The 115343-nt window shown below is 51.4% G+C and carries 79 protein-coding genes and 2 pseudogenes (1 of these 81 running past the window's edge); 32 read left to right on the top strand and 49 right to left on the bottom strand.

Annotated elements, in window-relative coordinates; translation table 11 throughout:
* Positions 1–2217: the 3' portion of an ATP-dependent chaperone ClpB gene (clpB, locus tag IX84_RS28085; RefSeq protein ID WP_044229229.1), read on the top strand. The gene continues 402 nt to the left of window position 1, outside the view; 2217 of the gene's 2619 nt are visible here — the last part of the coding sequence; its start codon lies beyond the left edge, outside the window; the stop codon is at positions 2215–2217.
* 69 nt (positions 2218–2286) lie between these two features.
* On the opposite strand, the gene IX84_RS28080 is transcribed toward clpB, so the two are convergent.
* Complete coding sequence (locus tag IX84_RS28080) at positions 2287–4209, bottom strand: ABC-F family ATP-binding cassette domain-containing protein (RefSeq protein WP_044229226.1); 1923 nt, start codon at positions 4207–4209, stop codon at positions 2287–2289.
* Between the two features lie 126 nt (positions 4210–4335).
* On the opposite strand from IX84_RS28080, the gene IX84_RS33625 reads away from it, so the two are divergent.
* Together IX84_RS33625 and IX84_RS28075 are read left to right on the top strand one after the other, a co-directional pair.
* Positions 4336–4482, top strand: coding sequence for a hypothetical protein (locus IX84_RS33625; protein WP_160213971.1), 147 nt, complete (start codon positions 4336–4338; stop codon positions 4480–4482).
* Between the two features lie 55 nt (positions 4483–4537).
* Positions 4538–10498 (top strand): Ig-like domain-containing protein, encoded by a 5961-nt coding sequence (locus IX84_RS28075; RefSeq protein ID WP_044229223.1) that lies wholly within the window; start codon positions 4538–4540, stop codon positions 10496–10498.
* On the opposite strand, the gene IX84_RS28070 is transcribed toward IX84_RS28075, so the two are convergent.
* From IX84_RS28070 to IX84_RS28045, 6 genes are all read right to left on the bottom strand, one after another.
* Positions 10488–12479, bottom strand: a complete 1992-nt coding sequence (locus IX84_RS28070) for an OmpA family protein (protein ID WP_044229220.1) — start codon at positions 12477–12479, stop codon at positions 10488–10490. The two genes, IX84_RS28075 and IX84_RS28070, sit on opposite strands and share 11 nt — an antisense overlap.
* A gap of 180 nt (positions 12480–12659) precedes the next feature.
* Positions 12660–16493 carry a gliding motility-associated C-terminal domain-containing protein gene (locus tag IX84_RS28065; protein WP_044229215.1) on the bottom strand — a complete coding sequence of 1278 codons (3834 nt, stop codon included), beginning with the start codon at positions 16491–16493 and terminating at the stop codon, positions 12660–12662.
* Positions 16494–20849, bottom strand: a complete 4356-nt coding sequence (locus IX84_RS31695) for a choice-of-anchor L domain-containing protein (protein ID WP_052516476.1) — start codon at positions 20847–20849, stop codon at positions 16494–16496. It abuts the gene before it with no gap.
* Positions 20850–21030: 181 nt separating this feature from the next.
* Positions 21031–23991, bottom strand: a complete 2961-nt coding sequence (locus IX84_RS31690; protein WP_052516475.1) for a choice-of-anchor L domain-containing protein — start codon at positions 23989–23991, stop codon at positions 21031–21033.
* 195 nt (positions 23992–24186) lie between these two features.
* Complete coding sequence (gene secDF / locus IX84_RS28050; protein WP_044229213.1) at positions 24187–27261, bottom strand: protein translocase subunit SecDF; 3075 nt, start codon at positions 27259–27261, stop codon at positions 24187–24189.
* A gap of 282 nt (positions 27262–27543) precedes the next feature.
* Positions 27544–30801: an amidohydrolase family protein gene (locus tag IX84_RS28045; protein ID WP_044229210.1), complete on the bottom strand. Its 3258-nt coding sequence runs from the start codon at positions 30799–30801 to the stop codon at positions 27544–27546.
* A gap of 90 nt (positions 30802–30891) precedes the next feature.
* On the opposite strand from IX84_RS28045, the gene IX84_RS28040 reads away from it, so the two are divergent.
* On the top strand, positions 30892–32316 hold the full coding sequence (locus tag IX84_RS28040; RefSeq protein ID WP_044229207.1) for an aldehyde dehydrogenase family protein: 1425 nt from the start codon (positions 30892–30894) through the stop codon (positions 32314–32316).
* An 87-nt stretch (positions 32317–32403) separates the two neighbouring features.
* Positions 32404–35631 (top strand): reprolysin-like metallopeptidase, encoded by a 3228-nt coding sequence (locus tag IX84_RS31685; protein WP_052516474.1) that lies wholly within the window; start codon positions 32404–32406, stop codon positions 35629–35631.
* A 1-nt stretch (position 35632) separates the two neighbouring features.
* On the opposite strand, the gene IX84_RS28030 is transcribed toward IX84_RS31685, so the two are convergent.
* Entirely contained in the window at positions 35633–35965 is a 333-nt protein-coding gene (locus tag IX84_RS28030) for a hypothetical protein (protein WP_044229204.1), read from the bottom strand.
* 204 nt (positions 35966–36169) lie between these two features.
* Between IX84_RS28030 and IX84_RS28025 the strand changes: the two genes are divergently transcribed.
* From IX84_RS28025 to IX84_RS27990, 8 genes are all read left to right on the top strand, one after another.
* Positions 36170–36910: an electron transfer flavoprotein subunit beta/FixA family protein gene (locus tag IX84_RS28025; protein WP_044229201.1), complete on the top strand. Its 741-nt coding sequence runs from the start codon at positions 36170–36172 to the stop codon at positions 36908–36910.
* Positions 36911–36949: 39 nt separating this feature from the next.
* Entirely contained in the window at positions 36950–37912 is a 963-nt protein-coding gene (locus IX84_RS28020; RefSeq protein WP_173426326.1) for an electron transfer flavoprotein subunit alpha/FixB family protein, read from the top strand.
* 86 nt (positions 37913–37998) lie between these two features.
* Complete coding sequence (gene rpsO / locus IX84_RS28015) at positions 37999–38274, top strand: 30S ribosomal protein S15 (RefSeq protein WP_044229196.1); 276 nt, start codon at positions 37999–38001, stop codon at positions 38272–38274.
* A gap of 456 nt (positions 38275–38730) precedes the next feature.
* Positions 38731–40890 (top strand): polyribonucleotide nucleotidyltransferase, encoded by a 2160-nt coding sequence (gene pnp / locus IX84_RS28010; protein WP_044229193.1) that lies wholly within the window; start codon positions 38731–38733, stop codon positions 40888–40890.
* Positions 40891–41224: 334 nt separating this feature from the next.
* A complete protein-coding gene (locus tag IX84_RS28005) occupies positions 41225–42094 on the top strand; it encodes a sigma-70 family RNA polymerase sigma factor (RefSeq protein WP_044229190.1) in 870 nt (289 codons plus the stop codon).
* A 78-nt stretch (positions 42095–42172) separates the two neighbouring features.
* Positions 42173–43258: an SH3 domain-containing protein gene (locus tag IX84_RS28000; RefSeq protein ID WP_044229186.1), complete on the top strand. Its 1086-nt coding sequence runs from the start codon at positions 42173–42175 to the stop codon at positions 43256–43258.
* 29 nt (positions 43259–43287) lie between these two features.
* The gene (locus IX84_RS27995; protein ID WP_152605278.1) at positions 43288–43956 is read left to right on the top strand and encodes a hypothetical protein; all 669 of its coding nucleotides are present in this window, start codon (positions 43288–43290) and stop codon (positions 43954–43956) included.
* A 109-nt stretch (positions 43957–44065) separates the two neighbouring features.
* Positions 44066–44488: an NUDIX hydrolase gene (locus IX84_RS27990; protein WP_044229183.1), complete on the top strand. Its 423-nt coding sequence runs from the start codon at positions 44066–44068 to the stop codon at positions 44486–44488.
* A gap of 66 nt (positions 44489–44554) precedes the next feature.
* Here IX84_RS27990 and cmk read toward each other — a convergent pair whose 3' ends face one another.
* From cmk to IX84_RS27955, 7 genes are all read right to left on the bottom strand, one after another.
* Positions 44555–45217: a (d)CMP kinase gene (cmk, locus tag IX84_RS27985; protein ID WP_044229180.1), complete on the bottom strand. Its 663-nt coding sequence runs from the start codon at positions 45215–45217 to the stop codon at positions 44555–44557.
* A 198-nt stretch (positions 45218–45415) separates the two neighbouring features.
* Positions 45416–46927, bottom strand: coding sequence for a hypothetical protein (locus tag IX84_RS27980; RefSeq protein WP_044229177.1), 1512 nt, complete (start codon positions 46925–46927; stop codon positions 45416–45418).
* A 265-nt stretch (positions 46928–47192) separates the two neighbouring features.
* Entirely contained in the window at positions 47193–47414 is a 222-nt protein-coding gene (locus IX84_RS27975) for a DUF2795 domain-containing protein (RefSeq protein ID WP_044146732.1), read from the bottom strand.
* A 275-nt stretch (positions 47415–47689) separates the two neighbouring features.
* A complete protein-coding gene (locus tag IX84_RS27970) occupies positions 47690–48883 on the bottom strand; it encodes a hypothetical protein (protein WP_044229174.1) in 1194 nt (397 codons plus the stop codon).
* A gap of 184 nt (positions 48884–49067) precedes the next feature.
* Positions 49068–50132 carry a tRNA preQ1(34) S-adenosylmethionine ribosyltransferase-isomerase QueA gene (queA, locus tag IX84_RS27965; RefSeq protein ID WP_044229173.1) on the bottom strand — a complete coding sequence of 355 codons (1065 nt, stop codon included), beginning with the start codon at positions 50130–50132 and terminating at the stop codon, positions 49068–49070.
* A 159-nt stretch (positions 50133–50291) separates the two neighbouring features.
* The gene (tamL, locus tag IX84_RS27960) at positions 50292–52586 is read right to left on the bottom strand and encodes a translocation and assembly module lipoprotein TamL (protein ID WP_044229171.1); all 2295 of its coding nucleotides are present in this window, start codon (positions 52584–52586) and stop codon (positions 50292–50294) included.
* The gene (locus IX84_RS27955; protein WP_152605277.1) at positions 52579–57573 is read right to left on the bottom strand and encodes a translocation/assembly module TamB domain-containing protein; all 4995 of its coding nucleotides are present in this window, start codon (positions 57571–57573) and stop codon (positions 52579–52581) included. Before IX84_RS27955 ends, tamL begins: the two co-directional genes overlap by 8 nt.
* 516 nt (positions 57574–58089) lie before the next feature.
* On the opposite strand from IX84_RS27955, the gene IX84_RS27950 reads away from it, so the two are divergent.
* Positions 58090–58365 carry an HAD domain-containing protein gene (locus IX84_RS27950; protein ID WP_044229166.1) on the top strand — a complete coding sequence of 92 codons (276 nt, stop codon included), beginning with the start codon at positions 58090–58092 and terminating at the stop codon, positions 58363–58365.
* A 73-nt stretch (positions 58366–58438) separates the two neighbouring features.
* Here the strand turns inward: IX84_RS27950 and IX84_RS27945 are convergent, their stop codons facing one another.
* Complete coding sequence (locus IX84_RS27945; protein WP_044229163.1) at positions 58439–58858, bottom strand: nucleoside-diphosphate kinase; 420 nt, start codon at positions 58856–58858, stop codon at positions 58439–58441.
* Positions 58859–59150: 292 nt separating this feature from the next.
* Between IX84_RS27945 and IX84_RS27940 the strand changes: the two genes are divergently transcribed.
* The 6 genes from IX84_RS27940 (at position 59151) to IX84_RS27915 (ending at position 68894) form a co-directional block, all read left to right on the top strand.
* Complete coding sequence (locus IX84_RS27940; RefSeq protein ID WP_044229161.1) at positions 59151–60164, top strand: DHH family phosphoesterase; 1014 nt, start codon at positions 59151–59153, stop codon at positions 60162–60164.
* A gap of 37 nt (positions 60165–60201) precedes the next feature.
* Positions 60202–61095: an FKBP-type peptidyl-prolyl cis-trans isomerase gene (locus tag IX84_RS31945; protein WP_063978308.1), complete on the top strand. Its 894-nt coding sequence runs from the start codon at positions 60202–60204 to the stop codon at positions 61093–61095.
* 112 nt (positions 61096–61207) lie between these two features.
* Positions 61208–62300 (top strand): peptide chain release factor 2 gene (prfB, locus tag IX84_RS27930; protein WP_152605281.1). Its coding sequence is split into 2 segments (ribosomal slippage): positions 61208–61267 and positions 61269–62300, totalling 1092 coding nucleotides; the frame shifts between segments, so codons are not numbered across the junction.
* A gap of 503 nt (positions 62301–62803) precedes the next feature.
* Complete coding sequence (locus tag IX84_RS27925; RefSeq protein ID WP_081968990.1) at positions 62804–65908, top strand: M43 family zinc metalloprotease; 3105 nt, start codon at positions 62804–62806, stop codon at positions 65906–65908.
* Between the two features lie 581 nt (positions 65909–66489).
* Complete coding sequence (locus tag IX84_RS27920) at positions 66490–67509, top strand: hypothetical protein (protein WP_152605276.1); 1020 nt, start codon at positions 66490–66492, stop codon at positions 67507–67509.
* A 485-nt stretch (positions 67510–67994) separates the two neighbouring features.
* On the top strand, positions 67995–68894 hold the full coding sequence (locus tag IX84_RS27915; protein ID WP_044229154.1) for a hypothetical protein: 900 nt from the start codon (positions 67995–67997) through the stop codon (positions 68892–68894).
* On the opposite strand, the gene pfkA is transcribed toward IX84_RS27915, so the two are convergent.
* Positions 68883–69866, bottom strand: a complete 984-nt coding sequence (pfkA, locus tag IX84_RS27910) for a 6-phosphofructokinase (RefSeq protein WP_202965308.1) — start codon at positions 69864–69866, stop codon at positions 68883–68885. The two genes, IX84_RS27915 and pfkA, sit on opposite strands and share 12 nt — an antisense overlap.
* A 136-nt stretch (positions 69867–70002) precedes the next feature.
* On the bottom strand, positions 70003–70842 hold the full coding sequence (locus IX84_RS27905) for a hypothetical protein (RefSeq protein ID WP_044229152.1): 840 nt from the start codon (positions 70840–70842) through the stop codon (positions 70003–70005).
* Between the two features lie 335 nt (positions 70843–71177).
* Between IX84_RS27905 and ccsA the strand changes: the two genes are divergently transcribed.
* Positions 71178–72230 (top strand): cytochrome c biogenesis protein CcsA, encoded by a 1053-nt coding sequence (gene ccsA / locus IX84_RS27900; RefSeq protein ID WP_052516472.1) that lies wholly within the window; start codon positions 71178–71180, stop codon positions 72228–72230.
* Positions 72231–72309: 79 nt separating this feature from the next.
* Positions 72310–73896 carry an FMN-binding glutamate synthase family protein gene (locus tag IX84_RS27895; protein ID WP_044229147.1) on the top strand — a complete coding sequence of 529 codons (1587 nt, stop codon included), beginning with the start codon at positions 72310–72312 and terminating at the stop codon, positions 73894–73896.
* Here the strand turns inward: IX84_RS27895 and IX84_RS27890 are convergent.
* The 11 genes from IX84_RS27890 to IX84_RS27840 all read right to left on the bottom strand — a co-directional run bounded on the left by IX84_RS27890 (position 73893) and on the right by IX84_RS27840 (position 85074).
* Positions 73893–74747: an FRG domain-containing protein gene (locus IX84_RS27890; protein ID WP_044229144.1), complete on the bottom strand. Its 855-nt coding sequence runs from the start codon at positions 74745–74747 to the stop codon at positions 73893–73895. The genes IX84_RS27895 and IX84_RS27890 overlap by 4 nt on opposite strands.
* A 219-nt stretch (positions 74748–74966) precedes the next feature.
* Positions 74967–75749, bottom strand: a complete 783-nt coding sequence (locus IX84_RS27885; protein ID WP_044229141.1) for a LytR/AlgR family response regulator transcription factor — start codon at positions 75747–75749, stop codon at positions 74967–74969.
* Positions 75746–76849, bottom strand: coding sequence for a sensor histidine kinase (locus IX84_RS31680; RefSeq protein WP_052516471.1), 1104 nt, complete (start codon positions 76847–76849; stop codon positions 75746–75748). Before IX84_RS31680 ends, IX84_RS27885 begins: the two co-directional genes overlap by 4 nt.
* A gap of 68 nt (positions 76850–76917) precedes the next feature.
* Complete coding sequence (locus IX84_RS27875; RefSeq protein WP_044229138.1) at positions 76918–77871, bottom strand: D-2-hydroxyacid dehydrogenase; 954 nt, start codon at positions 77869–77871, stop codon at positions 76918–76920.
* Positions 77872–77936: 65 nt separating this feature from the next.
* Positions 77937–79097: an ArsA family ATPase gene (locus IX84_RS27870; RefSeq protein ID WP_044229133.1), complete on the bottom strand. Its 1161-nt coding sequence runs from the start codon at positions 79095–79097 to the stop codon at positions 77937–77939.
* A 90-nt stretch (positions 79098–79187) separates the two neighbouring features.
* Entirely contained in the window at positions 79188–79778 is a 591-nt protein-coding gene (locus tag IX84_RS27865; RefSeq protein WP_160213967.1) for a DUF547 domain-containing protein, read from the bottom strand.
* A gap of 127 nt (positions 79779–79905) precedes the next feature.
* Positions 79906–81915 carry a thioredoxin domain-containing protein gene (locus IX84_RS27860; RefSeq protein ID WP_044229130.1) on the bottom strand — a complete coding sequence of 670 codons (2010 nt, stop codon included), beginning with the start codon at positions 81913–81915 and terminating at the stop codon, positions 79906–79908.
* 7 nt (positions 81916–81922) lie between these two features.
* On the bottom strand, positions 81923–82546 hold the full coding sequence (locus tag IX84_RS27855) for a Tll0287-like domain-containing protein (protein ID WP_052516470.1): 624 nt from the start codon (positions 82544–82546) through the stop codon (positions 81923–81925).
* Between the two features lie 80 nt (positions 82547–82626).
* On the bottom strand, positions 82627–84078 hold the full coding sequence (locus IX84_RS27850; RefSeq protein WP_044229127.1) for an MBL fold metallo-hydrolase: 1452 nt from the start codon (positions 84076–84078) through the stop codon (positions 82627–82629).
* A gap of 179 nt (positions 84079–84257) precedes the next feature.
* A complete protein-coding gene (locus tag IX84_RS27845) occupies positions 84258–84638 on the bottom strand; it encodes a hypothetical protein (protein WP_044229124.1) in 381 nt (126 codons plus the stop codon).
* 13 nt (positions 84639–84651) lie between these two features.
* Positions 84652–85074, bottom strand: a complete 423-nt coding sequence (locus IX84_RS27840; RefSeq protein ID WP_044229121.1) for a CBS domain-containing protein — start codon at positions 85072–85074, stop codon at positions 84652–84654.
* A gap of 251 nt (positions 85075–85325) precedes the next feature.
* On the opposite strand from IX84_RS27840, the gene IX84_RS27835 reads away from it, so the two are divergent.
* Complete coding sequence (locus tag IX84_RS27835) at positions 85326–85859, top strand: hypothetical protein (RefSeq protein WP_044229117.1); 534 nt, start codon at positions 85326–85328, stop codon at positions 85857–85859.
* Here IX84_RS27835 and IX84_RS27830 read toward each other — a convergent pair.
* The 7 genes from IX84_RS27830 to IX84_RS27795 form a co-directional block, all read right to left on the bottom strand.
* The gene (locus IX84_RS27830) at positions 85832–86092 is read right to left on the bottom strand and encodes a hypothetical protein (protein WP_044229115.1); all 261 of its coding nucleotides are present in this window, start codon (positions 86090–86092) and stop codon (positions 85832–85834) included. The genes IX84_RS27835 and IX84_RS27830 overlap by 28 nt on opposite strands.
* 201 nt (positions 86093–86293) lie before the next feature.
* On the bottom strand, positions 86294–86521 hold the full coding sequence (locus IX84_RS27825; protein WP_044229114.1) for a hypothetical protein: 228 nt from the start codon (positions 86519–86521) through the stop codon (positions 86294–86296).
* Positions 86522–86957: 436 nt separating this feature from the next.
* The gene (locus IX84_RS27815; RefSeq protein ID WP_044229110.1) at positions 86958–87419 is read right to left on the bottom strand and encodes a GNAT family N-acetyltransferase; all 462 of its coding nucleotides are present in this window, start codon (positions 87417–87419) and stop codon (positions 86958–86960) included.
* Positions 87416–87865 carry a nuclear transport factor 2 family protein gene (locus IX84_RS27810; RefSeq protein ID WP_044229108.1) on the bottom strand — a complete coding sequence of 150 codons (450 nt, stop codon included), beginning with the start codon at positions 87863–87865 and terminating at the stop codon, positions 87416–87418. Before IX84_RS27810 ends, IX84_RS27815 begins: the two co-directional genes overlap by 4 nt.
* Before the next feature lie 88 nt (positions 87866–87953).
* Positions 87954–88988, bottom strand: coding sequence for a cytochrome d ubiquinol oxidase subunit II (gene cydB, locus IX84_RS27805; RefSeq protein WP_044229105.1), 1035 nt, complete (start codon positions 88986–88988; stop codon positions 87954–87956).
* Positions 88989–89008: 20 nt separating this feature from the next.
* Positions 89009–90388, bottom strand: a complete 1380-nt coding sequence (locus tag IX84_RS27800; protein WP_044229102.1) for a cytochrome ubiquinol oxidase subunit I — start codon at positions 90386–90388, stop codon at positions 89009–89011.
* A gap of 148 nt (positions 90389–90536) precedes the next feature.
* Positions 90537–90938, bottom strand: coding sequence for a hypothetical protein (locus IX84_RS27795; protein WP_044229099.1), 402 nt, complete (start codon positions 90936–90938; stop codon positions 90537–90539).
* A gap of 88 nt (positions 90939–91026) precedes the next feature.
* Between IX84_RS27795 and IX84_RS27790 the strand changes: the two genes are divergently transcribed.
* Positions 91027–91989, top strand: a complete 963-nt coding sequence (locus tag IX84_RS27790) for an ion channel (protein ID WP_044229096.1) — start codon at positions 91027–91029, stop codon at positions 91987–91989.
* Here the strand turns inward: IX84_RS27790 and IX84_RS32680 are convergent.
* The 13 genes and pseudogenes from IX84_RS32680 to IX84_RS27725 all read right to left on the bottom strand — a co-directional run bounded on the left by IX84_RS32680 (position 91986) and on the right by IX84_RS27725 (position 104474).
* Entirely contained in the window at positions 91986–92297 is a 312-nt protein-coding gene (locus IX84_RS32680; RefSeq protein ID WP_052516468.1) for a TrkA C-terminal domain-containing protein, read from the bottom strand. The genes IX84_RS27790 and IX84_RS32680 overlap by 4 nt on opposite strands.
* Positions 92298–92348: 51 nt before the next feature.
* The gene (locus IX84_RS32675; RefSeq protein WP_052516467.1) at positions 92349–92693 is read right to left on the bottom strand and encodes an NAD(P)-binding protein; all 345 of its coding nucleotides are present in this window, start codon (positions 92691–92693) and stop codon (positions 92349–92351) included.
* Positions 92694–92702: 9 nt separating this feature from the next.
* Positions 92703–94118, bottom strand: a pseudogene (locus IX84_RS34245) (TrkH family potassium uptake protein).
* A gap of 332 nt (positions 94119–94450) precedes the next feature.
* Positions 94451–97288, bottom strand: a pseudogene (locus tag IX84_RS31650) (UPF0182 family protein).
* A 120-nt stretch (positions 97289–97408) separates the two neighbouring features.
* Positions 97409–99130 (bottom strand): SulP family inorganic anion transporter, encoded by a 1722-nt coding sequence (locus IX84_RS27770; protein ID WP_044229093.1) that lies wholly within the window; start codon positions 99128–99130, stop codon positions 97409–97411.
* A gap of 161 nt (positions 99131–99291) precedes the next feature.
* Entirely contained in the window at positions 99292–99945 is a 654-nt protein-coding gene (locus tag IX84_RS27765) for a Crp/Fnr family transcriptional regulator (protein WP_044229088.1), read from the bottom strand.
* Between the two features lie 3 nt (positions 99946–99948).
* The gene (locus tag IX84_RS27760) at positions 99949–100128 is read right to left on the bottom strand and encodes a hypothetical protein (RefSeq protein ID WP_044229086.1); all 180 of its coding nucleotides are present in this window, start codon (positions 100126–100128) and stop codon (positions 99949–99951) included.
* A gap of 2 nt (positions 100129–100130) precedes the next feature.
* Positions 100131–100730, bottom strand: coding sequence for a class I SAM-dependent methyltransferase (locus tag IX84_RS27755; protein WP_044229083.1), 600 nt, complete (start codon positions 100728–100730; stop codon positions 100131–100133).
* Positions 100731–100833: 103 nt separating this feature from the next.
* A complete protein-coding gene (locus IX84_RS27750; RefSeq protein ID WP_044229337.1) occupies positions 100834–101151 on the bottom strand; it encodes a rhodanese-like domain-containing protein in 318 nt (105 codons plus the stop codon).
* Between the two features lie 97 nt (positions 101152–101248).
* Complete coding sequence (locus IX84_RS27745) at positions 101249–101563, bottom strand: ArsR/SmtB family transcription factor (protein WP_044229081.1); 315 nt, start codon at positions 101561–101563, stop codon at positions 101249–101251.
* A 124-nt stretch (positions 101564–101687) separates the two neighbouring features.
* Entirely contained in the window at positions 101688–102005 is a 318-nt protein-coding gene (locus tag IX84_RS27740) for a hypothetical protein (RefSeq protein WP_044229078.1), read from the bottom strand.
* 529 nt (positions 102006–102534) lie between these two features.
* Positions 102535–103203: an HNH endonuclease signature motif containing protein gene (locus IX84_RS27730; RefSeq protein WP_044229073.1), complete on the bottom strand. Its 669-nt coding sequence runs from the start codon at positions 103201–103203 to the stop codon at positions 102535–102537.
* Complete coding sequence (locus tag IX84_RS27725) at positions 103200–104474, bottom strand: AAA family ATPase (protein WP_044229070.1); 1275 nt, start codon at positions 104472–104474, stop codon at positions 103200–103202. Before IX84_RS27725 ends, IX84_RS27730 begins: the two co-directional genes overlap by 4 nt.
* Before the next feature lie 141 nt (positions 104475–104615).
* Between IX84_RS27725 and IX84_RS27720 the strand changes: the two genes are divergently transcribed.
* The 8 genes from IX84_RS27720 to IX84_RS27685 all read left to right on the top strand — a co-directional run.
* A complete protein-coding gene (locus IX84_RS27720) occupies positions 104616–104822 on the top strand; it encodes a hypothetical protein (RefSeq protein WP_044229068.1) in 207 nt (68 codons plus the stop codon).
* Between the two features lie 104 nt (positions 104823–104926).
* A complete protein-coding gene (locus tag IX84_RS31645) occupies positions 104927–108475 on the top strand; it encodes a tetratricopeptide repeat protein (protein WP_052516461.1) in 3549 nt (1182 codons plus the stop codon).
* A gap of 3 nt (positions 108476–108478) precedes the next feature.
* Entirely contained in the window at positions 108479–108907 is a 429-nt protein-coding gene (locus IX84_RS27710; RefSeq protein ID WP_044229066.1) for a hypothetical protein, read from the top strand.
* Positions 108908–108995: 88 nt separating this feature from the next.
* Positions 108996–109667 (top strand): hypothetical protein, encoded by a 672-nt coding sequence (locus tag IX84_RS27705; protein ID WP_044229063.1) that lies wholly within the window; start codon positions 108996–108998, stop codon positions 109665–109667.
* Positions 109668–109768: 101 nt separating this feature from the next.
* On the top strand, positions 109769–110074 hold the full coding sequence (locus IX84_RS27700; protein ID WP_044229061.1) for an outer membrane protein assembly factor BamE: 306 nt from the start codon (positions 109769–109771) through the stop codon (positions 110072–110074).
* A 133-nt stretch (positions 110075–110207) separates the two neighbouring features.
* Entirely contained in the window at positions 110208–112253 is a 2046-nt protein-coding gene (locus IX84_RS27695) for a hypothetical protein (protein WP_044229057.1), read from the top strand.
* 76 nt (positions 112254–112329) lie between these two features.
* On the top strand, positions 112330–115071 hold the full coding sequence (locus IX84_RS27690) for a class I SAM-dependent DNA methyltransferase (RefSeq protein ID WP_044229054.1): 2742 nt from the start codon (positions 112330–112332) through the stop codon (positions 115069–115071).
* The coding region (locus tag IX84_RS27685) for a DUF1016 N-terminal domain-containing protein (protein WP_044229052.1) at positions 115068–115343 on the top strand (276 nt) is incomplete at its 3' end. The genes IX84_RS27690 and IX84_RS27685, both read left to right, overlap by 4 nt.

Raw genomic sequence — 115343 nt, 5'->3', positions numbered from 1 at the left:
AAAGCAGCCATTGAGGAGCTTCGCAAGGGCAAGCGCGTCACCACCCACAGTGCCGAAAACAGCTACAACGCTCTGGGCAAATACGCCGTCAACCTCAACGAAATGGCGCGCAACGGCAAACTCGACCCGGTAATCGGCCGGGAGGATGAAATCCGCCGCGTGCTGCATATCCTGGCCCGCCGTACCAAAAACAACCCCATACTGATCGGCGAGCCTGGCGTAGGTAAAACGGCAATTATCGAAGGGCTGGCCCACCGCATTGTGGATGGCGATGTGCCGGAAGACCTGCGTGACAAAGACATCTTTTCCCTGGATATGGGGGCACTGATTGCCGGGGCCAAGTATCAGGGCGAATTTGAGGAGCGCCTGAAGTCTGTGATCAACGAAGTCAAAACGGCTGAGGGGCAGATTTTCCTTTTCATTGATGAGATTCATACCCTGGTTGGTGCCGGTAAGGGGCAGGGCGCTATGGATGCTGCCAATATCCTGAAGCCTGCTCTGGCGAGGGGCGAGCTGCGCGCTATCGGTGCCACCACCCTCAATGAGTACCAAAAATACTTTGAGAATGACAAAGCGCTGGAACGCCGTTTCCAAACCGTTCTGGTGGACGAACCGGGCGTGGATGATGCCATTTCCATCCTGCGTGGTCTGAAGGAACGGTATGAGACGCACCACAAAATCAACATCAAAGACGATGCCGTAGTCGCCGCCGTACAGCTATCGCACCGCTACATCACCGACCGGCACTTGCCGGATAAAGCCATTGACCTGGTAGACGAAGCTGCTGCCAAACTCCGGCTGGAAATGAACTCCATGCCCGAAGAACTCGACGAAGTGGAGCGCCGGATCCGTCAGCTCGAAATTGAGCGGGAAGCCATGCGCCGGGAAAACGACGAACTTAAAATCAGCAGTATCAACGAGGAACTGGCTAACCTCGAAGAAGACCGCAATGCGCTGAAGGCACAGTGGGAGAGTGAGCGGGAGGTCATCCTTGGTGTACAGCAAGCCAAAGAGGAAATCGAACGCCTAAAACAGGAAAGCGCCCGTGCAGAACGGGAAGGCAACTACACCGATGCTGCCGAAATCCGCTATGGCCGCATTCCTGAAGTCGAACAGCAACTGGAAGACTACACGCAGCGCCTGCAGGACATGCAAGCCAACAACAAGCTGCTGGTCAAGGAAGAGGTGGATGCAGAGGATATCGCGGAGATCGTCAGCCGCTGGACGGGCGTGCCGGTAACGCGAATGCTGCAGAGCGAGCGCGAGAAACTCCTTCACCTGGAAGAAGACTTGCACAAAAGGGTCGTAGGGCAGGACGAGGGCGTGGAAGCTGTGGCCGATGCCATCCGCCGCAGCCGTACCGGGCTGAGCAACGAACGCCGCCCCATTGGCTCCTTCCTATTCCTGGGGACTACAGGCGTTGGTAAAACGGAGCTGGCCAAAGCGCTGGCCGAATACCTCTTTGATGATGAAGATCTGCTGACCCGGATTGATATGAGCGAGTATCAGGAGCGGCATGCGGTCTCTCGTCTGGTAGGTGCGCCTCCGGGATACGTGGGCTACGATGAAGGCGGTCAGCTAACGGAAGCAGTGCGCCGCAAGCCCTACAGCGTGGTCCTGCTGGATGAGATCGAAAAAGCCCATCCGGATACCTTCAATATCCTCCTGCAGGTGCTCGAAGATGGCCGCCTGACGGATAGTAAGGGCCGGGTGGCGGATTTCAAGAACACCATTATCATCATGACTTCCAACATGGGCTCCAATATCATTCGCGAGAACTTTGCGAATATGGTGCCCGGAGACGAAGAGTTGGTAATTGAAAATACCCGGGAACAAGTCTTCGAATTGCTCAAGCAAAGCGTACGCCCGGAATTCCTAAACCGGATTGACGAAACGATCATGTTCCGTCCGCTTTCCCGTGCCGATATTGGACAAATTGTCGACCTGCAACTGGAAGAGCTGCGTGTTAATCTGGCCAAGCAGCAGATACAGCTGACCATCGCGGATGAAGCGAAAAAGTGGCTGGCTGACAAAGGATACCATCCTGAATTTGGCGCCCGGCCGCTGAAGCGGGTCATTCAGAAGAAGGTCCTTAACGAGCTGTCCAAGCAGATGCTGATGCAAAAAGTGATGCCGGACAGCACCGTGGTCCTCGATGTTTTTGATGACAAAATCGTATTCCGGCAGCCCATCAAGGAAGAAGAATTGATGGCGTAAGAAAAGTGTTTGAACCAGAAAGTCCCGGTGGCCGTAATGCTTGCCGGGGCTTTTTCTGTTGTACCTTACCTATTCGTACTCCATCATCTCGAGTTGGGCGAGTTCCCAGACCTCAATGGCATCTTCTAAAGCAGCCTTCAGGTCAGCATGCTTTTTGGTGATCTCCGCGGCGTCATCCTGCATGTAAAACTCCGGGTTAGACATGATCTTCTCCACGGCTTCGATTTCTTCCTCAATTTTCTCCACTTTCTTTTCTGCATTGGAAATGGCGCGCTGCAGGCGTTTGCGCTCTTCGTAGCTCAGCTCTTTTTTGGGCGGTGCTTCTGCGATGGCCGTTTTGGGTTTACCGGAGGACTGACTGATTTCCACATCCCGCATATTGTCGAGCTGCCGCTTTTCCAGGAAGTAGTTGACATCGCCCAGGTGCTCGTGCAGTTTCCGGTCGCGGAACTCCAGGGTGCGGTCTGTAAGTCCAGCGAGGAATTCCCGGTCGTGGGAAACGACAATCAGGGTGCCATCGTAGTCTTTGATGGCCTGTTTGAGTACATCTTTGGAGATAATATCCAGGTGGTTGGTCGGTTCGTCCAGCACCAGCAGGTTGAAAGGGCGCAGCAGCAGGCAAGCCAGGGCAAGGCGGGCGCGCTCTCCGCCTGAAAGTACAGATACTTTCTTATCCGCATCCTCTCCACTGAACATAAATGCACCGAGGATACTCCGCAGCTGAGTGCGCATTTCAGCGGGCGCGTAGTTTTCCATGGTTTCCAGTACCGTCAGCTTGGCGTGCAGGCTGTCAGATTGATTCTGGGCGTAGTAGCCGATTTCAACGTTATGGCCCAGTTGCAATTCTCCCCCGGTCAGGGTCAGTTCGTTAACGATGATCTTAGCCAGGGTGGTCTTGCCCTGCCCGTTTTGCCCCACGAAAGCCACACGGTCCCCCCGGTCCAGCTTAAGGTCCACTTTGTCGAGCACGTTTAGGCTGCCATAGCTTTTGGACAGGTTTTTGGCCTCCAGAGCCACCTGGCCGGACCGTGGTGCCGGTGGAAAGCGGAGGTTCATAGCAGCGGTATCGAACTGTTCGACCTCGATGCGCTCAATTTTGTCGAGCTGTTTTTGCATGGACTGCGCCATCTTGGTCTTGGTCGCCTTCGCCATAAACCGGTTGATGGTCCGCTCTTTATCCGCAATGACCCGCTGCTGGTTTTCATAAGCCGCCAGCTGTTGTTCGCGCCTTTCCTTGCGCAGGTCCACATACTCGCTGTAGGCCGCTTTGTAGTCGTAGATTTTGCCGAGTTCGACCTCAACCGTTCTTCTGGTGACGTTGTCGAGAAATTGCTTATCGTGCGAAATCACGATGACCGCACCGGCGTAATCCTTCAGGAATTTTTCCAGCCAGATGATGGATTCGATGTCCAGGTGGTTGGTCGGTTCGTCCAGCAGGAGGTAGTCGGGGCGCTGCAGCAGCATTTTCGCCAGCTCGATCCGCATTTGCCAGCCGCCGCTGAATTCATCGGTCAGGCGGTCCATATCGGAAGCTTTGAAGCCCAGGCCGGTGAGTACGCGCTCGGCATCCGCCTCCATGGTCTGACCGCCCAGCAATTGGAAGCGGTCGTTGACTTCGGCGAAATTTTCGAGCAGCTTCATGTAAGAATCACTTTCGTAATCCGTACGGGTCGCCATTTCATCGTTCAGTTCGGCGATTTGCTTTTCCAGGCGGCGCACTTCGTCAAAAGCGGTAAGGGTTTCAGCCATCACGGTCTTGCCTTTGGGCAGGCTCATTTCCTGATGTAAGAAGCCCAGCGTGCTGCCGGAAGGCCGGTCGACGTTGCCATCATGCGGTGACATATAGCCGGCGATAATCTTGAGCAGGGTGGATTTGCCGGCGCCATTTCGGCCCACCAGGCCCACCTTGTCCCGCTCCACAATAACCAGATTAACCCGGTCGAGTAGCGTACGGTCTCCGTATTTGACAAAAACATTATTGATGTTGATCATATTCTATGCGCTTTGTGGGTGCGGCCCTGCCGCTGTGCCATTTGCCGCAAAGGTAAGAAATACGTGTGACCTTTGTCACCCTGCAAATGGCTCTATGCCCTTAACTTTAACCAAAATTTGAATACTATGTCAGGTAGCTGGGGCACTTACATCGTTTTGTTTTTGATCCTCGCGCACTTTGTGGTGGGATTCGCATTCTTAGTCAAAAAACTAAGCGGGCCGGTAAAAGAAAAACAGCCGATAGAAGAAGAGGAAACAGCCGAAGTCCGCTAATACATCTGAATTCTTTCTATTTTTGGGGTAAATTGCCAGTGTAAACTGTATGCTGATGAACTCCCCAATGCCGAATTATCTACTACTCCTGTTTTATCTGCTTGGTACACCACTCTTTGCACAGAGTGTAGTGATCAACAATAATTCCTGTAATATCGGGCTCAACCTGAAAGACGGTGGCTGTGACCCCAGTCTAAATGTTATTCCTGATCCTGACGAGATTGTCATCAATGTGAATGGTGCACCCGGGACTGCTCTCGGTGTAGATGTTGCCCTGCAGGAGGTGCAGCTTATCATTCGCCACACCTGGGCTAACGACCTTGAAATGACCCTGCGGTCGCCTGCCGGAATTGATGTCCCACTTTCGTTTGATAATGGCGCCGGCGATGACAATTACGGCAACCCGGATGTACCGGACTGCGCAGAGCCCGCCCGCTTCACCATGAGCAGCTGCGTGCCGGTATCCGCATCTGTGCCTCCATTTACCACCGAAACCATCCGGCCCGAAGGCAGCCTTTATGATTTCAATGACGGTACCACTGACCCCAACGGTCTTTGGGAGCTCATTATCTGCGATGATGCGGAAGGGGATATCGGCCGCCTCGAATTTGTCAATCTGGTGTTTGCCCCATTGAATTGCCAGCCTGTGGAGACCGTGGAGGTTATCGATTCCGACACGACTACAGTTGTTTTGAACTGGGTGCCGGAAACCAGCTGCGGGACCACCTTGCTGGAATACGGTCCTATCGGCTTTACGCCGGGCAGTGGGGCTGCAGCGGGCGGGGGTACAATGGTGTCGTACACGGGCTGCCCACCTTTTATGCTAATGGGGCTGGATGCGGAGACGGACTACGAGCTTTATGTGCGCAAGGTATGCGGTGGAGGGGTATCTGAAAATTCCTGCCCGGTTACTTTTTCCACAGGCTGTAATCCGCCAGGGCTTACCTTTTCCACTGGCTTTGAATCAGAAGGCTTATGCGGTACCCTTTGCAATACAGAGTGCCCGCTAACAGGCATTTGGGAGAACAGCCAACAAAATGATTATGACTGGCTGGTGGCAACCGGCCCTACGGTTACCTTTGGCACCGGGCCTGAATCAGGTGCCGATGGCTCTGCGCAGTACGTTTACCTGGAAGCTTCCGGAAATAATTGCGGTTCGGGCAAGACTGCTATTCTGGAATCGGATTGCATTATTTTGGATAAACAAGGCACGGATACCTGCCACTTTTCCTTTCAGTACCATATGTTGGGAGAGGGCATTGGCAGCCTCACCCTGCAAGCTTCCGGCGATGGTGGGTTTAACTGGACGCCCCTCTGGTCGCGTTCCGGAACGCAGAGCCCCGATTGGCAAAAAGTCTACATCGGGCTAAGCGATTTTGAGGATGGAGATACCCTGCGCCTGCGTTTTGTAGGGCAGGAAGGCAGTAATACGCGAGGAGACATTGCGCTGGATAACCTGCAGTTTTACGGGGCTACACTTCTTGGAGCCTCTGGCTTCACCTTTTACGTCGATGCGGATGGCGATGGCTATGGAGATGATAACCAACCGGTTTTCACCTGCTTGAGTACTGCACCCGAAGGCTTTGTTGCTGCAGGTGGCGATTGCAATGACAATAACCCGGCAATCAATCCCGGAGCAGAGGAAATCGCCTGCAATGGTCTGGATGAAAACTGTAATGGTATGGGCGATGATCCACTGCTGCCACCGCCCACGGTGGTGCACGATACGATTTGTTCAGGGCAGTCGGCCCTGCTTAGGGTGTCTTCAGATTTGAGCAACAGCCTCTTTTTTTGGTACCCAGCTGCTGATGCTACCAACTTTATAGGTTTCGGACCAGCTTTTTCGCCTACCCAACTGCTGGTCAATAATGGGCCTGAGCCGGTAGTTTACACCTACTACGTGGAAGAGCGCAACCTTACTTGTATCTCTGCCCAACGGGCTCCTGTTTATGTAGTGGTCAATCCTACGCCGAACCTTGCCCAGCAAACCACTCCAGAGGTATGCCCGGAGGATTCCCTTAATCTGGAGAGTATCATTTTCAATGATGCCAACTTTACAGGTAGTGATATTACCTTCCACACCGGCAGCCCGGCTACTCCTGCTAATCAGCTGGCTGACCCGGTGATTGCCTCCATGGTGGGGAGTATTTTTTATTTTAAGGCGACCGCTGATTTTGGCTGTTCGGATGAGGGCCAGGTACAAATCGATTTTAAGCCCGGCCCGGCCCTGACTTTCCTGCCTTCGGATTCTATGGTGCTTTGCCGGGAGACAACTGCCACCTTGTCGGTGCAGGCCACTGGAGGCAATCAGCCCTATACCTACCAATGGGGTAACGGGGCGTCGGGTGCATCCATTGAGGTAGATGCAGGTTTTCAGGTGGGCGTAACGCAAACCTATCCGGTTACCATCACGGATGTGGAGGGGTGCTTTAGCGTAGATAGTGCCCGTGTAAGGACTATTGTAAGCATTGATTCGTTGCGAAGCTTTGTTACGGATGTTAGTACCTGCGATGGGACTGATGGTGCAATCACGCTGGTGCCTCTCTCCGGAGAACCGCCCTACGACTACAGCTGGGAAGGGGCTAACGGAGTAGCTGGAAATGCTTCTGCCGTTTCGGATACTCTGGTGGTCGGTAACTTGCCACAGGGGAACTACCGGGTCTCCATCACAGATAGCTCAGTTGAGGGCTGCCAGCTGATCATCCGTTCGGTCCTGGTCAACGGGCCTGGTGCTGCCGTACAGGAGATTAGTGTGAATGACGTGAGTTGCCCCGGCAGCGGCGATGGGGAAGCCTGCCTGACTGTATCTGCCGGTAGCCCGGTCTTTGAATGGAGCAATGGCGAGGCTTCTGCCTGCCTTGAGAACCTTCCGGGTGGCTTTTACAGCGTTACCGTTACCGATGGGGATTGCCAGACAATTATAGATAGTATCGAGGTCAAAGCGGCCACACCACTGCAACTGAACTTTGATGGTATTTCGCCCAGCTGTGCAGCGACTGCGGATGGTGCCATCACAGCCACCGCTTTTGGTGGTACGCCTCCCTATAGTTATTTGTGGAGCAATAATATCAACTTTCCCAATCCTTTCAATCTCTCCGCCGGAACTTACACCCTGACCCTGACCGATAGCAAAGACTGTCAACTGGTGGAAAGCTTTGAGCTGGAAGCCCCTGCGCCTCTTGAATTGGAGTTGCAGTTCCGTCAGGACATGTCGTGTGCGGGCCAGGAAGACGGGCGCCTGCTGGTTGGAAGTAATGGAGGTACTCCCCCTTACCATTACGAATGGGCGGACGGTGGCGATTCGCGCCTGCGGGTGAACCTGAGCGCGGGCAGCTATAGCGTGACGGTCACCGACTTTCAGGGGTGTACAGCGAGTGCTGCTTACCCGATTCAGGAGCCGTCTCCGTTAGCACTCACACTCATTGATACGGATAATCCCACCTGCGTTGGGGAGAAAAACGGCTCGATTACAGTGAGCGGGAGTGGCGGGAATCCACCTTATGTCTACGCCTGGAGTGAAACTGGAGCCGACAGTACGCTTAGCAACCTTGCTATTGGAACTTACTTTGCGTACCTGACCGATGCTAATGCCTGCCCGGGAGATACGCTGAAAGTTATTCTGGAGGCTACTTCAGAACCTGATTTCACCGCTGAAGTTGTACAACCCTTTTGCGAAGGGCTGGAAACCGGAAGAGTGACGCTCAATCCACAGGGCGTACCTCCGTATCAATACACCTGGAGTACCGGCGCCACTACGAATGAGATTGACGATTTGCCGGTAGGTGTTTACAGCGTGCAGGTGGAAGACGGGCAGGGATGCCTGTACGATACGACCTTTGTAATTGAAGCCCCTCAGTTATTCGGCAGTGCGATCAACGTTGTACAGCCTGCCTGCGATAATACAATGGATGGGCTGATCAACGTTACAGCCACCCAAAATTCCGGTACGCCCTCCATCCTGCCGCCTATTCAATACCGTTGGAATGATGGTATAATTGGTCCGAACCGGATTGGGATTGGTGATGGTGATTATGTTGTATCCATTTCAGATGGACGTGGGTGTGAGCTCATCAGCGATACGATCCCCATTGTAAGCCCGCAACCCCTGGAGATTGGTTTGGAAGGATTCGGGCCCATTGCCTGCCGGGGTGATTCTACTGGTTTTATTGAGGTAGATACCCGTGGCGGGACTCCGCCCTATGGATACAGCTGGATTGGAACGGATGTGGACACAGAGGACATTTTTAATATTCCGGCAGGCGCCTATCGTTTGGTGGTAGATGATGCGAATGCCTGTTCCTACGATACAACCTTCATACTGAGCGAGCCGCCTGCCCTGAGTGTTGCCATTGCCGTGGAAGCAGAGGATATCTGTGAAGGTGGGCAGGTGGAGCAGCTTCAGGCAGTTGTGAGTGGAGGCGTGCCTGGCTACGAGTATCATTGGAGTAATGGTATGGATCAGCCACAGATTCCTGATCCTCTACCGGCAGACTACAGCCTGACCGTTGTCGATGCCAATGGCTGTGAGCGGGAAGCTTTGCCGGTCAAGGTCAAAGCTTTCACTGCTGCTTTTGAGTTGGATACCTTCTATACAGTGGATGTGAGCTGTAATGGTCAGGGCGATGGTTGTGCGGTAGCCCGGGTAGCTGGTGGCTCCTCCAATTATCAGTTCCACTTTAGCAATGGGTATATTGAGGTGACGGACACTAATACCGTCTCTGTTTGCAACCTCAGCCCGGGCAACTACCGGGTGACGGTAACCGACTTGTCCACGGGGTGTAATGAAAAATCCCCTCTTACTGCGCTGCAACAACCTGGGCCTTTATCCCTCACCCGGGATAGTATTCGGATGGTGGACTGCTTCGGGGACTCAACCGGTGGGGTATTCACGACCACATCAGGAGGCACGGCGCCCTATTTCTATTCGTGGTTCAACAGCAACAACGATGTCTTTGAGCCTGTTGCGGACTTGACCGGAGTGCCTGCCGGAACTTACACAGGCGTAGTCATTGACGAACGGGGCTGTACGGATGCGGTGAACGCCATGGTCACCAACGCTCATCCACTGATTACGGCAACAGTCATGGATATTGATCCGGTACCTTGTAAGGGAGACCTCGCCGGGAGCATTGACCTGAATGTGGCCGGTGGTGTACAGCCTTATATGTATTCGTGGAGCAATGGCCTGATGACTACTGATTTAAATGGAGTGGCAGCGGGCAGCTATACTTTGACAGTGACGGACCAAAAAGACTGCCACCGTGTTTTTGGCCCTTATGAGGTTGAGGAGCCTGAAGAGGCTTTGCTGCTGGACACGGTCCGCTTCGATACGGTCCAATGTTTTGGTGGTTCGGATGGGCACATCGCGGTGGACATAACCGGTGGTGTGCCGGGCTATGATTACGAATGGCTTTATGCCGGACAGTTATTGCCCTTCACCGGCGATAGCCTGGCTAACCGGCCGGCAGGTATGTACCAACTGAATGTCATAGACGATAACAACTGTCTGCGCACTTTTGAAATAGAATTACCGGAACCGGAACAGCTTACCGTTACGCTCAGTACGCTTAGTGATCCCTTCCGTGTATTGGGGCAGAGCATTGGGGGGACTCCGCCCTACAGCTTCCTTTGGAGTACCGGTGCGAATACAGATACCATTGAGGTGCCTGTTTCCGCTATCTATACCCTTACCGTGACGGATGCTAATGGCTGCACCGCAACTGAAGAAGAGAATTTGGTGGAGGTACAGGCACTGGAATGGATCGATGAGGTTCATCTGTTCCCTAATCCTGCTGACAGCTATATAAAGTTGGAAGGCAGGTTAAAAGTCCCTGGCCCGTTGACGCTGGCTATCGTGGATGTGACGGGCAAAATCCTTTATGAGCAAGCGTTGGGGCAGCAGCGCAATTTCCGCCAACGTATTGAAGTAGCGGACTGGCCGGCCGGCGCGTATTGGGCAATGCTTAAAATAAAGGGGCAGGCGATTTACGCTGCCCCCGTTATGATTATTCGATAATTTTAAAAGTAGTGCGCCGGTTAATCTGATGTTCTTCCTCCGTACAACGGTTGCAGATGCAATCGGCCTCGGGCTCGCTTTCCCCGTAGCCAAAGGCAACGAGCCGGTCCGGGTCAATGCCCTGTGAGATCAGGTAATCTACTGCGGCTTGCGCACGGCGCTGGGCAAGATCCTGATTGTACCGGGAGCTGCCCCGGCAGTCGGTATGTGAGCCCAGCTGAATACGGATGTCCGGGTTGAGCTCCAGGTTGCGGGCAAGTTCATTAAGCGTTGGCTGGGCATCTTCACGGATGTTGGCTTTGTCGAAATCGTAGTAAATATTCTCCAGCCGGATTTCCTTGTCCAAAAAGATGCGGTCCAGTACGATTTCTATTTCGAATTCCTGTACGGGGTTATTGGGGTCGCGCCCGATACCACGGGTGGAGAAGGCGGCGTCGTTTTTCAGGTAGCCTTCTTTGGCTGCCAGGAACGTGTAGTCGGCTTCTTCTTCCAGCTCCAGCTCAAACATGCCATCTTCTCCGACGGTCACTTCCTCCTTGCGGGGGCCAAACTGTATCTGCACGGTAGAACCAGGCAACGGTTTGCGGCCGAGCACCACGCTGTTCGGGTCAGTGGGCACCTCGTATAGTTTTTCCAGGACAAAGCCTTTAAGCAATAGCTTGTATTCGATTTCTTTTGGAGGCTCTTCATCCTGTACGACCTCTTCCGGCGGCAGTTTCCGTTTGGTGAAACGGTAGATGTCATCATTCCCGATACCTTCCTCCCGCCGGGAAGTGAAATACCCGGAGTACAGCACATCCTCGTCTTGCCTGGGAGCATTGTAGTCAATGATGTACCCGAAATCATCAGAGCCAGAGTTGACCGGTGGTTTCAGGTTGTACGGAGAAGCCCAGCCCCGGCTTTGCAACTGGTAGGTTTTAAAAATATCGAGCCCGCCCATACCGGTATGCCCCCGGGAGGAGAAGTAGAGGGTATCCTTATCTACGAAAGGGAACATTTCATCGGCTTCGGTATTGATCACCCTCGTCATGAGTTGAGGAGGGCCCCAGGTACCATCCGTTTGCCGCTCGCTGTAGTAAAGATCGTGCCCGCCCCAGCCATCGGGGTGATCGGCAGAGAAGTAAAGGCGCTGCCCATCTTCAGAAAGCGCCGGCCCGCCATAGTTGATGCCTTCTTCCATAAATGACAGAGGCTGTGGTATGCTCCAGCTGTTGCCACTTACTTCCGAACGCATGATCTTGCAATGGTCTGCATCCCATTTGCCGCCGCCGAAGCAGCGGGTGAAGTATACTTCAGTATAGTCGCTGTTGAAGATGGCCGTCCCTTCGTTATCTTCTGTATTGAGCGGGCCTGTGAAGTCAGAAACGGTATTGGATTCCAGGTCGACCAGGAAGAGGTCAGAAAAAGCGTTGCCGGTCCAGTTGTAGGTGTCATCGCCGGTGCTGTTTGCGCGGTCGGAAGTGATCACCAGCTGGTTGCCCTTGTAAAGCACAGGCGCATATTCCGCCCGGCTGGAATTAAAGCCCATGACTTCCACCTCGTACTCCGGGCGCAGGTCCTTCCAGCCCTGGGCGATCTGACAGGCGCTGATTTCCCGGCGGTATTCATAGGGGCTGCCAATTTCTATGCCCAGGTCTTTAAATGCCCGGGCGGCTTCATCGTAGCGTTCGGCTTGTTTCAACGCAAAGGCATACTCGCGCAGGGATTCCCACCCGTACTGATTGTCATAGGCAATTTTGTACCAGCGGATGGCGAGGTCGCTCTGATTGAGGTTTTTGTAAGCTTCGCCAATTTTAAAAGCAATGCGCCCTTTCTCAACGCGGCTTTTGGATTTTTCGTATTCTTTCTGGAGGAGTTCGAGTGCTACGGCATACTGCTTGACCTCGATCGCAGTCTGCCCATCCCTTACTTTTTCAGTGTAAGTACAGCTGCTGAGTGCCACAAAAAGAAGCGCAAATAGAATATAGGAATACCGGATCATAGCTTTACTTGGATTTGAATGATATAGGGTGTACGCCACCCAACCGCCTGGAACGGTCCTGTAGCGCATAGGAATAAAACGCCAGAGGATTTTTTTTGTTGCTGGCCGCCCGAAACGAAGGCCGCCTTAGCAATGCTAAAGCGGCCTTTGGTCTGCTAAACAGCGCGTTAAGCGATTCTGCTAACGGGACAACTGTACGTCTCCCTTGAAGTGCTCAACGGTGCCATCAATGAATTCGATCTCTGCATGCCAGGCAAAAACGGCGTTGTTCATCTGTTCTCCCCGGAAGGTGCCGTCCCAACCGTGCTCCGGGTTGTTAGGCGAGAGGTTGTAGCCTTCAAATACAGGCTCTCCCCATCGGTTGTAAATCCGGAATGCCCGGATGTTTTCTATGACACCGCTGCGGGCAAAAATATAGAACAGGTCGTTGGTGCCATCGCCGTTTGGCGAGAAGGCATTGGGTACATAAACCGTTTGAGTCCGGTCTACAAACAGGCGGAAAGGTGCCTGATCAATACAGCCGTTTTGACTGACTACCGTGACCAGGTAATCCGTGGTGCGTAGCGGTCGGGCGGTCGGGCGCAGGCAATCGTCGCAGCTGAGTGAACCTGGATTAGACCAGAAGATGTCCGCAATTTCACTCGGTATAAGGTTGGTCTGCCCGTTGATGGTGTAGCTTTCGCCAAACTGAATCGTTGCCTCGGCAGGTTCAATAATGGCTACTGTGGAGTCGGGCTGAATGATGGCGGCGCTTGCTTCGTAGGTGCAGCCGTTCTCATCGCGTACAATCAGTTCGTAGTTGCCGGGCGTCACGTTGGTAAAAATGCTGCCTGCCTGATAGGAGTCTCCTCCGTCAATAGAAAATTCATAAGGTGGCGTTCCACCCGTAACCTGCGGGAACCGTATAGTGCCCGGATCGCCGAAGCAGGGCGGTTGGATAAGGTCGAAGCTGGCCTCCGGAACGGGTTGGGTCACGAGTACCTGATCCTGAGCTGAACACCCATTCTCAGTATTGGTAACAAGTAGGGTATACAGTCCCGGTGCGTTAATCACGGGAGCCGAGGTCGTGGTCCCGGAGGTGAACCCACCACCAATTGTCGTCCACTGATAGGTGATGTTCGGCCCTTGCTGTGAATTGGAGCCGTCGAGATTGGCGGTGTCCTCCCAGCATTCCAGGACGAAGGTGTTGCCAGCTTCTGCTACCGGGGCAATAATATCCTGATCAACGACTACCTGATTGCTGTTGGAGCAGCCGGTGAGCATATTCTCAATCGTCAGGTCGTAGGTGCCCGGCTCATCAATGGAAACGGACAGGCTGTTGGTCGAGCCCACGAAGTTTCCATCCAAAGTAGACCAGTTGAAGGTGAAATTATCGCCTTGTGTACTGGCACTGGCATCGAGCAACACCGTCTCTACGGCACAAGTCAGCATACCGGGTGGCGTGAATACTACACTCGGAAGGTTCACATCCTGTGTGATTTCCACCGCATCCATGGCTGTGCATTGATTGAAGTTGTTGGTGACGACCAGGGTGTAAGTGCCCGGCAAGTTGACAGCAGGATTGAGGGTGCCGCCACCATTTAGCACGCCTGGCCCCTGCCATTCGTAACTAAAGCCGCCAGTGCTGGACCCGGAACCACTAAGGGTTAGGCTGGGGCTGTCGCAGTTGAGTTCGGCGGTGGTACCTGCTTCTGCCACTGGCGCCAAAGTGTCCTGCACAACGGGAATCGTCAGTTCGCTGCTGCAGAAGTTGGCGGTATTGGTCAATACGAGAGTGTAGGTACCGCCACTGCTCACGGTAGGGCTATTGGTCTGCCCACCTGAGATAATCTGTCCGTTGGAAGTGGACCAGTTGTAGTCAAAGTCGGGGCCACTACTGGAGGCACTGGCATCAATTGCTACGTTGGTCACGGCACAGGTCAGGGTGTCTGGCGTGAGGGCTGCCACCTCGGGAGTGATGGTGTCTTGTTCAACAACAATACTGGCAAGCGCATCGCAACCGTTACTGGTATTCTCAATCAGCAGGGTGTACTCGCCGGGGGCATTGATAGTGGGCTGCAGGGTTTGGCCGCCACTGTTGATATTGCCATTTGGTGTGGTCCAGGTGTACTGGAATTCGGTACCCTGGCTGCTGTTGCCGGCTTGGAGTTGCTGAGCGGTCAGATCACAGTTCAATACCTGTGGATCGCTAATGGCAATGGTCGGGGTAATGGTATCCTGTGTAATAGCCACCACATCCGTAGCCGCACAGCCATTGAAATCGTTGGTCACGGCAAGCGTGTACATACCCGGCTGATTGACTTCGGGCGAAAGCCCATTCGTGCCGCTGAGCAGTCCGGGGCCATCCCAGTTGTAGGTAAAGCCGTTGGTACTCGACCCTATACCGGACAACGACAGCACCGGGAAGTCACAATTGAGTTCCTGTGGGCTACCGGCTTCGGCTACCGGAGCTATGGTGTCCTGCACTACACTGACTTCCAGAGTACTGATGCAGTTATTTTCTGTATTGGTAAGCGTTAACAGGTAAAGCCCTCCGCTGCTGACCAATGGAGTAGGGGTGTTGGTGCCACTCTGAAGGATACCATTGCTGGTACTCCAGTTGTAGTCAAAGACCGGTCCGCTGCTACTGCCGCTAGCGTCGAGTTGCAGGCTGGTAGTGGTACAGGTTAAAGTATCAGGAGTGCTTGCTGCAACTACCGGAGGCGTGATATCCTGGCCGACTTCAACACTTTGGCTGCTGGTGCAACCATTGTCGGTATTAGTGATCAGGAGGTTGTAGGTCCCCGGTGCTCCAATATTGGGCTGTAAGGTGTTTGCGCCTCCGGTTATGCTGCCGTTAGACGTCGTCCAGTTGTAGGTAAAGTCGCTACCCTGGCTTGAACCCGTGGCATTCAGCAATTGCTCAGTAAGCGCACAGTCGAGCATTTCGGGCGCATCAATAGCGATTGCCGGTGGCGTAATATCCTGGGTGACCAGGGCTTCATCGGTGGCACTGCACCCGTTTTGGATATTGATAACTTCCAGTAAGTAAGTCCCGGGCACTTGTACTGCAGGATTCAGCCCGCTGGTTCCGGAAGCCAATCCGGGCCCTGACCAGTTATACATGAAGCTGCCCTGACTGGAGCCGGTGGCGTCCAGGTTGAGCAAGGTGTCTGTGCAGGTCAACCGGATGGGGGCACCAGCATCAGCTACCGGCGAAAGCGTATCCTGTTGTACCTCGATGCTAACTTGTTGCTGGCAACCATTGCTGTTGTCAGTGACCAGAAGCGTGTAGGTGCCGCCGCTGCTGACCGTTGGATTAAGCACATCTTCGGGGCTGTCCAGCTGCCCGTCAGGGGTGCTCCAGGCATAGGTGAAGCTACCGCCCTGACTGGAACCGCTTGCATCTAATTGCAGGCTGGTTGTGGTACAAGTCAGCACATCAGGAGCCAGAGCTGTTGCTGTTGGCAAGATGGTATCAATGGAGACTTCGACTTCATCCAGCGCTTCACACTGATTGTCAGTATTAAGGACGGAAAGCTGGTATAGCCCGGGCTGATTGGCCTCGAAAGTCGGGCTGTCTGCACTGGCAATCGGAGCTCCGTTCAGAGTCCAGGTATAGACCAATGGGCCATCCTGGCTGGTATTGCTGCCGCCAATGCTGATACTACTCACATCGCAGTTCAGAATGCCGTTTGTTCCGGCATCGGCCTGAGGTACAGCAGTATTTTCCACTACGGTCACCGTTTCCGTTACGGTACACAGGTTGTCAGTATTGGTAATTTGAAACGTGTAGGTACCGGCCTGAAGTGCCGTTATGGTCGGGGCGTCTGTCGCCTCGTTAAAATTACCATCCGGCGTGGACCACTCATAAATCAGATTGGGGCCACTGTCGGAATTGCTGCCATCCAGGGATGCCGTTGGGCTGTCACAGTCAATTTGCGGATCCGCATCAACAGTGATGGCAGGCAGGGCAACGTCTTCATCAATGCTAACGCTGCTGCTGTTGGTACAGCCATTGGTCTCATTGATCACCTACAGGGTGTAGGTGCCCGGTGCATCGATGGTGGCATTCAGGTCGTTGGTGCCATTCGCAATATTGCCGTCTTGTGAAGTCCAGGCGTAGGTCAGGGGCGCATTGCCACTCGCTGACGCCTGCAGGGTGTAGGTGGTTTCTGCACAGTTTAGCGTAGTGGCTGGGCCCGCATCAACCGTTGGTATTTCCACGTCCTGACCGACCTCCACGCTGATACTTTGTGCGCATTCATTGGTGGCGTTGGTCACCTGAAGAGTGTAAGTGCCCGGCGTATCGGTGGACAATTCCGGTGTGGTAGCTCCGCTCAGCAGGTTCCCGTTGGCGGTGCTCCATTCATAAATCAGGGCGGTACTGTTGGCTGTTGCACTGCCGGAAAGTGCGATGACCGTATCTGCACAAGTCAACGTTGCGGGCGGTGCGATGGCCACTTCCGGCAGTAAAGTGTCGATTTCCACCAGTGCGGTTATCGTGTTGCTGCAACCGTTTTCAGTGTTTAGTACCTGTAGCTGGTAGGTCCCTGGCTGATCAATACCCGTCAGTTGATTGATATTGGAGCCAATAGCGGAGGAGTCCGGGGCGGTCCAGGCGTAGCTGAAATTAGGCCCACTGCTGGAGGAAGATCCGTCAAGCGTAATGCTGGCTGTTCCACAGTCGAGCACCTCAGGGGCAGCAATAGCAGCTTGTGGGATAGCGATATCCTCCTGCACCATGACTTCAGCTGTGGTGGTACAGCCATTGACGGGGTCCGTAACCTGTAAGGTATATAGGCCGGGCTCGGTAATGCTTTGCTCCAAAGGAATGCTATCGGTTGGCATCAGCCCGGAAGGGCCATTCCAGGTCAGAATGTTCTCGCCGCTATTAGTGGCCGCACTACCGAGCAGCAGGAGGCTGTCGTTGTAGCAGTTGAGTATGCCCGGTGATGGCAGGCCCACCTGTGGCGAAAGGGTGTCAATGGCGACCAAAAAAGTGGCGGTGTCATAACAGGCAATGCTCGGCGCTGAAATGATTAATTGGTATTCGCCCGGCGCATCAATGGTAGGCGTCAGGGTAGTGGCTCCGCTGAGGATGTTCCCATCCGGAGTAAACCAGTCGTAGAGGCCATCCGGGCCAAGATTGGAATTCCCGGCATTGAACTGCAAGGTAGGGTTGTCGCAATTCAGTACTTCAGGACCGGATATAATGGCAACGGGCAGGTTGTCATCCTTCAGAATAGAGACAGTATCTGCCGCTGTGCACCCATTGAGGGTATCGGTTACCTGTAGTTGGTAGAGCCCGCCTGCGTTCACTATTGGGTTTAGGGTATTCCCCCCACTGACAATATTTCCATCGGCAGAAGTCCAGGTATAGACATAATCGCCGGTGTTGCCCATGGCGGTAGCGGATAAGGATACCTCCGGCTCTTCGCAGGTGAGTTCACTGCCCGGGCCTGCATCAATGGCAGGGACGGTGGTGTTTTCCGTGATTTCCACGGCGCTGCTGCTACTGCAGCCGTTTTCATTATTTGTAATGAATAAGTTATAGGTGCCTGGCCCATCCACAGTAGGGGAGAGGCTGTTAGCACCGTTGACTACTGCAGGGCCCGACCAGGAGTAGGAAAAGGCGGGCCCGCTGCTGCTGCCGTTGGTATTGATTTGAATTTCGGGTGCATCGCAGGTGATAGTACCCGGAGACAGCACTACGTTTGGCGCTGCATTATCGGCTGCAACGGTCACAGTATCGTAGGCGATACAACCATTTACGGTGTTTGAGATGGTGAGAATGAAATCGCCACTCTGCTGTGCAAAGGCGGTCAGCCCATCCGTTGGAGGCAATCCCGGGCCCGACCAGGAAGCTGTAAATTCAGGGCCTGTGGAGGAGCCTGTGCCATCCAGTGTGACCGCAGGCTGGAAGCAGGTAAGGGTGTCCGGGACATTAGCATCCACCGTTGGTAAGTCAAAGTTTTCTTCCACTATTGCAGAAGCTGTAGTGGTACACCCTTCATCATCCGTGATCGTCACAAAGTATTCGCCCGCCTGAAGATTAGTGGGGTCCTCGCTGCTGGCACCATTGCTCCAGTTGAAATCGTAGCCCGGCGAACCTCCGCTTACCTCCAGATTGATACTGCCACCATTCGGATTCAGGCAGTTGACTCCTTCTGTGGAGGTGATGCTTGCTGATACCGGCATGGGTTCTTCCACTTCCACCTGAACGGTATCCGTACACCCAAACCCATCGACGATGTAGGCCTCATAAGTGCCGGGGGCAAGATCTGTTAAAGAGTTGCTCTCATCGGGCAGGGGCTGGTTATTGGTAACATCATACCAGCTAAAGAAAAATGGTGGAGCACCACCACCCACATTTATCGAGATTTCTCCATCTGTGGCACCAGTACAGGAAACAGGCTCGGCATCCACCTGAGGATTGAGATCGAGCAGCTCTATAAAGGCAGAGCCCTGAACCTGCCCAATACAAGTAGGGTAGGCCTGAGGCGCAACATATTCCGCCTGATAAAAGCCAGGGGAATTGACTTCTATGATTAGCGGGTTTTCTGTGGCGACGATATCTGGTTGGGGAATACCATTCAGGGAATAGGCAAAAAGCCAGGGGCCATCCCCCTGAAAGGTCACCTGAAGTTCCGCCGTGAAAGGCGCTTCACAAAATTGCCCCTGCCCCGTGAGCATGGCCTCTGATCCACCACTGACGGTCACTGTTGCATCCGTTGTGGCCGTCAGGCCGCACTGATCGGTGACAGTCACGGTGTAGGTGGTCGTTTCGTTGGGCGTCACCGTGATTGCAGAACTGGATGCCGCATTGCTCCAGGTATAACTGAACCCGGGGATGCCACCGCTAACGGAAGCGGCCAGCGAAGCCGGTTCTCCCGGGCATACCTCAATGGGGGGCACCGTGACATCCAAAGGAGGGCTGTCCTGAATGATGAGCTCAATTGTACCATTAATGCAGGAACAGGAGTTCTGGATTTCCAGGATAATGGTTTCCTGCCCTTCCACGATATTATCTGCAAAAACATCAATTGGAATCTGTATGGTAGACTGCCCGGGGAAGGCGGTTACAGATAATGGGAAATTGGCATAATCCACACCCGGTGTCGCTGTGCTGTTCGGGGAAACAATCAGGTCAACGACACGGGTAGTAGACAGGTCGCCCCCCACATCAAGCGAGAAATAGCCATCTGAGCAGGCCTCATAGGTAATATTGCTGTTGGTGGTGGGAGAAAAAGCTTCACCCGTTGCAGTACCACCGGCAGCGAAACTGTTGGCTTCAAGGAATACGGCAGAGTCATAGATGCCATCGCCCACATCACCTACCAAAAGCCGGATGGTGTAGGTTTCGCATTCCTGCACATTAGCGATCGCCGTGAGCACTTTGGTAAAGCCATCAAACTCAATATCGTTGTTGATGGTACCTGCCCCGCAACTGCCCGAGTTGGGTACGAAGAACACGCTATTGTCCTGATCATTGATATTATCGATGGTCACCCCAATGTTTGAACCGGGCAGTACGGCGATATTTTCACCATTGCCGGTAAAGCCGCCATTGATGCCGGGGCCGCTGATGAAAAAACCAAAAACGTCGTTGTAGCCGGCATCTACGAATTCGCAGTACTCTTCCGAAGCGAAGACATAGTTGAAAGTGATGTTGTCTACAGTGGGGGTAAACTGGAATTCGATACCCGTTGCATCAAATACGGTATTGGAGCCTGCCAGGTCTGCAAGGTCAGGATGGCTGCCTCCGCCCATGTTGTTGCCGGTACTGCCGGAGCTATTGGGGCCGGTGGCAGCACTGGCATTACCACTGGAGATGATGACGCCCGAGTTAATACCCACTGAGGAGGCGCCCATGCCAAATTGCCCGGCGCTTGAAGGGCTGCCAATCAGGGTAACGTTGGACACATCGAAGCAGTTGCCACCGATAAAAACATCCTGGATGAGTGTCAATGCATCTACACCGGGGCTTACGGTCAGGCCGGCCATGCGGTTTTCGCCGGGAGGCCGCTCACAGGATTCACAACTAACAGACAGGATAAAACGGGCCTTTAGTGCTCCCGGGGCCAACTGCGTAACCGGAATGCTCTGGCAGGCTGATACAGCGGTAAAGCTGTAGGTGATTTCAGGAGTGCCTGCTTCTGAAAGAAAACGAACTTCGCCACCTTCCTGTGCCTGTGGGCTCAGCCAGAGCTGGTATTGCTCTCCGGGCTGCAGCTGGCAAAGGGTTAGTGCAAAAGGGCCTTCTGCCTTTGTAGACAAGCGATGCCTTGACCTTGTGCCTTCCAGCTCCACCACAATGGGGGCAGTGGTGGCTTGCAAAATTGAAGTAAGGAAGAGCAAAAAGAAGGGAGTTAGTAAAAGTTTTCTCATATTCCGAGTTTTGGGTGATGGCACACCGTTTGTACTGTGCTTAATTGTCGTTTCCTCATCTTAGGGTAAAATAGTCGCTACTCCACAATAAATATACAGTTATTTCCGTAGCGCAAAAAAAATAGGACTGATCCTTTGACGGTCCAGCCCTATTTATACGGTTTATGTCGCAATTTGTGCGCTAGCGGAACAGTTGCAAATCCCCTTTGAGGAGTTCTATACTTCCATCGGTGAATTCGATTTCGGCAAACCAGGCCAGCACACTGTTCCTGACTACTTCTCCATGGAAGGTGCCGTCCCAACCGTGGGCGGGGTTATTGGGAAGGAGGTCATCGCCTTTAAAGACGAGCGCTCCCCAACGGTTATAGATTTGGAAGGTACGGATGTTTTCTACAGTCCCGGCCCGTGCAGCGATATAGAACCGGTCGTTGCTGCCATCTCCGTTTGGAGAAAAGGCATTGGGCACGTAAACGGCCTGAGAACGGTCTACAAACAAACGGAACACGGCCTGATCCGTGCAGCCATTTTGGCTGATAATGGTCATCAGGTACTCGGTTGTGCGCTGCGGACTGGCGACCGGGCGTAGACAGTCCTCACAATCCAGCGTATTAGCATTGGACCAGAAAACCTGAGCGATGTCTTCATCGGGGAGGTTCGTCTGTACATTGATGGTGTAGTTTTCTCCAAAGGCAATAGTGGCTTCAGCCGGCTGAATAATGGCAATAGTGGAATCAGGTTGGCTTATAAAGGCGCTGGTTTCAAATATGCAGCCGTTATTGTCCTTTACAAGCAGGTCGTAATTGCCGGGCAGCAAGGCCGCAAAGCTTTGACTCTCCTGATAAGTTGCCCCCCCATCCACAGAATACTGGTAGGGAGGCGTACCACCGGTGGCTTGCTGAAACTGAATGCCGCCCGGGTCTCCGTGGCAGAGTGGCTGCTGGAGCTCGAAGCTGGCCTCAGGATTCAACTGGGTGACAATCACTTCATCCTGGTCCGAGCATCCATTTTCTGCATTGGTAACTAGTAGTGTATACACACCGGCAGCACCAATGTCTGGCGAGATTGACGTGGGCTCTGATGCGAACTGCCCGCCTACGGTAGACCATTGATAGGAGATATGGGCGCCACGGTCTGAGCCAGCGCCATCCAGGCTTGCCAAAGTTGCACCACAGTTGATTACAAAGTCATCCCCGGCATCTGCGGTGGGCGGGATGGTATCTGCCTCCACGTAAGCTGCACCCGAATTCGTACATCCGGTTTCCAGATTCGCAATGGTCAGGGTATACATCCCTGCGGCATTAACGTAGGCTGTAGGCCCATCCGGCTCTGTAGCGAATTGCCCGTCCTGAGTACTCCATTGCAGTAAGAACCCTGTTCCATGGGTGCTATTGACCGCACTCAGCACAACGGTGTCAGCCAGACAAGTGAGCCTGGGCGGCAAATCAAAATTGACCTCCGGAAGGACATTCACCTGTATGGCAGCGGTAGTTGTCGCTGTGCTACCGCATTGATCGGTCACGGTCAGGGTATACGTTACGGTGCCGGTGGGCTGCACCGTAATATCAGGGCTGGAGGCACTGTTGCTCCATTCGTAGCTGTACTCCGGAACACCTCCCTGCACCACAGATTGCAGTGATACGGTATCGCCGGGGCATATTTCCGCTGGCAGGGTAGAGGCTTCAAGCGGGGCGCTGTCCTGAATCCATAGCTCCACTGTCCCGTTGGTGCAGGAGCAGGCGTTTTCAATTTCCAGAATAATGGATTCCTGCCCTTCTGTAAGGGTATCGGGAAATACATTCACAGGAATCTCAATGGTAGATTGCCCCGGCAACGCCTGTACAACCATGGGGATACTATCAAAATCCACACCCGGAGTAGCAGTGCTATTTGGCGATAAGGTAAGGTTGACCGTTCGCGTGGTAGATAAGTCCCCGCCCACATCCAGACTGAAAAAACCATCAGAGCAGGTCTCGTAGGTTGTATTCTCATTGGTAACAGGGGACAGAGCAGACCCGGTGACGGTGCCTCCTGCCGCAAAACTGTTAGCCTCAAGAAAAACGGCAGAATCATAAAGCCCATCGCCCACATCCCCCACGAGCAGGTTGATGGTGTAGGTCTCGCACGCCTGAACCTCGGCAACCGCAGTAAGCACCGTGGTGAAGCCATCAAACTGTATATCATGATTTATAGATAAGGTACCGCAGCTGAATGAATTGGGGACAAAAAAGGCGGAATTGTCGTCGTCGTTGATGTTGTCAATGGTCACACCAATATTGGAACCGGGCAAAACGGCAATGTTTTCTCCATTCCCTGTAAAACCACCATTCAAACCCGGGCCGCTGATGAAAAAACCAAAAACATCATTATAGCCGGCGTCTACAAATTCGCAGTATTCCTCAGAAGCAAAAGTGTACCGGAAAGCGATGCTGTCAACGGTTGGCGTAAACTGGAACGATATCCCTGTGGCATCGTAAAGTGTATTGGATCCGGCCAGTACTGCCAGGTCCGGGTGGCCGCCACCGTCCATCTCATCTCCGATATTCCCCGTGAAATTAGGCCCCATCGCGTCAGAGGCATCGCCACTGGAAATGATCACGCCCGATTCGATGCCGATCGAGGAGCTGCCCAGCTCAAACTGCCCTACACTTTCTGTACTGCCGATCAGGCTGACACTGTCTACATCAAAACAGTCGCCACCAATAAAAACATCTCTTATCAAACTGGACGGGTCGATGCCAGAGGTTACCGACAGGCCATTGGAACGGGCGCCTGCTGACCGGCTGTACGAGGAACAGCTGACAGACAGGACAAAGCGGGTGCTTTCAGCGTTTGGCATTAACTGAACAACCGGAATTGAGGCATAAGACTGAGATGCCCTGAATCGGTAAGTGACGGTTGGTGCTTCGCCTTCAGCCAGGAACCTCACCGTACCGCCCTGCTGTGCCTGCGGGCTCAGCCAAAGCTGGTAGTCTTCTCCGGGCTTAAGCTGTCGCAAGACTAAAGAGAAAGGCCCGAAAGCGGCTGTTTGGAGCCGTTGCCGAAAGCGGTCCGCCTCTACATCGACAACTAAAGAATCGGTGGCAGCAAAAATGGAGGGAAGCTCCAATAGCAGGAGCAGGAGGAATAGTGTAAATCTTCTCATCTCGGTTTTTTGGCTTAAAAACTCAAAATACAGGCAAGGTGCCGAAGGGGCACTTCCTGGTTTTTGGGTGAGATTGAGATAGAAACTGCTATTCCGTCTTAAAGATAGGACGATTTCACCAACAAAAAAAATAGAGCTGACCCCAAACGGAGCCAGCTCTTATTTTTAGCCTTAAATTGCTATGATTGCAGGATTCTAGCGGGCCGATTCTGCAGCCTTAGAGAACCCTTTTTTATCGGATTTAGTATCCTTCGCCCGAAGCTCGCCTGTCAGGTCTGACATGATTGGCGTGGCCACGAAGATCGAAGAGTAGGTACCAACGAGGATACCGACAAGCAATGCGAAGGCAAAGCCACGGATACTCGCACCACCGAAGAAGAACAGGATGGCGACCACAAACAGGGTCGTCAGCGAGGTGATGATCGTACGGCTAACCGTGCTGTTGACGGCGCTGTTGATCACTTCCTCCTTAGAACTCTTCGTATAGTTGTTCAGGAATTCCCGGATACGGTCGAATACAACCACGGTATCGTTGATGGAATAACCGATCACAGTCAGAATGGCTGCGATAAAGGCCTGATCAATCTCAAGTGAGAAGGGCAGGATGCCGTGGAAGATGGAGAAGATACCCATAACCACAAGCGTATCGTGGAACAGGGCGGCTACTGCACCAAGGCTGTACTGCCACTTGCTGAATCGGATGAAGATATACAGGAAGATAAGCAGCAGAGCGAAAGTTGCCGCGTAGAATGCGCTCGACTTGATGTCATCCGCAATCGTCGGGCCTACTTTGCTTGAGCTCTCTACGTGCGTGCCATTTCCATCCGGTGCCTTGAACTGCTCCAGGTCAATATTACCGCCAGCGATGCTGTTGACGCCGTTGTACAGCGCCATCATCACTTTTTTATCGGCATCATCATCGGTGGATTCCACCAGGTAGTCGGTCACGACGTTGTAGGTGTTTTCCGTATCCACAGACTTCACAATTGGCTCGTTGCCTTCGAAGGCTTCCGTCAGTGCAGAACGCAGTGCAGAAGCTTCCACTTCAGCGCCCTCGATCGTCACATTGTAGGAATAACCACCTTTGAAGTCCACACCCAGCTCAAAGCCACGGGTCGCCATAGAGACCAGGCCTGCCAGGATGATCGCTCCTGAGATGATGTAAGCCATCTTACGCTTGCCCAGCCAGTCGATAGACAGGTCGGCGAAGGCATTCTTGGATAAGCCAGTGGAGAAAGACATGGAACGGTCCTTGTTCTTCAGCCACTGATCGATCATGAGGCGACCTACCAATACGGCTGTGAACAGCGAGGAGAGTACACCAATGATCAATACAACTGCGAAGCCTTTGATTGGGCCGAGGCCGAAGTAGGCGAGAACGAATGCCGTCAGCAGGGTCGTAACGTTGGCATCGATGATAGCAGAATAGGAATTCTGGAAACCATCGCTTACCGCCATCAGCAGAGACTTGCCTTCCCGCAGTTCTTCCCGGATACGCTCGTAGATGATCACGTTGGCATCCACTGCCATACCGATCGTCAGTACGATACCGGCGATACCAGGCAGCGTAAGGACTGTGCCGTAGGAAGCCAGTGCACCGAAGATGAAGAAGATGTTCAGGATCAGTGCCAGGATGGAAACGATACCGCCACCGCCGTAGTAGGCGATCATGAAGAGGAGTACGAGAACAAAGCCAATGGTCAGGGCAATCGTACTGTTGCGGATGTTCTCCTCACCCAGGGAAGGTCCAACCAGGGACTCCTGAATAATTTCTGTATCCGTAGGAAGCTTACCGATCTGCAGGATATTAGCAAGGTCCTTGCCTTCCTGAATGCTGAAGCTACCTGTGATCTGAGAGTCACCGGTCAGGATAGGATTGATAACACGTGGTGCAGACACCACTTCATCGTCCAGTACAATCGCAATTTCACGGTTATTGTCCTGTGCGGCTTCTGTTGTCAGCTGTCCCCAGATTTTGGCACCGGTATTGTCCATTTTCAGGGACACCGCCACCTCATTGGTCTGAGGGTCAGGGTTGGCACTTGCATCCACCACGTGGTCGCCAGTCATTGCTGCTTTGCCATCCCGTGATGGCTTCAGGGCATACAGTTCGTAGTTGTCCGTGACTTCATTGGTCTCGAAGTCCTTCATAGGGTCTTTGCCCCAACGCAGCACCATGTCCCGAGGGAAGAGCGACTTCACATCCGGCTTGGCCAGGAGGCTGTCGATGTAGCGGCGCTGGTTTTTCTTGGCAAAACCAAGAACTGCCAGTCCCTGTGCACCGGTAGTGTTGAGGGTCAGCGCTTCGAAAAGCGGGCCAGACTGAGAAGCACTGCCATAAATGGTGTCAATGCTTGTAATCTCGCCGGCAATCACGTTGCCCAGAGAATCCGTAGCGAAAGTAGTATCAATACGCAGGATTTCCCGGTCAACCGAACTGCCGCTCATAGTCTGAGCCAGGCGCTGATTAGCCTCGATAAAGGCTTGTTGAACACCTGGGTCGCTAATGCGGAATACGTTGTAGAACTCAAGCTTGGCCGCCGCCTCCAGGAAAGTACGGGCACGCTCCGGGTTGTCGATACCCGGCAGCTCCACGATGATAAGGTCGCGGCTGGCATCCAGAGAAACATTAGGCTGGGTAACGCCCAGCTTATCAATACGCTCCTTGAGGAGCTTAAAGGTCAGGTCTACTGTTTCGTCTGCCTTGGCGCGAATCACACGAACCACTTCACCGTCACCGGTTTCGTAGTTGATTTCATCACGAAGGGCTTCGTTGCGGGTGAAGATCGGAGCGAGTTTCTTATCGCCCTTTACTTCGTTCCATGCGTCGAAGAATAGAGAAACAAAGTCGGCCTGTTCGGTTTTCTGCGCTTGAGATGCTCGGTTTAACGCTTCCTCAAAAGTCGGGTCCTTGCTGTCATTAGCTAACGCTCTGATAAATTGCCGCAGATCCACTTGCAGCACGACGCTCATACCTCCCTTGAGGTCGAGGCCGAGGGCCAGTTGCTGTGACTTTAATTCCTGATACGTGTAGCTCTTCAGCAGAGGGATTTTAAATACCTCTTCCGAAGACATGGAGTCCAAAAACTCCGCGCGCTTCATCTTGAAGGCGGTCTTCTGAAGGTCTTCCGATAGGTTTGAGGTCGACGTGCGTGCGTACTCTTCAGCGGCTTTCTCAACTTTCTGCGTCGGCAGGATGAAAAAGTACTGTACGAGCGTTACGATCGTCATGACCACAAGGAAGAACTTCACTACTCCTTTTCCTTGCATAACTCGAAGTGACTTTTAGAAAATGTTAAAAAATGAGCATCTGTCTTTCTAATCCAAACACCTAAGTCGCTGATAAATAGGACTTTCTAAGTGTCCTTTAAAGAAAAACTGCGCAAATATACGCGTTTTGAGGCGCTAATGAAATCTTGTGGTCGAAAAGTTAAGCGGACAGGCGCTATGCCCGCAGCAATTAACGGTTGTTAAGCCGGGTAATTGCCCAAGGTAAAATGCCAAATGCAGCCACAAGCCTTTACCTAAGGCTTGTAGCTGCTTTAGTTGGCCTTACCGCTGACAGGCACATTGTGTCGGCATCAGGGAGTTAATATCCGTCATGGTGGGCCAGGCATTGCCACTGCCTTCCAGCTCAAAGTAAAATGGCTTACGCTTCCGGTCGTAGTTGCCGGTCTCGTTCATCGTCGCCGCATCATACAGCCGCCCGTTCACCATCGTGTAGCGGACAGACTCAGAATTCCGGATGTTTTCCAGCGGGTTTTCATCCAGTACGATCAGGTCAGCCAGCTTGCCGGCTTCCAGGGATCCAATCTGATGGTCCATCCCCAGGTATTTGGCACCGTTCATAGTGGCGCACCGCAGGACCTGATGGTTGCTCATGCCGCCCTGTTCCAGCATCCAGAGTTCCCAATGGGCGCCAAGCCCCTGCAACTGCCCATGAGCACCGAGGTTGATGTTGACCCCATTATCCTGAAGCTTTTTCAGGGATTTGGAAGTCAGGATATGCCCATTTTCGTACTCCTCATCGGGGATCATCGTCCGGTGGCGGGCCCGGGCATCTACCACTGCTCGGGGGGTAAAGGTGAGCAGGCGGTCCTTTTCCCATACATTGGTCTTTTGGTACCAGTAGTACTCTCCGTTTACACTGCCGTAGTTGACGATCAGGGTAGGTGTATTGTGGGTCTCGGTTTGGGACCAAAACTGCACCACATCGTCGTAAAGCGGGGCGACCGGGATGTTGTGTTCCACACCGGTGTGCCCATCAGCCACCATGCTCATGTTGTGGTAGAAGAAGGACCCACCCTCCGGCACTACGAGAATGTCAAGTTCGCGGGCAGCCTGCATGACCTGCTGCCGCTGTTCGCGCCGGGGCTGATTGTAACTCTTGACGGAGAAGGCACCGAATGCCTTGGTCCGGCGGATGGCCGAGCGGGCATCGTCCAGATTATTAATGACCGCCTTAAAGTCTCCATCTGCACCATATAATATGGTACCGGTAGAGAACAACCGCGGGCCAACTGTTTCTCCAGCTTTGATCATCTCGCTGTGGGAGAAAATCATCTCTGAGTTGGAAGAGGGGTCATGAGCTGTGGTGACGCCATACGCAAGATTGGCATAGTAATACCAGTTTTGCTGTGGGCTAAGCCCGTAGCGGAAATCACCGAGGTGCCCGTGTACGTCCACCAGCCCGGGCATAATGGTCTTGCCCTTGCAATCGATAACTTTGGCAGATTTTGGCACCCGTACCTTTGTGCCTACGGCTTTGATGAGATTGCCTTCCACCAGTACAGTCCCCTTTTCAATAACCTCATCGCCTTTCATGGTGATGATGCGGGCATTGGTAAAGGCTACGGTGCCTTCCGGCCGGTCGGCTTTCAGCTCCAGCCCGATGCGCAGCCCAACGGTATCCATAGGCGGCAGGCTGTCGAGGCTGCCTTCCAGAAAACTGAAGCGTTCGGTGAGGTCGTCGCTAAACAGCTCTTCGCCCAAGGTCCAGTACAGGCGCTTGCTGTCTTTAGACCAGTGGATGTTGATGCCAGCATCGCGTGCGACCTGGGCTACAGGCACGGCTTTGGTTTTGGCACTCAGCCCAACTGACTGCCCGGTATGCGGCATAGGCGCTACGTATACTTTGTGCAGCTCTGACCAGGCGACCCATTGGTTATCGGGGCTGGGCACGAAGCGCTGTGCGTATTTGCCGTCGAAGTGTTTTTTATCGTCACTGCCATCGGGTTTGATGGAGTGGTAAGCCTTGGTGATGCTGCCAAAAAGGTAGCCGCCGGTCTGATAAAAGATTCGGCTGCCATCGGCACTGAAGACCGGGTATTCGCCCTGAGGATTGACCAGCGTGGGCTCGCCTCCTTTGACAGGCAGGGTGTAAATACCGGGTTCCTTGCAAAAAGCATACCCCTGATGCGAGTTCCCGCCATCTTTGCGGTAGACGATGGTTTGGCCATCGGGGGAGAACTGTGGTGTGCGGTAGATGCCTTTTTCGGTGGTCAGCTGCGTCTGCTCACCCGTTGCCAGGTCAAGCAATTGAATGCTGCCCATTTCCTGATCGTTCCAGGTGACGTAGGCGAGTGTTTGGCCGTCCGGTGAAAAGGCGGGCTCAAACTCAAGGTCAGAGGCGTCTGTCAGGCGCTCGGGCGTGCCATCAGGCAGTGCTTTCTTCCAGAGGTGACCAACAGCGGAGAATACCAGAGATTGCTCATCCGGGGCAGTCACGGCGTGCCGGATGACCTTGGCGGTAAATTGCTCATCAAAGGCATTATTCTTAAAACGGACGGTTTCCTGGAACCTATGCTTAGCAGTGGCTTTGAAGGGGATTTCAGTGGCCTCGCCGTTAGCGACTTCCACCTTCCAGATTTTGCCCTGTCCCCAAATCACAATATGCTTGTCGTCTGGTGTCCAGTCATAACCGGTATACACCCCAAAAATAGCCCAGGCCTCCTGCTGATCCTTGCTCAAACCCTTGAAGAGGGGGAAGTTCTGCCCGGTAGCCAGGTCGTGGATAAACAGTACAGACTCGGTACGGATACGGCGCACGAAGGCGAGCTTTTTGCCATCGTGGGACACCTGCGGGCGGCAGGCTCCACCCGGCCCGGAAATGAGGGTCTTTTCCTTTCCCTTTTCCCGGTCGTACCGCTTGATGACATAAATCTGGCTGTTCGGGTCTTTGTTGTATTGGAAATAGCCGCCCGGGTACATGTCCTCGCTATAGTAAACGTAGCGGCCATCGGGAGAGACGGCAGGCTCATTCACATCCTGCTGATCGTTCTTGCGCTCGGTCAGCTGAAAACCACTGCCGCCGGTTTTGTGGTACATCCACATCTCTCCGGCACCCAGTGAACGCGAAGAGGTGAAGTGCTTGCGGGCGATGAAGTATTGCCCATCAGGCATCCACACGGCATTATTTAGCAGGCGAAAGTCTTCTTTAGTCAGCTGTTTGGCTTCGCTGCCATCGGCACTCATCACCCAGATGTTATCGCCCCCACCGGCATCAGAGGTGAACAGGATTTGGCTCCCGTCCGGGCTGAATCGGGGCTGCACTTCCCAGGCCAGTCCACCGCGCAGGAGTTGCGCCTCGCCACCTGAAATGGGGATGGTGTAGATGTCTCCCAGGAGATCGAAAGCAATGGTTTGTCCATCCGGGCTTACATCAAGGTTCATCCAGGTCCCTTCAGTGAAAGTGAGCTCCTTTTCGTGGTGCGCTCCGGAGGGGGCGTTGACGTCCCAGCCCTTGTCTTCTTCCTGTGCCATAAGGCTGCCGGTAGTCAGCAGCAACAACAATATCAGTCGTAAATTCATTATCTGGTTAGTTTGTATGCAGAAATTTTCAGCTTGCAAGTCTATGAAAAAATTACCTATTATTGTTGTTCTTGACCTAACCATCAGAAAATGACCACCCAAATCACTACCGCCCCCAACCGGCAGGAAATCAAGTCCTTATTCGAAAAGCAGCGTGCCCATCAGTTTGCGGTGGCCCGGACTACCGCCAGTGAGCGTATCCAAAAGCTCCAAAAGCTCAAGTCCGCTATTCTGGAGCGCAGGCAGGCCATCCGCGATGCCGTGTACGCCGATTTCAAGAAGCCGGCTGCCGAGGCTGACCTGACCGAAATCTACGCCATTACCACCGAAATCAAGCACACCGCCCGCCACCTTCGGAAATGGATGAGCCGGCACTCCGTAGGGACGCCCCTGCCATTTCTCGGCAGTTCTTCCTGGGTGCAGTACGAGCCCAAAGGCGTTTGCCTGATCATTGCGCCCTGGAATTTCCCGCTACAGCTGGCTATTGGCCCATTGGTCTCGGCTATTGCGGCCGGGAATACGGCTATTGTGAAGCCCTCCGAGCATACACCTCATACTTCGGCTGTGGTGCGCGAAATTGTGGAAGCGGTTTTCCCGCCGGAAGAAGTAGCGGTAGTGGAGGGGGCTGTGGAGACGGCTTCCGAGCTGCTGAAACTGCCTTTCAACCATATTTTCTTCACCGGTGCTCCGGCAATTGGTAAAATCGTCATGCGGGCCGCGGCAGAACACCTGGCATCGGTTACCCTGGAGCTGGGCGGGAAGTCACCGACCATCGTTGATGAGACCGCCGACCTCAAAGCTGCAGTGCGCCGTATAGCCTGGGGGAAATTCCTGAACAGCGGGCAGATTTGCATTGCCCCGGATTACCTGTTTGTGCACGAAAGCCGGAAAGACGAGTTCGTCCGTTTGATGGCCGCTCAGCTGAAAGCCTTGTATGGAGAAGATGCCGCCCAATCCGGTGCCTACAACCGTATGGTCAACGGGAAGCACTTTGAGCGCGTGGCAGGCTACCTTAAGGACGCAGAGGAGCGGGGCGCGGTGGTGGAAATCGGCGGGCGGCAAGACCCGGAAACAGACTTTATCGAACCTACCCTGGTCAGCAGCGTGCCCGATGATGCCGATTTGATGCAAGAGGAAATCTTTGGCCCGGTGCTGCCCATTCGCACTTTCCGGGATTTATCTGAGCCCCTGCAGGTCATCAACGAAAAGGAAAAGCCTTTGGCGCTCTACATTTACAGCAGGAACGAGCAAAACATAAAGCACATCCTTCAGGAAACCCGGGCGGGCGGCACCTGCATCAACAACAACGATGTACATTTCATGCAGCCCAATCTGCCCTTCGGCGGCTCCAACAACAGCGGTATTGGCAAAAGCCATGGCTGGTACGGGTTTGAAGCCTTCTCCAACGCCCGGGCCATTTACCGGCAGCATTTGCCCGGTGCGCTGGAAGTACTGATGCCGCCTTATACCGATTTTAAGCAGCGCCTGATCGACTTAACGCTGAAGTGGTTTTGATTCTGTAGGGTGCCAGACATTCCGGCGATCTCTAAACCTTTTGGCGGGGTCTATCCTTTACATTCGCAAAAAAACAACTGAATTAGTATGAAGAGGACGACCCTGTTGATGCTGCTGTGGCTGAGCGGGCTTACCGCCGGTCTGGCGCAGCAACGCAATTACTGGAAAGACACCGCAACACCTGCGATTGGCTGGGCACAGCGCCTGATTGAACCGGAGGCTGCCCGGATTGTTGACATCGATAAAGCCACTTTGGAGGAGCTGCTTGAAGCCGCCCCGGTAGAAGGCAGCGTTACTGCTGCTCAGTCGGATTTTATTTTCACTCTGCCCACGCCAGATGGGGGTACGGAGCAGTTCCGGCTGGTCAACTCGCCCATCATGGCGCCCGGACTGGCCCGGCAGTTCCCCGGTATGCGGACCTTCCTGGGCAAAAGCCTGGACGACGGGCATGCCCTTGCCCGCATCGATTACACCCATAAAGGCTTCCATGCGATGGTGCTAAAGGGCAGCGATACCTATTATATAGACCCATTTTACCATAACTACGAGCATAGCGCGCATCAGGTGTATTTCCGCCGGGATTTTACATCAGAAGAGACTTTCAACTGTGAGGTGGATCATGCGGAACCCTTTGCCGGGAATAATGGCGGGAGCAGCGCTTTCGTGGGCGAGGAATTGCGGACCTACCGTTTGGCAGTAGCTGCAACGGGCGAATATACCCAGTTTCACGGTGGCACGGTGGCCGATGCTATGGCTGCTATTGTCACCACTATGAACCGGGTCAATGGCGTATACGAAACGGACATTTCCTCCCGGATGATCCTGATCGACAGCAACCATCTTATTGTCTACACCAACAGCGGCAGTGATCCTTATTCGGGCGGTAGCGGTGCTCACCTGGGGCAGAATCAGACCAACCTGGATACGACAATTGGTAATGCCAGCTATGATGTGGGCCATGTTTTCCATCGGGCTGGTGGGGGAGGAGTAGCTTCCCTGCGCTCGGTTTGTGATGATGAAGATAAAGCCCGGGGCTTTACCTCACAATCGGTACCGGTAGGCGACCCCTTCGATATTGACTATGTAGCCCATGAGCTGGGGCACCAATTTGGCGGCAACCACACCCAAAACAACAACTGCAACCGGGTGTCTTCAGCTGCCATGGAGCCCGGCAGTGCCTCTACCATCATGGGGTATGCAGGGATTTGCCCGCCGGATTTGCAAAACAACAGCGACCCCTACTTCCATGCTATCAGCCAGGAGGAGATGATCGACCATACCATCTTTGGCGGCGGCAATACTTGTGCCACGATTATACCCACCGGTAATACGCCGCCCGTAGTGGAAGCCGGAGAGAACGGGCTGTTTCTGCCCGTTTCCACGCCCTTTGAGCTCACGGGTACCGCAACAGACCTGGAAGGCGACTCCCTGACCTACTGCTGGGAGCAATTTGACCTGGGGCCATCAGCTCCACCCAATAACCCGGAGGGCAACTCGCCAATTTTCCGCTCCTTCGAGCCCACTACAGACTCCACGCGTGTGTTCCCACGCCTGCAGGACCTGGTTGCCAATACCACCACGATTGGTGAATATCTGCCGGACTACAACCGGGGGCTCCGTTTCCGGCTTACAGTGCGGGACAATCATGGCTTTGGTACCGGGATCAGTTTTGATGACCGTACGTTCAATGTGACTGAGCAGGCCGGGCCGTTCCGTGTACTCACACAGAATACGCCTGATACCTGGGAAGCAGGCAGCCTGCAGACAGTGGAATGGGACGTAGCCAATACCAATGTGCCTCCCGTAGCCGCCACCGGTGTAGATATCTTTCTTTCTGCAGATGGCGGGTTTACCTATCCCTATCAGCTGGCAGCAGGCGTGCCCAATGATGGTGCGGCACTTATTACTGTGCCAGATACGCTTTCCGGAACTGCTTTCCGGTATAAAATCAAAGCCGCGAATAACGTTTTTTTTGATATTAACAATGCGAATATTACAATTGAAGCGGTCACTGCGCCCGGGCTGGCCTTAGGCACGGAGAATGCCGAAGCTGAAGTCTGTGCTGGCGAAACCGCAGTCTACACGGTACAGGCGCAACCAATTTTAGGGCTGGCTACTGAGGTGGAATGGACGGTGGAAGGCCTGCCGGCATCGTTTTCCGTTGCGGTTATTGATCCGGTTACCCTGCCAGCCGAGGTCAGTGTGGAAGTCACTACGGTCAACGGCTTAACGACCGGTATTTATCCTTTTCAGTTGATTGGGAATAGCGGGGCAGCTGCGGACACGCTGGAGTTGGAAATCTCCTACGCTGCTCAGGCTCCCGGTGCCATAACGCTTCTGGCTCCGCAGGAGGGGAACAATAACACCCCGGTCACGCCTACTTTTACCTGGGCATCGAACCCTGATGCTTCTGCCTATGATATTGAGGTGGCGGCTGATGCTGGCTTTGCAGATATTCTGCTTGCCGCTGAAAGTATTGCAGATACCTTCTTAACCGTGACGAACCCTTTACCGGACAGCACTACCTTATTTTGGCGCGTCAGAGGGCGGAACTCAGCCTGTGGAGCAGGTAGTTTTACCATTCAGTCTTTCGAAACAGAAGGGCTCCGTTGTGAAATCTTTGAAGCTACGGATGTCCCGATTGATTTGGGTGCTCCCGGTCCCTTTGTGACCTCGCTGATCGAGGTGGAAGCCGATGCCCCGGTCCGGGATGTCAATATTGTTGAAATAGCAGGAAATTACAGTCCGCTCGATCGTATTGACTTCCGTCTGCGCGGCCCCAACGGTGATCTGCAGGACATATTTGTCGGTAATGACTGCTCAGGTGGCTTCCTGTTCAATTTCTCAATCGATGATGCAGCCAATAGTGAAGTGCCCTGCCCACCTATAGGCGGCCCTTACCGTCCGGCAGAGCCTTTGGCGGTGTATAATGGTGCCTCTGCAGCAGGAGCCTGGCGCCTGGTGATGTTCAAGACCGGGCAGAATGGCTCCCTGGCACGGTGGTCGATTGAAATCTGCTACGGAGTGCCCATCATGACAAGTACAAGAGAAACACAGGCTGCCGCAGCGCTGCAGGTGTTCCCCAACCCGGCTCAGGAAAGAGTCACTGTAGCCTTTCCAGCAGGGGCACAGGTGCAGGGGCAGGTTGAGTTATTCAGCGCTACCGGCCAATTGCTGAAAACCGTTCCCATTCAGCCGGGCGACCGTGAGATCAGCCTGTCTGTAGACCAGTATCCTACGGGTCTGTATACTTTGGGATGGCGGAGCAGGGACGGCGCTATGCTAAGCATACAAAAACTGATCATTCAGCGATAAGCTATTCAAAGTCTTCCTCATCGCCCAGGGCGAGCTTGGCGCCTGCCAGTTCGCTCAGTGCATGTTGGTCACCGGCCCGTTTGGCGGCTTCCATACCTGTTTTGTAGGTTTGGAAGGCGTCAGCGGGCCGGTCCAGTTTTTCGTACAGCTTGCCCAGGTGGTAATAAGTACCAACGTAATCCGGGTCGTTTTGGGCGAGCGTTTCGTAGGCCATCCGGGCTTCGGGCCACTGCTCGTATTTTTCGTATTCTTTGGCAATGGCAAACTGTAAAAATGAGCTGCCAGGGTCCTCTTCGAGTAGCGACTGGAGCTGCTTAAGTCTTGTATTGTTCATTTGTTTATGTTTAAAAAATTGAATAGCAATGGTTTGATTCGGTGATTTGCTAAACCGTCATAGTTCAGCGAAAATTCGCTAAGCTGCTTTTGGGTGTGAATAAAAGTAAGTATATTTGCACGAATTACAATTTTAGTGAAATAAGCGGCTTTTAGGCTGTCAACAGCCTAAGCCTAGCCAAAGAAACCACAAAAATACCCATTCATGAAATTATTGGTTTGTGTCAGTAAGACTCCGGAAACCACAGCCAAGATTGCTTTTACGGAGGGCAACACTCAATTTGATACTTCAGGCGTACAGTTCATCATGAATCCTTATGATGAATGGTATGCGCTGGTTCGTGCACTCGAACTGAAAGAAGCCAACGGCGGTAGCGTCACTCTTATCAATGTTGGCCCGGCTGCCAACGATACGGTCATCCGCAAAGGCCTGGCGATTGGTGCCGATGAGGCGGTAAGGGTGGATACGGAGCCGTCCAGCGCGCTCTTCGTCGCCAAACAGATTGCGGCTTACGCCAAAAAGGAAGCCTTCGATGTGGTCTTCCTGGGCAAGGAAACCATTGACTATAATGGTTCTGAGGTTGGCGCAATGGTGGCAGAATTACTTGATGTGCCTTTCATTTCCTATGCTTCTCATATGGAGATGGATGGCGATACGGCAACGGTCACGCGTGATATCGAGGGTGGTAACGAAGTTGTGGAGGTCAAAGCGCCATTCGTTGTTTCCGCAGCAAAAGGCCTGGCGGAGCAGCGCATCCCTAATATGCGGGGCATTATGATGGCGAAGCGCAAGCCTTTGAAAGTGGAACCAGCCGTGGAAGCGGAAGACCTTTCCGTAGCCGTGCACTACGAGCTGCCACCGGAAAAAGGCGATGTTAAGCTGGTTGATCCGGAGAACATGGACGAACTGGTCCGCCTCCTGCACGAAGAAGCCAAAGCGATATAATCGCGCTATTTCAGAACCCTCTCAAAGTCAATACATATTATGGTTTTAATATTTGCAGAAACCCAAAAAGGAAAATTCAAAAAAGCCGCTTACGAGCTGGCCTACTATGGCTACCAAACGGCTCAGGCATTGGGCACGGAATGTGCAGCCCTGGTGCTGGGCACTGCCGAAGGTGCAGAAGAGTTGGGTAAGTATGGGGCTTCAAAGGTCTATCATGTCACTGATACGGCTCTGGATACTTTCGACAGTCAGGCTTACACCAAGGTGATCGCTGCGGCTGCGGAAAAGGCAGGTGCGAATGTGGTGATCGTAGGGCATACCTCCACGGGTAAGTCGTTGCTTGGGCGCCTGGCTGTGCGTATGAATGCCGGTTCTGTGCCCGCAGTCAATGCCATTCCCACTGTGGAAGGCGGCACTTTCAAGGTACGTAAACCTGTTTTTTCCGGTAAGGCTTTCGCAGATTACGAAGTGAAGTCAGAGAACAAAGTCCTTTCTCTCATGGGCAACTCCCTGCAGCCACAGGAAGTAGGGGAGCCCGCAAGCGTGGAAGCCCTGGACGTGGAAGTGCCGGCTGCACAGGTTACGGTGAAGGAAGTGAAGCGTATGGAAGGCCGCACGCCACTGCCGGAAGCTGAGCTGGTGGTCTCTGCCGGCCGCGGCATGAAAGGGCCGGAAAACTGGGGGATTATTGAAGAACTGGCAGAAACGATGGGTGCAACCACAGCTTGTTCCCGTCCGGTAGCGGATGCAGACTGGCGCCCTCACCACGAGCATGTGGGGCAGACCGGCGTTGCTATTCGGCCTAACCTCTACTTCGCTATTGGTATTTCCGGCGCGATTCAGCACCTTGCAGGGGTAAACAGCTCCAAGACCATTGTGGTGATCAATAAAGACCCGGAAGCGCCATTTTTTAAGGCTGCTGACTACGGTGTGGTTGGGGATCTGTTTGATGTGGTGCCCCGGCTAAACGAAGCCATGAAGAAGTTCAAAGCAGAGAATTAAGCTTTTGCCTTGCAAATTCCGGCAATTCGCGTATCTTTGCGCCGCTGTAACTGATTTATACAATCACTAACGGTTAAAAAAATATCATGGCAGAATACTTAACGAAAGAAAAGAAAGCCGAAATCTTTAATGAATTCGGCGGTTCTGAGAAAAACACCGGCTCCACAGAAGCACAGGTGGCATTGTTCACTTACCGGATCAAGGAGCTTTCCAAGCACCTGAACGACAACCCAAAAGACCACTCTTCCCGCCGTGCGCTACTGACGCTGGTAGGTAAGCGTAAGCGTCTGCTGGGCTATCTGGCGAAGAAAAACCTGGATGGATACCGTGCACTCATCGAGAAGCTGAATATCCGTAAATAATTCGGCTTTTAGTCGGTGTATATGGCAGGGGCGTTCCTTACAAAGGAGCGCCCCTGTCTTAGTTCTGCATCTTTCTGTCCAATAATTTGTATGACTGCGCAGAAAATCGTAACAAAATTACGTATATTCGCCTCCGATAAAAGAAGCTAAGACAAACTAACGGGAGCAAGACCACTAGTGCGACGAGTCCGGTTTAACCGGTGACTGTTCCGGAATCCAAGGGTAAGAAAGTTACCTGTCCGGGAGCATTCAAGCACTTTTGAATCAATCCACTAGCAAAAAACCCGGCTAACGAAGGAAAATGAAGGTCACGATACCACCTCACAACCCTTATTCCTCCCTCAATTGCTGAAGACGGTTTCTCACGGGGTGTTTTCACCTCAGACCGGTCCCCTTGCATTTCGTTGTGATGCTTACGCAAAATGATTATTAGAAGTTAAACCAATCAAATTAAAGATGGGATTACAAACTCCTATTACCACGTCCTTTGACCTACCTGATGGACGGACCGTAACTATTGAAACCGGTAAGTTGGCGACTCAGGCTGATGGCTCGGTTGTGATCCGTGTCGGAGACACGATGCTCTTTTGTTCCGTGGTTTCTGCCAAAGAAGCCCGGGAAGGACAGCCTTTCTTCCCCCTCTCCGTCGATTATCAGGAAAAGTACGCCTCAGCAGGCCGTATCCCCGGCAACTTCTTCCGCCGGGAAGCCAAGTTATCTGATTACGAAGTACTGATTTCGCGTTTGGTAGACCGGGCGATCCGTCCGCTCTTCCCGGATGGCTATATGAACGATACACAGGTCATCATCAACCTCATTTCCGGTGAACAGGAAGTGTTACCTGATGCATTTGCGGCCCTGGCTGCTTCTTCAGCCCTGGCGGTATCCGATATTCCTTTCGCCGGACCAATTTCTGAGGTGCGTGTAGCGCGTATCAACGGACGCTATGTCGTTAACCCTTTCCGCTCCGATCTGGAAGACGCAGATCTGGACATCATCGTGGCCGCAACGATGGACAACGTCATGATGGTGGAAGGCGAAGCCAGCGAAGTGCCTGAAAGCGCCCTGATCGAAGCTATTAAGATTGGGCATGAAGCGATTAAGGTGCAGTGCCAGGCGCAGCTGGAGCTTGCTGAAAAAGTAGGAGAAAAAGCGACTGTCAAGCGGGAGTTCATCCCACCAGTGGTTGATGATACCGTGAAGGAAATCGTAGAAAGCAACACCCGCGATAAAATCCACGAAGTAGCTGCCGGCGCGCTGGATAAAGTGGCGCGTAAGGAGGGCTTCAAAGCCATCATCGAGGAGCTGATGGAAAAGCTGAAGGAAGAGAAGAGCGAGGAGTTCATGGAGGAGTACGGCGATGAGATCAAGGGCTACTACGATAAATTCAAGAAAGAAGTTATCCGTGAGATGGTGCTGACGGACAGCCGCCGCCTCGATGGCCGTAAGTTTGATGAAATCCGTGACATTTGGTGTGAGGTAGACTATCTGCCTTCGGCTCACGGTTCAGCTGTATTTACCCGCGGCGAAACCCAGTCACTGACATCCCTGACCCTGGGTACCAAGCAGGATGAGCTGATGGTGGACACCGCTATGGACCACAGTTTCTCCAACTTTATCCTGCACTACAACTTCCCGGCATTCTCCGTAGGGGAAATTAAGCCCATGCGTGGCCCTGGCCGCCGTGAGGTGGGGCATGCCAACCTGGCTGCCCGGTCACTGAAAAAAGTAATGCCGGAAGAAATGCCCTATACCATTCGGATCGTTTCCGATATTCTGGAGTCCAATGGTTCATCTTCCATGGCCACGGTCTGTGCAGGCGCACTTGCCCTGATGGACGGCGGTATCCAAATCAAGGCACCGGTTTCCGGTATCGCAATGGGTATGATTTCTGACGGTAAAAGAACGGCTATCCTCTCTGATATCCTGGGCGACGAGGATGCACTGGGAGATATGGACTTCAAAGTGACGGGTACCGAAAATGGTATCACGGCTTGTCAGATGGACATCAAAATTGATGGCCTGCCCTATGAGGAGCTGGAGAAAGCACTGAATCAGGCGCGTGAAGGACGGCTTCACATCCTCAATGAGATGAAAAAAGCCCTCGAAGCACCACGCGAAGACCTCAAGCCGCATGCACCGCGCATCGTTGAGATTATTATCGACAAGAGCTTTATCGGAGCCGTAATTGGCCCGGGTGGTAAAGTGATACAGGAGATTCAGGCAGAGACCGGCACCAATATCAACATCGAAGAAGTTGGGGACGAAGGTGTGGTTAGCATTGCCAGTGAGAACAAAGAGTCGATTGATGCTGCTCTTGCGCGCATTCGCCGCATTACATTCACCCCATCTGTGGGCGACACTTATGATGCTGTGGTGAAAACCGTTATGCCTTACGGGGTTTTTGTAGACTTTATGGGCAAGAGCGGACTACTGCACGTTTCAGAGATTGACCACGCCCGCGTTGATCGTGTGGAGGACTTCTTCCAGGAAGGGGATGAGGTACGCGTGAAACTTATTGGTGTAGACAAAAAGACCGGTAAGCTGCGTTTGTCCCGCAAAGCACTACTGCCAAGACCGGAAGGTGGTGGTGGCAACCGCCGCAACCGCGACTAATACCATATTGGTGAATTAACAGATTAGCCGGGCTTCCGCAATTGGGGGCCTGGCTTTTTTGTTAGGGTAGTGACAAAATGTTGAATAGAAAAAATGCACTAAAAAAGGCTAAACGGCTTTAAAAGCTAAGAGAATCAGAAGAAACTGCCATATAGTGTGCGGCAACTAATCTCAATTACGGAACTATTTTCAAATAATAGTTGTATTTTAAGTGGAAAAGGCGCATTTAATGCCTTTTTACTAAAAAGTCAAGTTTCCATAAAAGGGGCAACTTTTCTGCCTGTTTAGCGTAAATTTACAGTGTGGAATAGCTAACCCTAAAATTACCTTGCTTATGCGTCAGTTGAAAATTACAAATAAAATCACGGCCAGGGAGAGCCTTGCCCTGGACAAGTATTTGAATGATATTGGTAAGATTCCAATGCTTGCTCCGGAGGAAGAAGCTGAACTGGCCCGGCGCATCCGGCAGGGCGATCAGGAAGCACTTGATAAGCTGACTCGTTCCAACCTACGTTTCGTGGTCTCCGTAGCCAAGCAATATCAGAATCAGGGGTTATCCCTGAGTGACTTGATCAACGAAGGGAATGTGGGGCTGATGAAAGCAGCCCGACGGTTTGACGAAACCAAAGGATTTAAGTTCATCTCTTATGCCGTTTGGTGGATTCGGCAATCTATTCTTCAAGCCATCGTGGAATACTCGCGGATTGTCCGGCTGCCGCTCAATAAGGTCGGCTCCTATAATAAAGTCAACGAGGCATTCCTGTCATTTGTGCAGGAGTTCGAACGGGAGCCTACGCACGAAGAACTGGCTGAGCTGCTGGGGATGACACCTAAGGAAATTTCCAATATGCTGAAAGGCAATGGCCGGCATGTTTCCGTTGATGCCCCTATGAGTGGAGAAGATGGCGACAGCACTATGCTGGATGTCATTTCTATAGATGAAGAAGGCGCAAGCCCCGATGGCTCTCTAATGGATCAGTCACTGAAAGATGAAGTGCAGCAGGGCCTGTCTATACTCTCGCCCCGCGAAGTGGAGGTACTGTCTTCCTACTACGGGCTCAACGGCCAAAAGTCACTGACGCTGGAAGAAATCGGTGATCTCTATGGATTGACCCGTGAACGGGTCCGGCAAATAAAGGAGCGGGCCATCCGCCGCCTGCGTAAATCATATAACCGGAATGCGCTGAAGTCTTATCTGGGATAAAGTGCATTAACGTGATATAAAAAATTAGCGCCCATTTCAGGCAAGAGTCTGGAGTGGGCGTTTTTTCAATTGGGATTGATGAAAAGAGGCTTTTTTTTATTATCCATTATTTGCAGTTTACTGATTCTAAGCTGTGGTGAAGCTGCGGTCCCGGATGCAGCAGCCGGGATGGAGGAAAAACCAAACAGTGAAGATTCAGGGAAAACTAGCCCGGCATATCCGGCTGTTGAATTGGGCGTGCCCCTTTTTCAAATCCGTGAAGCTCCGGATGTTGAAAGCCTAGGGCTGGGCAATCTTCAAAAAGGCGACCTGCTTGAATTACTGGGCCCCGTTAGTGCGCATACCACCCGACTTACCATTGGGGAAAAGACCTTTTATCAGCCCTGGTTGTTGGTGCGTACCGAAGCGGGGACCGAAGGATGGGTGCATGCGGCAGTTATCGCCGGAGAAATTCCGGAAGGGCTCCGGCTAAAAGCCTTGATCGGAAAGGAGCTTGCTCAGGAAGCCGAAAGGTATGATCAGGCCTTTCAAGAGATGGAAGAGGCTGCTTCGGTGGTGCGAACCATACGGCAGGCGCATCAGTTATGTGAACAGCTCACCTTGGTAATGCAGTTACAGCCGCCCGATATGGCATCGGAAGTTGCACGTCTCCTTCCTGCACTATCTGTATCCTGGGTTGCATCAGCGGGTAGCTGGCATTTTTATGTTGATTATAAAGCTTTTAGTATGGCAGCTCGCCGTTCTGAAAGCTCCGCTGATGAGGCGCTGCTGGAGCTTTTTTATGCTGCTTACCCGGTAGACAGCATTGGCTATTTGTACCCGGCCTGGAAGCTGGAGGTGGATAACAGGAGCGTTTTCAGCCTGCTTGGCAAAGGTGTGCACACTTCTTTTTTGAACCGGTTAGACCAAACCAAACATCACCGGGATATAGCCGGGCCGGAAATCGAACAGCTCAAAGCACTTCTGATCAACGATATGACCGAACCAACTGTTTTGTACTGGGAGGCAAGGGAAAAAGTGCTTCAGGAACTGGAATCCATACTTGACAATACATTTACTGTGTTAACGACTTCAGATACCTTAGCTTTGCATCAGCGCCTGATGGGGTTGCGGGATACGGCAATCACGGATGAACGCCGCTTTAATTTCAGAGCAGGTCTTTAATTAAGAAGCTTACCAATCACAACAATCGAATGGGTTTATTTGCATTAATCACACTATTGGTCGTACTAACCGGAGCTGTACTCCTGGCGCGGGGGCTCAAAAACTTTATGCCGGGCGACAAACGCTTGTTCCAGGATATGCAACAATTAAAAGAAGAAATGCAGGAGTGGAAACCTGACCTGGTCCCGGTTTCCTCCGAAGAACTCGATGCCTTCTCCCTTAATCAGGTACAACGCTCTGTGCGTAAGCGGTTTGGGAAAACGGCAAAAGGGGTGTTTACGACCATTTACCACGAGCCCATATTGGCTTACACTTATAAGGAGTACTCCGGGCCGGGGCAGAAGGCTATTCTTTATGCAGAAACAGGAGAAAAGTCTTACTCATACATCAAAGACAAAAACGGAGTACGTATTGCCGCCGGGCAGCGGCAGCTTGGGACACTTAAAGAGGATGGTACGCTCTACAGCCCTAATGGCAGTAAGCCGGTAGCTAAGCTGGGGCAGCCTGCCAATCGCCTTTTGCCGGTGCGTACGGCCGACCGGGAGCTGGGCAGCCTGGTAGACCCACCAGAAACAACAGATGATGCGCTTGGGCAGCGGGCCTTCCAATTTGTGCCGAATGATCTGGCCGAAGAGGAAAAAGATGTATTTCTCGCTCTGGCAACCCTGGAATTGGTGCACCGGACGTTGAGATCGTAAAAAAACCTGAAAATCGTTTTTGGTTTCCCATCCATTCGTCTAGCTTTGATGAACCATTTACAGGTACACCTGTTTGGGAACTGAATTCCACAGGTCAATTTAATGTACTATGAAGTTACGGAAGAAAGCTAACCTTATCATATACAGGTTCCGGGAGCAGGGGCTTGAGATCTTTTTGGTCAATGCTGATGAAAAGGGTACTAAATGGGACCTGCCACAGGGCGCAATGGACAATGATAAGTCCCGTACCTTCATCGAGGATGACCGTCTTATCGAGTTAGACCCGGTGGCGCAGGACAGTGGCGATTTGGAAAATGCGATAGCAGTAGAGGGCGATTGGCATGAAATCCCTTCTCTGAAGTCGATGCTTTCCGAAGATGCGCAGTACCTTAAAGATAAGATCAAGAGCATGGAAAAAGGTACTTATTTTGCCCTGAAAGAGGCCGTAAAAAAGGTGATGCCCCACCAATATGAATTTCTGAAAGAACTTAAAGATATTTTGGTAGACCGCAACTCGGTTAAAGACCTGTAGGAGAATCATAAGCAGAAAAAATAAAAGCGTGGGCAGCCTGAAAAAGGCAGCCCACGCTTTTTTGCTTCAGGCACCGGCCTGCCGGGCCAGAAAAATTGCCCGGTCCAGTTGCTCTTCCCGGTTCAGCAAAGTATTATCAATAATTACAGCATCGGCTGCCTGCCGCAGCGGGCTGTCCTCACGGGTGGAATCAATATGATCTCGGTGGGTCAGATTTGCCTTGACGGCTTCGAGAGTAGCCTCTTGCCCCTTTTGAGCAAGCTCATCATACCTTCTGCGCGCCCTGATTTCGGGGTCTGCGGTGAGAAAAATTTTAAGCTCTGCTTTTGGGAAGACTACCGTTCCGATATCTCTTCCGTCCATAACGATGCCCCGTTCTTCACCCATTTGTTGTTGCTGGCTGACCATAGCCCGGCGTACCTCCGGAACCGCTGCCACCTCGCTAACGTAATTAGAAACGGACATCTGCCGGATTTCACTTTCTACATCCCTGCCATTGAGCAGTGTATGGTTATTATCTGCAAAGCGTATGTTGATGTCCTTCAGGGCGGTCTGCACCCGATCCTGGTCTTCCACTTTTATACTGTGTTCCAGTAAGAATAGGGTGACAGCCCGGTACATCGCCCCTGAGTCGATATAAGTATAGCCAAGGTGGCTGGCTAGGGATTTGGCAAGGGTGCTTTTTCCGCAGGAAGAGTAGCCATCAATGGCTATGATGATTTTTTTCACGTAGGCTTGGTTTTTCCGGGCGGTAAAGATAACGAACTGCTGCCGACTTTTTCAAAACCACCTCGTGTACGGCACTTCCCGCCTTTGGTTTTAGAACTGACGCGACAGGCTCGAATCCCTGTGAACAAATGGACTGAAATTGAAGAGCTTTTCTGAAAATAATCATTTGCTGTAAACGCATATGTCAGCGCTACGCTGCTACCGGACATACTGCTGAATGCGCTCCCAGAGCATTTCGTAAGGTATGATTTCCAACTCCGCATTGACCCCTCTGTAAAAAAACGGGACACTTTTCAGTTGATTCAGGTACCGTTCCGTCCCGGTGGTCTCGCCGGGCTGGAAATCAGATTTGGCGTATTGCTGCAACAGCCGGATGAACTGTACCGGGCGGTGGTATTCCTCCCGGCGCAATTGCCGGTTGGCGTATTTTTTGAGGCGGTCGATCAGGTCCATTACTTCATTAAATTTGCGTTCCTCCAGCAGGAAGAGTATTTGAAGGATGAGTACGTGGACTGTAAAGATCCGCTGTTCCTTATTGTACGGCGTAGGTTTGCCAATAAATTTAGACGCTCGGAATTGTTTATTCTGCTGTTTTTGAAGTACATGGTTTTCTTTTCCCTCCACCTGTATCAGGTACTCGATATAACCTTCGTATATGTCCCATTTTTCAACAATTTCGTTGTCCTGTTTACGGAGCTTGGAGTTGTTGTATACCAGCTTGAAAATAGCTACGCTCTGCAGGGGGTTATTGACGTGCATGGTTAGCAGAAAGTAGTAGTCCATGAAGTTGAACCAGTCCTCGCTTCCGGCTTTGAGCTCTTTCAGGCATTTTTCGGCTGTGGCCCTTCCATCACGGTAGTTGCGCAGGTGGAGGTAAGCGGACATCTTTTTCGTCTGAAAGGTTACGGTCTTTTTATGCTGTTTATAGACTGCGTTTTTCTGTACAAACTGCTCGCCCTGTTCGCAGACTTCAAGCATGGATTCAAAATCCTGTTGGATTTCATAGGCAAAAATCCAGACCAGGTACATATTATAAAAGATAACGGGCGAGTCATACTGCTCAGATAAGCTCACAAGCGCTTCGCAATAGTCTTCAATATTTTCGGTCAGTTCCTGTGTTTTTGAAAGGGGCTTGTAGTAATTCATCACTACCCGTTGCAGGAGTTCTTCTGAGCGGATTTCGGCATTCAGAATATCATTGTACTCCTTAATGTAGTTATCGTATTCCTCATAATCACGCTCATCGCCTTGTTGAGCTGCATAGTCCCTCAGAATGCGTGAACTGTTAATGATAAGGTCAGCAAATTTGAATTTCAGGGAGGTCGTCAGAATTTGGCGGGCGAGCTGGGCTGCTGAGCTGGGAGCATTATACCAGATGAGCGTTTTGACAAGGGTCCAATCCTTATGGCAGGAATAGTAAGCCCGGTCATAATTAGCCGCTTTTGGCATATTGATATCCAGGAAAAAGAGCGTATTCAACAAGCGCTTTCTGAAGCGGGACTTAAGCTGCCGGTATTTCGGGTCGGTTGGGCTGCATTTATAGAGCGTGCTGGCGGCTTCCCGGTCATTTTTGAACTTATTGTCGCGCAACGCCTCATAAAACTGGTTGAATTTGCTCTTGTTGTTGCGCAGGGAATGGTCATCAAAGATCTCGATTTTGCGTACTTTTCGCTTGGTTACGACACGAGCTATTTCAAGTAAGTTTTTCATCTACTGGTTTGGTTAAGGCCATGAGTAGTTTGGCCAGTGTGCATAATTTGTGACATTCAAAATAGGGTATTTTTTGACGAATGCCAATTAATACAGGTTTAAATTGCACTATTCGGGAGGGGTAAACAGGTCTGTTACGCGTTGGGGAGACTAAAATAAAAAAGGTTTTGAGTATTGACAAGCTACTCAAAACCTTTTATTGGAATTGTGACTAACTTTTTCGAGTACCAGGGTACTCAGAAAAGCAAAGCATAAAGCAAATAGCTTAGTATTCGTCTTCATTGAAGAGAAAGTCATCTTTGCGGGGGTAGTCCGGCCAGATTTCTTCCATTCCTTCGTACACTTCACCTTCATCCTCCATTTGCTGCAGGTTTTCGATCACTTCCAAAGGCGCTCCGGAGCGAATCGCGTAGTCGATCAGCTCATCGCGAGTAGCTGGCCATGGTGCGTCTTCCAGATGGTGAGCAAGTTCAAGTGTCCAATACATAGGTTGGCAAAGTTTGTTGTTAGTTGGCTGTTTTATTCAGGCTCCGGATTAACCTTTGAAACCAGGAAAAATCAAAAAACAGCCAATAGGAATTTTATAAAAGGTAAAAAGCGGCAACTAAGCAAATCGTAGGCGAAAAAATTAGGCTTAACGGGCAGTTGTTTTTGTACGCAGCCACTGTTTATCCGTTTACCCACCTACTTTCGGCAAAAGTAAAAAACCTAACGTATTATCCAAATATTTATTACGCTTTTTAAATGCGGTCGGTAACTTACTTATTTCTCCTGCTTAACGCCGGACATGGAATAGTGTTTAAGTACCGAAAATGGTTTTTGTTCGTATCCCTTGGGTACCTGCCCTACTTTTTGGTCCCGTACCGGGCCGGTAGGGTCTGTGAAGTAGTAATTGCGCCCCTCGTAGGGTATGGTGCTGCCAGGTGCCGCTGGCAATGCCATCGCCAGGGTAAGGTGGTCAGGGTAGGCTACTACCAGGGTAGGGATGGGGAGTAAGGTTTTTGCCAGTTGGAAAAACAGCGCAGTACGGTCTTCACAATCAGAAAAAGGATGAATGAAGACCTCTTCGGCCACCATGGGCTTACTGCATCCAAAGTAGGCTTTGTCTTCTTTGTATTCAAAGGCAGAACGGGTAAAAGCAGCCAGCAGCTCGGCTGTCTGCCACTCATTTTTGCCTTTGATCATCTCACGCAGCGGAGGAATCAGGCTTTGAAACAGCTGAGGCGACAAAGGCACCTCCAGGTATTGCGTTTCTGCTACAATGGGGTAGTCTTCCATGTAGGCGGCGATATTTTCATCCACCTCGACTTCCAGGGCATGCCATTCATTCTGGTAAAAAAAGTTAACCTTCTGCCGCTTAAGCATAGGGCGCAGCCGGGGCAGATCTCTAAAGGCAAAGGTGAAGGCATGTCCATCCCCGTTAGGGACGAACCCCAGCATGTAGAGGGCCCGCTGTGGAGCCCTGCCCGCCCGTACCTCGGTGAGGTTGATAAAAGACCGGCCCCGGTCCTGAATGATAGGGGCTTCAAACACCTCGTCCAGAGTGAATACATAAAGATAAGCTTCGTCTTCCAGGTAAGTCAGCCGGGTATCATAGCCACTCTGCGACATGATAAACCAGGCACTCAGCGTGCGGTCTACAGGCTCATGCTGCCCATATATTTGCATCAGGACCTGCCTGACGAGTTTGTAATACAGCCAGTCATTGAGCCGGAAAGCACGCCGGGCCTGCTGCAGGCTTCTGATCAGCACATCGTACTTCGTCGTACTCATTTGACGGAAATAAGCCCTTAAGCCCAGCTCTGTCATTTCCGGGCGCGGGATCTGCAGCAAATCCGTTTGGTACTGAATGGGCACTTGCTCCGTGAAAAAGGGAATGGTGATCTCCTCACAGTTGGAAGCCGGTAATGTCTTTCCCAGAGTCAAAAGCAATGAAAGGAGTAAAATCCGGGGCATGGCGTAAATATGATCTGTTACCGCAGCAGTTTGATGAAAAGGCTGCGCTTTAGCTGTTTAAACCAGGAGTAGACGTCCCTGTAAACGCTACTCCATGAAATGTACGAAGTAAAAAGCGTATCTAAAAGGCCTTCAGATACGCTTTGTTATGTGAGTAATGTACACAATATTTCTGATGATTATGCTATATAATGAGCATAGCGTCACCATAAGCAAAGAACCGGTACTTTTCCTTGACTGCCTGCTTGTAAGCTTCCATGATCAGGTCGTACCCGCCAAAAGCACACACCATAATCATCAGGCTGGATTTGGGCAGGTGAAAGTTGGTGACCATGGCATCCGGGATGCTAAATTCATAAGGCGGATAGATAAACAGATTGGTCCACCCTTCGGCTTCCTTGAGCATATTCTCAGCAGAAACGGCTGATTCGATAGCCCGCATGCTTGTCGTACCTACCGCACAGACCCTGTGCTCTCCTGCTTTGGCTTTGTTGACCGTCTCCACTGCATTATTGTCAATTTTAAAGTACTCCGCATCCATTTTGTGCTTGGACAGGTCCTCCACGTCTATACTGCGGAAGGTGCCCAGACCGATGTGGAGAGTGAGTTCGGCAAATTCAACACCCTTGATTTCCAGCCGCTTAAGTAGTTCGTCGCTATAGTGCAATCCTGCAGTAGGCGCTGCAACAGCGCCCATTTCCTTCGCGAAAAGTGTCTGATAGCGGTCCCGGTCCAGGGTTTCAGCCTTACGCCCTATTTCTTTAGGCAGGGGCGTGGTGCCAAGCCGGTGCAGATCTTTCTGAAAATTCTCATCGCTATCGTCATAAATGAAACGGATGGTCCTGCCGCGGGAGGTCGTATTGTCCACTACTTCAGCTACCAGTACATCATTGTCGTGTTCATCACTGAAATAGAGTTTATTACCAACTCTGATTTTACGGGCAGGGTCAACCAGGACATCCCAAAGACGGGATTCGCTATTGAGCTCGCGCAGGAGGAACACCTCGATGTCCGCACCGGTTTTTTCCTTTTTGCCATACAGACGAGCGGGGAATACCTTGGTATTATTGAAAATCATGGCATCGCCCTCATCAAAGTACTCGAGGATGTCTTTAAACGTCCGGTGTTCGATTTTACCTGAGTCCCGGTGAACGACCATCAACCTGGAATCGTGGCGGTTGTCGGCTGGGTATTTGGCAATGAGTTCGGGTGGTAATGTAAAATCAAATTGAGACAGCTTGGTCCTCATATTGTCTTATACTTTTTCGGGTAAAACGGAATCAGCGGGCTTTTCTCTTCCCTGTTTTTGAAAACAGCAAAGTTGCTCCAAGATAAATTCCGGCAATGATACTAAAAAATGGCGATTTTGACTGAGTATAACCTATGGATATATTCAGAATCTTAGAAATCAGAACGGATAACCAATCGCAAGGTTGTAAACAATATTTTCTGTCCTCCAGTTCGGAGATCCAAATGCAACCTCATCAAAAACCCAGCGGTTGCCTGGTTCGTTGTAAGGCTTACGGAAGGGAAACGCTATATCCAGTCGGAGTACAAAGTAGGAAATGTCCAGCCGGAGGCCAAGCCCGCCGCCAATAGCGATTTGACGATAGAATTCATCCCATTGGAAAACGCCCGATTCGGTACCGGTATCCGCCGGGCCTTGTTCTACCAGCCAGATATTACCCGCGTCTACAAAGGCGGCACCCTTGAGGTAGCTGATGATGGGGAAACGGTATTCCACGTTAGCCTCCAGCTTCAAATCGCCCGTCTGATCCTGAAAGGTTTCGGCATCCAGTGCTTCCACCGGTGTGGCACCCGGCCCGAGGGTACGGATTTGCCAGGCTCTTATGCTGTTGCTGCCACCCACAAAAAACTGGCGGATGTACGGAATGGAACTTCCATTGCCATAGGGCTGAGCCACTCCAATGTTTAACCGGGCAAGCCAGTCGGCCTGCTTTTGGTACCAGTGGTATTGAATGCCAGCGTCTACCCGGATGAACTGCGCAAAGGGCATGCCCAAAAGCCGATAAGCATTTGTTTTGTCTGGGTCAATGAGGCTGGCTATGCCGTAGCTGATGTTGCCGGCAGGCTCCACAGAGGCAAACATGGTCAGGTAATCCTCCCGCTTGCCAGGGCGCTTTTCGCTGTAGTTGTACTCAAAAATGGTACTCAGTATGAGATTGTCATCGAAAGAGGCCCTGAGCCTCGGGTTGCCGGCCAGCCGATCCTCAAACTGATCCGTACTGCTCAGCAGTTGGGTACGGGTCAGCTGTACGGGCTTCCAGGTGTACCGGTGTAACCGGCCGGGCTGCCAGTCAAAACCATAGGAACCAGAGAGGGAAAACAGCGAAAAGTTGTTGGTCCGTCGCTGAAAATCCCCCCGGAGTTGGGCCGTGGTACTGGATTGCCAGGCCTGCTCTCCTTTCAGCCAGTTGTAAGGCGCAACCATTCCTGGTAGCCGAAGACTGGCCTCGAGCCCGATATTGTAGCTGTTGATAAAGTCGACCTCTCCGCCAATCTGTGTGGCAATGTTGGTAGAGAGCTTGAGGTTGAACCGTTCGGCACCCCCAAACAGGTTGCGGTGGGCATAGTTGAGGTTGACACCGCCATTCAGGGAACTGCTCGCTGTGCTCAGGGAGCTGACTTCCAGCTCGGCAGAGAAGTTTTGCGTCAGATTTGGAGTCAGATAGAAAGAACGGTCCAAAAACAGGCTGTCGCCCTCCTCGCGGACCTCCACCTTCAGGTTGACAAATTTGTAGGCGCCCAGCCCCATCAGCCGGTTGGTTGACTTTTGCTGCAGGGACTGTACGAACAGGTCGCCCTTGTCCTGAAGAATAGTGCGGCTGAGGACCTGTGGCTTGACAAAGTCTCGGTTTTGGAGGTACAAAATACCTTCTTCCTCCACTGTATCCTTATAATTCCATTCGGGCTCTTCCAGGTAATAAACGGGATATACCTTTGTTTGACCAATATAATGCCGTTGATAAGGGTTGCCGGATGGCGATTCTGCAAGCCTCAGGAAAGCCTTTACATTATGCTGCTCAGCGGTGGTATCAAGGAAGTAGTAAAAATGCCGGGGGCTTAGCCCGTAGAATCCATTCTCATTGCCGGAGTTGGCCAGCCTCGACCGCTCTTCAGACAGGCGCTGCGTCTGATAAGGCTGATTTTGCCAGACAGAGGAGTCCGAATGGGCTTTCTGAATAAAGCGGCCGATGTCATTAGTGTCTGCTGGCCAGTCCATACCTGTCAGCTCATAGCGGGTACCCGGTGATAACCGATAGACTGCAGAGACCGTTTGCTTTTTCCGGATGGTATCCATTTGTACCCGGCCCTGCAGGTACCCCTGGTCCAGCAGTTGCTTTTCAAGCCGAAGCTGGCTGGTTTCCGCTTCCTGGAAATCAAAAATCGCCGGTGGTTCTCCGAGTTTGCGTTGGACCCATCGGTTAAACTTGCGGTCTTTCCCACTTGCAGCGTTGTAGATACCCAGCCGGACAGGCATGCCCAGAAAGGACTGATTGGGTTGCTGGGCAATAGCGCTTTCCAGTGCAGTAGAGCTTACTTCGGGCTTTGAGCCGGGGTATTCCAGTTTTGCTCCGGTGTAGAGGTACTGCCCTTCCTGCAAGGTTCGGGTAGGCTGGCAACTGACGGCCAGGAGCAGTAAAACGGACAAGCCAGAGATGTGTAGCAGCGTTTTAGTCATCGGTATTATTCTTTTGAGTACTGTCCCGGCGCAGATCGCCGAAGGAGCGCTGATAGATAAGACTGGCACCGGTGCGTATACCGTTGGAGAAAATGTCGTAGTCCGGGCGCCGGAATACCCACACTTTGTAGCGGCCGTCTTCAGTAAGCTGGTACTCCAGGCGGAAGTCTCCGGCAAGGACGGTGTTTTGCCCGGCAGCTTCGCTGTCGCTCATGCCCAGGTTGCCGCCCACCTGAACCGAAAGCCGGTCATTGAACAACTGTTTGGACAGGCCAAGGTTGACTTCCGTGACAGTTTCTCCAGAAGCGGCAGAAGCATCCGTAGTATAAGAGTCAACGCCAATACTGAGGTCCACGCCCTCTACATAGTTTTCTGCCAGCCGGTTAAGCTGATTGGTGAGCAGGGTGCTTACGCTTGACAGCGCGATATTCTCACCTGCGGTCGCCAGGTTACTGCCCCCTGATCCCAGAAAGGCATTGAAGAGCAAGAGGCCAAAGACCTGTTTATTCAGCTCAGACTGATTCCCGCGCAGCTGAGCCATCTTTTGATTGAGGATGGATTCCAGATTGGCAGAAACCTGCTCGCCCAGCTGAATGTCGAACAGCAATTCGGGCTGTTGCAAATCACCTTCCAGGTCCAGCAGTACTTTGACTTGCTGTCGGCGGCGGGCAGCGCGCTCCTGTTCGGGCGTGAGCTCAGTCTCCTGTTGTATAAGGCCAAGAACCGGCGTCTCTGTCTGATAAGCTGCACGGATGTCGAAGCGGGCTTGCAGCGGGTCGCCCGGGAGGTAAATGCTGCTGCCCTCTACAATGGAAAAGCTACGTTTGACCAGCCCTTCGTAGTTCATCTGATAGCTCCCGGAAGTCACTTCGATATTTCCAGTGGTGGACATTTGCCCGTTGGCATTGAGCTCCACGAAAAGATTGGCGCGGCCACGGGCCTGCAGCTGGTCTCCGGTAGAAGGGTCAATGATCGCTGTTATCTGGGCATCAGGGGTCAGGTTGAGCTGCAAAGTGAGGTTGTAGCCCGAAGAGCCCGTTTCGTATACTTTTTCGGACCGTGCGGCAGTATCCGCAGCAAATGCCTCAGGCGACTGAAAAATGATGTAGTCTTCACTGACAATGGCTTTCTCTTCGCTCAGGGGCAGGGCGGTGAGGGCTGTGCCGGGCAGGGTGGTTGTTTCTACATCTACATTGAGGTCATCGATGGGGCCACGGACCTGTGCATCGGCGCTTACAAAGACTTTGCCGTAGAAGAGGTCATTGTCTCCGGCATTGGTGTTGAGCACCTGAAAGCGGGAGGTTATAAACCGCAGGTCCGTTTCAATATTGCCGAAATGCTCATGCCGGATTACCCCGCTCAGCCGCGCTGACTGATTGTTGCCATCCACAAGCGGCATGGTGCCGAGTTGGATACTGTTTTCTGTCAATTTAATCTGATGACTTGGCACGGTGAACCGGGTTTGCAGGTAATTGACAAAGGCGGAGAGGCTGTCTGCGGTAATTGTGCCGGTTCCCAGCGGCTTATCGGTGGTGCCGCGGAGTGCCAACCTGGCACTAATAGCGCCTTTTAGTTCTTTGACGGCACCCTGTGTGAAAAACTCAAATGGTGCAATGGGGAGTTGATCAGCGTTAAGGTCTGCCTGAAGCGCACCTTGCTCAAGGTTGTAGGTCCCTTTCAGATTCAGGCGTTCTTTGGGGTCTTTCAGCAAAAGGCTGAGTTTGAGCTGCCTGGGGTCAGTATCAGGCTGAAGGCTTAGCTCCATCTGCCCAAGTGTGGCCCCATTCAGTTGCAGGTCACTCACCTGGGCGTCCACCACATATTGCAATAGGGTGTCTAGGGGTTGAAGCTTCGCCTGCGCGTTCAGCCGGCCGCTGAGTAAGGTCGTGTCCTGCCCGATCAACTTACTGATTTCCTTTAATCGGAACTGCTCAAAACGCACCTGAAGGGGAGGCACGGCGGCGCCAGCTTCCGGCGAAAGGGTCTGCAATACAATGCCTTGCTGATTGCGGGATATACGGAGGTCAGCAGACTGCAAGGCCTCTGGAGAGAATACGACGGAGTTGCCGGAAGACACCTCCCAGGGCCGGCTGTTTAGCATAAAGTCTGGCAGCACTTGTACGCGGTAGGCGTTGGAGTCGGGTTCCAGGAGGGCGTTGAGGCGGAGGCGGGTTTTCTGATCCCCGCCTTTGATGAGCAGGTTGAGGTCCATGCTATCGCGGTACAGCCGGGTGCTCAGTTGGGTGCGCCCCACAAGGAGCTGGGTGTCCTGTCTGACAGCCTGAATATTTAGGGATTGCCGGAGCGCATCGGCAGATTGGCCATCCAGTGCCAGGCTGTCGATGATGATGCCGGCGTAGGACAGGTTGGGTATACCGCCTTTTAGGTCAAGGCGCTTCTCCGGGGTGCTGAATTCAAACCGGATCCAGGCGGTATCCAGCTGCTCCAGGTCAGGCACAAAAAAACGGGTCAGTGGCACGGGGTTGTCGAGCTCAAGGGTGAAGACAAAGTCCTGCTCCGGCAGTTCGGGAGCCACCTTTGTGCTGTCGGGTGGCTCCGCCGGACTGACCCATTTTTTAACCGGGAAGTATCCATCGGTAAATTCAGCCAGAGCAGGTACGAGCGCTGCTAAGCGGAAGTCTCCCCTCATGTCTGCACTGAGGAAGGGGCTTCGGAAGCGGACCACTCTTTGTCCCTGTGCTATGCCCGTTGCCGTGAGTTCAAGCTGTTCAGCGGTATAGCTCTGCTGTCCGTCGCTCAGGCGTAAATCTTTGATGCTGGCTGTTCCTTCCAGATCGTGCAGCTGGCTCCCTGTCAATTCAGTACTCATGCTGGCGGTTACGCGCAGTGTGGTAGGGTAGAGGTTGAGCTTTTGCAAATTCAGCGTATCCAGGCTGGCATCGAAGCGGAAGGTGGGCAGGCTGTCGGTCAGGTTCGCCAGTCCTTCAAAGTGGAACTTTAAATTGGGATCATTGATATCCAGCCGCCCTTCAAATTCCCGGGCATTGATCCGGCCGTCGAGGCTCAGCCCCTGGTAGGCATAACCGAAAGCTTCGAGCTGGGTGATATTGCCATCAAGATTAGCGTTGATACTGTCGGGAGAGAGCCCGCGGCCTTCCCCCCGCAGTTCGAGGGAAAGGTTGCCCAATTCGGGGTTGTTGAGTACCTGTCCCATAGCAACGGCTTCCAGCTTTAGCTCCCCTTGGTAGCTGGCATTTGCATAGTCTTCCGTAAACCGGAGCTGGATATCGTGATTAGCCGTGCCGGCCTCAGTCCGCAGTGTGCCATCCAGCTTAAAGTCGGTCAGTGTGCCGGCTATGGTTCCGTTATAGTAGCTGTGGCCAAATGCTTCGAGCGGAGCCGGTATGGTGTCATTTAGGAAACCCCGCAAATCGGCGGGCTGTGTGCGCAGGGAGTCTACGGTAAAGGTGAACTGTAGCTTCTCCGGAGAAGTGATGTCACTGGTCTGTAGCTGACCAAACATTGCGGTGAAGCTTTGGCTACGCAATGCCAACCGGTTAACTTTTAATTGCCGGGTGTTGCCTTTGATGAAACCCGTGAGCCTTAGCTGCCCGAGTGGCGCAAGACCTTCAGCTGGCAGGGGCTGCCCTTTTAGGTATTGGTTGAGCTGCGCGGGAGAAAGGTCTATGGACTGCAGGACCACCTGTAGTGCTAATTCTTCGGGCAGGGTAGCGTTGGCGATGGCACCACTTAGCCGGGCATTCAGTGCCTGTCCCCATTTCAGCCGAAACTGCCCGATGTTGAGGTCAGACACATAGCCATCCACCTGGCCGGATAATTCCAGAGGCGGTAATGGGCGCGGAGCCAGGAAGGGTAGGGGGCCACTCCAGTAGTACAGGTCTTCCTGGTCTATCTTTCCGGTGCCAAGGCTGACGGAGAGGTGCACGGATTCCGTGAAATTGGCAAGGTCGCCGAATTGATCGTACTGTAATTTTAGGGTGGAAGGGGCGAGGCTGCTCTTTGGGGTCTGAAAAGACAGTTGAGTCAGAGCGGCACTGCTGTCTGAAAGCAGTAAACTGGTATTGAGCGATTGCAATTCAAACCCATTCCATTCCTTAAAGGCGAGGTTGTTCATTTGCCCGGACAGCGCCAGGCTATCCCAGCGCAATTCAGTGGCATCAAGTGCCAGGTTTTGAAAGTGCAGATGGGCAGGGTCGAAGCGCCCGCCCGGCCCGGCAGGCTGCGTGAAGTCATCGTAAGCGACATCCACAGCATCAAGCCCCATTTCCCGTACCTCAATTGTCCAGCCGGGAAAGGGGAAGGCGATGGCTGTGTCGGCGGTATCCCCGGGGGCACTGGATACGGCTTCTTCCGTATTGCCCCACATAGCTACTGATGCAAAGGACTGTTTTAGCTGGAATCGATTAATACTGACTTTCTGCTGATTGAGGTCGAATTGATGAAGGGCGCTTTCCAGTGTGCCGATCCGGGTGTAAACCGCCATTTTGCTCAGGCTGTCGGTCCACGAGAAACGCACATTATCCAGGTCCAGTGCTTTAAGGTCGAACTTCCAGAGAGAAGGTTTGGATGTAGTGGTGTCTGGGGTAGTGCTTCCAAAAGCGTCGAGCAGGTAAGTAAAATTAAAGGTGCTGTCGGGACGGCGCTCCAGGTGCGCAACAGCGTCCTGCAGCGTAAACTGGCTCAGCTGTATTTCTGATTGGAACGGGGCGAAAATACTAAGCTGCGCATCAATCCGACCGGCATATAATAAGGTGTCTTGCTGCTGGTCCTCAAGGTAGACCCCTTCCAAAACCAGCTGATTGAAAAAATCAATGTAAATCCTGTCAATGTCAAAGCGCGTTTGTATCCGTTCTTCCAGATAGCCCGTTGCCTTGTCCGCTATCTTTTGCTGTATGGCAGGAAACTGCAGGGCTGTCCACAGTAATACCACGAGCAGCAGCAGGGCGAGCAGGGCATAGCCCAACCATTTGAGCAGTTTGTTGAGCAAAGGATACGGTGTGTTCAAAGGCGGAGGCTTTTGTACTTGAAAAGGTCTGTAAATAGAACGGTAAGTAGAGGGCGAAGTTTGGAAAGCGTCAGAACTGCCGGCATTATTTTTCCGCAGCAACCCTCTGCATTTTAGAGCTATAGCTGCTGGGGTAGAGCTTCCCGCTCTGCTCCAGCTTATCCAGGCTTTTTGCGCTAGGCACCAAGCTAGTGCCTCAAGCCATAAACCCTTGACCCCCCAAGTTTCGTTCTTTTCCGCCTACTCTTCGTTGAAGAACCGCTCCTTTAGCTCGGGCTAAAGTCGCGAACCTTCGCCTTGATAAGTCGAAAAATAACTTCAATTTAAGTATCAGAGATATATGACTTGAGACACTAGGCAAACCGCAAATGCTGCCGGGCTATTCAAAAAGTGCCATTGGTTATGCACAGGGGCGCTGGACTTTAACCCGGGAATTTCTTAAGTTTGGAGAAGCGTCATGGGTGCGTGCATTGAAGGCTTAGCCTGCAATACCATCCTGTAAACGAATAAAAACACATGAAAGAAGCAGTTGGAACTATACCAGCCTCATTGATTTATGAAATGGTCGAAGACCAGCCGATTTACTATAAAGGATATCAACAATTTCTAAATCCGAAGGGTCAAAAAATAAGGCTGCGCCACTTTCTCATTCTTGATGATGACCGCTCATTGTTGCAGCTTCCAACAGCTTATGCTCCTTATCTGGTTTTGACTGAGTACCGGGCCGGATTTGACGAAGCGTGTCTGGAGAAAGCCATAGGAATTGTGGAGGGATGGGAAAATAAAACTTAGAAAGCCCACCTTTCTCAAAGAAAAGCGGGCTTTCCGGTCTGGCTTAAAAGCCAGGATGTGCGGTGAACGGTCCTTAGAACATCTCCGTAGCCGCAAAGTGGAAGCTGGCTTCCCGGGCTGCGTTCTCATCGGAGTCGGCACCGTGTACAGCGTTTTCACCAATACTTTTGGCAAACAGCGCACGGATGGTGCCAGGTGCTGCTTCAGCGGGGTTAGTAGCGCCGATCAGCGTACGGAAGTCTTCTACTGCGTTGTCTTTTTCCAGTACAGCCGCCACGATTGGGCCGGAAGACATGAAATCAACAAGCTCGCCGTAGAAAGGGCGCTCCTTATGCACTTCGTAAAATTCGCCGGCTTTCTCGGTGGAAAGCTTGGTCAGCTTCATCGCTACAATGCGAAATCCAGCTTCGTTGATTTTGGCGAGGATGGCGCCGATGTGCCCGGCTTTGACGGCGTCGGGCTTGATCATGGTGAAGGTCTTGTTACCAGCCATATTGTGTTTAGATTTTTTGCAGTTTTGAAAATTCGCTGCAAAAGTAAGCAAACCTCCCCAAAGCTGGGTAGTCTGAGAAGGATAAAGCGCAGAACTTTCTCCGTTAACAGTACGCTGAAATGCCGGAAAGGGATGGTAGGTGAGGCCGCGCCTTTTCCGCAGTGGCAGAACATTTGTTGAGCCCTGGCAGGATTAACCCTTTCATTTTCAATCCCTTTTACAACCGTCTTCCTTTATTCTTGGTTAAATTCATTAATTTTCTCAACTTCGCGGTCTGACGCTGTAAGATACAATGGAGAACATCACACAACTAAAGGCACTGCTCGGAGTGCCAAAAAATATAGTCATTACGACCCACCGCAATCCTGATGGCGATGCCATTGGGTCGAGTCTTGGGCTTTATCACTTTCTTAATAAAGGGGGGCATACGGTTCGTATGATCACGCCTTCTGAATATCCGGAAAACTTTTCCTGGATGCCGGAGATCGAGAAGATGGTGGTTTATGACATTGATCCCGAGTATTCCCAGGAGCTGGTGGAGAAAGCGGACATCATTTTTTGCCTGGATTTCAATGCACTCGATCGTATTGATAAACTCGGCGACCTGATCGAGCCCACCAAGTGCCACAAAGTGATGATCGACCACCACCTTTACCCGGAAGGGTTTGCTGATTTCCTGCTTTCGGACACTACTGCGAGTTCCACCTGTGAACTCATTGTGGACTTCATCCATCTTCTGGGGATGGAATCCGATCTGGATGTAAAAATCGGGGAGTGTCTTTTTACCGGTATTATTACGGATACGGGCTCCTTCCGCTACAGTACTTCAGCCAAGCTTTACCGCATCGTAGGGGAGCTGGTAGAACGGGGCGTGGACGATTACAAGCTGCAGGACCTCATCAATAACAGCATGAAGGAAAAGCACTTGCGCCTCCTCGGGCATTGCCTGAACAACCGGATGGAAATCCTGGAAGAATACAATACCGGGATTTTTTACCTCACGAAGCAGGATTACGAAGACTTTGACATTCAGAGAGGCGATACAGAGGGGATTGTGAACTACCTGCTGAAGATCAAAAATGTAAAGATGGCGGCTTTCATCATGGAGCAGCCCAAGATCGTCAAGATTTCCCTGCGGTCTAAAGGTGATTTTTCCGTTCAGGAGATTGCCCAAAAACATTTCAAGGGCGGCGGGCACAAAAACGCTTCCGGCGGGTTTTCTTTTCAGCCACTGGAAACAACTCTGAAGCGTTTCAAAGGAGTGCTGCCACAGTACAGGGATAAGCTGGCAGCCGCTGTTATTTAGAATAATTCACTCATTTATATCAACAGACCAAGATTTTATGCGAATCCAATTGCTTTTTATTTTGCTCGTTGGGCTCACGGCGGCATCCTGCCAGCAGGAACCGACGTTGCAAACCACACCGAGCGGCTTTGAATACATGCTGCATACCGATAATGGTGGCGAAAAGCCGGTTGCCGGTGATTATGTGACTTTTCACGCTTACATGCGCAATGGGGACTCCATTGTCTACAGCAGCCGTGATCAGCCGAAGCCACCTTTTCTTCAAATTCCTGCAGAGGCTCCGGCCAACCGCCCACCCAATCCTATTGAGGAAGTGCTGCAGCTGATGGGAGATGGCGACAGTGCTACGGTGCTTATTGCGCTGGATACTTTGCCACAGAAGCCCAAAGGCTTTGAGAATACAGATGTGATGTATTACGATTTGGTCATCGCAGATATCAAGTCTGCTCAGGATTATGCTGCTGAGCAAAATGCCAAAATGGAAGAAGCCCAACGCAAGGCAGAAGAGATGCAAAAGCGTTTACCCGAGATAGAGGCACTGGTGCAATCTACGCTTGATGGCTATAAGAATGGCACTTTGGGTGATCAGTTGCAGGAAACAGGGTCCGGGCTGAAGTATGTCATCCATGAAGAAGGGGATGGCGCACAGGCTGCCCCTGGAAAAATGGTAGGGGTTCACTACTACGGTGCCTTGGTTGAAAACGGACAAAAATTTGATGATTCCTTCAGCCGCGGGCGCCCACTTGATTTACCACTTGGCCAGGGTCGGGTTATCCCGGGCTGGGAAGAAGGTATTGCGCTTTTCAAAGGCGGAACAAAGGCTACGCTTTTCATCCCGGCAGAGCTGGGCTACGGTGAGGCCGGTTCTCCTCCTGCGATTCCAGGTGGAGCAGAGCTTATGTTTTACGTAGAGCTGGGCGAAGTACAGTAGCCATAATAATTGAATTCAACGCGGCGGCACCGTGTCGGAAAGACTGGGTGCTGCCGTCTCTTTTTTTAACAGCGGGCAGTGCCTGGCATTGCTCCAAACCACGACAGAAGGTATGACTGCAGATCAGTTGAAAAACTTGCAGGACCGCTTGGCTGCTTTAGGGAGGTATCTTTGACGTCGGTAACCGGCGCATGCAAATCAAAGATAAAGAACAGCAGTCCATGGACCCCAGTTTCTGGGATGATCCAAAGCGGGCCGAAACGATTCTTAAAGAACTGAAAAGCCATAAAAACTGGCTGAGCCTCCACGATGAGCTGGAGGGCAAAATTGAAGACCTCGAAGTCCTCTACGAATTCTACAAGGAAGGAGAGGGCACTGAAGAAGAGGTCGATAAGCGCTACGATGAAGCATTGGCTGCATTGGAGGATGCCGAGTTCCGTTCCACCCTCAACAAGGAGGAAGACGAACTGAACGCCATACTGGAAATCAATGCCGGTGCGGGTGGTACCGAAGCCAACGACTGGGCCGAAATGCTCATGCGTATGTATGTCATGTGGGCAGAACGCAGCGGGTACAAGCTCTCGGAGCTTAATAAGCAGGAGGGCGATGTAGCCGGTATCAAGTCCGTATCTCTGGAGATACAGGGCGACTTCGCCTACGGCTGGCTTAAAGGGGAGAATGGCGTCCACCGCCTGGTGCGCATCAGCCCCTTCAATGCCCAAGGCAAGCGGATGACCTCCTTCGCTTCGGTTTTCGTGCACCCCATGATTGACGACCGCATTGAGGTGGAAATTAACCCGGCAGACCTGGAATGGGACACCTTCCGTGCTTCCGGTGCGGGCGGGCAGCACGTCAACAAGACGGAATCTGCCGTGCGGGTACGTCACCTGCCGTCAGGTGTGGTGGCGGAATGCCAGCAGGAGCGCTCCCAGCATATGAACCGCGAGAAGGCGATGCAGATGCTCAAAAGCCGCCTCTACGAGCTTGAGCTGCAAAAGCAACTGGCTGAGAAAGATAAAGTCGAGGCTCAAAAGATGAAAAACGAGTGGGGCTCCCAAATTCGTTCTTACGTATTGGATGACCGCCGGGTAAAAGACCACCGTACTGGTCACCAAACCAGCCAAACCGATGCCGTCCTTGACGGCGATCTTGATGGCTTCCTCAAAGCCTATCTGATGAATGACTCGGTGGAAGGGGAGGAGTAGGCTTGGACTATGCCTCACCGGGTGCACTAAGCTAAGCCGTTGGAGGGGCATTCACCCGGTGTGCTTTTTCTTGGTTCTCCTGGTCAGCACGCCCGGCGAAAGGTCCGACTACGTTTTAGACTACGTCGGGCGGAGAGTGCGCCGGGCGAGACCGCCTCACCGGGTGCACTAAGCCAAGCCATTGCCGTGGGATTCACCCGGTGCGCTGTGCCAGGTTATTGAACCAGCAACAAGCCCTCACAATGTTAAAGTTTTGATTTGGTAATCAAGCTTTGAGCTAAAATGTTATCTTGCAGTATACGCTTGATAAAAAATGTACTGCGCTTTTCTGTGGCTAACCATGTTACTATTGATATAGCGTACATAAACTTTCAGCCGCTGTCTATCTGTCTTCTAAATCTTTTAAAATAGCTTAACATGTTTAATCTTAACTTTTACCCCCCCCCCCGCAGAAACTATTTACAAGACTGTGGCAAGGTGCTTTAGTCGTATTTCTAGGAATTATGACTTTATTTAGCCCAACTGAATTGGTCTCACAACCTGATCGCTGTGGAACACCCTTCCATACACCACAGCCATTTATCAGAGGCAATGATAGGGACATAGCACGAGCTCCCAGTGTACAGGGGCTGATTACTATACCAGTCGTCGTACATGTGGTATATCCTTCTTCAATCCCGGCTGCCAATATAAGCAATGCCCAGATACAATCACAGATAGACATTCTTAATGAAGATTTCAGAAGGATGAATACAGATGCTTCAAATACCCCTTTGGATTTTACAGGTGTAGCCGCTGATGTGGAAATTGAGTTTTGCCTGGCGGCATCAGATCCAAATGGAATGCCGACCAATGGGATTACTAGAACAAGTAATTCCAGAACTACTCCATTTCCTTTTAACAGTAATGCTATGAAGTCGAATTCTAGCGGTGGAAAAGATGGATGGCCGCCAGATTCTTATCTAAATGTGTGGGTTGTTGATCTGGACCCCATGATTGCAGGAAATGCTTCATCTCCTAGTAATTTAAGCTCATTTCCTCATTTTGACGGTGTTGTTGTGCATTTTAGATACTTTGGTAGTGTCGGTGTAGTTCAGTCCCCACTTAACTTGGGAAGAACGATGACGCACGAGGTAGGTCATTGGTTAGACCTGGTACATATTTCGGGAGACGGAGATTGTAGTGTGGACGATTTCATTGCCGATACTCCTACTCAGGATGGTCAAACTTTTGGTAATGTTTCGAATTGCACATATCCGGATGACAACTCTTGTATTGATCCAGGAACGGACTTTCCCGATATGTTTATGAATTATATGGATTTGACTAACGATAAATGCATGAATTTATTTACGCTCGGTCAAAAGCAAGTTATGCGTGACTTGTTCGAGCCTGGTGGGATCAGAGAGCCAATACTTAATTCAATGGGGTGTTGTAATCCTCTAGTCGCCTGCGAGTGCCCAGTTGCTCAGGACTTAACTTTTGACACACCAGGAAATATAATTAACAGCACCCGAAGCATAAACGGCACCATCTTTGTCGAAGCCGGAGGTGAACTTACCGTTACCGGCACGTTGCGGTTTACGTCGAATAGTGGGATAGTGGTCCGGCGCGGAGGCCGTTTGCATGTAAATGGTGGCTATTTGACCCGCTGCGAGGACACAGGCTATTGGGACGGAATAGTGGTAGAGGGCAATAAGAACCTGCCCCAGCCTAATTTATTTGCAGTGCCCGGGCCGAATGAAGCCGGTATCCTGCGGTCCAGCAATGGTGCCGTTATTGAATGGGCGCGGCATGCCATTTCAGCCAATACGTATAACCCATGGTGGGATGATACCTACCGGGGAGGCTTGGTGTATTGTACAGATACGGAATTTCTGAATAATTTCCGGTCTGCCTCTTTCATGAGCTATGATTTTATCAATAACAGCCGGTTCATTGATTGCAATTTTGATATCACAGACCCATCGGCCTCCCCTAACCTTGGCGGTGTGTCCATATGGGAAACGGATGGCATTGAATTCAATAGCTCTGACTTTTCCCAAATGACAAACTTTGCCATTGAGGCGGTTGATGCCGGGATGTCCATCATTAATGGATGCACCTTCAATTCCTGTGGGCAAGGCATTAATTCTGAGGTGACCTATCCGTTCTCCAGTGGGGCGGGACTTTATGTGGGGCCGGGCGGCGGCGCTCAAAACGAGTTTCATTTGTTCAATCCGCAGCTAGGGATTATGCTGTCTACCTCAGAGTCTAGAGGCATTCAGGATGCCTTGATCGAACAGAACCGGTTCAATGGGGGAGACGGTGTATGGCTGGCTGGACTGAACAATGCGGTCATACGGGAAAATGTTTTTAGGGACAATTCCGGCAATATGTTTGGTGTATATGGGGATGATACGGGCAATGGTACTGTGGAAATCACCTGCAATGATATGCTTGACAATGGTATATTTTTACCCGTTCTCTTCACTGGTGAAAATGATATGTCCTTTATTACCCGAAACTTTTTCTTCTCCAATTATGGCAACATTACTTTGGATGGTTCTCAGGTGGCAACTAATATTGCCCTGCTTCAGGGTGCCCCTGGTGATCCGGCACGCAATTGTTTTACTAATGGCAGTACCGAACACATTTGGACTTTTGGGACGACTACAACATTTAGGTATTTTCATCTGGCTAATCCATGTGAAACACCCCAGAGTTCTACTTTGACGGGCACGACAAACAATTTCTTGCCAGTTGGTACTTTTCAGAACGTAGAGGAATCCTGCTACCTCTTCTTAAGAAACCCTAAGGAGCCCCCCTTTGGCTACGGGGACTATTCCGAGGCAAAGCAGCTGTATAATGATCTCAAATCCGCGTCAAATAACAACCCTGAAGATGCAGAATTGAAGTACGCCGTGCTTCAAGCTCAGGAACAGATGGAGCGCATTGCGCATTGGATCATCAACGCGGGAATAGATAATGAGGAATTTACTGCCGATGCGAATCTGGTGTTTGCTGAAGAAATGGAGAACACTGCTTATCACCGGTTGGAATTTGGCTACCGGGTAAGGCGTGGCGAATTTGGACAAGCAGAAGAATTGCTGAACAACCTGGCGGAAGAGGGGGATCTCACTTCTTCGGATGGCCTGTTCAGAGCAGTGCAAATGATCAACCTTCAGCGGCTTTCTGAAGCAGAAGCGGCGTTTACGCTAAGCGCAGACCAAATCAGCACCCTGGAACAAGTCGCCGCCAAATCAGCCCCGGAAAGCAGTTACGCCAGGGCTTTGCTGGGGCTGTTACTAGACCGTCAATTTTGGCCGGACTATCAATTACCGCTTGGGGTTGAGCTTCCGGGAACAGAAGCAAACAATACGGTTCCTGGACTAAGTATCGCACCCAACCCATCTTCCGGGGCATTCACTTTAGACCTTGGCCAGTATTACGCTGAGCCCATCCTGATTGAAATCAGAGACTTGGCAGGACGTAGTATCTATAGCCTGGAATTCCCGGAAGGACAGCGTTTTGAGATTGATTTGAGCAGGCAGCCTACAGGCTTGTACTTCTTTGAAGCGGTATCAGAAGGGGAACGAATTGGTACGCTGAAAGGAATTGTCAAGTAATTATTTTAATCTATCTACAGCGGTGGGGGAATGCCCTCACTGCTGTTTTACAATACGGAATCATGAAAAACCTTTGGTTCATACCCTTTTGCTTATCCTTAATGCAAGGCACTCTGTTCGGACAGGCTCCGTTTTCAAAAGCACTCTACCTTGATCCTCCAGAGCAGATTGCCTCAATTGCCACAGAGGATTCTGTATACTATTTAGATGTACTCAGCTCTCCTCCTCCTCTGTATGAGTATGTTCATAAAATGGCAATAACTGATTTGGAAGCAGCATTCATCTCAGAGTCTGTTGTAAGCAATGGAGCCAGGGTCTCAGTTAGTATAGGCTCCGGAAATCAATCAATGGCAATCTCAGATGATGCTGTGTTTTTTGTAGGAAATATCGATAATGGGCAGGTTAACGATATTGATGGTTATTTTTTAAAAAAAAGTAAGCAAGGTGATAGTTTATGGTTGAAATCATTTGGCGGTATTTATAATGATAGATTTTATGGAATCGATTTTTTAAATGATAGCACGCTCATTGTTCATGGAGATCACGGCACCCTTTCCCCAGGTGAAGAGAAAGTGTGGGTAATGGCATTAGACCTGGAGGGCAACATCCTGTGGGAGCGCTTTTACGCAGGGGAATATGGATTGATCAGGAGCCGGGATTTAGCCGTATTAGAAAATGGCAATGTGGTGATCGTCTATAGAGAGTGCCTTTCCTATCAGTCCTGCGGCTCAGGAATAGACAAACGGCTGCGGCTGCTGTGTATAGACCCGGATGGCAATGAGCTTTGGACCTCTACCATCGGGGAGTATTATTTATCGGGTGCTCAAACCGAGAATGTAATTGAGCTGGACAATAGTCAATTGCTCGTTTCTTTTTTCCGGGAAATCGGACAGGGGGTTAGACGAGCCCCCGTTCTATTGTGGGTCAGCCCAGAGGGTGAAGTCTTGCAGCAGTACGACTTTGAGTTTGTCAGCCTTGGCAATTATATATCTGATTTGTTCTTAACTGAAGCCGGGAATATAATCGGTGTAGGAGCCTCAAATACTTACTTGGGAGAAGATTTCTACGGTGGTGTAGGCTGGGTATTTTCCATGACACAGTCAGGTGAGCTCAATTGGGAGCGTATGTATCTAGATAATAGTGGAGGGCTGCATCTTGGGGTGCTTAATTGTGGGATAGAAACTGAAGACGGAGGATTGATCTTTGGAGGTTTTTTGGAAGATACTATCCTATTACAGCAGACCGCCTGGCTCCTAAAACTAGACAGCGCCGGCTGCTACCACCCCAACTGTGAGGAGGGCCTACAGTTTGTAGATGTGGAGGAGGTTGCGGCACCGCCTTCCAGCGTAAGCACTTACCGGGTCTATCCCAATCCGATTTCCGGAGGGGCAGTCCTTCAATTAGAAGCTCTGGTGGATATGCCTCGGGCAGCGCGGGCACAATGGATGGATGCGTACGGCCGGCACCTGGCGGAGCACGCGCTTGACCCTTTGCCGCTTCAAAATATTCCGGTTGGAGACTGGCCACCGGGCGTCTACTTCTTGCGGCTTATGGAGGAGTCGGGGCGGGCTTTGCAGGTGTTGCGGGTGTTGGTGGAGTGATAGGGGATAAGGTTAAAGTATTCAAGTTTAAAGGGTAAAGGTTTTTAAGGTTAATGGGGTAATGGATGAAGGTTAAAGTAGCGTGCCCTCACCGGGTGCACTAAGCTAAGCCATTGGAGGGGCATTCAACCGGTGTGTTTTTTCCTTGGTCTCATGGTTAGCACGCCCGGCGAAAGGCCCGACTACGTTCTAAACTACGTCGGACGGAGAGTGCGCCGGGCGAGGCTGCCTCACCGGGTGTACTAAGCTAAGCCATTGTCTGGGCATTCACCCGGTGTGCTTTTTTCTGGCTCTCCTGGTCAGCACGCCCGGCGAAAGGCCCGACTACGTTCTAAACTACGTCGGGCGGAGAGTGCGCCGGGCGAGAACCAGGTCCGGTGCCCTTGCTTCTGCCAATCCTAATTAAGCCTATTGCTCATTACCCCATTTTTTACGCACAAAAGCAATACCTTTAACCCCATTTCACGTTAAAGAGCTAAAAAAGGATGCAAGGAAAATCTTCCACCCTCTGGTTCCGTATTTTACAATGGAGTGCCGCGAGTGTACTGTTCGCCCGCGGCTGGCAGCATTTGTACTGGGATGCGCCCTTTCGCACCCTGCTTTGGGACCAGGCCTGGATGGAAGGTGCCGTACAAGCCGTTCTGGGTATGGACTGGCAAGCCTATGTCACCAACCCTAATACCGATTGGTGGATTCAGCAGCTGGTCTTCGGCACCGGCGTACTTTATGTGCTGGCTGGGTTGGTAGCGATTACCGTCCAACGTTGGGGCAGGCCTGGTCGGGTGGTGTTGTGGATGAGCAGCTTTAGCCTGTTGATCCTGGCGGGGCTGTACTGCAAAGAGAAGTTTTTCTTCCTGGGCCAGTTTCTGGAATACGCCCTTCAGTTTACGGCACCTGCCGTACTGGCCTGGGTAGCTGTTGCGCCGGAGCGGCGGTTCAACCGGTCTTTGCTGCTATTCCTTAAAGTTTGTATTGCGCTGACCTTTACCTGCCACGGGTTATACGCCGCAGGGTATTATCCACGGCCAGGCTACTTCGTCTTTATGGTTATGAGTATACTTGGCGTGGATGAAGTTGCAGCCGTTTATTTTTTGCAGGTTGCTGCTGCCCTGGATTTTATCCTGAGCGTACTGATTTTCCTGCCGGGGCGCGTCGCCCGCATCGCACTGGCTTATGCCGTATTTTGGGGGCTGTCCACCACCATCGCCCGCCCGTGGGCTTATGCTTATGTGGCGACCTGGGATACCGTCCTGTTGCAATGGGTGCACGAAGCGGTCATGCGTTTTCCGCACTTTTTGGTGCCGACGCTTGCCCTTGGGCTATCGGGCGGATTCAAAAAGCTGCCCCAAATCAGGCAGCAGTTTGAGTTGGTATTAAAGCGCTAGGATTTCTGCCATCCGGACCAAGTCGTTGTCCAGGCTTTTCGACTTAGTGATGGCCTCTGCGAAAGGCGTGTACTTGATCTTGCCGTTGACCAGCCCGGTCATCACATTCTTATGCCCTTTCACCAGCCCTTCCACAGCATGAAAGCCAAGTCGGCTGGAGAGCACCCGGTCAAGCGCAGTAGGCGATCCGCCGCGCTGCAGGTGGCCGATGATGGTCACTTTGGTATCGTAAAAATCAAACTTTTCCTTGACCTGAGCCGCGATCTCACTGGCGTTCCCATTTTTATTGCCCTCTGCAACGATGACTACGCTGAAGAGCTTCTTGCGCCGGGCCCCCATCTTCAGGAACTCCACCAGGTCTTCAATCGTGGTATCCGTTTCCGGGATCAGAGCACTGGCTGCACCGCTGCCAATAGCAGTATTCAGGGCAATGAAGCCGGCGTGCCGCCCCATCACCTCCACAAAAAACAACCGGTTGTGAGAATCGGCGGTGTCCCGGATTTTATCTACTGCTTCGATAGCGGTATTCACGGCCGTATCAAAGCCGATGGTCAAATCGGTTCCATACAGGTCGTTGTCAATTGTACCTGGTACACCAATGAAGGGAATATCGTACTCTTCGGTAAAAACAGAAGCCCCCGTAAAGGTACCATTGCCCCCAATGGCTATGCAGGCTTCGATATCGTGCGCGAGCAGGGTCTCATAGGCAGAGCGCCGCCCCTCCGGCGTCATGAACCGTTGGCTGCGGGCGGTTTTGAGTACCGTGCCGCCCCGGTGAAGAATATTGCCTACGTCCCGGCGCTCCAGCCGCTCGAGGTCGCCATCAATCATACCTTCGTACCCTCTGCGGATACCATAGACGTGCATATCGTGAAAAGAAGCGTTACGCACAACGGCCCTGACGGCAGCATTCATGCCCGGGGCATCGCCACCGGAAGTAAAAACAGCAATGCGTTTGATCTCCTTGCTCATTCGTTTAGTTTTATCCTTGTGTCAAATGCGACTCCATTTTTATTCGTGCTCTATACCAATCGGCGCTCTGAAGGGCTGTGCCCTGCATATCAGGCCATCGGGTTTTGACCACTAACCAAGCCGCAAAAGTAGGCATTTATTCTTCGGTGTGGAAGCGCACCAGCTCATCAATCGGCTTCTGAATAAAGTTCCCCATCTCCATGTCCCGCGCATCAAGGATGACACTTAGTGTTTGTTTGAAATAGTAGGCCACCGAACCGATAAAGTGCACGGGCAGGCTCATGTGGTTTTTATATTTGCGCACGTGCCGGTCAATGAACTGCTCAAAGGAGTCAAACAGGATCCGCTGAATAAACGGGTGGTCCTGATGATCGCCCATGAACTTGGTAAAGGAAGCCAGGTATACATTTGGTGGTTCGCCACTGTACACGTTATCCAGAATAGATTGTTTGCCACCTTTCAGGCTTTCTTCCAGTTCATCGTGCAGCTTCTTAGGCATCTCCCGGTAGAAGAAGGCCCGTATGAGGCGCTTGCCCAGGTGGGTGCCGGAGCCTTCGTCGCCCAGCAGATAGCCCAGATTGGTCACGTTGTCAATAACATCTGTCCCATCGTACAGGCAGCTGTTGGAACCCGTCCCGATGATACAGGAAATGCCCGGATCATGCCCACAGGTGGCGCGGGCGGCCCCCAGCAGGTCGTGGTGCACTTCAATGTCTGCATTCGCGAAAATACGGTCCAGCGCTTTCTGTACGGTGCCCTTGAGCCGGGCATCCCAGCAGCCGGCACCGTAGTAAAAAACTTTATTCGCCTCTTCCGTGGCAACTTCCGGTACTAAAGACTTCTGGAGCTCATTAAAAATGACATCCTCAGAATGAAAAACCGGGTTGAACCCCATCGTGGTAATACTCTGTATCCCCGAGCCGCTGATCATTTTCCAGTCGGCTTTGGTCGAGCCACTATCTACTACTACTATCATGACTGTCCTTTTAACTCGGCTAAAGGTAGTGTAAATTATACACTAAGTAAAAAATTCGGTTTCAATTTTTTCCCTGCTATTCTGTTTGGTTTGGGCGTTGATTCCGTCCCATTTTTTCGGTATGCGGTTTTGGTTCGCTGGTTGCGCCCCTGATCTGACCTGTTCCTGACAGATATACCGACGATAAAGTGGTTTGCCAAAGCAAACCGACTTGATGTCGGCATAAACGCTGTAAATTGGTCTGCGCCGATGTTGCAAACCAATTTGTTAAGCGTATATAGTTGCCTATTCCCGCAAAATATAGTTATTTCAAGCCCTGAAGCGAAAATGAGATTATGAAAACCTACTGGTGGAAAATTCTGGGCGTCCTCATCTTATGCTATGTGTTCATAGCCGGGATGATTGTGCCGCTTAATCCGGGTATTTCCGGTGTGTCTCCGGGCAGTTTGCGCACGGGACAGGATGCCGTTCTGGAAATCACAGGCTACAATTCCATGTACACCCAAAGCCCGGAAGTGCGGGTATGGCTGAAGATGGATGATGAGCGTGCCCTTGGTGCACAAACCGTTAAGGTATTGGATGATCGCCGGCTGGAAGCCACCTTTACCATTCCATCCTACCTTCCGGTGAACCGCAAAGTCCAGGACTTTACACTGGTGGTGGATAACGAAAAGGATGGTACCTCTGTCCTGCCCAGTGCGGTGTTTGTCACCCAGGATAGTGTAGCGCCGGAGCTCGGTGCTGCTGCCTTTCCCAATACGCCAATAGAAGGGCTGAACGAACGCTGGACCTTCACCTTCCCCTTCCGGAATATCCTGTATGAAACCATCCGCAATACTTACTTCCACGTTGCGCTGTGGTTCGCGATGATCTTTATCTTCATCGGTGCCCTTACCTATAGTATCCGCTACCTTCGCCAAAGTGACCTGCGGCAGGACTGCAATGCGCAGGCCTTTACCAAGGTGGGGATTCTGTTTGGTGTGCTGGGACTGGCAACCGGTGCCATCTGGGCCAAACATACCTGGGGCGCTTACTGGAGCGGTGACGTTAAGCAGAATATGACGGTCATTGCGCTGTTGATCTACCTGGCCTACTTTATCCTTCGTGCTGTATTTGATGACCCGGACAAGCGGGCGCGCATTTCAGCGGTGTACAACATTTTTGCCTTTGCAGCCCTCATCCCCCTTATCTACGTTATCCCCCGCCTGACCGACAGCCTTCACCCGGGCGCTGGAGGCAACCCGGCACTGGGTGGTGAGGATTTGGACAACACCATGCGCCTGGTCTTCTATCCGGCTATCATCGGCTGGACTCTTATCGGGCTATGGATGGCTAGCCTGCTCGCCCGCCTGGAGAAAGTACGCTTGAAGTGGTTTGATGTGCTGTAGCGCACGCCTGCTAACTTTTACAGCCTGCTTCCCCACCTGTGAAGCCTGATTTGGAATTGGACAAATGACCTGAAAAACCATGAGGAACGAATTCTTAGTCTTTGCATTTTTATCCCTTGGTATACTTCTTTTGGGTGCCTATTTCTTTTGGCCGCCACTTATCTGGGGGTTGGTATTGCTGGCACCGGTACTGGGGCTCGGCTTTTATGATATGGTTCAGACCCGCCACACGGTGATGCGCAATTTTCCGGTTTTTGGCCGTGGGCGGTATGTGTTGGAGGAACTTCGCCCTAAGCTTTACCAGTATTTCATCGAATCCGACACCAACGGTCGCCCCATCAACCGGATTTACCGCTCGGTGGTCTATCAGCGGGCGAAAAAGGTACGCGATACTACGCCCTTCGGCACACAGCTCGACCTTTACCGGGAAGGGTATGAATGGCTCAACCACTCCATCGCCGCCAAAGATGCCCACGACCTCGTGCAGGACCCACGGGTGACGGTTGGGAATGCAGCCTGCCGTCAACCCTATTCCGCCAGCCTCCTGAATGTGTCCGCTATGAGCTTTGGCTCCCTGAGCAAAAATGCCATCATGGCGCTCAATGGAGGTGCTGAAATGGGTGGTTTTGCCCACAACACCGGAGAAGGCGGGATCAGCCCTTACCACGAAAAGCACAATGGCGATCTGATCTACCAGTTTGGTACCGGATACTTTGGCTGCCGTACGCCAGACGGGCAGTTTTCCCCCGAAGCCTTCGCCGAGCGCGCGGCTTCTCCACAGGTCAAAATGATAGAAGTGAAATTATCACAGGGCGCCAAGCCTGGCCACGGTGGCATTCTGCCGGCAGCGAAGAATACCCCTGAAATTGCCAAAATCAGAGGGGTGAAAGTGGGGACTTCGGTTCTTTCTCCTCCCGGGCACAAGGCTTTTTCCACTCCTCAGGGGTTGGTGGCGTTCATCGGGCAGCTTCGGGAACTCTCGGAGGGCAAGCCGGTGGGCTTTAAGCTTTGCATGGGCAGCCGTTCGGAGTTCATGGCCATCTGTAAAGCCATGATAGAAGCGGATATTTACCCGGATTTTATTGCTGTGGATGGGGGAGAGGGCGGTACCGGCGCTGCCCCGCCCGAGTTTTCCAATTCAGTAGGTATGCCCTTCCGGGAAGGCCTGGCCACTGCCTATGACATCTTGCATGGCTTTGGCATAAAGCAGCACATTAAGCTTTTTGCCTCCGGAAAGATCCTTACCGGTTTCCACATGTTCCGCGCCTTTGCGCTGGGTGCCGATGCCTGCTACAGCGCCCGTGCCATGATGCTGGCGCTGGGCTGCATTCAGGCCCTGGAGTGCAATAAAAACAACTGCCCAACCGGCGTGGCTACCCAACGCCCCGAACTGGTGCAGGGGCTGGTGGTGAGCGACAAAAAAGTACGCGTGGCGAACTTCCAGCAGGAGACCATCAAAAACTTTGTGGAACTGCTGGGCGCTGCCGGGCTGGAACACCCGGGTCAGATTACCCGCCACCATATTTATCGCCGTATCAGTATGCACGAGGTAAGGCGGTATAGTGATTTATACCCGGAAATGCCCGAAGGTTGCCTGCGGGATGAGCATATGATTCCTGCGGACTGGCAGATGGATTGGAAAATGGCCCGGGCTGATCGGTTCTAAGCCCCCTCGGACGGCCGCTCGTCCTCACTTTCCGAAATTTTCCTGGGCGAAGGTTCCAGGCGTACATCCCGGTAGTGGCGCTTGAGCCAGGTGGCCAGCCCGTCAAGCCCGGGGAACAGCACCCGCTCGTTGATGTTGGACTGGTCGAGCTTGTCTCGGATCTCCCATTTGAGCTCAGCCGGGATGATGATCTTAAAGTAGCGCACCTTACGCCCGATCAGCCAGTCGCTGAGCAAGGTATTGGGGTCTGACATCATGGAAAAGACAGCATATTGATTCACAATCCGGTCATCGATTGATGGAGGCTCGAAGAAAACGGCGAAATCGTCATTTTTCAGATTTCCGAGCTTGGACAGGCTGTCCACGGCACGCTCCAGCATTTCAGCGGTAAAGATATGAGACCCTTCCTCTTCTATGATGAGCGCCAGCTGATCGGGCAGATGTAATTTCGAATCTACATAGTTGACCGCCCAGATGACGCCGTCCCGGTCGTAGCGGTTAAAGTCATTGGTAGTGAAATGCAAGGCAACATAGGGCGAGTAAGTCCAGTCGAGCAGGCGGGTGGGCAGGCCGTGGTGCTGAGCCAGCGCCAGCCAGTTCCAGACGGAGGTATACTCTGAGCGGATTTGCTTGTGAGAGTACTTCCGGAAATTGCGCAACAGGTGCTTTTCCAGGTGCGATTCTCCCAACCGGTTGAGGGTGGAAGTCAGCTCGAAATTGATATCCTCCATGCCCCGGTACACATAGCCCGAGCGGAAGCGCTGCAACTGGTCATTCCAGGAGTCGTGGTAAAGTATGTCTTGCAGTTCGTTCCAGGTTTTTACCCGGATGGTTTCCCCTTGTGTAAGCATACTGCAAAGGTAGGTAGATTTCAGGAGGGATGCAGGTTTGAATAGGATGGATCACCAGGGTGGGCAAAAAAAAGGCGACGCAGCCAAAAAGACTGGGCCGCCATTGCCACATCATCATAATTTTTAAAAGCGGGTGATTTGCTTGTTGTTTCAAAGTTAGGCGACTAACCCGCTGTCTGCAAGGGATTTGTGATCAGTGGTGGGAATTGTGGTGAATGGTTAAGCGTCTTCGCCCCGGGCTTCCAGATACTGATGGATTTCGGTCTTATAACCCCGGCTTGATGCCAGTGCCTGACCGCTGTGCAGGTGCAGGGTGTACTGATTGTTACCATCGTACTGCACCCGCTCAATAGCATTGGTATTGACCAGTAACGATCGGTGGATACGGAGGAACTGCCCTGCCAGTAGTGCATCTGCCACGGATTGCAAGGTCTGCCGTATAAGGTGCCGGCGGGAACCGGTATGCGCAATGAGATAGTTGCCATCGGCTTCAAAATACTGTACGTCCAGCACATTGATTTCCAGTGTCCGGCCTTTATCCTTGACTTCCAGAAACTGCAGCCCGGGTGTTTGTTGTGCTTCGTGCTGCTTTAGCATATGGACCATCTTCTGGTGCAATTCGGCATTTTCCCTGGTCTGTATTTGCTCCCGGGCGTGGGCCAGGGCCTGTTCGAAGCGGTCATCATCGTAGGGCTTGAGCAGATAATCCACCGCATGCACATCAAAAGCCTTGAGCGCATACTGATCATAGGCCGTGACGAAAATGATGAAAGGAAGGGGCTTGAGCGCTTCTTGCTGCAGGACATCAAAGCCATTCAGGTCAGGCATTTCTATATCGAGAAAAACGAGGTCCGGCTGGTAATCCCGCATTTGCCTCAGTGCTTCCCGGCCATTTTTGCATTCTCCAATACATATCACGCCTTCGGCTTGTTCCAGCAGTTTGACAATCCGCGCCCGGGCCAGGGGCTCATCGTCTACGACAAGTGCACGGATGACTTTCATAGCGTTGGTTTTTGAGTGGGAATGGCCAGGGTGACCACAAAGCCTTCGCCGGGAGCAGATTGCAACCCGAAGCCTGCCCGCTCCCCGTAAAGCAGGGACAGGCGCTCCCGGACATTCTGAAGCCCAATGCCTTTTTTGAGCAAGGCTGACTGTTCGGCGGTACTACCTTTTCCATTGTCGCGAACCTCCAAAAGGAGCGCTTGTCCATTGGTCATCCGACCGGCGATAGTGATTTTCCCATCTCCGCTTTGACTGGCAAACCCATGTTTGATGGCGTTTTCAACGAGCGGTTGTAGAATCAAGCTCGGTACCTGTACCTGTTGTGCCTGCTCTTCTATATCGAATTCAACGTCCAGCCGGTCCTGAAAGCGGGTCTGCTCTATCTTGAGGTAGTTTTGAATGAACTCCAGCTCTTCCCGCAGGGGAATAAGGTTGCTTTTTTCCTGGTCCAGCACCACTCTCAGCAGGCTACCCAGCCGGGAGACGATCCGCTGGGCTTCCTTTTTATCAAATTCCATGAGGGCAGAAATGGTGTTCAGGGTGTTGAACAGGAAGTGGGGTTGTAGTTGGAGGCGCAGGGCATTGAGTTGTGCGCCCGAGAGCTGCGATTGTATTTCTGCCATGGCAATCCGCTGATCGCGCAGCTTCCGCTGAAAGTTGATCGCCGAATAAATGGTGTAAATGATACCGAACTCCACCATACGTGAAATCAGGGCAGCAGGAAGGGCACGGAAAATATGCCGGAACGTATCCGCCGAAATCAGCTCTTTGCCGGTAAAGTGCAGCATCCCAAAGAACAGAATGTTGGAGACCAGTTCGTGCAGGACAGAAAGCCCGAACCCGATCAGCAGAATGCTGCCAATCAGGCGGTAGCGATCCTGATGCTCCTGAGTGCGCCTGATCCAGTGGTGCACGAGCGGAAAAAGGATGCCCCAGGTAGAGTAGTTGGCCACATGCAGCCACAGCCGTGGCCATTCAAACTGATAATTTTCCCGCAGGTAAAGCAGAAATAGGTAGTCTCTAAGGCTCCACAGCAAGCCCAGCCCGATCGCGATCAGGATGGCAATGCCCCAGGAAATGGGTGGCTTACGAAGGTTCATAGGGCAAATTTAAGGCAAATCCGCGCACTTGCCTACCGCCATGTGGCCGGCGCTTTGTATTGGGACGATTAGTTGACCACATTTTGCGGTGCCCCTGCCTGAAAGGCCCTGATGTTGTTCAGGGTGATGTCCATAAGGCGCTGCCGGGCTTCCAGCGAGGCCCAGGCCAGGTGGGGCGTGAGGATGCAATTTGGGGCGCTGATGAGCACATTGCCTTCTTTTGGAGGTTCCGTACTGAGCACATCCAGTGCAGCTCCTGCCAGTTGCCCCTCTTGGAGGGCAAGCTTCAGGTCTGCTTCCTGTATCAGTCCGCCCCGGCCGGTATTGATGAGGTAGGCCGTGGTTTTCATGCGCTGCAGCAGTTGGGCATTCACAATCTCGCGGTTGGCTTCAGAGAGGGGAGCGTGAAGGGATATCACGTCGCTCTGTTCAAACAGGGCTTCCAGGCTGACAAACTCCACGCCGGGGCGGGCATCCCGCTCGGGGTGTTTGTGGGTTGCCAGGATTTTCATGCCAAATGCCTGCGCCAGGTCCGCCACCCGCTGCCCGATGCGCCCGAAGCCGTAAATGCCAAAGATTTTTCCAGCCAGTTCAGGTAAGGTGTGCAAGGTATAGGCAAAATCATCGCTGCGCTGCCATTCGCCCGCCTGCACGCTGATGTGGTGTTGGTACACCTTATTGGTTAGCGCCAGCAGGAGCGCAAAAACGTGCTGCGCAACGGAATCCGTACTGTACCCCACTGCATTGCATACCGGAATACCGCGTTCCCGGGCGGCTTGTAAATCGACGTTGTTGTACCCGGTAGCGGTGACGCAAATACAATTCAAATTGGGGAGTTGCGCCAGCTCGTTTTTCCCCAGCACCACTTTATTGACGAGGAGGATATCCGCCGGCCGTCCCCGTTCCACCACCTGTTCTTTGGGCGTAAAGTCATGGATTTCGTACTCGCCGAAGGTGCTTAGCCCTTCCCAGCTCAGGTCTCCGGGGTTAAGCGTTCTTCCGTCAAGCGCAATTATTTTCATAAGATTCGCTGTTTAGTTGTGTCAGGGTGGAAGGTACAAAAAAGCAAAACAGCAATTGTCCTGTGCTATCTTTTCAATTGTACCTCCAGCCAGGGGGCTTCAAAGGTATAACCTTCTACCTGCAGGTAATTGGCAAAGCGGGGCAGGGCGATGGTCCGCCTTTGGTTGCCAATGGATACGACGAGCTCGTCCCCGTATTTGTTGACGGTGAAATCTTTGTCTTGTACGAAGGGGAGTTTCAGGCGGGCAGTGTACCCTCCGGTAATCTCCCGCAGTTCGAAGGGCTTGTCCTGATACAGCACTTCCATAAAGTCTTTCCGGCCGCCGTAGAGCGACTGCCCGATTTCCTGTAGCAAAGGTCGCCCAAACACTTCCCGCCCCTGATGGGCGAGTTTGAAAATGGGCAAAGGCTGAAAACTTTGCTCGATTTCCTCCAGGTAGTCCGCCTGCTGGTCCAGGTACTGCTCAAAACCTCCCGCCCGGGCTGTTTCCGGCAGAATGCGGTTGACCAGAACGGCATCCACATTGTATCCATAAAGCTGCAGGTAGGTCAAGGCCCGTTTGGCTTCCCGGATGACCATGCGCTCCGGATTAAGGACAACGCGTATACTTGAAATCTCCGGATCCTGCATGACTTTCTGTATGCGTTCCAGCTTGTCAAAGAGCCGCTCCAGTTCGTCCAGCCCGTAGTCCAATGGGATACCGGTCATACCCCGTACCATTGCCCCAAACCCCTTCATAGCAAACCGTTGTCCCGGGAAGGCTTTCATGACCCAGGACTGCGTGACTTGTGGGAGAGACAGCAGGCTCAGCGTTTCGCCCGTAGGCGCGCTGTCAATAACGATAAGGTCATAAAGCCCTTCCCGGTGGTACTCCTCCAGCCACAAAAATGCGGAGGCCTCTTCCATGCCGGGCAGGGCGGAGAGCTCCTCAGCAACTACATTTTCCACTCCCTGAAAGCGAAAGGTGGCCAGCATGAGTTGCCGGACATTTTCCCAGTGCTTTTTCATGGAATAGTAGACATCCACCTCCTGAGCGAACAGGTTGGGGGCAATCTCCTGAGGCTCGGGGGTGAGCTCTTGATCAAGGGCATCGGAAAGGCTGTGGGCGGGGTCAGTGGAAAGGATGAGTGTCTTGGTGCCGGACTGAGCAGCCTGCAGAGCTGTTGCCGCAGCCAGTGTGGTCTTTCCCACGCCTCCCTTTCCGGTGAAGAGCATAATGCGCATAGCTTCGAGATTTAGTTATGCTTTAAAAGGAAAGGCAGGCCAAAAAGTTAGGGAGATATAAGTATCGGAGAGGGTTGACTTAAGGACGTTTTAAGAGCTGAACCGATAAAGCGCTTCCTGCCAATCATAGGGCTGAAAACGGATTCGCCAGTTGTGCTGCTTCAGGCCCAGGGTGCGGACTAACAATTTTCTGATACCATGAAATCCTCCAAAATCGCCAAGGTACCAGCGCATGAGCGGGGTGGTATGCAAAACGCTCTGTGTTTCGTCAACAACGGTTTCCTGCTCCAGAAAACCGTGCGTGGCAACATCTAATTGCTCGCTGATCATATCTTCCCGGTAAAAACCAATGGGCGGGCAGCCGCGTGCCCCACAGTTGAGCGCAAAGTGAATACGGTAATCCGGACGCCGAAGCATCAATTTATAAACGCTTAACCTGAATAAGGGGCTGGGGAGATAGCCCAAAGCCCATTTGGCCCGGCACCGCCTTAGAATCCCGTGTTCAATATCATCAAGGCTGAAGCGTTTACCGGCAATAGGGACAAGGGGCTCCCGAAAAATATCGGGGCGTTCCCATCCCTGTTGCCTCAAAAGCAAAAAGTAAGCATTGTAAATATTGATCCAAAAAGCTTTTCGGGCATCCTCGGTATTCAGCGTCTGCTGAAGCTCCGGAATAGTCATAGACATGAGTGTTGCCTCAAGTGGACGGCTTGGCTTGCGGTCTCGTAGTACCAACAGTAATTGCTCGGCAAGTTGCGGTAAAGTGAGTTTGGATGGTGCTATGGTAAGTGTATTTATTGGGTGAAGATCAGTGTTTGACCACCAGATCAATATCTCTCACCTTGTAAACAGGTCTCTGGCACTGATAGTTCCTGCAAACATAGATTGGAGTTCGGGTATCTTCACCGCGGTGGGCCAGCAGTGGATAAGCCTCGGTGGGCGTATCGGTGCTCATCAGGATGTAGTAACCCCAGTACTGCTGATTGATGGCATGACTTTGGGCAGGCGCTTCGGGGCCGACTACTGCCAGTTCGAGCCAGCCTTGCTCCTGTGCGAGCAGGGCTTGCCCCCAGGTAGCATGGGGCAGGGGATGCTCCTGCAAACGGGCACAGGCGGCTGCTATCATGGAACTGCTCCGGTCGGTCCATTCCGGGCGGTGGAGCAGTAAGCCGAGTTGTTGCAGGTTCATAGCCATAACGGCGTTGGGCGCAGGGGTGTCTTCTTCGCTCACCTCAAAGGCAAGGTCAGGGGCATCTTGCAGTGTTTTCGGAACAAAGCTTAGCAGAGGGCTTTGGCGTCTTTGGAACAGGTTATAGGTTTGTTCCGTTGCCGTTCGAGCCTCTTCAAGCCAGTGGGTATCCTGAGTGACTTTATGCGCAAGCAGCAAAGCCTGTATGTAATAAGCATAGCCGTCGAGGTAGGCGTGGTGTGGGCTTCCCTGCTGATGGAGCAGTAAGCCTTCGCTATCGGTCTGGGTTTGTTCGAGTTGCTGCAGGATGGCAAGCCCGGTCTGCAGGTCGGCGGGCTGCTGCGTAACGAGGTAGGCTTCCAGAAAAGCTGATGCAGTGAGGGCGTTCCAGGCGGTCAGGAGCTGTTCGTCCCGGGCGGGACGGGGGCGTTGTTCCCGAAGCCGGAAGAGTTTTGCCTTGCAGCTATCCAGATAAGCCTGAACGGTGGCTTCAGACAGCCCCAATCGGTTGGCAAAGCTGGAAACGGACTGATTGGCATAGAGGATATTCCGGTTGTCCCAGTTGCCCTCCTGCCGAATGTGGTAATATTCAAAAAACCAGTAAGGCTCCCGGGGCAGCAGGGCGGTCAGTTCATCATATGTCCAGGTGTAAAAAGCACCCTCGATACCCGCTGTTTCTGCGCTGAGCGCAGCATAGAATAACCCACTAGGCGCTTGCAGTTCCCGTTTCAGAAAGCCGAGTGCAGACCGGATCGCCTGCAGGTAAGCCTGTCGGGGCTGCCAGCGCTGTAATTTGCTGAGTAAACTGACCATCAGGGCGTTGTCATAGAGCATTTTCTCAAAATGGGGTACCCGCCACTCATGGTCTACGGTATACCTTGCAAAACCGCCCCCTACAGGATCGTGCAGGCTACCCTGAAGCATGCGCTCCAGAGAATGATGGAGATGCTGATAACTGCTGAGGTCAGAATGGTACCAGGCCTGATGCAAAAGCCATTCCAGTGCCATGGTATTGGGGAATTTACTGCCTTGCCCGAAGCCACCATGAAGGGTATCGAAGTGGCGTTGAAGCCCGGCGCCTAAAGATTGGCTATTTGTGGCCTGTTGCTCAGCTGTTTGGGCAGGAGCCGCCTGCAGGCGCACCATTTTTGTGGCCGTACGGTCGGCTTCGGTTTCTACAGTGCGCCGGTTTTGGTAAAAATTATAAGCGACAAGTTGCAGGGTGTCCATCCATCCGGCACGTTTGGCATTGGCATGAGGAGGGAAATAGGTACCTGCGTAAAAGGGGCGCTGCCCGGGGGTGAGGAAAACATGCAGGGGCCAGCCGCCATCTCCGGTGAGGGCCTCGCAGGCGCGCATGAAGTGGCGGTCGAGGTCTGGCCGTTCTTCCCGGTCAATCTTTATGCAAATGAAGTGTTGATTCATGAATTCCGCGACGGCAGCGTCCTCGAAGCTTTCCCGGGCCATCACATGGCACCAGTGGCAGGTGCTGTACCCAATACTTAGTATGATCGGTTTGTCTTCCTGCCGGGCTTGTGCCAGGGTACGCTCATTCCAGCATCGCCAGTGCACCGGTTGATCGGCATGTTGGCGGAGGTAGGGACTGATGGCGTCGCGGAGTTCATTCATGCCGGCATTAATTCGGTGCGGGGAAGGTGATGCTCCAGATACCGCGCAGGTCGCCGGCTTCATATCCGATGGCGTTGTCTTCAGGGTAAAGTTCCTGAATGACAGCGTAGTCTTCGGCTTTAAGGGTCTCGCCCAGCTTGCCATGGCATTTGAGGCAGAGGTCTTGCATCATGATGGGGGCATAAAAAGCGATTTCACCCGAAGCCAGTTGGCGGATTTGGGGTTTGGGCTGCTCACCAGCTGCTGCCTGTGCATGGTAGGCATCGAGGATTTCCTGTTCCCGTGGGGTAGGCGCATCTTTGGGATTGCGGACTTTGTTGCTGGCGCGGCGGATTTGGGCGTTGTATTGCCCGGAGAGGCTATCGACCAGCGGGTAGGCAACGGTGTTGCAGTACTGGGCCGCATTCTTAACACCACCTTCCTGCATCGCAGCTTTGAGCTGCCCGCTGAGGACCTTGAAAGTGCCCATAGCGATTTCCATCCCCTGCTTTTTGTACTGCGCAGTGTCCAGGGTGGAAGGGGCTGAAGCCTCCTCCGTTGGTGTTTTTTCGGAATCTTTGGACGGCGAACATGCCGTGCTCATGGCAAAGACACCGAGCACAACGGCCAGAATAGTCAGTAAAGATTTCATGGTAATAGGATTGATTGGTGTTGTGAAAACAGAAATAGCCCGGCTACCGAAGTCGCCGGGCTTATAAAAGGCCTTTCTATTTATGCGACGGCGTTGATCGCCTCGTCAATCGTGTCTTGTGACAGTGTGCTTGGGCAAGCGTAGTCCGTTACCGGTGCTTCACTCGCTTCGATCGCGCGCCATCCGCCGATGATGTCCACCAAATTGTGGAAGCCCCGGGCTTTGAGGATGGAAGCGGTGATCAGGGAGCGATAGCCGCCCAGACAGTGCAGGTAGTACGTTTCGTTGCGCTCCAGCCGGTTCATATTCTTGTTGATATAATCCAGCGGGAAGTTGCGGGCTGTAGTGACATGCTGGGAGAGGAACTCTGTTGGCTTGCGCACATCAAGCGTAGTGGGCACCTCGCCCTCAGCCAGGCGCTTAGCGTATTCCACTGCGGTGATGGCTTCTACCGAATCGGTTTCTTTGCCAGCGGCTTTCCAGGCATCAATACCTCCGTTGAGGAAGCCCAGGGTGTTGTCGTAGCCTACGCGGGCCAAACGGGTCACCACTTCTTCTTCCCGGCCGGCTTCTGCGAGGAAAACGATAGGTTGCTGCAGATCGCCGATCAGAGCGCCCACCCAGGGCGCGAAGTTGCCGTCGATACCGATAAAGATGGAATTCGGGATGTGGCTTTCGCGGAAAGCGGCTTCGCTGCGGGTGTCGAGTACGAGTGCTTCATGCTGTTCTACGACCTCTTCGAAAGAAGCGGGGTCGAGGGCAACGGCACCAGTTTCCAGCACCTGATCAAAGCTGGCGTAACCGGCTTTGTTCATTTTCGCGTTTGCGGCGAAATACTGCGGTGGTGGCATCAGGCCAGCGGTCAGCTCTTTGATGAACTCCTCTTTGGTCATATCGGCACGCAGGGCATAGTTGGTCTTCTTCTGATTGCCAAGCGTGTCCCAGGTTTCATCGCTCATATTCTTGCCGCAGGCAGAGCCTGCACCGTGGCCGGGATATACGATGACCTCATCGGGCAGCGTCATGATTTTCTCACGCAGACTGTCAAAAAGCCATCCTGCGAGGTCTTCGGTGGTGACTTCACCAGTCTTCTGTGCCAGGTCGGGGCGGCCTACGTCACCAATGAAGAGGGTGTCGCCGGTAAATATGCTGTGTTCCTTTCCTTTCTCATCAATAAGCAGGAAGGTGGTGCTTTCCGGGGTGTGGCCTGGGGTGTGGAGGACCTTGATGGTCAGCTTACCCAGTTTGATCTCTTCGCCATCAGTAGCCATATGCTTATCGAAAGCGGTTTCTGCTTTCGGGCCGTAAACGATGGTGGCACCGGTTTTTTTCGCCAGGTCGATGTGCCCGGAAACAAAGTCTGCGTGGAAGTGGGTTTCGAAAATATACTTCAGTTCTGCCCCTTCCTCGCGCAGTTTGTCAAGGTAGGGTTTGGTTTCACGCAATGGGTCAATGATGGCTGCTTCGCCGTCGCTTTCAATGTAGTAAGCGGCTTCTGCAAGGCACCCGGTATAAATCTGTTCGACTTTCATGTTTATCGAGAATTTTTAGTGTTCGGTTTAAATAAATAACACTACAAAGTTAAGGGAGGATGAGCATGAGGTCAGTGACGGGCGTCACAAATTAGGCAGGCAAAAAAAGCCTGCTGCAAATGTTGCTGCAGCAGGCTTGGTTTGGTTTCGCTGGTTTTAAATGTTGTCAGGTTGGCTGGCTATAAATATTTGGCCAGGAAGCCGTAAAACTTACGCTTCAGGTCACTGTAAATATTGCGGTAGGACTCCATTTCTCCCTTCATGTACTCGTGGAAGTCAGGATCTGCGGGGACTTCTTCACCCCGGCGCATTGCTTCACCAATTTTTTGTTCGTGTACTTTGATATTGTGGTGCAATTCTTCCAGTACCTCACGTTGGCGGATGAACTGATTTTGAAACTGCTCCAAAAGGCTAAGCACTTTCATTTCATTATTCTTGTTCACCAGGTCCTCCAGACGGTGCTCGTAGATTTTGAGCTCGTCGGAGAAAAAGCTCAGCTCGTTCATCCAGAGACGGTGTTCGAAGTGGAGCTTCTCAATTGAATTCGTTGTCGTCACCATATCAGTTTATTTTTTATTCGGTTAATTGTTTGCGTTGTTCCAGCAGGTAGCGGAGCAGGTCCTGAGTGGTAATAATACCTACCAAAGTGTTGCCGTCTACGACCGGGAGGGCATGCATGATGTTGGACAGAAAAACGGTGGCTACTTCGTGCACGGGTGTGTCGGGTGTTGTAGTAGCCAGCTGCCGGGTCATAATATCCTGCACCAGTACGGATTTGAAATCCTGCCGGAAATGAGCCAGCAGGTGATTGGCCCTGGAAAAATCGGATCGGGTGACAAGCCCTTTGAGCTGCCCTTCCTCATTGACAACAGGAATGTGGTGGATATTGTAAGCCCGGAAGCACTGCTCGATGGCCTGCAGGTTGTCTTCTGGCTTTAGCACCACGAGGTCCCGGCTCATCAGTTCACTTACAGGAATGGGGATGGATTTAATCATGATGCTGCTGGTTAGTTGTGTATTGGCAAGATGCGCAAGCTTCCTGCGGGTTGCGATGAGGTTTGTCAGGAGGGGTAGTGAGGTTTGTCAGGATTTGATTTTGTGGTCAGGTAGCTACTGGACTAAGTTTATACGCTGTTGTTACCATTGAACCTGGGCTGTCAAAAAGTTCTTAATCCAATATTGGGAAAAGCCAGTTGATTTTAATCAAAATATTACCTTTGGAAATCGTCAGGACTAAACCTCTGTATATGCAAACACAAATCTCAGAAAGTGCCATACAGCTCCTGCTAGAGCGGCATAGTTTTATAGTGACATCTCAGCAAGATGGTGGATTGGTCATTACCCGAAGCAAATTCAGGAACAGGAATCTGCAGCTATACCTATATACTGCGGTTATCGGTGCGATAATTAGTACTATAGCCCTTTTCTATATCCGGTCCCGGATAGTGGGTATCCCCGTTTTGCTAAGCGTGACTGCATTGATAGCATACATGAATATGCGGGAGCGTGAAAAAGAAGCCCAAAAAAAGTCTGCGACACTGAGCTCGAAGGAAATAGCGATCAAAGAAGGGTTCAAGGTGAGGCGGGTCAATGTTGAAGACATAGCGGAGCTGAATACCAAAGTACTCCCTTACGATCAGCTTTTCGTAGGCACAATTGCCATTTTGACCCACGATGGGCGCTGCTATGAATTTCTGGAGTTTTTCGGTGATGAGGAAGATAGCCTCCGGGAAGATTTGGTGAAATTTTCCAATTACCTCATTGACCGGTTTATGTCCTGAACTAAATACGTCAAAGCCTTCCCGGATTCAATAGTAGAGATGCCAAAGGGCTCAAAGACATACAGGAACAGCGCTACAAACAGGCTGATGAAAGCAATATTCCGGAAATACTTCGTCCAGCTTTCCGTCTCCGGAAAAGGTTTTTGCAGGAACTGCCGGATGTTAGCAAAAAAGGACATAATCAGGGATTCTGAAGCCTCCTTCTTTTTTTGATCCTCTATCGACTGTTTCATCTCTTCTGTTATTTTTTGGACTTTCCATTTTGCAGAGAATGGGGCTTTTATTGCGGGAGGTGCTGAGGCAATTAATGCAAACACCCCTAATAGAATGGCCAGAATAGCCCAGACACATACTTGATTAGTCTCCTCTTCAACGCTACTGACATTTGTACTTTGCCCGCCAGAAAAGAAAAAAACCAAAAGAACAGATAGCAGTTATAATATACCAATCATCAGAGCGATGCCTAACCCCACGCCCAACGCTAAGCCACCAATCACTCCGGTAGCCAACCCAAATTTATTCTTGATGGTGATCTTTAAAATGTCGGCCCTAGGGATTTCTTTAAAAGCATCGCCATGCAAGTCCAATATAAGATGGGTGGGCGTGATGTCATGTAATTTAGAAATACGAGTGCGTTTATATCCACCTTCCTTGTAGACCACCTTGATTTTGATGCCCTTTTTAAGCCGCTTTTGTATTTTTTTATTAGCAGTTGAGGTGAAAAGCCACTCCGGAAGGGGAGGGGCTGGTCTTTTTTATTCTTCTTTTATTGCCCTGAAGTCAACAGACTGGCTGGAATCTATCGGGTTGGTTTCACGATGTTGTTTAATGTCTGCTACCATTTTTAATGGTATAGACTGAGCTCGGTTCCGTTTGCCTGTGCACATTCTGCAATATACCTTCTCATCAGCGATGGAGTCAATTAATACGAGTAAGGTGCGATCAGGATGTAAAATCAGCGTGTCACAATTTTCCTGAGCATTCACGAATGAAAAAGACAGCAAACAAACGAAGACAGTGAGGAATCGGAGGTGGTACATGGTGTAATGGGGTTTGTGTGTAGCTAAAATACAAAGTTATCCGCAGAGTTAGCAATGTTTAAGGCAGCAGTAGCTCCAGGACAAGGCGGTGACGGCAGTGGATACCATTTTCGATAATAGGCGCTGCGTAGTTTTTGGTAAAGTAATGCCGCTCCAGGCGCAGCAGCTCGAATCCTGCTTTTTGGTAGAACGCCAGCTGCCCAATACTGGAATTGCCAGTAGCGACCTGCAAGCGTTGAAACCCCTGCCTTTTAGCCTCAGCAATCAGAAAATTAAGCAGTTGCTTTCCCATCCCTTTGCCCTGAAGCCCGGGCTTGATCGCAATATTCATAAGCTCGGCGGTGGGTTCAGGCTCTTCTTCCACGGCTTGGAGCACCGCCACGCCGCAGATGGTGTCCGTTTCCATAACCCAAACCTGGCCGGTACGGCAGTAAGCCTGTACTTTTGCTTCGTCCGGATCAGCCTCCAGCAGAAGTGGCATAGGCAGGGATTGACTGCGCTCAAGTCGCCGGAAGGTCATCGGGCCATATACTTTTCGAGGCTGCGGCAGGCAGAACCCTGTACCTTTTTTTGAAAAAAGGGCGTCCAGCCGATGAGGTAACCCGTGAGGCCAAAGGCTTGCTGTGCCCACCGGTAAAAGTTGAACTCATCCTTGTCCCGGTAGATTTTCCCATCCCGCAGCTCAAAGTTGGCCTGTATGTTATTGGTGATTTTCCGCCCTGTTGCGGAAAAGGTGTAGGTTGCCTGCCAGTTGGCAGAGGCGCGGTTGCCCTGCAGGTGCACATCCGAAAACGTCAACTCCAGGTCTTTACCGGCAGAGACGAGCATGGCCCACATGGCACAGGTCTCCTCATAGTTGAGGCCGGGAAATACCGGATCAGCAAACCGGGCATCAGGAGCGTAGCAGGCCTGCATGGCGGCGCTGTCTTTGCGTTGGAAGGCGGGGTAGAAATCTTTAATAATCATGCACTAAAATAAAAAAAGGCAGGGAATTCCTCCCTGCCCGAATGGTTTCGTCTGCATGAAACCAAAAATGATCGTCATGAAATAAGTCTTAATAGCTGGTTTCGTCCAGTTCTACCTTGCCGCGGAATGTCCAAAAGACAAAAGCCGTATACGCCAGTACTAATGGTGTCCCGATAGCCGCAATGGTAAGCATTATGCCGAGTGATTTTTCAGAGGCGGCCGCATTGTAAATCGTAATATTGTAAGCCTCGTCTACAGTGGACAGCAGCATCACCGGATAGAGCTCAATCGCTACGACGATCAGCAGCAGGCTCATGGTGATAGCTGAGAAAATAAACCCATCCCGAAACCGCCGCTTGGAGATCAGGCGCGGGATGTTGGCAATGCTTAAAAAAGCAAGCACGGGCACAACGAACAGCCACGGCAAATCTTTGAAGCGGTCTGTCAGGTGTGGGATGTAAATCAGGGTATACAGGGTGACGAGGCTGAATGTTACGATAAAAAAGATAATCGCCCGCCGGGCCAGAATAGACAGTTTGGCGTACAGCCGCCCTTCCGTTTTCATCAGGAGGTAAAGTGCACCGTGAGTAGAGAATAACGCCAGTGTCGTGACACCCACGAGCAGGGCATAGGGGTTGAGAAACTCCAGCCAGTGACCCTGGAAGTTGCCCTGCGGCCCGATTTCAATCCCGATCAGCACGTTGCCCAGCACAACACCCAGCAGGACAGAAAGGGCAGTACTCGCCACGCTGTAGCTAATATCCCACGTGGTCCGCCACCACTTCATTTCCTCCTTGCTTCGGAATTCAATCGATATTGCTCTAAAGATGAGGAACAAAAGAAACAACATAAACGGGATGTACATACCCGAGAACAAACTGGCATAGACCACCGGGAACCCCGCAAAGAGGGCACCTCCACCAATCACAAGCCAAACCTCATTGCCATCCCAGACCGGCCCCACCGCATTGAGGGCGATACGCCGGCTTTTTTCTTTCTTAAAAAACAAATGCAAGGCCCCGGCGCCCAGGTCAAACCCGTCTAGTATAGCGTAGCCGCTGAACAGCCCGCCAATGACGAGGAACCAAAGAGTCGGATAATCCAATCCAAATAAAGTTGCCATATCTTTTCAGGTTAGCTTTTCTATAATTTTCCTGCTGCTTTTGCCATTTCTTCATGCCGGGAACGGTGGTCCAGCAGTTGGTCTTCGCTCGGACCATGCTTGATCTTTTTGTTCAGCATGTAAATGAACAAGGCAAACAACAGCGCATAAACCAGGAAAAACATGATCAGCGAGAACAGGACCTGATTGGCCTGTACGGAAGCCGAAAGCGCATCACTGGTCCGCAGCAAGCCGTAGACCACCCAGGGCTGTCTGCCCATTTCGGCTGCAAACCAGCCAAACTGATTGGCAAGATTTGGCAGCAGGACTGCAAAGACAAAGCCCCAAAGCAGCCAGCGTTGCTTAAACAGTTTGCCCCGCCACCACTGAAAGGAGGCGTAAAGCGTCAGCGCAATCATAAGCATCCCAAATGCCACCATAAAGTGGTAAAACTGGAAAATAGCATTCAGTGCCGGTGGCTGATCTTCGATGGGGAAGGCATTCAGACCGGTGACCGGCTCATTGAGGTCGAAATGGAGCAGGAAGGAAAGACCGCCCGGAATCGGGATGCCGGTGACCTGCTGCGACTCTTTGTCCACCCAACCCATCAGGTACATATCTGCCGGCGCATCAGCTTCGAAGTGGCCCTCGAGTGCAGCCAGTTTGGCGGGCTGATTTTCGGCGACCCCATCTGCTGAGGCATGACCGGCGACCAGTTGCCCCAATGAGACAATGGTGGCTACAATCAGGGCGATTTTAAAGGCTTTTTTGGATAGCTCCACATGGCGGTTGCGCAGGAGGTAATAGGCATGCACGCTCAGTACCAGAAAAGCGCCCGCCAGGAAAGCACCCAGCCACACGTGGACCAGCCGTTCCACACTCGACGGGTTGAACACCATTGCCCAAAAGTCGGTGATTTCCGCCCGGGCATCCAGGCCTTCGCCCACCACATGAAAGCCAGCCGGTGTCTGCTGCCAGGAGTTGGCAACCACTATCCATACCGCGCTAAACATAGAGCCCAGCCAAACGCCCAGCGTAGCAATGAAGTGTACTCGCGGGCTCACCCGGTTCCAGCCAAAAAGCAATACGCCCAAAAAGCCACTTTCCAAAGCAAAGGCAAAAATCCCCTCAGCGGCCAGCGCGCTGCCAAAGACATCACCCACATACTTTGAATAGGTGGCCCAGTTGGTGCCAAACTCAAACTCCATAACAATACCCGTGGCCACACCAATGCCAAAGGTCAGGGCAAAGATTTTGGTCCAAAACTTCGCCAATACGTGGTATTCCTTATTACCGGTGCGCAGGTACTGCCCCTCCAGGGCGACCATGATCAATCCCAGACCAATGCTCAGTGGAGGGTAGATGTAGTGGAACGATACCGTAAAGGCGAATTGAATTCTGGAAAGAATTTCTACGTCCATTATTATCGGTTTTATGTGAGGTCAGCGGGCTTTCTCAGGAAGGCTGCTAACATTGTGTTTGATTCGGTGGTACTTTTTGTATTCACTCCAAAAATAGCGGTAAAACAGCCCATTTTGTCAGGGCTTTTCCGGGAGTTTGTGGTACTTTTTACGTTTTTCCCTGGCGTTGTTGCAATTCCTGGCTAATCATTTCTCCGACCCGGTCAAGGTGGCCCTGCCCTTTAAAAAAGGTGTGCATAAAATAGAGCCCGAAGAAGAACAGCAGAAAAGAAAAAGGAAAGAAAGCCAGAAAAATAAGCCCCAGCCGGGCCATGCCGATTTTGAGGCAAAGCCCCCACAAAACTAACCAAACCGGCGACGTAGCCACCGCACCGATGAAAAAACGCTGGAACTTTTTAAAGAGGGTATTCTTTACCTCCCATTGCCCACGTAGCCGTAACAACTGTCCGGTAGGATAGAAGGAGGCGCCCAAAGACTCCAGCTCTGACAGTTCATCAGCGGCACCTTGTTCGAGGTTCTTCAGTAAGTGGTCGAGATCATCGGGGCGCATGGCTTATGGGTATCTCTTTTTGATCTTAAACGGAAAGATGGGCAAAGAGTTGAGAAAAGCAGAATCCAGACTTTCTTAAATTAGAGGCATGAAACTGAGAGATATAACTTCATCCTTAACCGGGCGCGCTACTGCTTCTGATAACGACCTCGGCTTCGGCAGCGGCATTACGTCTGGCGAAGACCGGCTGATTAACCGAGACGGTTCCTACAATATCCTTCGCCGTGGCGGTAAAGCATGGCGGCCCTATCAGGCATTGGTGGAAATGTCCTGGTTGCGCTTTTTCGCGCTGATCACAGCGATTTACATCGTGGTGAATTCTGTTTTCGCACTGATTTACCTGACCATCGGTCTGGAATATTTATCGGGTGCAGAACCCGCTAACTCGCCTGTGGGTGACTTTTTTGTTGCTTTTTTATTTAGTGTCCAGACTTTTACCACGGTAGGGTATGGTGCGATCAGTCCCACCGGCATCGCAGCCAATATCATTGCTTCCATAGATGCATTAGTGGGCCTGATGGGGTTTGCGCTGGCTACGGGGCTTTTCTTTGCCCGCTTTGCGCAGCCGCAGTCAAGTATTTTGTTCAGTAAGAAAGCCGTCATTCGGCCTTACAAGGATACGCCCTACGAGAGTTTCCAGTTCCAAATCGTCAATCAGCGGAACAACAAGCTGATCAATCTCAGTGCCAAGGTCAGTATGTCATGGGTAAGTGAAGATGAAAAAGGGCGTAAGGCCCGGCGCTTTACCCTGCTTGAACTGGAACGGGATAAAGTCTTTCTCTTTCCCCTCAATTGGGTGCTTGTGCACATCATTGATAAGGACAGCCCGCTATGGCAAAAGACCCCGGAGGAACTGGAAGCTATGCAGCCCGAATTTCTGCTGCTGCTTCAGGGTTACGATGAGACCTTCGCTCAGGATATCCATGCCAATAGTTCCTACATATTCAGGGATTTGGTCTGGGGCAAGAAATTCCGGCGCATGTATTTCCAGGAAGCAGGGCATACCGTGCTGGAATTGGACTGGATTGATGAATTGGAAGAAGAGGTTTAGTCTTCTGAATGATCTTCATAAGCCTCCAGCATATCTTGTATCTGCTGCGTTTTGCCAAAAAGGACCAGCCGGTCGGATGCCTGAAGGGTGGTATCCGGGCGCACCACGCCTATCACTTCCCGGTAACCTTTGCTGACGCCCCAGATGGACCGGCGCTTGCGTTCTTTCAGTAGGGTGACGATGGTGACGGACCACTCATCTGGCAAAGCCAGTTCCTCCACGGTCTTTTCTATCATTTTTTCCGGCACCTTAACTTCAAGAATGCTGAATTGGCTGTCGAGTGTCAGTGATTTCAAGGCACCGTCCACCAGTAACCGGTTGGCCAGTTGATCAGCAAATTCGGCTTCCGGATGGATGATCTAGTCCACCCCCATGGCTTCCAGTATGGTATGATGAATATCGGAAATGGCCCGGGCAATAAGGGTAGCGTCTTTTCGCCGCTCTTTGGCAAAAGCAGTAGCGGTCACAGAAGTACCAATGTCCTCACCTATGGTCACAAGGATGGTGTCTGCCCCTTCCAGCGGTAGTTTATCCATACTGAGTTCGTCGGAGGTATCCAGCTCAATGGTATGGGTGAGCCCATCCTTTAGCAGGTTCACAGGCTCGGGGCGCTTGTCCACGCCAATTACCTCGTGACCGTCTTCCACAAGCCGCAGCCCAAGTGTAGCCCCAAAATTCCCAAGACCGATAATGATAAACTTCATAACTGAGCATTAATTGATGAAAATATCTTCCTCCGGATACCGGGCAGGGTCGTGCTGCTCCTTGGCCCACTGACGCGCCAGTCCGGTGAGGAAGGTGAGAAACCCCACCCGCCCGATAAACATGGTTGCGATAAGCGTAAACTTGCCGGGGTCTGATAGTTGCTCTGTGATACCCATGCTCAGCCCTACAGTACAGTAGGCGGAGACGCATTCAAATACGATGGGCATCAGCGCGATACCTGGCTCAAAGTGATGTAGCAAAAATACGGGTATCCCAATTCCGGGCAGGGAGAGCATGATGATGGCCAGAGCCCGGTTTAGTGCACTGACCGGCACACTGCGCCACCCCAGCACAATACGATTCCGACCCAGCACTTGCTGCCAGATGTTGAGCAGGGCTATCCTAAAAGTGGTGGTTTTGATGCCGCCACCGGTAGACCCCGGGGAGGCGCCCACCCACATCAGCAAAATCAGCAAAAGCAAGGTAGGGCCGGCGAGGCTGCCTGTGTCAAAGGAATTGAAACCGGCCGTCCGCGCCGTAACGGAACCGAAAAAAGCGGTCGCCCATTGCCCAAATGAGCTTTGGTCGCTGAGGCTGTTGGTGCCTTCGAGAAAGTAAAATCCGAGCGTGCCGCCTACTAGCAGTGCCGTAGTGGTCCGCAGCACCAGCTTATCGTTGGTGGAAAGTAGGGGCAAAGAGGCCGGGATAGCCCGGTCAGCGCGATTAATCAACCGGTAAAAATAGTACCGTAGGGCTTCCCCCATGTATTGCAGGTAGCCAATGATGGTGTTGAACCCTATGCCTCCCAAAATAATCAGGGCAGCAATCGTTAAGTGGGCGCCATATTGCATCCGGAAGGTCTCTTCGTACAGCGATTGGGGCAGGGTAGAAAAACCGGCATTTCAAAAAGCAGATATGGCGTGAAAGATGGCAAACCAGGCCCGATTACCGTCCGGGGCACTCCCGGTTGCCAGACCACCGTAAATAAGCAATGCCCCGATACCCTCTGCCACAAAGGTGAATACGAGGATGCGGACCAACAGACCTTTAGTGCCTTCAATCGTGCGGCTGTTGATCATGTCCTGCAGCATCAGCCGGTTGCGGAAAGAGCCGAAGCTGCGGAAGAACAATCCGAATACATTGGTAAACGTCAGCATGCCCAGCCCGCCCAGCTGTAGGAGCACCAGAATGAATGCCTGCCCGGTCAGGGTGAAATCTTCCCCCGTGGTCAGCCCGGTCAGCCCGGTTACGCAAACGGCACTCGTGGCCGTAAACAGGGCATCTATCAGGGAGATGTCCTCTTTGGCAGACTGCGGCAGGAGTAGCAGCAGCGTGCTCAGCCCAATCAATACTGCGAAGCTGCTGACAAAGATAAGAGCTGGGTGCATGCGCCGGGTTTCTATCCGGAATAGCCGTTCGATCATCAGGGTCAGGGAAAGGAGCAAAACCAGTAGGCGGAACAGCCAGTAAGCCTGCAAAGGAAATACCTGTACCAGACTCAGTAAACTGAAAACCATAACCAGCAACCCTGAAATCAATAAAGCGATCCGTGTGTTGCGTCTGAAAAGCAGCGGCCCCGGATGCCTGCCCAGGCTGTACCCGGTTTCAAGTGCCAGTAAGCCACCAAAAAGGGCATATATCCCCCGCTCATAAGCAAAGGCCTGCCCGTAGCCGTATTCCCAAACCAGTATTCCCAACATGCCAAGGGCAAGGATGGTAACGCCAAGGTCAATGATATAGTAGGCGGACCACTTCATTATTGGTCTTGCGATTGCTGATTGAGGTCTTCCAGGGCGCGCTGAAGGTCATTCAGGGCTTGAGCAGCGGCTTCAAACCGCCCTTCTCCGGTCGCGTTCTGGTAGCGTTGGAAGGCTTCCCGGGCGCTTGAGATACCTGACTGAATGCTCGTACCTTCCTCATAGGCTGCAGAGGAGGGGGCACCACTCTGATCCGTTGACGCAGCCGTATCGAAGAGCCCCGCCAGTGCTTCGTCAAAGGTCTCAGCGTAACTGAGCTGATCATTGTGCATGATGCAGACCAGGCGCAACTCGGGATAAGCAGCAGTCTCAGCCTGAAGGTAGATGGGCTCGACGTACACAATCGTTTCTGCAACCGGGATGGCCAGCACATTGCCCCGGATGACTCTTGATCCCCTTTGGTCCCAAAGCGAGAGCTGACCGGACAGGTAGCTGTTTTGGTCGATTTTGGTTTCCACCTGCTGCGGGCCGAGTACCCGTTTTTCTTTTGGGAAATTATAGGCTAAGAACCGGCCATACTGCCCCGGGTCGCAAAGCCCGGCGATCCAACCGATGGATACCTGCCGGTTTTTGGGGGTAAAGGGGAGGATAAGCGAAAAGCCCGCTTCCTCACTATTCGGAGGCTGCCACATAATATAGTAAGGCTCTACCGGCTGAACGCTGCCGTAGTACTTTTCAGTCGCTCGTATCCACAGGTCTTCCTGATTGTAGAAAACCTCAGGGTCATTCATGTGGTATTTGGCATAGACCAGCCCCTGAGTCAGAAGGTAGTCGACCGGATAGCGGATGTGGGCCTGCAGCGCTTCCGGCATATTACTCCTGGGCTGAAACATGCCCGGGAGAATCTTGTCCCAGACTTTTAAAATAGCGTCGTCCTCGTCAAAAGTGTAAAAATCAACGGCACCGGTGAACGCATTGACAGTCACCTTGACCGGGTTGCGCAGTTAGTTTTGCCCGTCAAAGTCAGAACGGTGGCCTATTTTCAGTTGTTCCTGTGCTTCTCCTTCCTTGTACTGTATCCGCTCGGTAGCATTGTAAGGGGCTGAATAGGGAAAATAGGAAGACGTGGTGTATGCATCAATCATCCAGTATAGTTGACCATCCGCATTGACGATGTAGGGGTCCTGGTCGAGTTGCAGGAATGGTGCGAGTGCCCTGACCCGCCTTTTGATATCCCGCCGGAATAAGATCCGGCTATCCCTGGTCGGATAGGAGCTGAGCAACAGTTTGAATTCTCCCATTTTGTAGGCATAGAGAAACTTGCGCCAGGCACTCGACAATTCTACACCACCTTGTCCGCTATAACTGTAGTATTCGTTTTGATCGCCTTGCGGATAATCAAATTCGGGCTCACTGCTGTTGACGACAACGTAGTCATCAGTAAGCTCACCGTAGTAAATCCGAGGCTGCTCCACTTTAAGAGATGGGTATTTGCTTTCCGGTGGGATGTTTTTGACCAGGAAATTAGGCAGGCCTTCGGAAGTAAAATCAGCAACGGTGGTTTGGGCGATGCCGTGGCCGTGGGTATACTTGAAAACTTCATTGACGAAAGTCTGGCTTTTATCCGGTAGATTGGATGCCCTCATCTCACGGACGGAGATCATGACCTGCCGGTAGCCATCGTCGTAGCGGTACCGGTCGATGTCAACATCGTTGAACTCGTAGTACAGGCGGATTTCCTGAAACTGTTTCAGTACTGCATCCAGTGCGCGCCAGTCCCAAAGCCGGATGTTGTTGAAAATGGTGGGGTTGTCCTGAACCATGTCCAGGCTGAAGGAGTCCCGCACAGGGAATTCCCGGCTTTCCACCTCGTTGAGCCCGAAGCCAAGGCGGGTGTATTCGATATTATGCCCGATGTAAGGCTTCTCGTATGAAATTTCGTTGGGCTCCACCCGGAAGCTTTGGTAGGCGCCGGGCAAAACATTTAGCGCGATCAACCAAAAGGCCGCTACCATCGCAGCTGTACTGGCAATCACATAGAGCGGATTGCCTGCTTTGCGCATGCCCAATCGGAAAAGCAGGTGCTGCAGCGCCTCCCGAATAGCCGGAATCAATAAGCTGAGCCCTGCCAGTGCCGTAAATACAAGCGTGGTAGTTAGGGCAGGCAGCACAATATGTACGTCTGTCCATCCAGGGCCAGACACCGTGCCCAGGTCTGAAAAAAGCAAGTGGAAACGGTCCAGGTAAATTCCTCCGGCTAGGACGAGGAGCAGCAATGCGGCATTCACAAACAGCATTCGGCGGGAGGCTTTGCCCCTGGCGTTGTCTGATCGGTAAAGCTTGATGCTGCGCCCCTCCTGATAGAATTCATACCGCCCGGCAACGGTCATGCCCAGGGCAAGCAGTACCAGCATAAAGAGGAAATTGTAGAGCCCGTCCAAAAAGGGTAGAGTGAAGAGATAAAAACTGCCTTCTACCCCCAGGATTGGATCAGAGATGCCCACAGGAGCCTGATACCAAAATTTCAGAAAGCTGCTCCAGTTGGCAAACCCCCAGGCGGCTCCCAGTAGCGTTCCTGCAATCAGCACGCCGCGCCGCAACCACTTTTTTGAAGCGGGCAGGTGGTGCGACAAAAGTGCCAGCAGCCCAAGCCCCGACAGCGCTCCAGCTACCACAAACAGGGACTCAGCCAGAAATAACGTCCAGAAGCGGTCGTTGTACCCCAGCTCATCAAACCAGATTTTTTCGCCCCAGAAATCCAGGAAACGAAACAATAAGATCGTGCTGAGAATAAGGCTGATACCCAATGTCTTACGACCACTACCTTCCACTTGCCGACTCCGGTAAATGAAGAAAACGCCAAGGCCGGTCAGTAGCACAAAAATTAAGGTAAACATGGAGGCTTTTCTGATAAAGCGCACGCAGGGGGACAGATGTTTACCCGTTACCGCCTAATAAAAAAGCGCCCGGACCAAAAATGATCAGGGCGCTTCTTCGGAAGCAGATCGTTAGATTTTTTAATCCAGGTTCGTCTGCAGCACATAATCTTTATACCGCTGCGGATTTTTCTCATCAAAATTGTCCACCGCAGTCTGAATGTGCATGAAGAACTTGTCCTTGCCCAGCTTCTCATCGAAGTGCCCTTTTTGCAGGGTGTCGCGAAGGGGCCCTTTCACGCTCGTCATATAGAATTCGATATTCAGGGAGGCCAGGAACGCGCGAATCTCCTCCAGGGCATGCAGCCCGCTACTGTCTGCGCTGTTGATGCTGTTGGCATCAAGTATTAAAAGCTTAAGCTTGCCCTTGCGGCGTTCCACTTCGGCCTCTATAGCTTCCTTGAAGAAGTTGACGTTGGCGAAGTACAGGCGCGCATCGAAGCGCATGATGAGGATGTCCTCCCGTTGCTCCAGGTTATCGAAGCGGTTGATGTTCTTGTAGTGGTCTTCGCCAGGTATGCGGCCCAGTACGGCGAAGTGAGGCATGGTGGTGCGGAAAATAACCACACCAAGCGACAGGGCCACACCGATAAGGATACCTTGCTCAATGCCAAGGGAAAGCGTACCAACGAAGGTGGCGATGAGCATCCAAAAGTCTGCCCGGTCGGTAGTCCAAAGGTGCTTGGCTTCCTTAAAGTCGATCAGCCCAAAAACCGCAACCATAATGACAGATGCCAGAATAGCCTTAGGCAAGTAGTAGAACAGCGGCGTCAGGAAAAGCAAGGTCAGTGCAATGAGTACCGCGCTAATGATGGCAGCCAGCCCGGTTTTAGCGCCTGCCTGATCATTGACCGCAGTACGGCTGAATCCGCCGGTTACAGGGTAGGATTGGAACAAAGAGCCAAAGATGTTGGCTGCACCAAGCCCAATCAGCTCCTGATTAGCTGATACCTTATAATTTTTGTGTTTGGCCTGAATGGCTTTGGCTACCGCAATGCTTTCCATAAAGCTGACCAGAGCAATTGTCAGTGCGATAGGCAGCAGAGCGGAAAAATCTTCACTTGAGAATGTCGGAATAACGAAAGAGGGTAATCCCTCAGGAACAGTCCCCACTATCTTAACGCCTTGATCCACCAGTCCCAAACCATATACCGCAGCTATACCAAACACTACAGCCAACAGTGGCCCGGGAATGGCTTTGTTGATTTTTTTCACGCCTTTGATTAGCAAAATACCTCCAATACCTACGCCGAAGGTATACCAGTTAACTTCTCCAAATTGTTGTACGGCGTTGAGAAGGATTTCGTGCACGTGGTGGCTTCTTGGGATATTAACCCCCAGCAGGTGCTTGAGCTGAGACAGCCCAATAATCAATGCCGCCGCTGAGGTAAAGCCGCTTATGACCGGGTGGGAAAGGAAGTTGACCAGAAACCCAAGCCGGAAAACGCCGAGCAGGAATTGAATGACACCCACAAAGAGGGCCAATGCAACAGCTAGCATAATATAGGTCTCTGTGCCCCCTTCCGCCAGAGCGCCAATACCCGCTGCAGTCAGGAGGGAGACCATCGCTACCGGGCCTACCGCCAGCTGACGGGAAGTACCCAGGATCGCATAAATGATCAAAGGGATCGTGGAGGCATACAAGCCATAAATCGGCGGCAGGCCAGCAATCATCGCATAGGCCATGCCCTGAGGGATGAGCATGACGCCGACGGTCAGCCCTGCCGATAAATCGCCCTGCAGGTTGCTTGTCTTGTAATTTGGAAGCCAGTCGAGAATGGGCAGAAAGTCTTTAATTCGCATCGCGGAGAACTATTTTGATTTTGTCAAATGCGGCTTGACAAAAGCTTGTTAACAATTTGGCTGCTCAACGATACAAAAGTCTGCCTTTTTGCCGAAGCTGGCAGTGACGAACATCACAATAAAGGCTTTCTTCCCTTCCCGGACTGACTTTTTGAAGAGGGCTACAACAGTTCTATACGATTGCGCCCAAGCTGTACAACCCCATCCTTTTCCAGCTGTTTCAGTAGCCGGGAGATGGCTTCTCTTGAGGCATTCAGGTCGTAGGCGATTTCCTGGTGGGTGGCATTTAGGGTCCGGCTGTTGTTGGCTTCGGCTTTCTGCTCCAGGTAATCCATCAGGCGTTCGTCCATCTTTTTGAAGGCGATGCTGTCGATGGTGCGCACCAATTCCAGCATACGGTTGTCATAGGAGGTCATCACGAAATTCTTCCAGCTAGGGTACCGGCTCATCCACTCATCCATAAAACGGGTGGGGATGCCGATCAGGGTGGTATCCTCTTCGGCTACCGTGCGGATTTCGCTCTTTTTGTCCATCAGGCAGCAGGTAAAGGACATGGAGCAGGTTTCTCCGGGCTTCAGATAATAGAGGAACAGTTCATTACCTTCCTCGTCTTCCCGGGATACTTTGATGCTGCCCTTGATGATCAGGGGCATAATTTTGACGTAGGCACCAAAATCCATGATGAGCGATCCGGCTTTGAAATGCATGATCGTTCCTTCATCCGCGATGGCATCCTGCAGGTTGCGCTCTGCTAGCTGAGGGTAGTGCTGACGAATGAGCGACAGGATTTCTGGCCTTGCCTTTTCTGTGATCATAAGTTAGTGGTCTTTTGCTTCTAGTTTTGCTTCGATTTGCTTCAGCCGTTCTTCCAGCTGCAGCAGTTTATCCAGGATAATGATGTGTGTCTTCTTGGCATCGATGCCTACCGGGCTTTGATCACTGTGGATTTCTTTGGCGATATCATCGAAGGTGGATTGGGCTACTTTCAGGCTTTCCATATCTATTGGTGTTTGGTTGCGCGAATTCGAACAGTCTCGGCTGGCCCATGATGGTAGGGGCCTTCCTCTAAAATAACACGTTGCCGGGAAATCTGGTCGAGTGAAAGAGATGCAAAGTCGGTTTCCAGCTCCTCCAGGCTAAACAGCATGCCTTCCTGCTTTGGGCCACCGGAATTCAGGGTGAGCTGTTCCTTGTGAAAGGCTTCCAACAGTAGCTTGCCGCCGGGCCGCAGCGCAGTGATACAAGCCGCGTGCAGTTGTTGTCGAAGTGCTGGTGGCAGGTGTACAAAAAACAAGGCAATAAGGTCGTACTCCTTACGCTCAAAGGGGAAGCTTTCTATGGAAGCAACTTGGTACTGCAGGGTTACCTGATAGGCTTGGGCCAGGCGCAGCGCTTTTTGCCGGGCTGCACTACTGTAATCAAAGGCTTCCACTGACCAGCCAAGTTGGGCAGCGTAAACGGCATTACGACCTTCCCCTTCTGCCGGAAAGAGGGCATGTCCCGGCTCAAAATGTTCTAATTCGGCCCGGAGAAAAGTGTTTGGTGCTTTGCCGTAGGCATATTCTTCCGCTGAGTAGCGTTCTTCCCAGAATTCTTTCATCTGTGGTTTTAACTTTCAAAATTTTTAAGCACAACCAGATTGGCAGCGATCCATTCTCCCGTACAAAAAAGTGCCTTTGCCATAGTCATCCCGACAATTACGGCTACTGCTCAAATTCCTGAACTTCCTTTCGGCCGCCTTGCAGGTAAGCAATTTGCTTAAAACCCCGCCGGGCCATAAGAGCGGCAGCTAAAGGTGCTCTTTTGCCACCGTCGTCGTACAGAAAATAGGGCCGCAGCCGGTCAAGAGTTTCGATTTCCTCATCGAAGGTGTCGCTGAGATAATCTATGTTCATGGCCTGGTCCATCAATTTGTCCCTCCGAATCTCCCGAGGTGTGCGCAGGTCGATCAGGACAGCATCTGACGTAAGTGCCAGTTCCACCATGAACAAATCCGCAGGCAGCGAACGGTAAGGTGCCATAATAATAAGTTTGAAAGTCGAATATAGTTTGTTTTGTTCATGTAAAAAACAAAAAGAAAAGGCATTATGCCGGTTGGCCAATGCTTAGTAGCGCATTTTACATGTTGCAATTGCAGTTCTCCAGGCAGGAGATGATAGAAGAGACATCACGCTCTTTAAGGGTGTATAGCATGCTGCGACCATCCCGTTCGGCATGAAGGATGCCTTTGAGGCGCATATTTTGCAGATGGTGGGAAGTCAGGGATTGTTCTGAACCGAGCATCGTACAGATTTCGGAAACAGAAAGCTGCGGGTGCTGCTCGAGGAGGTGCACAATGCCTAGTCTGAGCGGGTGAGCTACCGTTTTCAAGATGAAAGCGATGCGTTCCAGTTTTTCCGCTTCTTTTTTGCCGATTGTTTTTTTGTCTGGCATGGTTCCGTAGTGTGAGGTTAAAAGTCGGGCAGTAGGGGACTGTCCTTAAATAATGACTAAGGAACGCAGGTCAAAGAGCTTAGTTGAAGCGGGGAAGAGAAAATCTATAAAAAAGGTAGGAATTTTATCGTTTGAGCCATTTTTTAAACCGGTCTTTGAAGGAGTCGCTCTTCGATATGGTAAAACTTCGGATGCCTGAAACTTGTCCAAGGGTTATCCATGCATTGTACCGTCCAGGTGGTAAATTACCAAGGCGTACAGTGGCTTTGTGGGGGCCAGGTTCCAAGTGGGCTTTGTGGGTGCGGTAGGTTTTCCCCTGCTCGTTCAGCACATCCACGTTGAGCGGGGTCCCCTCTGCACAAAAGCAGTGCAGGTAAGCTACAACCGACTGTTTTTCAACTACCTGTAAATTACCGATTTTAGTCTCCGGAACTTTCTTCATCTGTTGTCTGAGTAAGTCTGCACGATTACAAGCGGTAAGCTTGAAATCTTATTTGTTGAGTTAAGGTTAAGACGGTACCTTAGTTCTTTAGTTACTTCGTGGGCAAAAAAGGCAGGAGAGTAACATGAAATTCATCAAGTGATTTACTCTTATTCTGTTTTTTCGCAGGACACAATCAGAACGGGCTTTGAATAGCCCGTTTCTTATAGTGCCCGGTTTGGGTGTTGTGCAAGAGTGTCAGAAACGTGGAGTGTGTATATCTGGAGTTTATAGAAAAAACTCTTCTTTCGGCTTTTTTATAGTTTATGCTGTAAAAGTAATTCTTTTTCGGGTAAAATCCAATAATGAGAGTTCTAAAGAAAAAAGCCTGACTGTCAGTGACAATCAGGCTTCGGTGCCCAGAACAGGATTTGACTTGTATTTTTAAAATATTGATAATCAGGATGATAGGGTAGGGGGTTGGTTTTTTGTGAATTATTTGTGACAAAGGTGCCAGTTTTGGGGGTAGAAGTGGACGGAAGCTTGTTGTTCAAATAAGTGCGTGGAGCCGTTTTACCCTCTTTCCGTTTGAGTCACTTTGCTCAAACGTATTTGGAAACTTCCTGCGTATAGCATCCCGTAGGTTAGTCTCATCTTTAAAAACACTCATCCATATAGAAAAGAATCCAGTAGATTCGGCAATTTCAGGTATAGCGATAAGCAAGCCCGGACGATTTTGCTGGGTTTGCCAAGCGGCGTACATAGCTTCCGCTTTTCTCCAGGCTTCTTGCCGGTTTTTCCAACGCCTATCTTTTCGGGTTGAGTTAGCCGCAGTTCTGCTTATGCCCGTCAGCTGTATCAAATTGTTTGCGGCTTGGTTCTGTGCTCTAGTCAGCGTTCTAATTGGTCGAACTATGTATGCTTTTCCATATTCAAAAGCCAAGTCTGTATTATCAATGTCCGGCCATAGGTGCTGTGAGCGGTCTGTATTTCTGTTCCATTTTACGCGGTTACAGAAAAAGCAGCTGGGCAGAAGGTTTTCCCATGCGAGACGTTGGCCTCCATTCGCCAGCGGGTGTACGTGGTCTACATAGCCCAAATCTCTTACAGGCATTTCGCAATATGCGCAGTAGGGACCAATGCGGTCAAATAAATCGGGTTTAGCATCTGTATAATTCAAGTAGGCCCGAGGAGCCACGCCCTTATCTACAGCTCTCATTGCTTCATAGCTTTAAGCGCCTCAAGGTAGGCGTAGAACAGGGTGTCTTCAGTGAAATCTTTCTCAGCCTGCGTCATTTCCTCTTCGATATTGTCAGCAGTGCTGCCTTCAGCGACAGCAGTGTAGTATTTTTTGCCAATTTCGTACAAAGCCTCCCGCTTGTTGCTCCAGCGTGGGTTGACAAAGCCCTGTAGTTCCTCGGCGATGTCTTCCAGGCTCAGGTTGTTGCCTGATCCTGTTTGCTTGACTTTGCAGTCTTCCAATACAATTAACTGGTTAGCCTCAGTTTCTTGTATGAGAAAAGGAGAGTGGGTGGTTACTACAAATTGAATCTTAGGAAAAGTTTCGGTGAGACTCCTGATGACGCTCTTTTGCCAGGAAGGATGTAGATGCAGATCGAGTTCGTCGATCAGAACGATCCCTTCCGTTTGCGCTAAGGCTTTTTCCTGCAAATGCGGATTGAGCAATACACAGCGATGGGCAATATCTGCCATCATGGCGAAAAAGTTACGAACGCCGTCACTCAGGTATTCAAAAGGCAAGGTACGGCCATCTGTCAAAGCTACAGTCAGCCCCCGATTTGTATCCGGGTCAAAATCGTAGAATACATCCTTACAATTTGGTAAGTTTTTGCGGATGGCTTGTTTAACCATGAATAGCGAAGGGTCAGTTTCTTTTTTTTGCAACTGGCTCAATTCTTTCAGCTCAAACCAATCTACAAAACGACGGAAACTAGATTTCGCATCCAGGCTTTCCCGGTAACCCCTAAACCTGGAACCCAACTCCTTTTTGCCATTTCGGGCAGTTGGCTGCTTTTTCTGTTGGCTTTGAGCCTCGACAAAAAGACGGCCGGTAGAGAAATAGCTGATCAGCGGTAAGTCTACATATTCCCCCGATCTCACGCGATCGTCCATGGTTTGGGCGATTTGGCTAATGGGTTGAGCATTTTTATAGTTTGTACTCCCTGTTTTACTGTGCCGCTCTCTGCTCCAACTAACCCTTTGACCGTCAATTATACCATTGGCTTCAATAACAACAGGGTAGGCATATTCCTGCTGAACAGTATAGCGGACATCATCATCACGAATACCACGGGTTGATACATCTCGAAGGCCAATCATAAAAGCACCTACTGCGACCGTAAGTGCTTCAAGTATAACGGTTTTACCACTTCCGTTTTCGCCAATAAGGATATTCAGCTGGTCGTCAAGATCAAGTTCGATATACTCAATGCCGCGGAAATTTTGTACGACTACCTTCTTCAGTCTCATGCTTGGCTATTTGTATATTCCAAAGGTAAAGAAAATATCAGACCCAATTTATTAGCTCAAATCCCATACAAATTTGAGTGTGGGCTACAATTTTTCACGCATTTTCCGCATTATTACCATTGCACTAAATGACCAAACCCTATGCGCCGCGAAAAACACACCATCCAATGCCCCTGCGACAAGGCTAAGCAGTTCCCTATCGTACTGGAATACGATGAGACCAAGCTCGAAGGGCCTAAGACACAAGAGCTTCACTGCCCCTTCTGCCAGGATATGCTGACCATTGAGCTGCCCGGTACGGTGCAGAATAATGAGACGACCCTGCGGGGGATTAAAAAATTGGAGTAAATATGCCAAACCTTAAGGCTATCAATCACGACTAGAATTATCCCCCTCGGCGAGGGGGTGCAGGGGGAGGTCTCCACTCCCTTATACTTAAAGACGATCTAGAAATGCAGCAGTTCAACACCCACACTTTAGCCCTACACCTGACCTCCCAGCAACAAGAGGCCCTAACCAACCACTACGACCACCTCCTCCTAAAACTGGAAAACGGCCGCCCCCTAACTCCACAGCTAGTCGAAGGCCTCCGGCAGGCCATGCGAGAAGCCCTGGACGCCCAGCCCAAGGTGCCCAATATACTAGAAGCCGCCCGCACCCAGCACCAGCTCGTGCAGCTCACCCACGAAGACAATACCCTGCTCAACCTCCCCTGGCGGCTGGCGGTGGAGGATATACCATATTTATATCTAACCAAAGGACTGCCCGCCTCCCGGCAAAACGAGCAAGCGCTACAAAACCCGCTCCCCCTCAAAGTGCTGGTGATGATCTCAGCGCCAGAGGATACCCACGCCCGCCTTTCCTACGAGGAGGAAGAAGACCGCATCATCCAAGCCTTCGGGCCACTATACGAGCACGGGCAGGTGCAGCTCGACTTCACAGAGGACGGCTCCCTGCAAAGCCTAAAACGGAAACTAAAAGAAAACCACTACCACATCCTGCACTTCAGCGGGCACGGCACCTTCCGCGATGGGCAGGGCTGGCTGGAACTGGAAGACGGGCTGCGCATGGAAAAACAGCCGACTTCTGCTGCCGACTTTGCCGCTGCGCTGAATGCCAAGCCGGAGCACTGCCCGGCGCTGGTGCTGCTGTCTTCCTGCCAGACGGCGCAAGGGCAAAAGGAGGAGACCTTCAAGGGGGTGAGTAATCGCCTGCTGGAGATTGGTGTACCCGCTGTAGTGGCGATGGGGCTGAGCATCAGCGACTACTTTGCCACGGTCTTTGCCAGCCATTTGTACCAGCAGCTGGCGGAAAAAGAGCCGCTGCAACGCGCCTTCCAGAGTGCCATACGATACACGCAGCAGGAAGAAGCCCGGCTATACCCAAAGCAGCCGCCCGCGCAGTGGATGATCCCGCAGCTGTATACCAATAGCGCAGTGAGCGATCTGGTAGATTGGAAAGCGGCATATACTCCGCTGGCCTTCCAAAACTATAAGTTCATCACCGGGCAGCACGCGCTGCTGCTGGAGCGGCACGAGGGCTACCAATTCCTCGGGCGGCGCAAGGAGCGCAAGCAAGCCCTGCCGCTGCTGATAGACAAGCAGCCGGTGCTGCTGCGCGGGCAGGGCGGGGTAGGCAAGACGGCGATGGCGGAGCATTTGGTGCAGCGGCTGGCCTTGCAGGATGGGAGTATTTACCCCTTTGTCTTTAACGAGAATACTGCCCGACTAGAGGATGTGATTAAGGCAATGAAGGACTATCTCCGCACAGAGCACGATGAATTCCTTATTGATAGTGAAGTAGAGGAAGCCTCGGATGAGGTAATGAAGCAATTCCTGTACCTATTGAAAAGAGTCAAAAAAGTATGCACCCCCTGCTTCGTCTTCGACAACCTGGAGACCTTCCAAAGCGAGCCGGGCGGTAGCTTTGCCACGGAATATAGCGACACCAAGGAGGTCATCGGCTTTCTCTACCAAAACCGCTTATGCCCCCTGCTGCTTACCGGTCGTTACCCGCTGGCGGACTTTCCGGAGGTGGAAGAAATCGACCTCAACCAGGTACGCTTTGCTGACTTCCTGAAAAAATGCCAGCAACTGGGCCTGGACAAACTGCTGCGGGAAAAAGCAACAACGGCGCTCAAAAAAGCAGCTCCTGGCACTTTCCAGGAACTCGCCAAACAGCTGCACCAAAGCTTTGGCGGCAACTACCGCGCCCTGGAGTTCTTTGATAAGCTATACCGGCAGCATCAGGGGCAGGCGGAAAACACCCTGGCTACCCTGCACGATTACCTGGAGCAGTACAAAGGGGATGTACTGCACGAAATGAGCGAAAACCTGGTCTTCAACCAACTGCTCGGTTTGCTTACGGAAGAGGAGCGCCACTGCCTGGGGCTGATGTACCCCTTCCGCCGCCCGGTACTGCCGCTGGCTATCGCCATGCAAGAGGCTGAGATTAGCGATGAGGAAAAAGCCCTGGAGCGGCTGGTACAGCTTACACTCCTGGAGCGGCAGGAGGAACCCTTGGATACGGAGCAATCGCTACTGTACTATTACCTCACCCCCTTGGTACGGGGCATGCTGGAGCAGGTAGAGCTGCCGCTGCCGGCTTTTTCGGAGGAGAAGGCGGGGGATTACTACTACCACATTGACAAAACGGTCAATCACCGCAATTACAGTGACCTGAAAGAAGCGTGGCAGCATTACTACGCCGCCAAAAGAAAAGAGCGGGTGAATGAGATTGGGGATGTGCTTTGCCATTTTTACTATGGAACTTCCCAATTCCAGCTCAGCTACTTCTATGGCTTGCGCACCGAGGAGCTACTGGGGGATGATACACATGACCGAATTTACAATAACTTGGGGCTAATCTTGGATTTATATGGGCAGTACGATGCCGCTTTACAATACTATGAGAAGTCTCTTAAAGCAGACCGAAAAAAAGGCGACCGTTCCGGAGAAGGGACCACCCTGAATAATATGGCTACCACTGCCTATGCGCGAGGGGATTACGGCAAAGCCTTGGAGTACCTGGAGCAAAGTTTGAAAATTAAGCAGCAGATCGGCGACCGTTCCGGAGAAGGGGCCATCCTGAATAATATCAGCCAGATATTCCAAGCGCGAGGGGATTACGGCAAAGCCTTGGAGTACCTGGAGCAAAGTTTGCAAATTAGGCAGCAGATCGGCGACCAGTCCGGAGAAAGTACTACTTTGGGAAATATAGGGAGTCTTTATTATGCTCTTGGAGAATACGACAAAGCTATTGAATATTTCAAACGGGATTTAGATATATGTCTGCAGATCGGTGACCGGAAAGGCGAAGGGGCCACCCTGAATAATATCAGCCAGATATTCAAAGCGCGAAGGGATTACGGCAAAGCCTTGGAGTACCTGGAGCAAAGTTTGAAAATTAAGCAGCAGATCGGTGACCGGAAAGGCGAAGGGGCCACCCTGAATAATATCAGCCAGATATTCAAAGCGCGCGGGGATTACGGCAAAGCCTTGGAGTACCTGGAGCAAAGTTTGAAAATTAGGCAGCAGATCGGCGACCGTTCCGGAGAAGGGGCCACCCTGAATAATATCAGCCAGATATTCAAAGCGCGAGGGGATTACGGCAAAGCCTTGGAGTACCTGGAGCAAAGTTTGCAAATACAGCAGCAGATCGGCGACCGTTTCGGAGAAGGGGCCACCCTGAATAATATCAGCCAGATATTCAAAGCGCGAGGGGATTACGGCAAAGCCTTGGAGTACCTGGAGCAAAGTTTGAAAATTAGGCAGCAGATCGGCGATACTAATGGCATGGCAGAATGCTTTCACAATATTGGAGCGATGCAGTACGAGCAGGAAAACTGGGAAGCTGCCGTGCCATTTATCGTCCAAGCTTATGCTATCTTTGATAAAATTGGGTCGCCTAATGCTAAGACCTCTGCTGACTACTTAAATGCTTTAATCGAAAAGCTAGGCGAAGCCCGCGTCCAGGAAATCCTCCAACAGCAAAATCAATAGACCATGTCCCAAGAAAAAGAGCCACCCAAAATCATCGCCGCCAAAAAGGCGAGCGAAGCCGACCAGTCCTGGATCAAACATCAGCGGGAGGTGCAGCAGAAGACGCCGGAGCGCATCGAAGATGCCGCGAAGTTCCTCTCGGGTATGATCTCCATCTCGCTTACCATCTTCCTAAAGCTGAATCCGGATGGCTTCAAAGAGATGGCGGGGAGTGGGCTGCTGAATTTGGCGGTGATTTTGTGGATTGCTTCGCTGGTGTTTACGTTTTTGGTGTTGTTTCCTGCACCGTACCGGTATAATGATTCCTCCTCGGCTTCAATACGGAAGATGCATAAGCGGGTGGTGCGGTATAAGTACTGGATGTTGGGGTTGGGTGCTTTCTTCTTTATAGTGGCGCTGGCTGTGTTGGTGGCGTTGTATGTGGCGGGGTAAGTTCCCAAATAATGGCACGGTTTGGACTGATATATTCAGGTGTCAAGACATTGAAAATAAGCTGATAACAGCGAAAAATTATAGTCTTATGGAAAGCCAGAAAATGGATAAAGCGGACCTCTATAATTGGGTCATCAGTCTTTCAGATAACTTTGACGAAATTGAACGAAATAGCGATGAGTATTTAGATTTCTCTATACGACAAGGTTCTACCTGGTATCAAATTACTCATAGCTTGATTTACAATACTGACTGGTCAAGAGGAGCATATTTGAGAATCATAGAAGAAAAAATAAAGGGCCTGGGAGAAAGAGAATACCGTAATCTCTTCCCTGACTCTAAAGCTAATGAGCTCAAAGAAATCCTAAACGACAAATTTGCAAAGCACGGCAAAGCTCAAAAGCTCAAAAAAGACATCTCCCTAGAAGAGTTCAGGGAAAGAATAGACCAAATCGTTGAGAAAGCTTTCAGCGTGGTTAGACTGTCCAATAATGCCTTTATTTTTATGGGGTACAAAGGCTGCCTCAAACTGTATTTCGAACCAGCCGAGCTGTATGGGGAGCAACAGCCCCACCTTGTCATCGAAAAATATGAAGATAAAGAAAGACTCGATCGAGCCCCTGTTGAATCTACCCGGATACCGGGCTCAGCATATCTTTTCCAGTATATTACCCAGGCTCTGGAGGAAGAGTACAATCGCCAATCAGTGGTTAAAGTGGATATTGTGGAGGGTCTGGAGAAGTTGGTCGAAAAAACTTGAATTCAGCATTACTAATTGAGGATCGCCTGGGATTATTCTTTAAACTAAGGGTACATGCTTTTTTGAAATGAAAGTAAACTGAATTGAACCTTGGAACTATAATGAAAAACCTATTTGCTACCGTACTGATTGCCTTTGCGCTGACTTCTTGTTCAAGTATGCTTGGTCTCCAGCAAGACTTGAATGTCTCCTATCAGCTCTCTCCGGGCATGAGTAAATCCGAAGTCGAACTAATTATGGGTTCACCAGCCAAGAGCGACTTTTCTGGAGAAGTAGAAGAATGGTATTGCTTAGGACGGGCACTAAATCAGATGAATGCATTGCCCCATTCTTTTATGAAGGGAACTGTTAGAAAAGTCGAAGAACCACCCCAAGTTTTATTAGGCACCACTGTAGCATCTTGCTAGGTGTCCAATGCTCATCAAAATGCGTAACTATTTGATGTCGCATAGCGTAAAAACACGAAAGAACCTAAAGGTTTTCTCTAAAAAATCCGAAATCGACTCTTCAGGCTTACAAGTGGAAATAAAAGTATAAGCAATGAACCCATCTCAAATAAATGAAGAAGTAATCTGTGTTCTAGTGTTTATTGAAAACACAGATCAGATAAAAGTTGATTATATTGAAATTGAGAAGGGTTTAGAGAAACAGTTTAAGGGCTTACTAAGCTTATTTGAGAAGCCTAAAACTACTGCTAAAGGTATAGTTCAGGTTATAAAAAAACATAAGAAGCTTAAGATCCTTTTCGAACGTTATGATTACTGTGTCAGTTTAAATAAACCATACCAAGGATTTTATTCAACAGTAGAAGAAATCGAATCAAATTACCCCAGTGATTTTAGCAAAATTGATGGTTTAGTAAAAAAGGAAAAGGCAAAACAAGATGAAAAGGAGCGATTGTTAAATCAGTGCAAACATAGACTTCAGGCTTACTATCTAAAAAAAGCTTATAAAAAGTGTGCTCGAGATAAAAAAATATTGGCCTATTCGCATAGACGAGTTGGCTGGTCTGCTCCAAAATATCCACTTAACGATGATTTTTCAATACAGCTGAAAACAAATTTCGGCTATGGTTCAGCGAGCTATTTTTACACTAAGATTAAATACAAGGGTCTGGATATTATTCCGTTCTCTGATTGGGTCAACTACAGGATTTCAAAGATTTATGAAATCGTGCAATATTCATCCAAGCATAGACTGAACAATGAAAGCTGGCAGGATGCGATGGAATATATTGCTAAGGCATATAACCTCTCGGTAGAACATGAAGCGTTGTTCGTTCAGAACTATATCATCAAACAAGGTGAAGAAATGATTCGGGGGCTAAGAAAAATATTAACAAATAAAGAGATTAAGCTAAAGGGGTATGTTTTTCTTAATCAAGAAAGGGGATATGTTGATTTGAAAGAAGATCAACATAACTTAAATGAATTTAGGGGGGAGAAGATTTCCGGAGCACTTGAGTTGATTCCTTATATCCAACAGTTTAAGCATCTAATTGAAACTGAAGGGTATGTAGAAGAAATAGAAGCGTGCAATATAGAAGTGAAACCTATAATAGTCGAGGAACAAACGAACGTAAGGCAAGTTCTTGAAAGGCTTAATACAGAAAAAGATATTTTAGATCGGCGGAAAAGGTTGTTAAGTATAAGACTTCAGGAATATCAAAAGAGCCGAGCTTCACTAAAGAAGGCTATTAACGGGCAAAATGGTATTCATGATAAAGTGAAATTGAAAGAAGAGCTTAACCTGCAGAATTCTGATTTTAAAAAAGTCAAAACAGAACTAACCGAGGTAGCTAAAGAATATCGACAGAAATCTTTAAATATAAATCGCCATGAAAAAATACTTGAAAACCTTGTTGAATACGAATTAAAAATTAATGATTACTTCGAAGAAAAAAGAGAAGCTGAGTGGTCTGACCTTGATGATGAATCAAATATAGGCATCGATAGCCTTATCAACTCAAATAAGCCTTTCTTTAAGGAACTTGTGTCGTTGCATTATCCCTTTTCAAAAGAAGAACTGATAAAGTATTGGGATAACCTTATATACGGGGATGCATACTATAGTACGTCCTTGGGTGACACTGACACTACCTATCAACCAAGTTTCGGTCTATGTTGGAATAAAAATATTGACTGGGATTCCTGGCTATCGGGTAAATGGGTGTATTTTGATCCCAACGACGATATCAATCAAAACAAAGAATTCCCAAGTGACAAACTTCATATTGGTTTTTGGAACCCTTTTACAGGAATTATGGAAGGCGGAGCAAAATCAGTACCACTTGACCTCGGAAAAGAGATAAAAAACACTTTGCATAACACTGATAAGGAAGAGTATTTTCCTTATTCCGGTGAGGGAGCATTTTATTACGGGACAATTTACGAAAAGAAACATAGCAGGTTTTTAGTTAAAGTAAAGAAAACCTATGATGAGCTATCAATCCCAGCTGTAGAAAGAATGTTGAAAAAAGATAGGATGGTTATTTTACTTAATCGGTCAATTTGGGAAAACACATTGCAGAAGTATTTTACTAAAGAGGTGTTAGAAGAGCTGTTTATGCCCGAGTCCGATAGTTGATTGTAAACGGATTTATTATCTTAATCCTGGAAACATCACCTCCCTCCACACAATTGTCGCAAACCGCATAGGTGTTATGAACGCAGTAGAAATAGAAGAAGCCGTCTCCGAGTTAGCCGAACAACCCTTTGACCCGGCAGAATTCCCCTTTGCCTTCCTGGAAGCCTATGGGAATAAGGAAACGACGGTCAAGCGATTGCGTAAGGGCAACTCCAATAAGTCAAAAATTGAGGGCGGGGTGCTGCAGCGCAACAACATACACATCGCGACCTGCGAGGCGGGAGCAGTGGCGGATACGCTGCGGCAACTGCAGGAAGCCCCGGAAACCGCCAAAAACAAAGCTAAATTCGTACTCGCTACCGATGGCGAAGAGCTGCAGGCCGAAAACCTGAACAGCGGAGAGACCCTGGCTTGCGCCTACCCCGATTTCCATCAGCACTTTACCTTCTTCTTTGAGCTGGCGGGCATCAGTACCGTGAAGGAGATACGGGAAAGCTCCTTCGACATCAAAGCCACGGGGCGGCTCAACAAGCTGTACATGGAGCTGCTGCGCGCCAATCCCGACTGGGTGACTCCGGAGCGCAAGCAGGACATGAACCACTTTATGGCCCGCCTGATCTTCTGCTTTTTTGCGGAAGACACGAGTATTTTTGCTGGCGACAACCTCTTCACGGGCACGGTGGAACAGATGAGCGCGCCGGATGCTTCCAATATGCACGAGATCATCGGGGAGCTGTTCCGGGCGATGGATGTCAAAGCGGAGGAGCGGGAAGCACAGGGCATCCGTACCTGGGCGCGCAAATTCCCCTACGTCAACGGGGAGCTGTTTTCCGGGGCAACGGACTGCCCCCGCTTTACCAAGATTGCCCGCTCTTACCTGCTGCATGTGGGGCGGCTGGACTGGCAGCAGATCAACCCGGATATCTTCGGCTCTATGATACAGGCGGTGGCGGATGAGGACGAGCGGGGCTCCCTGGGGATGCACTATACCTCCGTGCCGAATATCCTGAAGGTGCTCAACCCGCTCTTCCTGGATGAGCTGCGGGAGCAACTAGAGGAAGCGGGCGACAACCCCCGTAAACTGCTCAACCTGCGCAGGCGCATCGCTCGTATCCGCGTTTTTGACCCGGCCTGTGGCTCGGGCAACTTTCTGGTCATTGCCTACAAGCAGCTGCGGGAGATCGAGCACGAAATCAACCGGCGGCGGGGCGAGCCGGACCGCCCCACCGAAATCCCCCTGACCAACTTTCGGGGCATAGAAATCAAAGGCTTTTCGGCTGAGATTGCCCGCCTGGCGCTTATCATAGCGGAGTACCAATGCGATGTGCTCTACCTGGGGCAGCAGCTGGCCCTGGCGGAGTTCCTGCCGCTGGATGCGGAAAACTGGATTACCTGCGGCAATGCCCTGCGTATCAACTGGCTGACGGTCTGCCCGCCTACGGGTACGGGGGTGAAGTTGTATGGGGATGACTTGTTTAGTACGCCACTGCAGCAGGCGAATATTGATTTTGAGCATGAAGGGGGGGAGACGTTTATTTGTGGGAATCCGCCGTATAAAGGTCGAAATCGCCAGAGTGCGTTAGAAAAGAAAGACACAGCACAAGTATTTTCCAAGTATAAAGGGTCATTCGCCTCACTAGATTATGTAGCAAACTGGATGATCAAAGCTGCTGAATTTTGTACTGTGACAAACTCTAATGCTGCGCTTGTAACTACTAACTCGATATGTCAAGGTGAGCAGGTGGCATTATTATGGTCATTAGTTTTTAATAAAGGATTCGAGATATATTTTGCCCACACTTCATTCAAATGGGCAAATTTAGCCAGTCATAAAGCTGGTGTGACGGTAGTTATAATTGGAATATCAAAAAACAAAACGAAGAAACGTCTCTTATTTACAGATGATGTTTCCAGAGAGGTGGATGTAATTGGCCCTTACTTGGTTCCCTGCTCTTCTGTGATTGTGAGTAAGAGAAATAAGCCTTTATCACTAGTAGGAACGATGTACTTAGGCAATATGGCAAAAGATGGTGGAAACCTAATTATGAGTAGAGATAACGCCGAAGCCTTAATTTTTAAAGATAAAGTTTCAGCTAAGTTTATAAGGCCCTTTTATGGTTCAGATGAATTAATCAAAGCGAAACCAAGAGCCTGTCTTTGGATTGAGGATGAGTTTCTTAATGATGCCTTAGAAAACGATAAAGTAAAAGAAATTATTTCCAAGGTTAGGGACTTTAGAAGTGCTAGTAAAGCGGCTTCAACGAGGAAACACGCTGCCACGCCGCATAGGTTCGTTCAGTTATCGGCATCTGTTGGGAATAAAGCAATCGTAATCCCAAGGGTTTCTTCAGAAAATAGGCATTATTTACCCGTTGATTATATTGACTCTAATCCGGTAATTGGCGATAAGTGCTATGTGATGTATGACGAACCTTTATGGAACCTTTCTTTGATAGCGTCTAAGTTGCATATTGTTTGGATTGGTACAGTTTGCTCTCGGTTAAGGACTGATTATTCTTATGGTAATAAACTCGGCTGGAACACCTTCCCCGTCCCCAAGCTGACCACCAAAAACAAAGAAGACCTCACCCGCTGCGCCGAAGACATCCTGCTGGCCCGCGAGCGCCACTTCCCGGCCACGATCGCCGATCTGTACGACCCGGAAAAGATGCCCGAAGACCTCCGCCACGCCCACGAGCGCAACGACGAGGTGCTGGAGCGCATCTACATCGGGCGGCGCTTCAAAAACGATACGGAGCGCCTGGAAAAGCTTTTTGAACTGTACACCGAAATGACTGCAAAAAAAGATAGGCCATGACCCCACACCGTAATTTAGAAGAAAAGCTCTACGCTCAAATAGGGGAATTGCTTTCCCTTGCGAGAAGAAAAGTAGTCAGTCAGGTCAATCAGACGATGGTCGTCACCTATTACGAAATCGGGCGGATCATCGTGGAAAATGAGCAAGGTGGAAAAGAACGAGCAGAATATGGCAAAGGAATTCTAAAAGGGCTGTCCAGGCGCTTGTCTCAAGATTTTGGCAGAGGCTTCTCGACGGATAACCTGGAGAACATGAGACGGTTCTATTTGACA

It is taken from the genome of Phaeodactylibacter xiamenensis, assembly GCF_000759025.1.
Classification (GTDB): Bacteria; Bacteroidota; Bacteroidia; order Chitinophagales; family Saprospiraceae; genus Phaeodactylibacter; species Phaeodactylibacter xiamenensis.
Note: the sequence above shows the minus strand (reverse complement) of the source record. Positions and strands in the feature narration are given on the sequence as shown.

Coding starts and splice junctions, on each gene's coding strand:
- secDF (WP_044229213.1), bottom strand. CDS start 27,261: ATGCAAGGAAAAGGAGTAGTGAAGTTCTTCCTTGTGGTCATGACGATC.
- IX84_RS27870 (WP_044229133.1), bottom strand. CDS start 79,097: ATGCGCATTATGCTCTTCACCGGAAAGGGAGGCGTGGGAAAGACCACA.
- IX84_RS28070 (WP_044229220.1), bottom strand. CDS start 12,479: ATGATCCGGTATTCCTATATTCTATTTGCGCTTCTTTTTGTGGCACTC.
- IX84_RS31945 (WP_063978308.1), top strand. CDS start 60,202: ATGCGAATCCAATTGCTTTTTATTTTGCTCGTTGGGCTCACGGCGGCA.
- IX84_RS27795 (WP_044229099.1), bottom strand. CDS start 90,938: ATGCGCCCCGATGATCTCGACCACTTACTGAAGAACCTCGAACAAGGT.
- IX84_RS27995 (WP_152605278.1), top strand. CDS start 43,288: ATGGGTTTATTTGCATTAATCACACTATTGGTCGTACTAACCGGAGCT.
- IX84_RS27790 (WP_044229096.1), top strand. CDS start 91,027: ATGAAACTGAGAGATATAACTTCATCCTTAACCGGGCGCGCTACTGCT.
- IX84_RS27890 (WP_044229144.1), bottom strand. CDS start 74,747: ATGCTTACACAAGGGGAAACCATCCGGGTAAAAACCTGGAACGAACTG.
- IX84_RS28020 (WP_173426326.1), top strand. CDS start 36,950: ATGGTTTTAATATTTGCAGAAACCCAAAAAGGAAAATTCAAAAAAGCC.
- IX84_RS27875 (WP_044229138.1), bottom strand. CDS start 77,871: ATGAAAATAATTGCGCTTGACGGAAGAACGCTTAACCCCGGAGACCTG.
- IX84_RS27895 (WP_044229147.1), top strand. CDS start 72,310: ATGAGGAACGAATTCTTAGTCTTTGCATTTTTATCCCTTGGTATACTT.
- IX84_RS31685 (WP_052516474.1), top strand. CDS start 32,404: ATGAAGAGGACGACCCTGTTGATGCTGCTGTGGCTGAGCGGGCTTACC.
- IX84_RS27855 (WP_052516470.1), bottom strand. CDS start 82,546: ATGAAATCTTTACTGACTATTCTGGCCGTTGTGCTCGGTGTCTTTGCC.
- IX84_RS27690 (WP_044229054.1), top strand. CDS start 112,330: ATGAACGCAGTAGAAATAGAAGAAGCCGTCTCCGAGTTAGCCGAACAA.
- IX84_RS27850 (WP_044229127.1), bottom strand. CDS start 84,078: ATGAAAGTCGAACAGATTTATACCGGGTGCCTTGCAGAAGCCGCTTAC.
- IX84_RS27925 (WP_081968990.1), top strand. CDS start 62,804: ATGACTTTATTTAGCCCAACTGAATTGGTCTCACAACCTGATCGCTGT.
- IX84_RS28025 (WP_044229201.1), top strand. CDS start 36,170: ATGAAATTATTGGTTTGTGTCAGTAAGACTCCGGAAACCACAGCCAAG.
- IX84_RS27830 (WP_044229115.1), bottom strand. CDS start 86,092: ATGAAACAGTCGATAGAGGATCAAAAAAAGAAGGAGGCTTCAGAATCC.
- IX84_RS27765 (WP_044229088.1), bottom strand. CDS start 99,945: ATGATCACAGAAAAGGCAAGGCCAGAAATCCTGTCGCTCATTCGTCAG.
- IX84_RS27740 (WP_044229078.1), bottom strand. CDS start 102,005: ATGAAGAAAGTTCCGGAGACTAAAATCGGTAATTTACAGGTAGTTGAA.
- IX84_RS32675 (WP_052516467.1), bottom strand. CDS start 92,693: ATGAAGTTTATCATTATCGGTCTTGGGAATTTTGGGGCTACACTTGGG.
- IX84_RS28080 (WP_044229226.1), bottom strand. CDS start 4,209: ATGATCAACATCAATAATGTTTTTGTCAAATACGGAGACCGTACGCTA.
- IX84_RS27970 (WP_044229174.1), bottom strand. CDS start 48,883: ATGCCCCGGATTTTACTCCTTTCATTGCTTTTGACTCTGGGAAAGACA.
- IX84_RS33625 (WP_160213971.1), top strand. CDS start 4,336: ATGTCAGGTAGCTGGGGCACTTACATCGTTTTGTTTTTGATCCTCGCG.
- IX84_RS27835 (WP_044229117.1), top strand. CDS start 85,326: ATGCAAACACAAATCTCAGAAAGTGCCATACAGCTCCTGCTAGAGCGG.
- IX84_RS27760 (WP_044229086.1), bottom strand. CDS start 100,128: ATGGAAAGCCTGAAAGTAGCCCAATCCACCTTCGATGATATCGCCAAA.
- IX84_RS28005 (WP_044229190.1), top strand. CDS start 41,225: ATGCGTCAGTTGAAAATTACAAATAAAATCACGGCCAGGGAGAGCCTT.
- IX84_RS27975 (WP_044146732.1), bottom strand. CDS start 47,414: ATGTATTGGACACTTGAACTTGCTCACCATCTGGAAGACGCACCATGG.
- IX84_RS27730 (WP_044229073.1), bottom strand. CDS start 103,203: ATGAGAGCTGTAGATAAGGGCGTGGCTCCTCGGGCCTACTTGAATTAT.
- IX84_RS31680 (WP_052516471.1), bottom strand. CDS start 76,849: ATGAACCTTCGTAAGCCACCCATTTCCTGGGGCATTGCCATCCTGATC.
- IX84_RS27800 (WP_044229102.1), bottom strand. CDS start 90,388: ATGGACGTAGAAATTCTTTCCAGAATTCAATTCGCCTTTACGGTATCG.
- IX84_RS28075 (WP_044229223.1), top strand. CDS start 4,538: ATGAACTCCCCAATGCCGAATTATCTACTACTCCTGTTTTATCTGCTT.
- IX84_RS27755 (WP_044229083.1), bottom strand. CDS start 100,730: ATGAAAGAATTCTGGGAAGAACGCTACTCAGCGGAAGAATATGCCTAC.
- IX84_RS27710 (WP_044229066.1), top strand. CDS start 108,479: ATGTCCCAAGAAAAAGAGCCACCCAAAATCATCGCCGCCAAAAAGGCG.
- rpsO (WP_044229196.1), top strand. CDS start 37,999: ATGGCAGAATACTTAACGAAAGAAAAGAAAGCCGAAATCTTTAATGAA.
- IX84_RS28040 (WP_044229207.1), top strand. CDS start 30,892: ATGACCACCCAAATCACTACCGCCCCCAACCGGCAGGAAATCAAGTCC.
- IX84_RS27840 (WP_044229121.1), bottom strand. CDS start 85,074: ATGATTAAATCCATCCCCATTCCTGTAAGTGAACTGATGAGCCGGGAC.
- IX84_RS27905 (WP_044229152.1), bottom strand. CDS start 70,842: ATGATAGTAGTAGTAGATAGTGGCTCGACCAAAGCCGACTGGAAAATG.
- IX84_RS27810 (WP_044229108.1), bottom strand. CDS start 87,865: ATGATTATTAAAGATTTCTACCCCGCCTTCCAACGCAAAGACAGCGCC.
- IX84_RS27705 (WP_044229063.1), top strand. CDS start 108,996: ATGGAAAGCCAGAAAATGGATAAAGCGGACCTCTATAATTGGGTCATC.
- IX84_RS27725 (WP_044229070.1), bottom strand. CDS start 104,474: ATGAGACTGAAGAAGGTAGTCGTACAAAATTTCCGCGGCATTGAGTAT.
- IX84_RS27865 (WP_160213967.1), bottom strand. CDS start 79,778: ATGACTATTCCGGAGCTTCAGCAGACGCTGAATACCGAGGATGCCCGA.
- cydB (WP_044229105.1), bottom strand. CDS start 88,988: ATGGCAACTTTATTTGGATTGGATTATCCGACTCTTTGGTTCCTCGTC.
- IX84_RS27920 (WP_152605276.1), top strand. CDS start 66,490: ATGGCATTAGACCTGGAGGGCAACATCCTGTGGGAGCGCTTTTACGCA.
- IX84_RS27940 (WP_044229161.1), top strand. CDS start 59,151: ATGGAGAACATCACACAACTAAAGGCACTGCTCGGAGTGCCAAAAAAT.
- IX84_RS27980 (WP_044229177.1), bottom strand. CDS start 46,927: ATGAAAAACTTACTTGAAATAGCTCGTGTCGTAACCAAGCGAAAAGTA.
- IX84_RS27915 (WP_044229154.1), top strand. CDS start 67,995: ATGCAAGGAAAATCTTCCACCCTCTGGTTCCGTATTTTACAATGGAGT.
- IX84_RS31645 (WP_052516461.1), top strand. CDS start 104,927: ATGCAGCAGTTCAACACCCACACTTTAGCCCTACACCTGACCTCCCAG.
- IX84_RS28030 (WP_044229204.1), bottom strand. CDS start 35,965: ATGAACAATACAAGACTTAAGCAGCTCCAGTCGCTACTCGAAGAGGAC.
- tamL (WP_044229171.1), bottom strand. CDS start 52,586: ATGACTAAAACGCTGCTACACATCTCTGGCTTGTCCGTTTTACTGCTC.
- IX84_RS31690 (WP_052516475.1), bottom strand. CDS start 23,991: ATGAGAAGATTTACACTATTCCTCCTGCTCCTGCTATTGGAGCTTCCC.
- IX84_RS27770 (WP_044229093.1), bottom strand. CDS start 99,130: ATGCGAATTAAAGACTTTCTGCCCATTCTCGACTGGCTTCCAAATTAC.
- IX84_RS28045 (WP_044229210.1), bottom strand. CDS start 30,801: ATGAATTTACGACTGATATTGTTGTTGCTGCTGACTACCGGCAGCCTT.
- IX84_RS27750 (WP_044229337.1), bottom strand. CDS start 101,151: ATGGCACCTTACCGTTCGCTGCCTGCGGATTTGTTCATGGTGGAACTG.
- IX84_RS27885 (WP_044229141.1), bottom strand. CDS start 75,749: ATGAAAGTCATCCGTGCACTTGTCGTAGACGATGAGCCCCTGGCCCGG.
- IX84_RS27950 (WP_044229166.1), top strand. CDS start 58,090: ATGAAAGAAGCAGTTGGAACTATACCAGCCTCATTGATTTATGAAATG.
- IX84_RS27745 (WP_044229081.1), bottom strand. CDS start 101,563: ATGCCAGACAAAAAAACAATCGGCAAAAAAGAAGCGGAAAAACTGGAA.
- queA (WP_044229173.1), bottom strand. CDS start 50,132: ATGAGGACCAAGCTGTCTCAATTTGATTTTACATTACCACCCGAACTC.
- ccsA (WP_052516472.1), top strand. CDS start 71,178: ATGAAAACCTACTGGTGGAAAATTCTGGGCGTCCTCATCTTATGCTAT.
- IX84_RS27945 (WP_044229163.1), bottom strand. CDS start 58,858: ATGGCTGGTAACAAGACCTTCACCATGATCAAGCCCGACGCCGTCAAA.
- IX84_RS27700 (WP_044229061.1), top strand. CDS start 109,769: ATGAAAAACCTATTTGCTACCGTACTGATTGCCTTTGCGCTGACTTCT.
- IX84_RS28000 (WP_044229186.1), top strand. CDS start 42,173: ATGAAAAGAGGCTTTTTTTTATTATCCATTATTTGCAGTTTACTGATT.
- pfkA (WP_202965308.1), bottom strand. CDS start 69,866: ATGAGCAAGGAGATCAAACGCATTGCTGTTTTTACTTCCGGTGGCGAT.
- pnp (WP_044229193.1), top strand. CDS start 38,731: ATGGGATTACAAACTCCTATTACCACGTCCTTTGACCTACCTGATGGA.
- IX84_RS27695 (WP_044229057.1), top strand. CDS start 110,208: ATGAACCCATCTCAAATAAATGAAGAAGTAATCTGTGTTCTAGTGTTT.
- IX84_RS27860 (WP_044229130.1), bottom strand. CDS start 81,915: ATGAATGAACTCCGCGACGCCATCAGTCCCTACCTCCGCCAACATGCC.
- IX84_RS27815 (WP_044229110.1), bottom strand. CDS start 87,419: ATGACCTTCCGGCGACTTGAGCGCAGTCAATCCCTGCCTATGCCACTT.
- IX84_RS27720 (WP_044229068.1), top strand. CDS start 104,616: ATGCGCCGCGAAAAACACACCATCCAATGCCCCTGCGACAAGGCTAAG.
- IX84_RS27845 (WP_044229124.1), bottom strand. CDS start 84,638: ATGGTGACGACAACGAATTCAATTGAGAAGCTCCACTTCGAACACCGT.
- IX84_RS31695 (WP_052516476.1), bottom strand. CDS start 20,849: ATGAGAAAACTTTTACTAACTCCCTTCTTTTTGCTCTTCCTTACTTCA.
- IX84_RS27990 (WP_044229183.1), top strand. CDS start 44,066: ATGAAGTTACGGAAGAAAGCTAACCTTATCATATACAGGTTCCGGGAG.